Annotated in this window: 98 protein-coding genes, 1 tRNA gene and 1 pseudogene (2 of these 100 cut by a window edge); 44 read left to right on the forward strand and 56 right to left on the reverse strand. The window is 65.0% G+C overall.

Translation table 11 applies throughout. The annotated features are described in order from the left end of the window. From CAG29_RS07495 to CAG29_RS07530, 8 genes are all read left to right on the forward strand, one after another. Positions 1–376 carry the 3' portion of an extracellular solute-binding protein gene (locus CAG29_RS07495; RefSeq protein ID WP_085639993.1) on the forward strand. 1493 nt of this gene lie to the left of the window's left edge, so 376 of the gene's 1869 nt are visible here — the last part of the coding sequence; its start codon lies off the left edge, out of view; its stop codon occupies positions 374–376. After that, on the forward strand, positions 376–1437 hold the full coding sequence (locus tag CAG29_RS07500; protein ID WP_085582549.1) for a microcin C ABC transporter permease YejB: 1062 nt from the start codon (positions 376–378) through the stop codon (positions 1435–1437). Before CAG29_RS07495 ends, CAG29_RS07500 begins: the two co-directional genes overlap by 1 nt. Then, the gene (locus CAG29_RS07505; protein WP_085582547.1) at positions 1437–2459 is read left to right on the forward strand and encodes an ABC transporter permease; all 1023 of its coding nucleotides are present in this window, start codon (positions 1437–1439) and stop codon (positions 2457–2459) included. Before CAG29_RS07500 ends, CAG29_RS07505 begins: the two co-directional genes overlap by 1 nt. Before the next feature lie 13 nt (positions 2460–2472). Continuing rightward, positions 2473–4047 carry an ABC transporter ATP-binding protein gene (locus CAG29_RS07510; RefSeq protein WP_085694107.1) on the forward strand — a complete coding sequence of 525 codons (1575 nt, stop codon included), beginning with the start codon at positions 2473–2475 and terminating at the stop codon, positions 4045–4047. 109 nt (positions 4048–4156) lie between these two features. Then, positions 4157–5572, forward strand: coding sequence for a sigma-54-dependent Fis family transcriptional regulator (locus tag CAG29_RS07515; protein WP_085582542.1), 1416 nt, complete (start codon positions 4157–4159; stop codon positions 5570–5572). A gap of 444 nt (positions 5573–6016) precedes the next feature. Beyond that, positions 6017–7408: a GntP family permease gene (locus tag CAG29_RS07520; protein WP_085582540.1), complete on the forward strand. Its 1392-nt coding sequence runs from the start codon at positions 6017–6019 to the stop codon at positions 7406–7408. A 7-nt stretch (positions 7409–7415) separates the two neighbouring features. Then, on the forward strand, positions 7416–8189 hold the full coding sequence (gene hbdH, locus CAG29_RS07525; protein WP_085582538.1) for a 3-hydroxybutyrate dehydrogenase: 774 nt from the start codon (positions 7416–7418) through the stop codon (positions 8187–8189). Positions 8190–8363: 174 nt separating this feature from the next. Next, positions 8364–10319: an acetoacetate--CoA ligase gene (locus CAG29_RS07530; RefSeq protein WP_085656488.1), complete on the forward strand. Its 1956-nt coding sequence runs from the start codon at positions 8364–8366 to the stop codon at positions 10317–10319. Between the two features lie 216 nt (positions 10320–10535). Here the strand turns inward: CAG29_RS07530 and CAG29_RS07535 are convergent, their stop codons facing one another. Beyond that, entirely contained in the window at positions 10536–11645 is a 1110-nt protein-coding gene (locus CAG29_RS07535; RefSeq protein WP_085694109.1) for a PilT/PilU family type 4a pilus ATPase, read from the reverse strand. Positions 11646–11749: 104 nt separating this feature from the next. Here CAG29_RS07535 and CAG29_RS07540 point away from each other — a divergent pair, with 104 nt between their 5' ends. Together CAG29_RS07540 and CAG29_RS07545 are read left to right on the forward strand one after the other, a co-directional pair. Further along, a complete protein-coding gene (locus tag CAG29_RS07540; protein ID WP_085694111.1) occupies positions 11750–14290 on the forward strand; it encodes a PAS domain-containing sensor histidine kinase in 2541 nt (846 codons plus the stop codon). A gap of 40 nt (positions 14291–14330) precedes the next feature. Continuing rightward, positions 14331–14606, forward strand: a complete 276-nt coding sequence (locus CAG29_RS07545) for a peptidylprolyl isomerase (RefSeq protein WP_003225447.1) — start codon at positions 14331–14333, stop codon at positions 14604–14606. Between the two features lie 225 nt (positions 14607–14831). Here CAG29_RS07545 and CAG29_RS07550 read toward each other — a convergent pair whose 3' ends face one another. The 10 genes from CAG29_RS07550 to CAG29_RS07595 form a co-directional block, all read right to left on the reverse strand. Then, positions 14832–15764, reverse strand: coding sequence for a sugar kinase (locus CAG29_RS07550; protein WP_085694112.1), 933 nt, complete (start codon positions 15762–15764; stop codon positions 14832–14834). Between the two features lie 160 nt (positions 15765–15924). Beyond that, positions 15925–17142, reverse strand: coding sequence for an amino acid deaminase (locus tag CAG29_RS07555; protein WP_085640009.1), 1218 nt, complete (start codon positions 17140–17142; stop codon positions 15925–15927). A 39-nt stretch (positions 17143–17181) separates the two neighbouring features. Beyond that, positions 17182–17946 carry an IclR family transcriptional regulator gene (locus tag CAG29_RS07560; protein ID WP_085582526.1) on the reverse strand — a complete coding sequence of 255 codons (765 nt, stop codon included), beginning with the start codon at positions 17944–17946 and terminating at the stop codon, positions 17182–17184. A gap of 127 nt (positions 17947–18073) precedes the next feature. After that, a complete protein-coding gene (locus CAG29_RS07565) occupies positions 18074–18463 on the reverse strand; it encodes a RidA family protein (protein WP_039768794.1) in 390 nt (129 codons plus the stop codon). A gap of 30 nt (positions 18464–18493) precedes the next feature. Further along, entirely contained in the window at positions 18494–19297 is an 804-nt protein-coding gene (locus CAG29_RS07570) for an amino acid ABC transporter ATP-binding protein (protein ID WP_085632729.1), read from the reverse strand. Then, positions 19294–19956, reverse strand: a complete 663-nt coding sequence (locus CAG29_RS07575) for an amino acid ABC transporter permease (protein WP_085632731.1) — start codon at positions 19954–19956, stop codon at positions 19294–19296. The genes CAG29_RS07570 and CAG29_RS07575 overlap by 4 nt, the downstream gene beginning before the upstream one ends. A 9-nt stretch (positions 19957–19965) precedes the next feature. Then, a complete protein-coding gene (locus tag CAG29_RS07580) occupies positions 19966–20628 on the reverse strand; it encodes an amino acid ABC transporter permease (protein ID WP_059405928.1) in 663 nt (220 codons plus the stop codon). A 51-nt stretch (positions 20629–20679) separates the two neighbouring features. Beyond that, positions 20680–21528 carry a transporter substrate-binding domain-containing protein gene (locus tag CAG29_RS07585; protein WP_085582520.1) on the reverse strand — a complete coding sequence of 283 codons (849 nt, stop codon included), beginning with the start codon at positions 21526–21528 and terminating at the stop codon, positions 20680–20682. 305 nt (positions 21529–21833) lie between these two features. After that, positions 21834–22115, reverse strand: a complete 282-nt coding sequence (locus tag CAG29_RS07590) for a type II toxin-antitoxin system RelE/ParE family toxin (protein WP_085582518.1) — start codon at positions 22113–22115, stop codon at positions 21834–21836. Further along, on the reverse strand, positions 22105–22353 hold the full coding sequence (locus CAG29_RS07595) for a type II toxin-antitoxin system Phd/YefM family antitoxin (RefSeq protein WP_085582516.1): 249 nt from the start codon (positions 22351–22353) through the stop codon (positions 22105–22107). Before CAG29_RS07595 ends, CAG29_RS07590 begins: the two co-directional genes overlap by 11 nt. Before the next feature lie 322 nt (positions 22354–22675). Here CAG29_RS07595 and CAG29_RS07600 point away from each other — a divergent pair, with 322 nt between their 5' ends. The 6 genes from CAG29_RS07600 to CAG29_RS07625 all read left to right on the forward strand — a co-directional run bounded on the left by CAG29_RS07600 (position 22676) and on the right by CAG29_RS07625 (position 31707). Further along, positions 22676–23113 carry a co-chaperone YbbN gene (locus tag CAG29_RS07600; protein ID WP_085694114.1) on the forward strand — a complete coding sequence of 146 codons (438 nt, stop codon included), beginning with the start codon at positions 22676–22678 and terminating at the stop codon, positions 23111–23113. A 175-nt stretch (positions 23114–23288) separates the two neighbouring features. After that, entirely contained in the window at positions 23289–24443 is a 1155-nt protein-coding gene (gene wecB, locus CAG29_RS07605; protein WP_085694116.1) for a non-hydrolyzing UDP-N-acetylglucosamine 2-epimerase, read from the forward strand. Continuing rightward, positions 24440–26614, forward strand: a complete 2175-nt coding sequence (gene nrfB, locus CAG29_RS07610; protein WP_085582510.1) for a cyclic di-3',5'-guanylate-activated glycosyltransferase NrfB — start codon at positions 24440–24442, stop codon at positions 26612–26614. Before wecB ends, nrfB begins: the two co-directional genes overlap by 4 nt. Next, positions 26611–29769 (forward strand): phage receptor, encoded by a 3159-nt coding sequence (locus CAG29_RS07615; protein ID WP_085694118.1) that lies wholly within the window; start codon positions 26611–26613, stop codon positions 29767–29769. Before nrfB ends, CAG29_RS07615 begins: the two co-directional genes overlap by 4 nt. After that, the gene (locus CAG29_RS07620; protein WP_085582506.1) at positions 29769–30647 is read left to right on the forward strand and encodes a DUF4434 family protein; all 879 of its coding nucleotides are present in this window, start codon (positions 29769–29771) and stop codon (positions 30645–30647) included. Before CAG29_RS07615 ends, CAG29_RS07620 begins: the two co-directional genes overlap by 1 nt. Further along, positions 30631–31707 (forward strand): diguanylate cyclase, encoded by a 1077-nt coding sequence (locus tag CAG29_RS07625; protein WP_085694120.1) that lies wholly within the window; start codon positions 30631–30633, stop codon positions 31705–31707. Before CAG29_RS07620 ends, CAG29_RS07625 begins: the two co-directional genes overlap by 17 nt. Positions 31708–31880: 173 nt before the next feature. Here the strand turns inward: CAG29_RS07625 and CAG29_RS07630 are convergent, their stop codons facing one another. The 8 genes from CAG29_RS07630 to CAG29_RS07665 all read right to left on the reverse strand — a co-directional run bounded on the left by CAG29_RS07630 (position 31881) and on the right by CAG29_RS07665 (position 45512). Beyond that, positions 31881–32627, reverse strand: a complete 747-nt coding sequence (locus CAG29_RS07630; RefSeq protein ID WP_085582502.1) for an SDR family oxidoreductase — start codon at positions 32625–32627, stop codon at positions 31881–31883. Positions 32628–32750: 123 nt separating this feature from the next. Further along, on the reverse strand, positions 32751–34835 hold the full coding sequence (locus tag CAG29_RS07635; protein WP_085694122.1) for a bifunctional diguanylate cyclase/phosphodiesterase: 2085 nt from the start codon (positions 34833–34835) through the stop codon (positions 32751–32753). 244 nt (positions 34836–35079) lie between these two features. Further along, on the reverse strand, positions 35080–36549 hold the full coding sequence (locus tag CAG29_RS07640; protein WP_085582498.1) for an efflux transporter outer membrane subunit: 1470 nt from the start codon (positions 36547–36549) through the stop codon (positions 35080–35082). Continuing rightward, entirely contained in the window at positions 36546–39653 is a 3108-nt protein-coding gene (locus CAG29_RS07645) for an efflux RND transporter permease subunit (RefSeq protein ID WP_085694124.1), read from the reverse strand. Before CAG29_RS07645 ends, CAG29_RS07640 begins: the two co-directional genes overlap by 4 nt. An 85-nt stretch (positions 39654–39738) precedes the next feature. After that, on the reverse strand, positions 39739–42837 hold the full coding sequence (locus CAG29_RS07650) for an MdtB/MuxB family multidrug efflux RND transporter permease subunit (protein WP_085694126.1): 3099 nt from the start codon (positions 42835–42837) through the stop codon (positions 39739–39741). Beyond that, positions 42834–44141, reverse strand: a complete 1308-nt coding sequence (locus CAG29_RS07655) for an MdtA/MuxA family multidrug efflux RND transporter periplasmic adaptor subunit (protein WP_085694129.1) — start codon at positions 44139–44141, stop codon at positions 42834–42836. Before CAG29_RS07655 ends, CAG29_RS07650 begins: the two co-directional genes overlap by 4 nt. A 190-nt stretch (positions 44142–44331) precedes the next feature. Beyond that, positions 44332–44832 carry a thiol peroxidase gene (gene tpx, locus CAG29_RS07660; RefSeq protein WP_085694131.1) on the reverse strand — a complete coding sequence of 167 codons (501 nt, stop codon included), beginning with the start codon at positions 44830–44832 and terminating at the stop codon, positions 44332–44334. A 236-nt stretch (positions 44833–45068) separates the two neighbouring features. Continuing rightward, complete coding sequence (locus CAG29_RS07665) at positions 45069–45512, reverse strand: polyketide cyclase (RefSeq protein WP_085694134.1); 444 nt, start codon at positions 45510–45512, stop codon at positions 45069–45071. A 134-nt stretch (positions 45513–45646) separates the two neighbouring features. On the opposite strand from CAG29_RS07665, the gene CAG29_RS07670 reads away from it, so the two are divergent. The 12 genes from CAG29_RS07670 (at position 45647) to CAG29_RS07725 (ending at position 59390) form a co-directional block, all read left to right on the forward strand. Continuing rightward, complete coding sequence (locus CAG29_RS07670) at positions 45647–46072, forward strand: YciI family protein (protein ID WP_085640030.1); 426 nt, start codon at positions 45647–45649, stop codon at positions 46070–46072. 197 nt (positions 46073–46269) lie between these two features. After that, the gene (locus CAG29_RS07675) at positions 46270–46494 is read left to right on the forward strand and encodes a hypothetical protein (RefSeq protein ID WP_085582484.1); all 225 of its coding nucleotides are present in this window, start codon (positions 46270–46272) and stop codon (positions 46492–46494) included. A gap of 12 nt (positions 46495–46506) precedes the next feature. Next, on the forward strand, positions 46507–47457 hold the full coding sequence (locus CAG29_RS07680; protein ID WP_085694137.1) for a transporter: 951 nt from the start codon (positions 46507–46509) through the stop codon (positions 47455–47457). Between the two features lie 54 nt (positions 47458–47511). Continuing rightward, a complete protein-coding gene (locus CAG29_RS07685; RefSeq protein WP_085632749.1) occupies positions 47512–48492 on the forward strand; it encodes a MoxR family ATPase in 981 nt (326 codons plus the stop codon). A gap of 8 nt (positions 48493–48500) precedes the next feature. Beyond that, positions 48501–49439, forward strand: a complete 939-nt coding sequence (locus tag CAG29_RS07690; RefSeq protein WP_085582478.1) for a DUF58 domain-containing protein — start codon at positions 48501–48503, stop codon at positions 49437–49439. Beyond that, entirely contained in the window at positions 49436–50029 is a 594-nt protein-coding gene (locus tag CAG29_RS07695; protein WP_085694139.1) for a DUF4381 domain-containing protein, read from the forward strand. The genes CAG29_RS07690 and CAG29_RS07695 overlap by 4 nt, the downstream gene beginning before the upstream one ends. Then, positions 50016–51008 carry a VWA domain-containing protein gene (locus tag CAG29_RS07700; RefSeq protein WP_085694141.1) on the forward strand — a complete coding sequence of 331 codons (993 nt, stop codon included), beginning with the start codon at positions 50016–50018 and terminating at the stop codon, positions 51006–51008. The genes CAG29_RS07695 and CAG29_RS07700 overlap by 14 nt, the downstream gene beginning before the upstream one ends. Before the next feature lies 1 nt (position 51009). Further along, positions 51010–52590, forward strand: a complete 1581-nt coding sequence (locus CAG29_RS07705; RefSeq protein ID WP_085582472.1) for a VWA domain-containing protein — start codon at positions 51010–51012, stop codon at positions 52588–52590. Positions 52591–52598: 8 nt separating this feature from the next. Beyond that, entirely contained in the window at positions 52599–54023 is a 1425-nt protein-coding gene (locus CAG29_RS07710; RefSeq protein WP_085694143.1) for a BatD family protein, read from the forward strand. After that, positions 54020–55042, forward strand: coding sequence for an HAD family phosphatase (locus CAG29_RS07715; RefSeq protein WP_085694145.1), 1023 nt, complete (start codon positions 54020–54022; stop codon positions 55040–55042). Before CAG29_RS07710 ends, CAG29_RS07715 begins: the two co-directional genes overlap by 4 nt. 64 nt (positions 55043–55106) lie before the next feature. After that, positions 55107–56681, forward strand: a complete 1575-nt coding sequence (locus CAG29_RS07720) for an arylsulfatase (protein WP_085582466.1) — start codon at positions 55107–55109, stop codon at positions 56679–56681. 207 nt (positions 56682–56888) lie between these two features. Further along, complete coding sequence (locus CAG29_RS07725; protein WP_085694147.1) at positions 56889–59390, forward strand: fused MFS/spermidine synthase; 2502 nt, start codon at positions 56889–56891, stop codon at positions 59388–59390. Between the two features lie 110 nt (positions 59391–59500). Here the strand turns inward: CAG29_RS07725 and CAG29_RS07730 are convergent, their stop codons facing one another. Further along, positions 59501–60172, reverse strand: coding sequence for a DUF3313 domain-containing protein (locus CAG29_RS07730; protein ID WP_085632765.1), 672 nt, complete (start codon positions 60170–60172; stop codon positions 59501–59503). A 202-nt stretch (positions 60173–60374) separates the two neighbouring features. Between CAG29_RS07730 and CAG29_RS07735 the strand changes: the two genes are divergently transcribed. Then, positions 60375–62711, forward strand: a complete 2337-nt coding sequence (locus CAG29_RS07735) for a tetratricopeptide repeat protein (protein WP_085694149.1) — start codon at positions 60375–60377, stop codon at positions 62709–62711. Between the two features lie 108 nt (positions 62712–62819). Here the strand turns inward: CAG29_RS07735 and CAG29_RS07740 are convergent, their stop codons facing one another. The 3 genes from CAG29_RS07740 to CAG29_RS07750 form a co-directional block, all read right to left on the reverse strand. Beyond that, complete coding sequence (locus CAG29_RS07740) at positions 62820–63794, reverse strand: hypothetical protein (protein WP_085582458.1); 975 nt, start codon at positions 63792–63794, stop codon at positions 62820–62822. A 143-nt stretch (positions 63795–63937) separates the two neighbouring features. Beyond that, the gene (locus CAG29_RS07745; protein WP_085582456.1) at positions 63938–64417 is read right to left on the reverse strand and encodes a DUF934 domain-containing protein; all 480 of its coding nucleotides are present in this window, start codon (positions 64415–64417) and stop codon (positions 63938–63940) included. Next, positions 64414–66087, reverse strand: coding sequence for a nitrite/sulfite reductase (locus tag CAG29_RS07750; protein WP_085632771.1), 1674 nt, complete (start codon positions 66085–66087; stop codon positions 64414–64416). Before CAG29_RS07750 ends, CAG29_RS07745 begins: the two co-directional genes overlap by 4 nt. A gap of 324 nt (positions 66088–66411) precedes the next feature. Between CAG29_RS07750 and ccoN the strand changes: the two genes are divergently transcribed. The 5 genes from ccoN (at position 66412) to CAG29_RS07780 (ending at position 71603) form a co-directional block, all read left to right on the forward strand. Continuing rightward, a complete protein-coding gene (ccoN, locus tag CAG29_RS07760) occupies positions 66412–67839 on the forward strand; it encodes a cytochrome-c oxidase, cbb3-type subunit I (protein ID WP_085582452.1) in 1428 nt (475 codons plus the stop codon). Between the two features lie 14 nt (positions 67840–67853). Further along, on the forward strand, positions 67854–68075 hold the full coding sequence (locus CAG29_RS07765; protein WP_085582450.1) for a CcoQ/FixQ family Cbb3-type cytochrome c oxidase assembly chaperone: 222 nt from the start codon (positions 67854–67856) through the stop codon (positions 68073–68075). Positions 68076–68320: 245 nt separating this feature from the next. Beyond that, on the forward strand, positions 68321–69709 hold the full coding sequence (locus tag CAG29_RS07770; protein ID WP_085582448.1) for a hypothetical protein: 1389 nt from the start codon (positions 68321–68323) through the stop codon (positions 69707–69709). Between the two features lie 51 nt (positions 69710–69760). Continuing rightward, positions 69761–70747 carry a halovibrin HvnC gene (locus CAG29_RS07775; RefSeq protein ID WP_085694151.1) on the forward strand — a complete coding sequence of 329 codons (987 nt, stop codon included), beginning with the start codon at positions 69761–69763 and terminating at the stop codon, positions 70745–70747. 163 nt (positions 70748–70910) lie between these two features. Beyond that, positions 70911–71603 carry an aspartate/glutamate racemase family protein gene (locus tag CAG29_RS07780; protein ID WP_085694153.1) on the forward strand — a complete coding sequence of 231 codons (693 nt, stop codon included), beginning with the start codon at positions 70911–70913 and terminating at the stop codon, positions 71601–71603. Between the two features lies 1 nt (position 71604). Here CAG29_RS07780 and CAG29_RS07785 read toward each other — a convergent pair whose 3' ends face one another. The 14 genes from CAG29_RS07785 to CAG29_RS07850 all read right to left on the reverse strand — a co-directional run bounded on the left by CAG29_RS07785 (position 71605) and on the right by CAG29_RS07850 (position 85729). Next, on the reverse strand, positions 71605–72123 hold the full coding sequence (locus tag CAG29_RS07785) for a GNAT family N-acetyltransferase (RefSeq protein WP_085632777.1): 519 nt from the start codon (positions 72121–72123) through the stop codon (positions 71605–71607). Positions 72124–72196: 73 nt separating this feature from the next. Further along, a complete protein-coding gene (locus CAG29_RS07790) occupies positions 72197–73174 on the reverse strand; it encodes a LysR family transcriptional regulator (RefSeq protein WP_085582440.1) in 978 nt (325 codons plus the stop codon). A 158-nt stretch (positions 73175–73332) separates the two neighbouring features. After that, positions 73333–74280: a peptidylprolyl isomerase gene (locus CAG29_RS07795; RefSeq protein WP_085694155.1), complete on the reverse strand. Its 948-nt coding sequence runs from the start codon at positions 74278–74280 to the stop codon at positions 73333–73335. Beyond that, positions 74277–74747 (reverse strand): YbjN domain-containing protein, encoded by a 471-nt coding sequence (locus CAG29_RS07800; RefSeq protein WP_085582436.1) that lies wholly within the window; start codon positions 74745–74747, stop codon positions 74277–74279. The genes CAG29_RS07795 and CAG29_RS07800 overlap by 4 nt, the downstream gene beginning before the upstream one ends. An 18-nt stretch (positions 74748–74765) precedes the next feature. After that, positions 74766–75395, reverse strand: a complete 630-nt coding sequence (locus CAG29_RS07805) for a DNA repair protein (RefSeq protein ID WP_085582434.1) — start codon at positions 75393–75395, stop codon at positions 74766–74768. Positions 75396–75412: 17 nt separating this feature from the next. Next, the gene (locus CAG29_RS07810; RefSeq protein ID WP_085656506.1) at positions 75413–77116 is read right to left on the reverse strand and encodes a putative porin; all 1704 of its coding nucleotides are present in this window, start codon (positions 77114–77116) and stop codon (positions 75413–75415) included. A gap of 39 nt (positions 77117–77155) precedes the next feature. Then, the gene (locus CAG29_RS07815; protein WP_085582430.1) at positions 77156–77863 is read right to left on the reverse strand and encodes a TonB C-terminal domain-containing protein; all 708 of its coding nucleotides are present in this window, start codon (positions 77861–77863) and stop codon (positions 77156–77158) included. A 3-nt stretch (positions 77864–77866) separates the two neighbouring features. After that, positions 77867–78292 (reverse strand): biopolymer transporter ExbD, encoded by a 426-nt coding sequence (locus CAG29_RS07820; protein WP_025110048.1) that lies wholly within the window; start codon positions 78290–78292, stop codon positions 77867–77869. Positions 78293–78303: 11 nt separating this feature from the next. Next, complete coding sequence (locus CAG29_RS07825) at positions 78304–80103, reverse strand: DUF2341 domain-containing protein (RefSeq protein WP_085582428.1); 1800 nt, start codon at positions 80101–80103, stop codon at positions 78304–78306. A gap of 14 nt (positions 80104–80117) precedes the next feature. After that, entirely contained in the window at positions 80118–81707 is a 1590-nt protein-coding gene (locus CAG29_RS07830; protein ID WP_085694157.1) for a ShlB/FhaC/HecB family hemolysin secretion/activation protein, read from the reverse strand. Between the two features lie 59 nt (positions 81708–81766). Then, complete coding sequence (locus CAG29_RS29000) at positions 81767–82369, reverse strand: transposase (protein ID WP_371916620.1); 603 nt, start codon at positions 82367–82369, stop codon at positions 81767–81769. Between the two features lie 309 nt (positions 82370–82678). Next, positions 82679–83887: a DSD1 family PLP-dependent enzyme gene (locus tag CAG29_RS07840; RefSeq protein ID WP_170930383.1), complete on the reverse strand. Its 1209-nt coding sequence runs from the start codon at positions 83885–83887 to the stop codon at positions 82679–82681. 74 nt (positions 83888–83961) lie between these two features. Further along, a complete protein-coding gene (locus tag CAG29_RS07845) occupies positions 83962–85290 on the reverse strand; it encodes a D-arabinono-1,4-lactone oxidase (RefSeq protein WP_170930384.1) in 1329 nt (442 codons plus the stop codon). Between the two features lie 76 nt (positions 85291–85366). Then, complete coding sequence (locus CAG29_RS07850; RefSeq protein WP_085582418.1) at positions 85367–85729, reverse strand: cytochrome c5 family protein; 363 nt, start codon at positions 85727–85729, stop codon at positions 85367–85369. A 444-nt stretch (positions 85730–86173) separates the two neighbouring features. On the opposite strand from CAG29_RS07850, the gene CAG29_RS07855 reads away from it, so the two are divergent. Both CAG29_RS07855 and CAG29_RS07860 read left to right on the forward strand, forming a co-directional pair. Continuing rightward, positions 86174–87799: an NADP-dependent glyceraldehyde-3-phosphate dehydrogenase gene (locus CAG29_RS07855; protein ID WP_085640097.1), complete on the forward strand. Its 1626-nt coding sequence runs from the start codon at positions 86174–86176 to the stop codon at positions 87797–87799. 46 nt (positions 87800–87845) lie between these two features. Beyond that, on the forward strand, positions 87846–88886 hold the full coding sequence (locus CAG29_RS07860) for an FUSC family protein (RefSeq protein WP_170930297.1): 1041 nt from the start codon (positions 87846–87848) through the stop codon (positions 88884–88886). 3 nt (positions 88887–88889) lie between these two features. Here CAG29_RS07860 and CAG29_RS07865 read toward each other — a convergent pair whose 3' ends face one another. Next, on the reverse strand, positions 88890–89783 hold the full coding sequence (locus tag CAG29_RS07865; RefSeq protein ID WP_085694165.1) for a DMT family transporter: 894 nt from the start codon (positions 89781–89783) through the stop codon (positions 88890–88892). 136 nt (positions 89784–89919) lie between these two features. On the opposite strand from CAG29_RS07865, the gene CAG29_RS07870 reads away from it, so the two are divergent. After that, positions 89920–90357 carry an Lrp/AsnC family transcriptional regulator gene (locus tag CAG29_RS07870; RefSeq protein ID WP_085582410.1) on the forward strand — a complete coding sequence of 146 codons (438 nt, stop codon included), beginning with the start codon at positions 89920–89922 and terminating at the stop codon, positions 90355–90357. A gap of 56 nt (positions 90358–90413) precedes the next feature. Then, positions 90414–90740 (forward strand): YceK/YidQ family lipoprotein, encoded by a 327-nt coding sequence (locus CAG29_RS07875; RefSeq protein ID WP_085632802.1) that lies wholly within the window; start codon positions 90414–90416, stop codon positions 90738–90740. A gap of 73 nt (positions 90741–90813) precedes the next feature. On the opposite strand, the gene CAG29_RS07880 is transcribed toward CAG29_RS07875, so the two are convergent. Next, positions 90814–91485: a Bax inhibitor-1/YccA family protein gene (locus CAG29_RS07880; RefSeq protein ID WP_085582406.1), complete on the reverse strand. Its 672-nt coding sequence runs from the start codon at positions 91483–91485 to the stop codon at positions 90814–90816. A 123-nt stretch (positions 91486–91608) separates the two neighbouring features. Here CAG29_RS07880 and CAG29_RS07885 point away from each other — a divergent pair. Beyond that, positions 91609–91696 (forward strand) — tRNA-Ser (locus CAG29_RS07885). 217 nt (positions 91697–91913) lie between these two features. On the opposite strand, the gene CAG29_RS07890 is transcribed toward CAG29_RS07885, so the two are convergent. From CAG29_RS07890 to CAG29_RS07915, 6 genes are all read right to left on the reverse strand, one after another. After that, positions 91914–93641: a bifunctional diguanylate cyclase/phosphodiesterase gene (locus CAG29_RS07890; protein ID WP_085582404.1), complete on the reverse strand. Its 1728-nt coding sequence runs from the start codon at positions 93639–93641 to the stop codon at positions 91914–91916. Positions 93642–93653: 12 nt separating this feature from the next. After that, complete coding sequence (locus CAG29_RS28455; protein ID WP_085640106.1) at positions 93654–95399, reverse strand: methyl-accepting chemotaxis protein; 1746 nt, start codon at positions 95397–95399, stop codon at positions 93654–93656. A 209-nt stretch (positions 95400–95608) separates the two neighbouring features. Beyond that, positions 95609–96943 (reverse strand): amidohydrolase, encoded by a 1335-nt coding sequence (locus CAG29_RS07900; RefSeq protein WP_218189700.1) that lies wholly within the window; start codon positions 96941–96943, stop codon positions 95609–95611. A gap of 121 nt (positions 96944–97064) precedes the next feature. Further along, on the reverse strand, positions 97065–97742 hold the full coding sequence (locus CAG29_RS07905; RefSeq protein WP_085632804.1) for a DUF3313 domain-containing protein: 678 nt from the start codon (positions 97740–97742) through the stop codon (positions 97065–97067). Between the two features lie 204 nt (positions 97743–97946). Further along, positions 97947–99293, reverse strand: coding sequence for a DUF1329 domain-containing protein (locus CAG29_RS07910; protein WP_085582398.1), 1347 nt, complete (start codon positions 99291–99293; stop codon positions 97947–97949). Continuing rightward, a complete protein-coding gene (locus tag CAG29_RS07915) occupies positions 99293–101155 on the reverse strand; it encodes a DUF1302 domain-containing protein (protein ID WP_085694167.1) in 1863 nt (620 codons plus the stop codon). The genes CAG29_RS07910 and CAG29_RS07915 overlap by 1 nt, the downstream gene beginning before the upstream one ends. Positions 101156–101447: 292 nt before the next feature. On the opposite strand from CAG29_RS07915, the gene CAG29_RS07920 reads away from it, so the two are divergent. Both CAG29_RS07920 and CAG29_RS07925 read left to right on the forward strand, forming a co-directional pair. Next, positions 101448–102521 carry an AraC family transcriptional regulator gene (locus tag CAG29_RS07920; protein ID WP_170930029.1) on the forward strand — a complete coding sequence of 358 codons (1074 nt, stop codon included), beginning with the start codon at positions 101448–101450 and terminating at the stop codon, positions 102519–102521. A gap of 158 nt (positions 102522–102679) precedes the next feature. Then, entirely contained in the window at positions 102680–104245 is a 1566-nt protein-coding gene (locus tag CAG29_RS07925) for a carboxylesterase/lipase family protein (protein ID WP_085640118.1), read from the forward strand. A 56-nt stretch (positions 104246–104301) separates the two neighbouring features. Here the strand turns inward: CAG29_RS07925 and CAG29_RS07930 are convergent, their stop codons facing one another. Further along, a complete protein-coding gene (locus CAG29_RS07930; RefSeq protein WP_085656516.1) occupies positions 104302–105336 on the reverse strand; it encodes an AraC family transcriptional regulator in 1035 nt (344 codons plus the stop codon). A 186-nt stretch (positions 105337–105522) separates the two neighbouring features. Then, entirely contained in the window at positions 105523–106566 is a 1044-nt protein-coding gene (locus tag CAG29_RS07935; RefSeq protein WP_170930296.1) for an AraC family transcriptional regulator, read from the reverse strand. Between the two features lie 103 nt (positions 106567–106669). On the opposite strand from CAG29_RS07935, the gene CAG29_RS07940 reads away from it, so the two are divergent. The 3 genes from CAG29_RS07940 to CAG29_RS07950 all read left to right on the forward strand — a co-directional run bounded on the left by CAG29_RS07940 (position 106670) and on the right by CAG29_RS07950 (position 110382). After that, positions 106670–108175, forward strand: a complete 1506-nt coding sequence (locus CAG29_RS07940) for a DUF1254 domain-containing protein (RefSeq protein WP_085694169.1) — start codon at positions 106670–106672, stop codon at positions 108173–108175. 222 nt (positions 108176–108397) lie between these two features. After that, positions 108398–109426 carry a DUF1254 domain-containing protein gene (locus tag CAG29_RS07945; protein ID WP_085582386.1) on the forward strand — a complete coding sequence of 343 codons (1029 nt, stop codon included), beginning with the start codon at positions 108398–108400 and terminating at the stop codon, positions 109424–109426. 26 nt (positions 109427–109452) lie between these two features. Next, positions 109453–110382, forward strand: coding sequence for a transporter (locus CAG29_RS07950; protein WP_170930030.1), 930 nt, complete (start codon positions 109453–109455; stop codon positions 110380–110382). A 262-nt stretch (positions 110383–110644) separates the two neighbouring features. Here the strand turns inward: CAG29_RS07950 and CAG29_RS28725 are convergent. From CAG29_RS28725 to cydB, 9 genes and pseudogenes are all read right to left on the reverse strand, one after another. Then, positions 110645–110836, reverse strand: a pseudogene (locus tag CAG29_RS28725) (hypothetical protein); the annotation flags it as partial. A 122-nt stretch (positions 110837–110958) separates the two neighbouring features. Further along, a complete protein-coding gene (locus CAG29_RS07960; protein ID WP_085582582.1) occupies positions 110959–111177 on the reverse strand; it encodes a hypothetical protein in 219 nt (72 codons plus the stop codon). A 105-nt stretch (positions 111178–111282) separates the two neighbouring features. Then, positions 111283–111738 carry a DUF421 domain-containing protein gene (locus CAG29_RS07965; protein ID WP_085656517.1) on the reverse strand — a complete coding sequence of 152 codons (456 nt, stop codon included), beginning with the start codon at positions 111736–111738 and terminating at the stop codon, positions 111283–111285. 7 nt (positions 111739–111745) lie between these two features. Further along, positions 111746–112264 (reverse strand): hypothetical protein, encoded by a 519-nt coding sequence (locus CAG29_RS07970; protein ID WP_085582380.1) that lies wholly within the window; start codon positions 112262–112264, stop codon positions 111746–111748. Continuing rightward, the gene (locus CAG29_RS07975; protein WP_085694172.1) at positions 112257–112766 is read right to left on the reverse strand and encodes a CinA family protein; all 510 of its coding nucleotides are present in this window, start codon (positions 112764–112766) and stop codon (positions 112257–112259) included. Before CAG29_RS07975 ends, CAG29_RS07970 begins: the two co-directional genes overlap by 8 nt. Positions 112767–112845: 79 nt before the next feature. Then, positions 112846–112998 carry a hypothetical protein gene (locus CAG29_RS28460; RefSeq protein WP_170930381.1) on the reverse strand — a complete coding sequence of 51 codons (153 nt, stop codon included), beginning with the start codon at positions 112996–112998 and terminating at the stop codon, positions 112846–112848. A 56-nt stretch (positions 112999–113054) separates the two neighbouring features. Next, a complete protein-coding gene (locus CAG29_RS07980) occupies positions 113055–114248 on the reverse strand; it encodes a zinc-dependent alcohol dehydrogenase (RefSeq protein WP_085656518.1) in 1194 nt (397 codons plus the stop codon). 207 nt (positions 114249–114455) lie between these two features. Then, positions 114456–114710 (reverse strand): hypothetical protein, encoded by a 255-nt coding sequence (locus CAG29_RS07985; protein ID WP_085582374.1) that lies wholly within the window; start codon positions 114708–114710, stop codon positions 114456–114458. A gap of 242 nt (positions 114711–114952) precedes the next feature. After that, positions 114953–115343 carry the 3' portion of a cytochrome d ubiquinol oxidase subunit II gene (cydB, locus tag CAG29_RS07990; protein ID WP_085656519.1) on the reverse strand. The gene runs 611 nt beyond the window's last position, so 391 of the gene's 1002 nt are visible here — the last part of the coding sequence; its start codon lies beyond the right edge, outside the window; the stop codon is at positions 114953–114955.

The raw sequence follows: 115343 nt of genomic DNA on the forward strand, positions 1-115343 counted from the left end.
GTCGCCGGGCGGCGAGCTGCTCAACTATTTCGGCTCGGCGTCGGCCAACGACCCCGGCGCGAACAACTACATGGCACTGAAGAACCCGGCGGTGGACACCCTGATCAACGGCCTGATCCGCGCCTCGACCCAGGCCGACATGCTGCGCTACGCCCATGCGCTGGATCGGGTGCTGCAATGGAACTACTACTGGATACCCAACTATTACCCGCCCGGCACCTCCACGGTGTGGTGGAACCGTTTCGGCATTCCCACCGTGCAGGCCAGCAACGACGAGGCCATCGAGAGCTGGTGGGAAATCAGCCGCACGCCGTTGACCAACCAAGAGATGACCGCTGAGAAGATCAGCCGTGGCAGACCCGGAGGGCCGCACTGATGTGGGCTTACATACTGCGGCGCCTGCTGCTGATCATCCCGACCCTGGTGATCATCCTGCTGGTGAATTTCGTGATCATCCAGGCCGCCCCCGGCGGCCCGGTGGAACAAGCCATCGCCCACTTGCAGGGCATCGGCGGCGCCGCGGTCGGCGGCGGCTCCGGCGAAACCATGAGCGGCACGTCCCGGGCCAGCCGCGGCCTGGATCCGCAACTGATCAAGGACATCGAAAAACAGTACGGCTTCGACAAGCCGGCCCATGAGCGCCTGTGGCTGATGCTCAAGAACTACGCGCAGCTGGATTTCGGCAAGAGCTTCTTCCGCGGCGCCACGGTCACCGACCTGATCCTGCAGAAGATGCCGGTGACCATTTCCCTCGGCCTGTGGGCGACGCTGATCACTTACCTTGTGTCGATTCCGCTGGGCATCCGCAAGGCGGTGCACCACGGCAGCCATTTCGACATCTGGAGCAGCACCGCGATCATCATCGGCTATGCGATGCCGGCGTTCCTGTTCGCGATGTTCCTGATCGTGGTGTTCGCCGGCGGCACGTCGCTGAACTGGTTCCCGGTGCGCGGGCTGGTCTCGGACAATTTCGAGTCGCTGTCCACCTTGGGCAAGGTCGCCGACTACTTCTGGCACCTGGTGCTGCCGGTGACGGCGCTGGTGATCGGCGGGTTCGCCACCCTGACGATTCTGACCAAGAACTCGTTCCTCAACGAAATCACCCGCCAGTACGTGGTCACCGCACGGGCCAAGGGCCTGAGCGAGCGCCGGGTGCTGTACGGGCACGTGTTCCGCAACGCGATGCTGCTGGTGGTGTCGGGGATCCCCCAGGCGTTCATCAGTGTGTTCTTCGCCGGCTCCCTGCTGATCGAGGTGATCTTCTCCCTCGACGGCCTGGGCCGCATGAGTTATGAGGCGGCGGTGTCGCGGGACTACCCGGTGGTGTTCGGCTCGCTGTTCATCTTCACCCTGTTCGGCCTGCTGATAAAACTGGTCGGCGACCTGTGCTACACCCTCGTCGATCCGCGCATCGACTTCGCCGCGAGGAACGCCTGATGTTCGAGCTCTCGCCTCTGGGGCGCCGCCGTTTCCAACGGTTCAAGAAAAACCGCCGGGGCTGGTGGTCGCTGTGGCTGTTCGTCGGCCTGTTCGTCTTGAGCCTGGGCGGCGAACTGATCGCCAACGACAAGCCGCTGGTCGTCAGCTATCAGGGCCAATGGTACTTCCCGGTGTTCAAGCGCCACACCGAACAGGAGTTCGGCGGCCAACTGCCGTTCCAGGCCGACTACCGCAGCGACTATGTGCAGCAACTCATCCGCAAGGACGGCGGCTGGCTGCTGTTCCCGCCGATCCCGTTCAGCGACGACACGCCCAACTACGACCTCAACAAACCGGCCCCCAGCCCGCCGACGACGGTCAACTGGCTGGGCACCGACGACCAGGCGCGGGACGTGCTGGCCCGGGTGATCTTCGGCGCGCGGGTGTCGATCCTGTTCGCCTTGATGCTGACTTTCGTCAGCGCACTGATCGGCATCGCCGCCGGTGCCTTGCAGGGTTACTACGGCGGCTGGGTCGACTTGCTCGGGCAGCGGCTGCTGGAGGTCTGGTCGGGGCTTCCGGTGCTGTACCTGCTGATCATCCTGTCGGGCTTCGTCGAGCCGAACTTCTGGTGGCTGCTAGGGATCATGGCGCTGTTCTCGTGGCTGGCGCTGGTGGATGTGGTGCGCGCCGAGTTCCTGCGCGGGCGCAACCTGGAATACGTCAAGGCCGCACGGGCACTGGGCCTGAGCGACCGCAAGGTGATCTTCCGGCACATCCTGCCCAACGCGATGAACGCGACCTTGAGCTACCTGCCGTTCATCCTGACCGGGGCGATCTCGACCCTCACGGCGCTGGATTTCCTGGGTTTCGGCATGCCCGCCGGCAGCGCCTCGCTGGGCGAATTGATCGGCCAAGGCAAGCAGAACCTGCAAGCGCCGTGGCTCGGCCTGACGGCGTTCTTCACCCTGGCGCTGATCCTTTCACTGCTGGTGTTCATCGGCGAGGCACTGCGTGATGCCTTCGACCCACGCGCCTGAGGCGGATCCTGAAATGACTGACAACCTGATCGAAATCCGTGACCTCAATGTCGCCTTCAGCGGCCAGACCGTGGTGCGCGACCTGTGCCTGGACATCCGCCCCGGCGAGTGCCTGGCCCTGGTGGGCGAGTCGGGCTCGGGCAAGTCGGTGACCGCCCACTCGATCCTGCAGCTGCTCCCCGAAGGCGAAGCCCTCACCACCGGCAGCATCCGCTACCGCGGCCGCGAGCTGGTCGGCGCCGAGCCCGCCGCCCTGCGCGATCTGCGGGGCAACCGCATCGCCATGATCTTTCAGGAGCCAATGACCTCGCTCAACCCTTTGCACACGATCGAGAAGCAGATCGGCGAAACCCTGCTGCTGCACCGGGGCCTGGGCGGCAAGGCGGCCCGGGCGCGCATTCTCGAACTGCTGGAGCTGGTGGGCATCCAGAAACCCGAGGAACGGCTCAAGGCCTATCCTCACCAGTTGTCCGGCGGCCAACGGCAACGGGTGATGATCGCCATGGCCCTGGCCTGCGAGCCGGAGCTGCTGATCGCCGACGAGCCCACCACCGCCCTCGACGTGACCGTGCAGCGCAAGATCCTGCTGCTGCTCAAATCCCTGCAGCAGCGCCTGGGCATGTCGCTGCTGCTGATCAGCCACGACCTCAACCTGGTGCGCAGCATCGCCCAGCGCGTGTGCGTGATGAAGGCCGGGCAGATCGTCGAGCAGGCACCGTGCGAAACCCTGTTCACCGCGCCGCAGCATCCCTACAGCTGCGTGTTGCTCAACGCCGAACCCGAAGGCGAGGCTTTGCCTCGGGATGAGCGTGAGAATGTGCTGGAAGTGGACAACCTGCGGGTGGACTTTGCGGTGGGCGGCGGTTTGTTCCAACGCAAGAGATACCTGCGCGCGGTGGATGGCATCAGCCTCAACATCCAGCGCGGCAAGACCCTGGGCATCGTCGGCGAGTCGGGCTCCGGCAAGTCCACCCTCGGCCAGGCGATCCTGCGCCTGCTCGACTCCGAAGGCAGCATCCGCTTTCAGGGCGAACCGCTCGATGGCCTCAACCAGAAACAGTTGCGGCCCTGGCGCCGGCAGATGCAGGTGGTGTTCCAGGATCCGTTCGGCAGCCTGAGCCCGAGGATGTCCGTGGCGCAGATCATCAGCGAAGGCCTGGAAGTGCACTGCGAGTCCAGCGCCCTGGAGTGCGACGAACAGGTGATCCGCGTGCTCAAGGAGGTGGGCCTGGATCCCGAGAGCCGCCACCGCTACCCCCACGAGTTCTCCGGCGGCCAGCGCCAGCGCATCGCCATCGCTCGGGCGCTGGTGCTCAAGCCGGCGCTGATCCTGCTCGACGAGCCGACCTCGGCCCTCGACCGCACCGTGCAGAAACAAGTGGTCGCCCTGCTCCGCCAGCTTCAGGAGAAGCACGGCCTGACCTACCTGTTCATCAGCCACGACCTGGCCGTGGTCAAGGCCCTGGCCCACGACATGATCGTGATCAAGGACGGCAAGGTGGTCGAACGCGGCGCCAGCCATGAGGTGTTCGAGTCGCCGCAGCATCCGTACACCAAGGAGTTGCTGGCGGCGGCGCATCCTCAGTGATCAGGTGCACCGTGTCGCATTCATCGCGAGCAGGCTCGCTCCCTCAGAGTGCTTTACTGCGCCTGGGGGTGCGGGGCCGCTGCGGCCACACACATTCAGGATCCGCCCCATGAACACCAGCGAAAACCTCAAGGACTACCAACGGGTGCGCTCCCTGGCGATCCGCTCGCTGTTCGAGATCATCGAGCAGTCCAGCGAAGGCACGGTGATCGTCGACCGCGACGCCAACATCGTCTGGATGAACGAGCGCTATGCCCGGCGCTTCGGCCTGGCGTCCGCCGCCGGCGCCATCGGCAAGCCCTGCGAGAGCGTGATCCCCGGCAGCCTGCTGCGCGAGGTGGTGCGCACCGGGCGGCCGATCCTGCTGGACATGCAGGACACGCCCAAGGAGCCCCTGGTGGTGATGCGCCTGCCGATCCACGACAACGCCGGCGCGGTGATCGGCGCCATCGGCTTCGCCCTGTTCGACGAGTTGCGCAGCCTGTCGCCGATGCTCAAGCGCTACCTGAGCCTGCAGGAGGAGCTGGCCTCGACCCGCTCGCTGCTGCGGGCACGCCAGACCAAATACAACTTCGCCCACTTCATCGGCACCAGCGCCGCCAGCCTGGAAGTCAAACGGCGGGCCCGGCGCAGCGCCAGCGCCGAATCGCCCGTCCTGCTGCTGGGCGAAACCGGCTCCGGCAAGGAGCTGCTGGCCCAGGCGATCCACAGCGCCTCGCCCCGGGCGCACAAGGCGTTCGTCAGCATCAACAGCGCGGCGATCCCGGAGGCGCTGCTGGAGGCGGAGTTCTTCGGCACCGCCCCCGGCGCGTTCACCGGCGCCGACCGCAAGGGCCGCACCGGCAAATTGCAGATCGCCCAGGGCGGCACGCTGTTCCTCGACGAGATCGGCGACATGCCGCTGCCGCTGCAAAGCAAGCTGCTGCGGGTGCTGCAGGAAAAGGAGTTCGAGCCGGTCGGCTCCAACGACGTGATCCAGAGCGATGTGCGGGTGATCGCCGCCACGTCCACCGACCTGGAGGCGGCGATCAAGCGCGGCGAGTTCCGGGCCGACCTGTATTACCGCCTCAACGTGCTGCCGATCCATGTCCCGCCGTTGCGCGAGCGCCTCGACGACTTGCCGGCGCTCAGCGAGGCGATCCTGGAAGACCTGCGCAGCCAGCACGAACTCGACCGCCAGGCGCTGGAGCTGCTGGGGCAGCACGCCTGGCCGGGCAACATCCGCGAACTGCGCAACGTGCTGGAACGGGCGGCGCTGCTCAGCGACGCCCTGGTGCTCACGGCCGATGACATCCGGGCGGCGATCGGCACGTTTGTGCCGGTCGAGCGCGGGCCGTCTCCGGTGCCTGAGCCGCTGACCCACGAGACCTTCAGCCAGGCCCGCGAGCGGTTTGACCGGCAGTTGATCCAGGCCACCCTCGCGCAATGCGGGGGCAAGGTGGTCGAGGCGGCGCAGCGGCTGGGGCTGGGGCGGTCGACGCTGTACAAGAAAATGGTGGCGTTGGGGATTGCCGAGTCTCACTAGAGAGACTTGTGTCTCTTGATAGAGAAGCGCAAAAGCATCGCAGGCAAGTCGAGTCGTCGCACCGCAACTCCCGCAGGGATTTTTGTCAGGCCCAGGAACCGGGGCTTACCCGGTTCTGTGGTGATTTGGCTGGCGATATCGCCGGCAGGCTGGCTCCCACAGGATTCTTTAGTGATTTGACTGGGGCTATTGGCTGGCTCCACAGGGTTCCGGGGTGAACACAGGTTCTGCATTCAACCGAGTCCTCTGTGGGAGCCAGCCTGCTGGCGATGGGGCCCTTCCAATCACCAGAAATCTCCAAACAGAGACAAAAAACCCTCACATCCCCATAAAGCCAGAATCAATTCCTTATATTTCAATGACTTAACGTGTTGGCACAGAACTCGCTAACAGCCTCTGCGTACCCGCACCACCCACAAAAATAACAATCCCTGGAGACACACCATGAGTGTGATCATTGCCCTGGCGGCGCTTGCGCTGCTGATGCTGGCCGCTTACCGAGGCTACAGCGTCATCCTGTTCGCCCCCATCGCCGCCCTCGGCGCTGTCCTGCTCACCGATCCGTCCGCCGTCGCGCCCGCCTTCACCGGCGTGTTCATGGAGAAGATGGTCGGCTTCATCAAACTCTACTTTCCCGTGTTCCTGCTCGGCGCCGTGTTCGGCAAGCTGATCGAACTGTCCGGCTTCTCGCGCTCCATCGTCGCGGCGGCGATCCGTCTGCTCGGCACCCGCCAGGCGATGCTGGTGATCGTGCTGGTGTGCGCCCTGCTCACCTACGGCGGCGTGTCGCTGTTCGTGGTGGTGTTCGCGGTGTATCCGTTCGCGGCCGAGATGTTCCGCCAGAGCGACATCCCCAAGCGCCTGATCCCGGCGACCATCGCCCTGGGTGCGTTCTCCTTCACCATGGACGCCCTGCCCGGCACGCCGCAGATCCAGAACATCATCCCCAGCACCTTCTTCAACACCACCGCGTGGGCCGCGCCCTGGCTCGGTGTGATCGGCACGGTGTTCGTGTTCTGCGCCGGCATGCTGTTCCTCCAGCGCCAGCGCCACAAGGCGCAAAAGGCCGGCGAAGGCTACGGCAGCGAACTGCGCAACGAGCCGGACACCGCCGACGACCTCACGCTGCCGAACCCGTGGCTGGCGCTGTCGCCGCTGCTGGCGGTGGGCGTGATGAACCTGCTGTTCACCCAGTGGATCCCCCAGTGGTACGGCAAGACCCACAGCCTGGCGCTGCCGGGCATGGCTGCGCCGGTGACCACAGACATCGCCAAGCTCACAGCCATCTGGGCGGTGCAGGCGGCGTTGCTGGTGGGCATCCTGATGGTGTTGGCGTTCGGCTTCGGGGCGATCCGCAGCAAGCTTGCCGAAGGCAGCAAGAGCGCGGTCAGCGGCGCCTTGCTGGCGGCGATGAACACGGCGTCGGAATACGGTTTCGGTGCGGTGATCGCGTCGCTGCCGGGGTTCCTGGTGCTGGCCGACTGGCTCAAGGGCATTCCCAACCCGCTGGTCAACGAGGCCATCACCGTCACCTTGCTGGCCGGCATCACCGGCTCCGCATCGGGCGGCATGAGCATCGCGCTGGCGGCGATGTCCGAGCAGTTCATCAACGCCGCCCACGCGGCGAACATTCCGCTGGAGGTGCTGCACCGGGTGGCCGCCATGGCCAGCGGCGGCATGGACACCCTGCCGCACAACGGCGCCGTCATCACCCTGCTGGCGGTCACCGGGCTGACCCACCGCGAAGCCTACAAGGACATTTTCTGTATTACGCTGATCAAGACCCTGGCGGTCTTCGTGGTGATCGGCACTTTCTACGCCACCGGCATTGTGTGAGGTATTCATGACGACTCTTTCGGGCAAGACCGCTCTGGTCACCGGTTCCACCAGCGGCATCGGCCTGGGCATCGCCCACGTGCTGGCCAAGGCAGGCGCCGACCTGATCCTCAACGGCTTCGGCGACGCCCAGGCGGCGGTCGCGGAAATCGGGCGGCACGGCGGCAAGGTCGGCCATCACCCGGCCGACGTCAGCGACCCGGCGCAGATCGCCGACATGGTCGCCTACGCCGAGCGCGAGTTCGGCGGCGTGGACATCCTGGTGAACAACGCCGGGATCCAGCACGTGTCCGCCGTCGAAGATTTCCCGGTGGAGCGCTGGGACTCGATCATCGCCATCAACCTGTCCTCGGTGTTTCACAGCACCCGCCTGAGCCTGCCGGGCATGCGCGGCAAGGGCTGGGGCCGCATCATCAACATCGCTTCGGTGCACGGCCTGGTGGGCTCCACCGGAAAGGCCGCGTATGTGGCGGCCAAGCACGGGGTCATCGGCCTGACCAAGGTGGTCGGCCTGGAGACCGCCGCCAGCAACGTCACCTGCAACGCGATCTGCCCCGGCTGGGTGCTGACGCCGCTGGTGCAGAAGCAGATCGACGACCGGGCGGCCAAAGGCGTCGATCCGCAGCAGGCGCAGCACGACTTGCTGGCCGAGAAGCAGCCGTCGCTGGCGTTCGTGACGCCGGAACACCTGGGTGAGCTGGTGCTGTTCCTGTGCAGTGAGGCCGGCAGCCAGGTGCGCGGCGCGGCGTGGAACATCGATGGCGGGTGGTTGGCGCAGTAGCCGCCACGGCCCCGCTCCCACCCTGGTTTGAGGGCGCCGCTCAAAGGGTGGGAGCCAGCCTGCTGGCGATGGCGTCAGTGATGGCGCCGCAGGGCCGGGGCAAGACATTCGCTCCCACCGGTGGAGCGGTGAGTCCACTCAGTTTTGTGTGCATACGATAAGAAGAGGCAACCCATGTCCGACATCCTCTGGCAACCCGACGCCCGGCGCATCGCCGATTCGCCCATGGACGCCTTCCGGCGCTTCGTCGAGCAACGCCATCACCTGACCCTGGCCGACTACCCGGCCTTGCATGCCTGGAGCGTCGGGCAGCGCGAGGCGTTCTGGCAAGCCATCGTCGATTTCTTCGACATCCGCTTCCGCACGCCGCCCGAGGCGGTCCTGCGCGAAGGCCCGCAGATGCCCAGCGCCGAATGGTTTCCCGGCGCCACCCTGAACTTCGCCGAACACCTGCTGCGCCGCCGCGACGAGGCCGTGGCGGTGGTGGCCGTGGCTGAAGACGGTCGGCGCGAACAATTGAGCTGGGCGGAACTGGCCCGTCAGGTCGCCGGTTTCCAGGCCGGCCTGCAAGCCGCCGGCATCGGCTTCGGCGACCGCGTGGCCGCGTGCATGCCCAATACTTGGCAGACCTTGGTGGCGATGCTCGCGACCACCGGCCTCGGCGCCATCTGGTCGTGCTCCTCGCCGGACTTCGGCACCCACGGGGTGATCGACCGCTTCGGCCAGATCGAACCGAAAGCGTTGATCATCTGCGCCGGTTACCGCTACGCCGGCAAGACCGTCGACCAGACCGTCAAGATCAACGAGATCCTGGCGCAGCTGCCGTCGCTGCAACAGCTGATCATCGTGCCCGGCCCCGAAGCCCAGAGCGACACCGGGGTGTACCGCACCGAGGCCGACGTGGCGCTGTGGGGCGACTTCTACCGTCCCGGCGGCGAACCGCAGTTCGTGCCGGTGCCGTTCAACCATCCGCTGTACGTGCTGTATTCCAGCGGCACCACCGGCGTGCCGAAATGCATCATCCACAGCACCGGCGGCGTGCTGCTGCAACACGTCAAGGAGCATGGCCTGCACGTTGGCCTCGGCCCCGCCGACCGCTTGTTCTACTACACCACCTGCGGCTGGATGATGTGGAACTGGCTGGTGTCGGCCCTGGCGGTCGGCAGCGCCGTGGTGCTGTACGACGGCTCGCCGTTCCATCCGGCCAACGAACGGCTGCTGGACCTGATCGACGCCGAGCGCATCAGCGTGTTCGGCACCAGCCCCAAGTTCCTCGCGACCCTGGAAAGCAGCGGCGTCAAACCTCGCCAAAGCCACGACCTGGGCAGCCTCAAGACCTTGCTGTGCACAGGGTCTGCGCTGTCGCCGCAGAGCTACGATTACGTCTACCGCGACTTCAAGACGGACGTGTGCCTGGCCTCGATGTCCGGCGGCACCGACATCGTCTCCTGCTTCGTCAACGCCAACCCGCTGTCGGCGGTGCGCCGCGGCGAGATCATGGGCAAGAGCCTGGGCATGGCCGTGGAGGTCTGGAACGACGCCGGCCAACCGGTGATCGGCGAAAAGGGCGAGCTGGTGTGCACCCGGCACTTCCCCGCCATGCCCATCGGGCTGTGGAACGACCCGGACGGCGAAAAGCTGCGCAAGTCGTATTTCAGTTTGTTCCCAGGCGTCTGGGCCCAGGGTGACTACGCCGAGGAGCGGCCCCACGGCGGCATGCTGATCCATGGCCGCTCCGACGCGGTGCTCAACCCCGGCGGCGTGCGCATCGGCACCGCCGAAATCTACCGACAGGTGGAAAAAGTGCCTCAAGTGCTGGACAGCGTCGCCATCGGCCAGCACTGGCAGGACGATGTGCGGGTGGTGCTGTTCGTGCGCCTCCAGGACGGTATCGAACTCGACGAAGCGCTGCAGCAGCAGATCCGCCAGGTGATCCGCGCCAACACCACGCCGCGCCATGTGCCCGCCAGGATCGTCGCGGTCACCGACATCCCGCGCACCCTCAGCGGCAAGGTGGTGGAACTGGCCGTGCGCAACGTGGTGCACGGGGAGCCGGTGAAGAACACCGATGCCCTGGCCAACCCCGAGGCGCTGGAGCAGTTTCGCGACCGGCCTGAGCTTCAGGCCTGAGCCCGCTCCCCTGCGGGAACGAGCCTGCTGGCGATGGCGTCCTGTCGGTCTGCCCGGATATGACTGATGCACCGCTATCGCGAGCAAGCTCACTCCCACAGGTCTTTGCGGTGGCCGCAGATTCTGCATCCACCCAAATCTTCTGTGGGAGCCAGCCTGCTGGCGATGGCGTCAGTCAAGGCACCGCAGGTTCAGGACAGTCGCGCCCAGCGAGGATCAGTCCATCAGCCCCCAATCCCCGGCCGCGCCCGCCGGCGGCGGCAAGGTGTCGGCATGCAGCTTCAGGCGCAGGCGCAGGTTGTTCACCGAATCGGCGTTCTTCAGCGCCTGTTCTTCGTCGATCACGCCTTCGGCCACCAGGTCGAACAGTGCGCCGTCGAAGGTCTGCATGCCCAGTTCCGTGGATTTTTCCATGATGGCCTTCAATTCCACGAACTCGCCGCGGCGGATCAGGTCGCCGACGGTCGGCGTGCCCAGCATCACCTCCACCGCCGCCCGCCGCTGGCCGTCGCGGGTGCGCACCAGGCGCTGGGACACGAACGCCTTGAGGTGATTGCCCAAGGCGTGCAGCAATTGCGGACGCCGCTCTTCGGGGAAGAAATTGATGATCCGCTCCAGCGCCTGGTTGGCGTTGTTGGCGTGCAGCGTCGACAGCACCAGATGCCCGGTCTCGGCGAAGGCCAGCGCATGCTCCATGGTCTCGCGGTCGCGGATCTCGCCGATCAGCACCACGTCCGGGGCCTGGCGCAGGGTGTTCTTCAGCGCCGCATGGAAACTGCGGGTGTCGACCCCGACCTCACGCTGATTGATGATCGAACGCTTGTGCCGGTGGATGTACTCCACCGGATCCTCGATGGTGACGATGTGCCCGCTGCTGTGGCGGTTGCGGTGGTCGACCAGCGCCGCCAGCGACGTGGACTTGCCCGAGTCCGTGGCGCCGACGACCAGGATCAGCCCCTGCTTGAGCATCACCGAGTCGAGCAGCACCGGCGGCAGCTTCAGGTCCTCGAAGCGCGGGATGTCGAGCTTGACGTTGCGGATCACCACCGATACATCGTTGCGCTGCTTGAAGATGTTCACCCGGAAACGCCCGATGCCCGTGCGGGAAATCGCCAGGTTCATTTCCAGCTCGCGGTCGAACTCCCGGCGCTGTTCGGCGTCCATCAGTGAAGCGGCGATGGCGGCCACCTCGCCGGGCTTGAACGGCCCGGCGTCCAGCGCCGTCAGCACCCCGTCGAACCGTGCGCTGGGCGGCGCGCCCGTGGAGAGGAACAGATCCGAACCGTGGCGGCTGGCCAGTTGTTTCAACAGTGCGTCGATTTCCATGGCAAAAAGCACCCGCAAAGTTTTCAATGAACCCGCAGAGGCAGGCGACTACCGCATCAGGATAGTCGACGCCGGCCCGCTGACCGACGATCAGGATCCGACCGATGAACGCTGTACCCGCCACCGATGACGCCCAGGCGCTGATCGCCTGCACCGACTGGAGCCGCACGCCGCTGGGCGCCGCCGGCACCTGGCCGCAGAGCCTGCGCACGGCGGTGGACATCGTGATCCACTCGCCGATGCCGATGCTGTTGCTGTGGGGGCCGCACCTGACGCAGATCTACAACAACGGCTTCGCCCTGCTGGCCGGCAGCAATCACCCGCGCGCTTTCGGACAGCCGACGCACGACATATGGCCGGAATTTCGCGACTTCACTGACCCGATCTACAGCGCCGTCCTACAGGGCCAGGTGCGCACCTACCACGAGCAGCGTTTCACCTTGCCGCAGCGGGACGGTCGGGAATCCGACTTCTGGCTGGACCTGACCTACAGCCCGATCCGCGACGAAAGCGCCCAGGTCGCCGGGATTCTGGTCACGGCCATCGAGACCAACGAGCGCCGGCGCATGGCCCAGGAGCTCAAGCAGCGTTCCGAAGACAGCCTCAAGGCCCAGCGCGAAACCGAAGAACGCCTGCAACTGGCGCTGGCCGCCACCGACGCGGTCGGCACCTGGGACTGGGACATCGGTGAGGACCGCTTCATCGCCGACGCGCATTTCGCCCAGTTGCACGGCGTCGATCCGGCGCTGGCCAACCGCCTGCCGATCAGCGAATACCTGCACGGCGTGCACCCCGAAGACCGCGCGCTGATCGCCCGCAGCATCAAGCACTGCATCACCCACGGCACCGAATACGCCGAGGAATACCGCCTGCAGCAAGCCAACGGCGAGGTGCGCTGGGTGTTCGCCCGGGGGCGCTGCTACAAGGATCACCACGGCCGGCCCGTGCGCTTCCTCGGCGCGGCGCTGGACCTGACCGAGCGCAAGCTCACCGAACAGGCGCTGCGCCAGAGCCAGACCGAGCTGCAGCTGATCATCAACGCGATGCCGATCCTGATCAGCTATGTGGACCGCGAAGAGCGCTTTCGCCTGAACAACGCCGCGTACCTGGACTGGTACGGCCTCACGCCCCAGGAGCTGTACGGCCGCACCATCCGCGACGTGCTCGGCGACGAGGGCTACTTTCGGCGCAAGCCCTACATCGCCGAAGCGCTGGCCGGGCGCCCCTGTTCCTTCAGCCTGTACTCGCCGCACCGCGACGGCAGCCTGCGCCATGCGCTGATGAACTACTTGCCGCGCCACGGGCCGGACGGCGCGGTCAACGGCTTCTACATCTTCGTGATCGACGAGACCGAACGCAAAAAGACCGAAGAGGCTCTGCGCGACCTCAACGAAACGCTGGAGGAACGCGTCGCGGCCCGCACCAAGCAACTGGCCCAGGCCAACCAGCGCCTGCAGAACGAGATGTTCGAACGCGAACGCGCTGAAGACGCCCTGCGCCACGCCCAGAAAATGGAGGCCGTCGGCCAGTTGACCGGCGGCATCGCCCACGACTTCAACAACATGCTCACCGGCATCATCGGCAGCCTCGACCTGATGCAGCGCTACATCGCCAGCGGCCGCACCGACGAGATCGGCCGGTTCACCGAGGCCGCCGTGTCGTCGGCCAACCGCGCCGCCGCCCTCACCCACCGGCTGCTGGCGTTTTCCCGGCGCCAGTCGCTGGACCGCAAGACCCTGGACGTCAACGAGCTGATCCACTCGCTGGAGGACCTGATCCGCCGCACCAAGGGCGACCCGATCGAACTCACCCTGCGCCTGGGAGCCGGCGTGTGGCTAGTCAGCACCGACGTCAGCCAGCTGGAAAACGCCGTGCTCAACCTGGTGATCAACGCCCGCGACGCCATGCCCGAGGGCGGCGAACTGCTGATCGAGACCGCCAACGTCTACCTCGACGGCAGCGACATCACCACCCTGGAACCGGTCAGGGCCGGCGACTACGTGATGCTCGCCGTCAGCGACAACGGCACCGGCATGACGCCGTCGGTGCGCTCCAAGGCCTTCGACCCGTTCTTCACCACCAAACCCATCGGCCAAGGCACCGGCCTGGGGCTGTCGATGATCTACGGCTTCGCCCAGCAGTCCGGCGGGCACGTCAGCCTCGACAGCCTGCCGGGCCGCGGCACCTGCGTGCGGCTTTACCTGCCGCGCCTGCATGCGCTGGAGCCCGAGCGGCCGGCGGCCGAACCGGTCAACCAGCCCCCCGCCGCGGCGACCGGCGAAAGCGTGGTGGTGGTCGAGGACGATCCGGCGGTGCGCATGCTGGTGCTCGATCTGCTCAGGGAACTGGGCTACCGCGCCTTCGAGGCCGAAGACGCGAAAAGCGCCCTGCCGCTGTTCGAGTCCGGCCAGCGGGTGGACCTGTTGGTGACCGACGTCGGCCTGCCGGGCATGAACGGCCGGCAACTGGCGGAAATCGCCCGCCAGCACCGGCCGGGGCTCAAGGTGCTGTTCATGACCGGTTATGCGCAGAACGCCGCCGAACGCCAAGGATTCCTGGAAGACGGCATGGACATGGTGGCCAAGCCGTTTTCCATCGAGGCGCTGGCGGCCAAGATCCGCACGATGCTCAGCCAAACCCCGTGAGTTGAGGCATAATCCGCGCCCCGCAATCAGGTACCGCATCATGAAAGCCCAAGCCCGCCACATTCTGGTGAAGACCGCCGAAGAGGCCGAACAGCTCAAGCAACGCATCGCCAAGGGCGAAGCCTTCGACGTGCTGGCCAAGAAATACTCGACTTGCCCGTCCGGCAAGCGCGGCGGCGACCTGGGCGAAGTGCGGCCGGGGCAGATGGTCGGCGCCATCGATGCGGTGATCTTCAAGAAGCCGCTGCGCACCGTGCACGGGCCGATCAAGAGCAAGTTCGGCTATCACCTGGTGCAGGTGTTCTTCCGCGACTGAACCCTGCCCCGCGGCGCCCCGGCCGCCGCCATCGCCAGCAGGCTGGCTCCCACAGGGTTCTCAGTCGTTCCCAGGCCCTGCGGACAACCACAATACCTGTGGGAGCCAGCCTGCTGGCGATGCGTCCGGTCAGGCGACACCGAATCTGGATGTGCCGGCCTCATCGCTGGCAAGCCAGCTCCCACAGGGTTCTCAGGTGTTCGCTGGGTTTGCGGACGGCCGGTTTCACCTCGGGATCAGCGCACCCGGCACCTGGATCACCTGGCTCGCCAGCCGGTGCCCTGCCTCGGCGGCGTCCGCCGGGCTGGCGCCTGACAGGCGGCTGGCCAGGTAAGCCGCGCTGAACGAGTCCCCCGCCGCCGTGGTGTCGATCACCTTCTCGACTTTCTGCGCCGGCACTTCGAACGCTTCCCCGTCGCAGCGGATCAGGCACGCCTCGGCGCCGCGCTTGAGCACCACTTCCGGCGTGCCGATCTGCGTGTAGGCCTCGAACACCGCGTCGCAATCGGCGAACCCGAACAGCGCCTCTTCATCCTCCACCGTCAGCAACGCCAGGTCCACATAGGGCAACACGCTGCGGTAGGCCGCCTGCGCTGCCTCCCGCGAAGCCCACAGACGGGGCCGGTAGTTGTTGTCGAAGACGACGCGGGTGTCGCGCTGGCGGGCTTCGGCCAACACCTCGATCAGCCGCTCCCGCCCTTGCGCGCCCAGCACCGCCAGGGTGATGCCGCTGAAATACAGCACGTCGTAGTCCGGCAAGGCCGCCAGCGTCGCGGCGCCGTTCGGCAGGGTGAAGCAGTCGCGCACGGCCGCTTCGTTGCGCCAGTACAGGAAGCGCCGCTCGCCGGCGGCGTCGGTCTGGATGCAGTACAGGCCCGGCAGCCGATCGGGCAAGCGCTGCACCCAGTCCAGGCCGATGCCTTCGTCGGCCCAGCGGCGGCACATCTCGTCGCTGAAGCTGTCGTCGCCCAGGGCCGTGACGTAATCGACCCGGGCCCGGTCGCCCATGGCCCGCGACAGGTAGACGGCGGTGTTGAGGGTGTCGCCGCCGAAGCTTTGCTGCAGGCTGCCGTCGGCGCGCTGCTGAAGTTCGATCATGCATTCGCCGATCAGGGCGATGCGCGGGAGGTGGGGGCCCAGGGGGCTGAGAGTGGTCATCTGAATGGAGTCCTGGCAGTTCAAGGGTGTTCTGTCGGCCGCCATCGCCAGCAGGCTGGCTCCCACATTGGAACTGTGTCGAACACATGTCCCTGTGGAAGCCGGCCTGCCGGCGATGGCGTCGGTGCAAACGCCACCGGGCGCGGTGCCGGCTGAGGTCTCAGAAGCAGGTGCCCATCGTCTCGATCACCGTCAGCCGCTCATCCACCAGCAACCCCACCCGCCATTTGTCGAAGGTCAGGCACGGGTGCGAGGTGCCGAACGAAATGATGTCGCCGACCCGCAGTTCCACCCCCGGCGCCACGGTCATGAACGCATGCTGGTCCATCACCGCCGTCACTTTGCACGCGCCGACGTCATCCCCCACCGCCGGCAGCACCCCGGCCTTGTAGCGCAGCAGCGGCACCGGCAGGCCGGCGTCGAAGGCCACGTCGCGCTTGCCCAGGGCGACCACCGCGAACCCCGGCTCCGGCAACGACTGCACATGGGCCCAGACCTCCAGGGCCGGGCGCAGCCCTTCGTGCAGGTCGCTGCGCCGGTCGAGCACGCAGCACTGCGCTTCCTTGTAGATGCCGTGGTCGTGGGCCACGTAGCTGCCCGGACGCAACACGCTGAGGAAGCGCCCGGCGGCGTTCTGCGCCTCGAAGGACTCGGCGATCAGGTCGTACCACGCCGACCCCGACGCCGTGATGATCGGCTTGGCGACGGCGAACGCGCCGCTGTCCTGCAACTGCACCGCCAGGCGCACCAGCGACGCGGCGAATTCGCGGATACCGCTGACGGCGTGGTCGCCGTGGATCACGCCCTCATAACCCTCGATGCCGGTCAGGGCCAGGGCCGGTTGCGCGGCGATGGCTTCGGCCAGCGCGATGACCTCCTGCTCGCTGCGGCAACCGCACCGGCCGCCGACCACGCCGTACTCGATCATCACGTTCAGCCGAACGCCCCGGGAGGCGAAGTACGCGCCAAGATCGGCGACGTTGTCCGGGTGATCGACCATGCAGTAGAAGTCAAAGCCAGGATCGGCCAGCAGATCGGCGATCAGCGCCATGTTCGGCGTGCCGACCAATTGGTTGGCCATCAGCACCCGGCGCACGCCGTGGGCGTAGGCGGCGCGGGTCTGGGTGGCGCTGGCCAGGGTGATGCCCCAGGCGCCGGCGTCGAGCTGACGGCGGAACAGCGCAGGCGTCATGCTGGTCTTGCCGTGGGGCGCCAGTTCCGCGCCGCTGTCGCTGACGAACGTCTGCATCCAGCGGATGTTGTGCTCCAGCGCCGCGCGGTGCAGCACCAGCGCCGGCAGGCTGACATCGCGCACCAGGTGGGCGCCGACGGCGGCATCGCCCTTCTCCACGGCAGCGGTAGTGTTCACGGTCGTCATGGTCGAACTCCTCACAGTCGCGCCCGCCGGCGGGCGCGGTCAGTCGTTGATGCGCCGGGCGAGGCTGTTGGCGCTCTCGATCAAGACCCGGCGATAGTCGTTGTAGTTGTTCTTGGCGTCGGCGCGCGGGGCGACGATGCACAAGGTGCAGATGGCCACGCCAGCGGGGTCTTTGACCGGCGCGGCGAAGCAGTGGGTGAACGTGTCGGCGACACTGTCGAAGGAAAAGAACCCGTCGATGCCGGCCTGACGAATTTCCCCCAGGAACGTCTCCAGCGGCAGGCGTTTGCCGTCCGGCAGGATGAAGTCGTCGGGGTCGATCAGATCAATGATTTGCTGGTCGCTCAGGTGCGCCAGCAGCAGGCGCCCGGACGCGGTCCACGGGATCGGCGCGTTTTCGCCGATATCGGAGGAAATGCGAAAGTGCCGCTCGCCCTCCTTCATCAGCGCCACCGTGTACTTGCGCCCGTTGAGCAGGCACATCTGCGCGGTTTCCCGGGTCTGGCTGACGATTTCCTGCAAGGCGTGGTCGGCCTCGCGGCTGAGGTCGAAATGCCGCAGGTGCGCCTGGCCGAGAAAGTACAGCTGACGGCCCAGATAGACGTGACCGTCCTTGCCCACCGGCTCCAGGATCCGCCGCTCCAGCAGCGACGCCACCAGTTCGTAGACCGTGGATTTCGGGCTGCCGATGCCGTTGGCGATATCGTTGGGGCGCAGCGGCTGGCCGATCTCCTTGAGGAAATCGAGAATGTCGAACGCCCGGTCCAGACCCCGGGCCCGGCGTTTGATGGTGTCTTCGGTCATGTCTTCAGGTTCCCATTCACAGTGCCGGGAGTGTACCGAGAGTGCCAGGCTGACCGGTAGGCCGCCATCGCCAGCAGGCTGGCTCCCACAGGAGAACGCATGCCACTGGCGATAGAGCCACCCCGCTTCAGGCCTTCTTCTTGTAGGCGATGCAATCGATCTCGACCTTGCAGTCGACCATCATGCTCGCCTGCACGCACGCTCGCGCCGGGGCGTGCTCGGGCTTGAAGTACTCGCCGAACACCTTGTTGAAACTGGTGAAGTCCCGCGGATCGTCCAGCCACACGCCGGCACGCACCACGTCCTCCAGGCCGTAACCGGCTTCTTCGAGGATCGCGATCAGGTTCTTCATGGTCTGGTGGGTCTGCTCGACGATGCCGCCGACGATGATCTCGCCGTCCACCGCCGGCACCTGGCCGGACACGTGCAGCCAGCCGTCGGCCTCAACGGCGCGGGCGAAAGGACGGGGCTGGCCGCCGGCCGCGGTGCTGCCGGTGCCGTATCGGGTGATGCTCATGGGTGTGTCTCCTGATTGAAAAGTGAAAGGTCAGAACCGCGTGCTCTTGAGGAATTCCGCCAAGCGCGGCGACTGCGGACGCTCGAACAGTTCCTTGGGCGGCCCCTGCTCTTCGATGCGTCCCTGATTCATGAAAACGATCTTGTCCGACACCTCGAACGCAAAGCGCATTTCGTGGGTCACCAGCAACATGGTCATGCCGTCTTCGGCCAGGCCCTTGATCACGTTGAGCACTTCGCCCACCAGTTCGGGGTCGAGGGCCGAGGTGACTTCGTCGAACAGCATCAGGCTCGGGTTCATCGCAATGGCCCGGGCGATCGCCACGCGCTGCTGCTGGCCGCCGGACAGCTGGCCGGGAAAGTGGTCGCGGCGCTGCAGCAGGCCGACCCGCTCCAGCCATTTCTCGGCCAGCGCCACGGCTTCGTCCTTGTGCATCTTCTTCACCTTCAGCAAGCCGAGGGTGACGTTCTGCAACGCGGTCAGGTGCGGGAACAGGTTGAACTGCTGGAACGCCATGCCGGTCATCGCACGATGGCGGGCGATGACCTTCTCCGCATGACGCACGCGCTTGCCGTTGACTTCGTCGTAGCCGATGGACTCGCCGTCGAGCAGGATCCGCCCGCCCTGGAACTCTTCGAGCATGTTCACGCAGCGCAGCAGCGTGGTCTTGCCCGAGCCGCTGGAGCCGATCAGCGTGACCACGTTGCCGCGCTGCATGCTCAGGTCGACGCCCTTGAGCACCTCCACCGCGCCGTACTGCTTGTGCAGGCCACGGATGTCCAGCAGAGGTTGGGTCTGGGTCTGGGGCTGTGAAGAAACTTGAGCTTGAGTCATGGCAAGGCCACCCGCTTTTCAATGAACCGGCCGAACAATTCGATGCCGTAGTTGATGACGAAGAACAGAAATCCGGCGAACAGGTAGAACTCCAGGGTCATGAACGTGCGGGCGATGATCTGCTGGGTGCTGAGCAGCAGCTCCGCCACGCCGATCACCGACAGCAGGGTCGAGGCCTTGACGATCTCAGTGGACGAGTTGACCCACGTCGGCAGGATCTGGCGCAGCGCCTGGGGCAACAGCACATAGCCGAGCGCCTGGTAGAACGTCAGGCCGATGGCCTTGCTCGCCTCCATCTGCCCGCGGGGCAACGCCTGCAGCGCACCGCGCACGATTTCGGCGACATGGGAGCCGCAGAACAGCGTCAGGCCCAGGGCACCGGCCTGAAACGCGCTGATCTGCCAGCCCAGCGCCGGCGCCATGTAGAAGCACGCCAGCACCAGCACGAACACCGGGGTGCCGCGGATCAGGTCGACGTAGAAACGGAATGGAGCGCGCATCCAGAAGCGGCCGTAGGTCAGGATCAGACCGGCGACCACGCCGACCAGCGTCCCGAGCAGGATCGCCAGCGCCGACACCTGCACGCTGGTGACAAAGCCCTGCCAGAGCGGCTCGCGCGCCACCCACAACTCATGCAACCAACCTTGGGATTCGTACATCGCAGCCTCCTATCGGCGGATCGCCAGACGCTGCTCCAGGTAACGCAGCAGCATGGCGATGAGGTAACAGGCCGCAACGTACAACGCCGTGGTCACCAGCCAGGTTTCGATCACCCGGTAGCTCTCGACGTTGATCTTGCGTGCGTAATAGGTCAGTTCCGGCACCGCGATGGCGGCGGCCAGCGAGGTGTCCTTGAACAGCGAAATGAAGTTGTTCGACAGCGCCGGCAGCACATTGCGCAGCATCACCGGCACGGTGACGTAGGCCTTCACCTGCCACTCGCCCAGGCCGATGGCCAGACCGGCCTCGCGCTGCCCTTTCGGGATGCTCAGCAGCCCGCCGCGGAACACCTCGGTCAGGTAGGCCCCGGCGTACAGCGACAGCGTGATGATGAAGGACGGGATCTTGTCCAGTCGGATCCCCAGGCTCGGCAACGCGAAATAGATCAACAGGATCAACACCAGGATCGGCGTGTTGCGGATCACCGTCACGTACACCGAAGCCAGCACCCGCAGGGCGCGATGCTTGGACAGCAAGGCGAAGGCCATCAGCAGGCCGATCACGCAGCCGATGGCGATCGACACCAACGCCAGCTCCAGGCCCAGGCCGAGCCCCGCCAGCAAGGTGTCGAAATCGCGCCACACGGCGGCAAAGTTCAACTGATAGTTCATGGTTGGCAGTACCTTGAGCGGGGCGACGCGCATCGCCCCGCTCTCACGGGATCATTTGAATTCGACGGGGAAACCGATGGCCGGGGTCGGCAGGTCGACGCCGAACCACTGCTTGAACGAGGCCGCGTACGTCGGGAACTCCACGCCGGTCATGGCTTCATGCAGGGTGGTGTTGACGAAGTTCAGCCAGTCCTGGTCGCCGCGCTTGACCGCGCAGGCGTAGGTCTGCGGGCTCCAGGCATAGGTCGGGCTGCGGTAGCGGCCGGGGTTCTGCACCATCAGGTACTTGACCGAAGACTGGTCGGTGGCGGCGGCATCGGCGCGGCCGGAGTTCACCGCCTGGTACATCAGGTCGACGCTGTCGTACTGATCGACCTTGGCCTTGGGCAGCGCCTGGTGCACCAGTTCCTCGGCGTACACGTTCTGCAGCACGGCCACGGTCACGCCGTCGCCGGCGGCCTGCAGGTCCTCGATCTCCTTGTACTTGCTGTTGGCCGGCAGCAGCAGGCCCACGCCTTCGCGGTAGTACGGCAGGGTGAACGCCACCTGCTGCGCGCGGCTGGCGGTGACGGTGATGAACTGGCAGCTCATGTCGACCTTGTCGGTCAACAGGTTAGGAATCCGCGCATCGGACGACTGCACCACGAACTCGACCTTGCTCGGGTCGTTGAACAGCCCTTTGGCCACCATTCGGGCGATGTCGATATCGAAACCCTGCAACTTGCCGTCCGCCCCTTGGAAGTGCCATGGCGCGTTGGTGCTGCCGGTGCCCACGATCAGCTTGCCCCGGGCCAGGACACTGTCGAGCTTGCTGTCGGCCGCCTGGGCCATGCCCGCAACGGCGGACGAAGCCGCGAGAACGAAAACACACGCTTTGAACAACGAAGGACGGCGATGCATGGCAAGGACTCCTGAGGAAGTTTATTCCGCTATACCGGAACTAGGTATGTAACAACGGAATAGACAGCAGAAAGTGTGCCACAGGATTCGGGGGGAATCTGTACCGGATTGAAAATTTCAGGGAATCAATGAGATACGTCGAACGAGGGAAAGTGGCGCAATTCACCCCGATGGCGTGGAGCGCTACCAATGGCCACAGGGGACGGGTAACAGGTACTCAATGAGTGCAGATGGAGCGGGATTGTGCGAGGCAATAACAGGGGGATCAGGAAGAAATTCGTCAGGCGCTGAAAAAGACTGGGAAGTCAGCGCTGCGCTGCTGCGTTGTACACATCTGCTCCGTCACGTTTCCCCACCGCGATGACGGTAACGACCAGCACTTCATCGATGACGCGATAAACCAAACGATAGCCGGCGCTTCTAAGCTTGATCTTGTAGGCCAGTCCAAGGCCTCTCAGCCGATCCGCCGGAACAGGCGGATTACTGAGCCGTTCTCGAAGCTTGCGTGCAAACTGCTCCTTCAGATTGCCTCCCAGTCTGTTCCACTCTTTCCAAGCCTTCTCCGAGAACTCCAGCTCATAGGTCATCGATCGAGACCTTTATGGTCGGATCGTTTTCCCGCTCCTTGCACAGTTCAATCAGTTCCAGATCCTCAAGGCGCTCAATCATTGCTTCGTACGCTTTGGCTGGCACGCAGTAGAACGCCGGCTCATTGCGGTTGAGGATCGCAACGGGTTCACCGCCGCCTGCGGCGACAGTGCCCATCGGGTTCTTTTTCAGCTCGGAGATGCTCGCTACGACTTGTGAAAGCACGATGTGTGTCATGAAGGGACTCCCTAGGGTGCTCTTTGAAGCGCCAAAAATAGCACTCCAGGACACATCTGACCTCAACCCTTTTGTCTCTGAAACCGCTTGCGGAAAAATGATGCTGTCCATCGGGAATCCCTTTCACACGCTCAAATCTGATGCAAAAAACAGTATCACGGTCAGTCGGTGTGCGTTTCGGCATCGAATGTCAGGGCGCTCCTGCATTTGTGTGGGAAAAGTGCGCGTTTTCCGAGCCCACCTGTAATTTCTGACAGTAGACCCGCCTCCTTCCCTGCCTTAACGTCAGGAAACCTTTAACGGTCGTCTGGAGGAGTCTCTGATGAAGGCGATCCTACCTCTTGCAATGCTGCCCCCCACCTACCGCAAAGCCCTGAAGACCTGGCGTCCGGTGATCCTCTATTTCACCAACGAACACTGCCCCGCCTGCGAAATGGCCGGGCCGATCTTCCGGCATGTCGCCGAGCCCTATCGACTGCGCGCGGACATCTACATGCTCAACACCCGCGAAGCGCCCCGGCACCCGAACGTCACCGGGACGCCGACGGTGCTGTTTTACCGGGACGGCAAGCTGATGAAGAAACTCAAGGGCATCGGCACCGAGGACACCCTCAGGCAAGACTTCGCGCTGCACATCGGCCGGGTCAAGCCGCCCGCCAGGCACCGTCGGCACCAGCGCCGCCATGACCTGACCTGGCTCCACGTCACCTTGCGCACCCTGCGCACCATCCCCGATGCACGCCGACGGAACTTTTCCTGAAAGTGCCACCTAAGAGCCATCATCACTGGTACTTTCGTTCCAACTGATGGACATCAATCGCGCTCCGGGCCGGATTGGACAAGCTCCGATCCGGCTGCTTTTCTTTCATTTCTCAAAACGAGATTCAGCGCGCCGGCCCACGGCCGTCAGCGCGCTCACGTCCCAGGAGGGGTCCATGTCCTTTAACGTCATGATGGTTTTCGGCACCCGACCGGAGGCCATCAAAATGGCCCCATTGGCCCGGGTTCTGCGTCAGTGGCCCGACATCCGACTGAACATCTGCTCCACCGGCCAGCACCGGGAAATGCTCAACCAGGTGCTCGACGCCTTCGAGCTCACCGTCGATGAAGACCTGCAAGTGATGACCCAGGGCCAGACCCTGAACGGCCTCTCGCAACATCTGCTCACACAACTCGACCAGGCCTACGACCGGGTCAAACCGGACATCGTCCTGGTGCACGGCGACACCACCACCAGCTTCATCGCCGCCCTCGCCGCGTTCAACCGACAACTGCCCATCGGCCATGTCGAGGCCGGGCTGCGCACCGGCAACCTGCGCGCGCCGTGGCCGGAAGAAGCCAACCGGCGCCTGACCGGCGTGATCGCCGACCTGCACTTCCCGCCGACCTCCAAGTCCGCCGCCAACCTGCTGCGCGAAGGCGTGCCCCAGGACAACCTGGAAATCACCGGCAACACTGTGATCGACGCCTTGCTGTGGATGCGCGAGCACCAGCGCGAGACCGGCTGGCACCCGGCCGCCGACTCGCCCCTGGCGGCGCTCGACGACAGCCGCCGGATGGTGCTGATCACCAGCCACCGCCGGGAGAACCTCGGCGGCGGGTTCAACAACATCTGCGAGGCACTGGCGGAACTGGCCGAACGCTACCCCGACGTGCAGTTCGTCTACCCGGTTCATCTCAACCCCCAGGTGCAGCAAGTGGTGTACGGCATGCTGGCGGGCAAGCCCAACCTCTACCTGGTCGCCCCGCAGGACTACCCCCACTTCGTCTGGCTCATGGGTCGCGCGCATTTCATCCTCACCGACTCCGGCGGCGTGCAGGAGGAAGCGCCCGCCATCGGCAAACCGTTGCTGGTGCTGCGCGACGTGACCGAGCGGCCGTCCGTGCTGGAAAGCGGCACCATGGTGCTGGTGGGCACCGACAAGGCACGCATCGTCCAGGAGGCCAGCCAGTTGCTCGACGACGAAGCGACCTACACCCGCATGAGCCGCGTGCACTTCCCCTACGGCGACGGCCACGCCAGCGAACTGATCGCCACCCGCCTCCACGCCTGGCTGAGCGCACGCTCGGCGGCGGGTAACGGGGTATGAGCCTGGGTTGGATCGATTTCTTTGCGTATGTGCTGTTCGGTCTTAAGTATGTGGCGATCCTTCTCGCCCTGCTGATGTTCATCCTCGGCCTCGACGATCTGTTCATCGACCTGGTGTACTGGGGCCGCAAGCTCATACGGCGCTGGCGCATCTACGAGAAATTCAAGCGCGCCGACGAGGAGCGCCTGTACGCCATTCCGGAAAAGCCGCTGGCGATCATGGTGCCGGCCTGGAACGAGGTCGGCGTGGTCGGGGAGATGGCGCGCCTGGCCGCCTCGACCCTCGATTACGAGAACTACCAGATCTTCGTCGGCACCTACCCCAACGACGCCGAGACCCAGGCCGACGTCGACGCGGTCTGCCTGCACTACCCCAACGTGCACAAAGTGGTGTGCGCCCGGCCGGGGCCGACCAGCAAGGCCGACTGCCTGAACAACATCATCGACGCGATCTTCCGGTTCGAGAGCGAAGCGAAGATCCAGTTCGCCGGCTTCATCCTCCACGACGCCGAAGACGTGATCTCGCCGATGGAGCTGCGCCTCTACAACTACCTGCTGCCGAACAAGGATCTGATCCAGATCCCGGTCTACCCCTACGCGCCGGAATGGAAAGGCTTCACCGCCGGCCATTACGTGGACGAGTTCGCCGAGAACCACGGCAAGGACGTCATCGTGCGCGAGGCCCTGACCGGTCAGGTGCCGAGCGCCGGGGTCGGCACCTGCTTCAGCCGCAAGGCGATCAGCGCGCTGCTAGAGGACGGCGACGGCATCGCCTTCGACGTGCAGAGCCTGACCGAGGACTACGACATCGGTTTCCGCCTCAAGCAGAAAGGCATGAAGTGCATCTTCGCCCGCTACTCGGTGACCGATCCGAAACTGGCGCTGGAACAGCCTTGGGTGTTCGGCATGAACCGCGAGTTCGCCCAGGTGATCTGCGTACGCGAGCATTTCCCCCGTGACTTGCAGCACGCCATCCGGCAGAAGTCGCGCTGGATCGTCGGCATCGTGTTCCAGGGCACCAAGAACCTGGGCTGGAGCCGCAAGGGCCTGCTCAACTATTTCCTGTGGCGCGACCGGCGCGGGCTGATCGCCTACCTGCTGAGCTTCATGGTCAACCTGCTGTTCCTGGTGCTGCTGGCGATGTGGCTGATCACCGTGATCGCCCCGGAGGCCTGGCGCTATCCGTCGATCCTGGCCGACAGCGCGCTGCTCTCGGCGCTGCTGTGGCTCAACGGCCTGATGCTGCTCAACCGTCTGTTCCAGCGCGGCTGGTTCGTCACCCGCTACTACGGCATCGTCGAAGGCCTGCTGTCGGCGCCGCGCATGATGTGGAGCAACTTCGTCAACTTCTTCGCCAACCTGCGCGCCCTGCGCCAGGTCATGGAAATGGGCGATTCGCGGCGCGTGGCGTGGGACAAGACCACCCACGAATTCCCTGCCCTGACCAAGGCCCAGCGCACCCCGCTCGGCCACCGGCTGGTGGAGAAAGGCCTGCTCAGCGAAGAACAGCTCGAAGCCGCGATCACCAGCCCCGTGCGCCGCCGGCTCGGCCGCGAACTGCTGCTGCGCGAACACATCGACAGCACGCAATTGGTGCAGACCCTGGCCGAACAGCTGGATCTGGAATGGGCGCCGCTCAATCCGTTCAAGCTGGACAAACGCCTGATCGACGCCGTGCCGCGCCGCGTAGCCTCCCACTACGGCGTGCTGCCGGTGGCCGAGGACGGCGACACCCTGGTGCTGGCCTCCGAAGGCCCGGTCAGCCAGGTCTCACTCGGCGCGATCGGCCGCCAACTCAAACGCCCGGTGCGCTGCCGCCTGGCGCCCCAGGGCCGCGTCACCCTGGGGATCCGTTACTGGTACGCCAGCCCCCGCCAGACCGAGGAAGTGCGTCATATGCTGCAAGTGCTGGAACGTCATCAGGACGACGAAGCCCTGCTTGAGCGGGTCAGCCATCACCAGGTGCTGCTGGGCAACCTGCTGCAGGTGCGCGGCATGGTGCCGCCGACCCTGTTCAATCAGGCCCTGATCGACTTCGACGCCGAACAGATGTCCCTCGGCGAACACCTTATCTCTCGGGGCATGATCACCCAGGAGATCCTTGAGCAGGCTCTGGCCGACCAGGCCAGCGAACAGCAAGCCGCCTACCGCATCGTCCGGGAGGTCGCATGAAGCCTGTGGTCAACCGCCGCACCCTGCTGATGGGCAGCCTGTTGCTCGGCCTGAGCGCGCAGCCTTCGCTGGCGGCGCCGCTGAGCGATTTCGAGCAGTTCCGCAGTTACCCCTACATGGACCGCAGCTACCGGGAAGCCAAGAAAGGCAACTGGAAGGAAGTCGAACGGCTGATGCGCCACCTGCTGGAAAAAGTGCCGAAAAACGACGAGGCCCGCGCCCTGCTGGTGGAAGCCCTGGCCAAGCAGCGCCGCTACAAGGACGCCTTGCAGGTGCTGGGCAACGACAGCGACGGTCTGCTCGACCTGCGCCTGACCTGGATCGAGCAGGATCCGCCGACCAGCACCCAGGTGGAAAACTGGATGGCCAACAGCAGCCTGAACGACCGCGTCCGCCTGTGGCAGGCCTACAGCCTGAGCCTGGCCAAGTTCGGCGGCGCGGCGCGGGCCCACGACTGGCTGGCGCAACTGGCGCCCAAGGGCGACGACAACATCCTGCGCCTGGCCCGGGCCAACTGGTCCGAGCAACTGCGCGACTGGAACGGCACCATTGAACAACTGGCGCCGCTGGCCGCGCGCAAGCAGCTCGACGCCGAGGGCTGGCAACGCCTGGCCAACGCCTACGTGCAGCGGCTGGACGAAAAGCCGCTGCAAGACCTGTTGCAGCAGGCGCCCAGCCCCGAAGCGGCGCGCAAGATCCGTCTGGCGATGGTCGACCGCGCCATCGCCATGGGCCACGAGCAGCAGGCCGAACGCTGGATGCAGTCGTTGCCGGCCAGCGACCTGGCCGACCCGGCCCAGCGCCAGCGCCTGTGGGAACTGGCCCGGCAGACCGGCGACAGCGCCAGTGTCCAGCGCCTGAGCAACGACTTGCAGCGCCCGTGCCTGGAGACCGTCGAGTGGCTGTCCCGGCATGACCCGGAGGCCGCCAGCGCCCAATTGCGCCGCTGCAACCCCACGGACGATCCGCAGGCCTGGCTGGTGCTCGCCCAGCGCCTGCAAGCCACCGACCTGTTGCAGTCCACCCGCCTGCCCCAGCCCTGGGACAGCCGCCGGCAGGCGCAACTGCTCGATGTCTGGCAGGCCGAGGGCCAAAGCGACAAGGTCATGGCCTGGCTCGCCGCGCAGCCGCAGACCGCCGAGGTGATCAAGCGCCGGGCCGAGCTGTTGCAGAAACAGGGTCGCAGCCAGGAAGCCGCCGGGCTGTGGGAACGCCATTACCGGCAGACCGGCAACCTCGCTTCGCTGGATCAGGCCAGCTACATCGCCTTGAACGCCGGGCAGCGCGAGCGCGCGCAGACGCTGCTGGAAGACGCGTATGACCGACATGGCGGCCGCTTGTCCTCCACGGCGTTGCAGCGGCTGGCCGGGCTCTACGCTTCGTCGCCCAGCACGACGCCGGCCCAGCGACGGCGCATGGCATCGCTGCTGGGCCGCGTCGACGCTGCCACCCGGGGCCAACTGCTGGCGCAACTGGCGGAAAGCGGCCAGTGCGACGTCGTGCGGCAAGCCATCGGCAGCCAGCCGCTGGCCGCCGGCGACTTCCGGGCCCTCGGCCGTTGCGCGATGCCGGACCGACCGGGGGAAGCCGTCGTGTATTACCGGCAGGCCGAGAAGCTCGGCGACCGCGGCAGCCGCCTGCCGTTGGCCTATGCGCTGGAGGCAGCCGGAGATTCCGCCGGGGCCCTGGCCCTGTGGCGCAGCCTGCCGGCCTCTGAACTGAGCGACAACGCCCGCCTCACCGCCAGCCGCAGCGCGCTCAACGTGGGCGACAGCCAGACCGCCGAACACTATTGGCAACAAAGCACCACACGCGGCGCCAACGAATGGGCCCTCGGCGCGGCGATCGCCGACGCTCGGAGCGACCGTACCCAGGCCCTGGAGCGCCAGCGCCAGGCCTTGCGGCAGCAACCGGACGCCGGGCACTTCTACGCCGCCTCGGTCACGGCGCAGAAGGCCGGCGACCTGCCGCAAAGCACCGCCTGGCTGGCCGAAGCCGTGCGCCGCGACCCGACCAATCCGCGCTACCGCGCCGACTACGGCATGCGTCTGGCCGGTGCCCAAACCCGCGAAGAGCGCGCCGCCGCCATCCCGTACCTGCAACAGGCCACCCGCGATTTTCCTGAGGACTATCGCCTCGGCGAGACCCTCGCCTGGCGCTACGACGAGGCCGAGGACAGTGCGTCGGCCCGCCGGGAACTGCGCCGGGTGATCGACCTGGAGCAGAACCCGGTGGCCGCCGATGACGAGGACGGCAGCATGGAAGCCCGCCGCTACCGCCAGCGCCGCGCCCACGAAACCCTGTCGCGCCGCGACAGCCGAACGCTGGCCAGCACCTGGTCGCCGGCCGGGGTGTCGACCAACGACTTCGTGCGCCCCGACGACAGCAAAGGCACGAACCGCCGCGCCGACTCGCAGAACGTGCAACTGGCGATGTGGGACCATGCGTTGGGCGAAGAGCCGAGCCGCGCCGGCAGCACGCTGTCGGTGTATGGCCGGGTGCTGCTCGGCGGCCAGGGCCGCTCGCGCTACGCCGAATCCCTCGCCGCCGGCGTCGGCCTGCGCTACAAGCCGTGGGGCACGCAGAACATCAACTTCTACGGCGAGATCTACAAACAGAGCCAGTTCGACGACGATGACAGCCACAGCCTGAACCTGGGCCAGATGCTGGTGCCGGAAAAGCTGCTGGACCAGATCGGCGACCACCGTCAGGACGGCCACACCAGCACCGACTACCTGCTGCGCGCCACGGCGTCGTTCCTCGATCAGGGCCGGTACCGCAACGACTGGCGCGTCGACGAGAGCGACTGGGACGAACGTTTCCTCTACCTGGACGCCGCGTGGTGGACCAAGGCCGGCGACCACCAGTGGCTGTCGCGCTTCCAGCAGGGCCATGCCTGGAAACTGCCGTTCAACGGCGCCCAGACCCTCATGCCGTACGGCTTCCTTGAGTTCGCCAGCCAGGATCCCGGCAACGACTGGCGCCAGGACCTGCGCACCGGCGTCGGCTTGCGCTGGCAATGGTGGTACGACGATGACCGCTACAACGCCTACCGCTCGAAACTGACGGTGCGCACCGAATACCAGCAATCGCTGGGCGGCAATCTGTATGAAGGCGGCAACGGTGTGCTGCTGGGTGTGGAGTGGAATTTCTGATGGCGCGATGGTTAGTGTTTTTCTGCCTGGTGCTGGGCGCGACAGTGGCTCAGGCCGACGCCCGGGTGTTCTATCAGCCGCTGAATGTCGATGCGCGGCTGACCCAGGCGCAATGGCAAAAGATCTGGCAGGACACCGCCCGCCAGGGCACCCGCACGCTGATCGTGCAGTGGACGAGTTATGGCGATTCGGACTTCGGCGGCGCCGACGGCTGGCTGGCCCGAAGCCTCCGGCTGGCGCAGCGCCAGGGCCTGGAACTGGTGCTCGGGCTGGCGATGGATCCGGCCTACTACCGGCGCATCGACGAGCTGGACAGCGCCGGCCTCGGCACCTACTGGCAAGCGCAGCTGGGACGCTCGCTGGCCCAGCAACGGACGTTGCGCCAGGACTGGCAACTGCCGGTCGCCGGCTGGTATCTGCCGCTGGAGCTGGACGACCTGCACTTCCTGGCGGCGGACCGGCGGGCGACCCTGCAACGCCAGCTCAAGGACTTCGCCGGCCAGCTGGATGCGCCGCTGCATGTCAGCGCGTTCAGCGCCGGCAAGCTGGCGCCGGCGGTCAACGGCCAATGGTTGGGCGAGATGAGCGCGGCGGGCATTCAGGTGTGGTGGCAGGACGGCGCCGGCACCGCACGCTTGCCGCCGCTGGTGCGCAACGGTTACGCCCAGGCCCTGCCCTGCTCCGTGGGCATCGTGCGCGAGGCGTTCCGCCAGACCAGCGCCGAAGGCCAGCCGTTCCGCGCCGACCCCGCCGCGCCGGACGCCAGCGCCGCCGGCTGTCACCCGGACGCAGTGTTTTCCCTGCGGTATCGGCCGTGGGGCCGGGTGATCCTCGACAACCAGCGCGAACATCAGGAGCGCGATGTACAAAACCATTGAAGATGAAGTCCTGAAGCGAACCGCGCCCGCCGAGCTGTGGGCCGAGTTCATCCAGCATGAGTTCGAGCGCCTGCGCTCGTTCTGCCTGCTGATCTTCGTCGCCAGCATCAGCGTGTGGGTCATCTTCGACCTGATCGTGAGCTTTCTCGGCGGCCAGGGCTTCACCTGGCGCTCGATGGCGTTCCTGGCGGTGTTTGCGGTGCTGACGGTGATCCTGCTGTTCACCCGCCGGGCCCGGCACTTCGACGTGCTCAACCTGCTGTTCGTGCTGACCATGACCCTCGGCGTGCGCCTGCTGATCGACGGTCTGCCGTCCAGCTTCCAGCCGGCGTGGCTGGTGCTCGGCGCCTCCAGCATCCTCTACAGCACGTCGGTGCTGCCGATCAGCCGCTGGTCGTTCTATGCCGCGCAGGCGACGATCTGGCTGGTGCTCAATCCCTTCCTGTTCACCGACATCGGGCTGTTCGAGCTGCGGGGCGTGCTGACGGCGTGCTACAGCGTGTTCCTCTGCGGACTGACCATGTACACCTTCCTCAAGCTGCGCGAGGCCAAGCTGTACAACTACATCATGTCCCGGCTGCTGCTGGACCAGGCCTACAACGACACCCTCACGGAAATCCCCAACCGCCGTTCGTTCATGGCCCGCGCCGAAAAACGCCTGATGGCCGTCCCCCGCGAACAGGACCACTTCCTGGCGATGATCGACATCGACAACTTCAAGAAAGTGAACGACGTGTACGGCCACGACATCGGCGACGAAGTGCTCAAGGGGATCGCGGCGGACATCAAGTCGGTCATGGCGCCGTATGAATATGCGCGCCTGGGCGGCGAGGAGTTCGCGATCTACCTGGCCGGGGTGCGCCACGCAGACGTCGAGGCGCTGGCCGGCGAACTGTGCCGCACCGTGCGCGAACGGCCGACCCAGCACCCGGTGACCATCAGCATCGGCGTCACCCGGGTGGAGGACGGCGACACCCTGAACCAGGCGCTGATCAAGGCCGACGAAGCGCTGTACGAATCCAAGCACACCGGGAAGGACCGCTACACCTTTCACGGCTGATCGAGAATCTGCACGACCGGCCGCACGGGGTGCCGTTGCCGGCCTCTTCGCCAGCAGGCTGGCTCCCACCCTGTTCGGTGCAGGCCACGGACTACCTGCCCGCCATTGCGCCCTGTGGGAGCCAGCCTGCTGGCGATGGCGCCAGCAAGGCCGCCGGTCAAGCGTCGGTGAACCTAGCGCCCGCCGCCCAAATCGACAAAGGTACCGGTGGCATAGGACGCCTTGTCCGACAGCAGCCAGACAATCGCCTCCGCCACCTCGTCCGGCCGCCCGCCCCGCGCCATCGGAATCGCCGACTCCAACTTGCTGACCCGGTCCGGATCGCCGCTCAGGGCATGAAAATCGGTGTAGATGTAGCCCGGCCGCACCGCGTTGACCCGGATGCCCTCGCCCGCCACTTCCTTGGACAGACCGATGGTGAAGGTGTCCAGCGCGCCCTTGGAGGCCGCGTAGTCGACGTATTCGTTGGGCGAGCCCAGGCGGGCGGCCACCGACGAGACGTTGACGATGCTGCCGCCCTGCCCGCCGTGCTTGGGCGACATGCGCAGGATCGCGTGCTTGGCGCAGAGTATCGGCGCCAGCACGTTGGTTTTCATGATCTTGAGGATACGGAACTCGGACATTTCGTCGACCCGCGACTTGTGGCCGACCGTGCCGGCATTGTTCACCAGCGCCGTGACCCGGCCCAGCTCCGTGTCGACCCGGTGGAACAGGGCGACCACTTCGTCCTCGATGCTGACATCGGCCCGCACCGCGATGGCCTGCGCCCCCATGGCCCGCACCTGGTCGAGCACCTGGTGGGCAGCCTGCTCGTCGGCCTGGTAGTTGATGCAGATCCGGTAGCCCTGCGCGGCGGCCAACAGCGCCGTGGCGGCTCCGATCCCGCGCCCCCCGCCGGTGATCACAATGACTTTATCCATGCTGGCTATCCCCCGATGCACACGTGACAGTCGAGGCAAGAATAACCGTCATCGGCGGGTTTTGCATGGCTGCACATTGCCCCACGGGCGATCGCCGTGGCGAGGGCGCTTGCTCGCGCCGGGTCAGCCCGTCGCTTGACGCTCGCTGCGCTGGTGCACGCCTTGCAGGAAGTGCTCCGCCGGCATCGGGTGCCCCAGCAGGTAACCCTGCAGCGAATCGCAACCCAGTTGGGTGAGGAAGTCCTGCTGCACACCGGTCTCGACCCCTTCGGCGACGATCCGCAGCCCCAGCGCCTGCCCCAGCGCGACGATCGCCGAGACGATGGCGGCGTCATCGCTGTCGTGCTCCAGGTCACGCACGAAACCGCGATCGATCTTCAGCTCGTTGGCCGGCAGGCGCTTGAGGTACATCAGGCTCGAATAGCCGGTGCCGAAGTCGTCGATGGACAGGTCGACGCCCATGTCCGAAAGCTCCTGCAGCACCGTCATGCTGGCGTCGGCATCGTTCATGGCCGTGGTCTCGGTGATTTCCAGGGTCAGGCTGTTGGCCGGCAGATGATGGGTGGCCAGAGCCTTGGCCACGCTCTGCACCAGGCCCGAGTGGCAGAACTGCAGCGCCGAGAGGTTCACCGCGATCCGCCAGTCGGTGTAGCCCAGCACATACCATTCGCGCATCTGCCGGCAGGCTTCGTTGAGCACCCACTCGCCGATGGGAATGATCAGACCGGTCTTCTCGGCCAGGTCGATGAACTTGTCCGGCATCAGCATGCCGTCGGTGGGGTGCTGCCAACGCAACAGCGCCTCGGCGCCGACCGGGCGGCCGTCGGCGGCGTCGAACTTGGGCTGGTAATGCAGGCTGAACTGGTGGTGCTCCAGGGCCGCGCGCAGATCCTGCAACAGCTGCAATTGCTTGCGGGCGTTGCTGTTCATCGAGGCGTCAAAAAAGCTGTAGCCGTTCTTGCCGCCGCCCTTGGCGTGATACATCGCCGCGTCGGCGTTCATCAGCAGTTCCTGGGCGCTCTGGCCGTTGCCTGGGTACAGGGCGATGCCGACGCTGGCGGAAATCTGCAGCTCGTGGTCGGCCACCCGGAACGACTGCGCGATCAGCCCCACCTGACGGGCCGCCAGGCCCAGGGCATCGTCGGGCTCGTTCAGGCGCACCAGCAGGACGAATTCGTCGCCGCCGATGCGCGCCAGGGTGTCCATGCTGCGCAGGTCCTGGCGCAGGCGCGCGGCCACTTCGCGCAGCAACTGGTCGCCCATGTGGTGGCCGAAGGCGTCGTTGACCGGCTTGAAGCCGTCCAGGTCAATGAACATCAGGGCGAAGCAGGCGCCCTGCTCCTGCACTTTTTTCATGGCCTGATTGATCCGGTCGTCCAGCAGCATGCGGTTGGGCAGGCCGGTCAGGGTGTCGTGCAGGGCCAGTTGGGTGAGTTCGCGGTTGGCCACGGTCAGGGAATGGGCCAGGTCGGCGGTGCGCGCGTCAAGGCGGGCGTCGAGGATCGAGGTCAGCAAGGCGATGGCCAGCACCGCCAGGGTGGTGATCAGCACCAGGTTGTCCAGGCCGTTGCCGTTCAGGCCGTCGAGCGCGGCGCCGCAGAAGCTGCCTTCGGGAAACCGCGCCGCCGCCATGCCGGTGTAGTGCATGCCGACGATCGCGATGCCCATGATGATCGCCGCCCCGGCGCGGAACAGCCGCACGTAGGGCGAATGCTGGCGCAGGCGGAAGGCGATCCACAGCGCCGCCGCCGAGGCGCCGACGGCGATCATCAGGGAGGCGCCGAACAGCGTCGGGTCGTAGTCGATCCCCGGCGTCATACGCATGGCCGCCATGCCGGTGTAGTGCATGGCGCTGATGCCGGCGCCCATCACCAAGGCGCCGACGCCCAACTGCCAGGCCGGGAGCTTCGGCTGGCTGACCAGCCACAGGGCAAAGCCGCTGGACAGCACCGCGATCAGCAGCGACAGCGCCGTGATCGCAATGTCATAGCCCAGGCTGATCGGCAGCTTGAAGGCGAGCATGCCGATGAAATGCATCGACCAGACGCCGATGCCCATGGCGAACGCACCGCCTGCGGTCCACAGATGCACGGCCCGCCCCTTGGCGGTGGCGATGCGCCCGGTGAGGTCGAGGGCGGTGTAGGACGCCAGGATCGCGACACACAGCGAAATGAAAACCAGGGTGAAGGAATAGCTACCGATGAGCATGACGATTCTCGTGGCCACCCCGCCGCGGTCAGTCCATTAGGGTCGGGGCAAATGCGCCGATTGTACTGATTGCGCGGAAGAACGCACTGACTAAGTAATCAATTGGCCATCAAGCCGATGAAACGCTTGTTTGATGAGTGTGAACGGCTCTGGAACGACGTTTGGGGGCTGACCGCGGCGAGGCAGTTTGCTCCCGCAGCAGCCCCCGAAAGTCTGTGAACGCCTTGGAGATCCACAAGCGCCCTCAGCGGCTGTCGCTCATCTCCAATTGACCGTCCCAACCGCCCCCGAGCGCCGCGATCAGTTGCACGCTGGCGATCAGGCGGCTCTGCAGCACGTTCAGCACGCTGCGCTCGTTGCTCAGCGCGGTGGCCTGGACCACCACCACGTCGATGTAGGCGATGAGGCCGGCCTTGTACTGGTTCTCGGTCAGGCGCAGGGAGTCCCGCGCCGCGTCGAGGGCTTCCTGGCGCACGCCCGCCTCGTTCTCGTACACCTTGAGCTGCACCAGGTAGTTCTCCACCTCGCGGAAGGCGTCCAGCACCGTCTGCCGGTACTTGGCCACAGTCTGGTCGTATACGGCCTCAGTGCGGTCGACCTCCGCCGAGCGGCGGCCGCCGTCGAAGAGCGGCAGGTTGAGCTTGGGGCCCACCGACCAGAAGCGGTTCGGCAGGCTGATCAGGTCCCTGGACGTACTGCTACTGTAGCCGCCGCTCAGGCTCAGGGTCAGGTCCGGGTAATAGGCGGCCTTCGCCACGCCGATGTTGGCGTTGGCGGCCATCACCGAGCGTTCGGCCGAGGCGATGTCCGGGCGCCGCTCCAGCAGTTGCGACGGCAGGCTCAACGGAATCTGCGGCAGTTTCGGGATGTCCTGGGTCTCGGCCAGCTTGAACTGCGCCGGCGGCTGGCCGGTCAGCACCGCGATGGCGTTCTCGAACTGCGCCCGCTGCCAGATCAGATCCACCAGATCGGCCTGGGTGGTCTTCAGCTGCGTCTGGGCCTGGGCCACCGCGTCACGCCCGGAGACGCCGGCGTTGTACTGGTTCATGGTCATCTTGAGCGAGCGCTCGTAGGCCGCCACGGTCGACTCCAGCAAACGCTTCTGCTGATCGATCACCCGCAGTTGCAGGTAGTTCTGCACCAGTTCCGACTGCTGGCTCAGGCGCATCGCCGCAAGGTCCGCAAAGCTGGCTTGGGCGCTGGCCTCGTCGGCCTCCAGCCCACGGCGCAGCTTGCCCCAGATGTCGGCCTCCCAGCTCACGCCCAATTGGGTGTTGTAGGTATCGCGGATGCCGCTGGAGGAACTGCTCAGGCTTGAACTGCTGCTCCCGGTGCCTTGGCTGGAGCGGGTCTTGCCGGCGCTGAGGTCGATGCTCGGGTAGAACGCGCCGCGCGCGTCACGCACCAGGGCCTGGGCCTGGCGGTACTGGGCTTCGGACTGGGCGACGGTCTGGTTGGCGCTGTTGAGCTTCTCGATCAGTTCGTTGAGCTGGCGGTCGCCGTACAGCTCCCACCAGGCGCCGCGGGCCAGCGAGTCGCTGGGGCTGGCCTGGCGCCAGCCCTCGGCTTCCTTGTACTGGGCGATCTCGGCGGTCTGCGGGCGCTGGTAGTCCGGGCCGACGGCGCAGGCGCTGAGCATCGCCACGCACAGCGACAGGCTCAGCAGACGCGAGCCGCGGACGGTGGCCAGTTGGATAAGCGAACGGTCAGTCATAGCGGAGTTTCCAGAGCGGCATCGGTGCGCACGCCACGCCATTGGTTGAAGCGGTGGCGCAGCTTGTCGAGATAGAGGTAGACCACCGGGGTGGTGTAAAGGGTCAGCACCTGGCTGAAGACCAGCCCGCCGATGATCGTCAGGCCCAGCGGCTGGCGCATTTCGGCGCCTTCGGCCCGGCTGAGCAGCAGCGGCAAGGCGCCGAGGATCGCCGCCAGCGTGGTCATCAGGATCGGCCGCAGGCGTTGCAGGCAGGCGCTGCGGATCGATTCCAGCGGCGACAGGCCGTCATGGCGCTCCAGTTGCAGCGCCAGGTCGATCATCAGGATCGCGTTCTTCTTCACCACGCCGATCAGCAGGAACAGCCCGAGCAACGAAATCAGGCTGAACTCGCCGCCCAGCGCGTAGATCGACAGCAACGCGCCGACCCCGGCCGACGGCAGCGTGGACAGGATGGTCAGCGGGTGGATGTAGCTTTCGTACAGCACGCCCAGCACCAGGTACACCGCCAGCAGCGCACCGAGGATCATGAACGGCTGGCTCTTCTGGGTGGCGGCAAAGGCGTCGGCAGTGCCGGCCACCTTCACGATCACGTCTTCCGGCAGGCCGACCTTGGCGATGGCCCGCTCGATGGCGGCGGTGCCCTGCTCCACCGTCACGCCTTCGGCCATGTCGAAGGAAATGCTTTCGGAGGCGAACTGGCCTTCATGACTGACCCGATCGTCTTCCAGGCTGCTTTCGTAGTGGGCGATGGTCGACAGCGGCACCCGTGCGCCGTCGGCGGTGATGACCTGCACCTGGTTGAGCGTCACCGGATCCTGGGCGTACTTCGGATTGACTTCCATCACCACCCGGTACTGGTTGAGGCTGTCATAGATGGTGGAGATCTGCCGCTGGCTGTAGGCGTTGTTGAGCACGGCGGTGACCATGTCCATGTCGATGCCCAGGCGCTTGGCCTGGTCGCGGTCGACGATCAGCGTCACCTGCTGCGCCCCGCGGCCCTCGCGGGCGTCGATGGCGGTCAGTTCCGGCAAGGCCCGCAGCGCCGTGACCACTTTCGGATACCACTCGCGCAGCGCACCCAGATCGCCGCTCTGCAGGATGTAGGAATACTGCGAGGTGGTCTGTTCGCGGCCGCCGCCGAACTGCAGGTCCTGGTCGGCCATCAGCATCAGTTGCGCACCGGCGACCTTGGGCATTTCCTTGCGCAGGCGTTCGATGACCTTCTGCGCCGACAGGTTGCGCTCCTTGATCGGCTTCAGGCGCACGAGCATGAACGCGTTGTTGGTGCCGTTGCTGCCGCCGATGAAGCCGGCGACGCTCTCCACCGCCTCGTCCTTGAGCACCGCCCGACGGAAGATCTCCATCTTGGGCTGCATCACGCTGAACGACAGGCCGTCGTCGCCGCGCACGAAACCGATCAGTTGGCCGGTGTCCTGCTGCGGCATGAAGGTCTTGGGCACCACCACGTACAGCGCGACGTTGACGCCGACGGTGACGATCAGGCTCAACAGCGTCAGGCGCCGGTGGCGCAGCACCCAGTCGAGGCTGGTGGCGTACTTGCCGACCATCCAGTCGTTGGTGCGCCGGCTCCAGCGCTGCAGGCGGTTCTCCTGCCCCGGCACATGGGGCTTGAGCCAGCGGGCGCAGAGCATCGGCGTCAGGGTCAGGGACACCACCAGGGAAACGACGATGGCCGCCGCCAACGTGATGGAGAACTCACGGAACAGGCTTTCGATGATCCCGCCCATGAACAGGATCGACAGGAACACCGCGACCAGCGACACGTTCATCGACAGCAGGGTGAAGCCGACTTCCTTGGCCCCCAGGTACGCCGCCCGCATCGGCTTGATGCCTTCGTCGATGTGCCGGGAAATGTTCTCCAGCACCACGATGGCGTCGTCCACCACCAGCCCGGTGGCGAGGATCAGCGCCATCAGCGACAGGTTGTTCAGCGAGAAGCCGTACAGGTACATCACCGCGAAGGTGCCCACCAGCGACACCGGGACCGCCAGGGTCGGGATCAGCGAGGCGCGGAAATTGCCCAGGAACAGGAACACCACCAGGATCACCAGCGCCACGGCGATCAGCAGGGTCATCTCGGCCTCGTGCAGGGTCGCCTTGATCACCGGCGAGCGGTCCATCGCCAGGTTGAGTTTGACGCTGGCCGGCAGCACCGCCTGCAACGCCGGCAGTTGGGCCTTGATCTCGTTGACCGTCTCGATGATGTTGGCCCCGGCCTGGCGGTTGATCACCAGCAGCACCGCCGCGTCATCGTTGAAGAACCCGCTGTTGTAGCGGTCCTCGACGCCGTCGCTGACCTTGGCCACGTCCTTGAGGCGCAGGGCCGCGCCGTCGGCGTAGTGGATGATCAGCGACTCGTAGTCCTTGGCCTTCTCCAACTGATCGTTGGCCTGGATCTGCCACAGGCGCTGGCCGTCTTCGACCGAGCCCTTGGGCCGGCGCACGTTGGCCCCGTCGATGGTCTTGCGCACGTCGTCCAGGGACACGCCGTACTGGTTCAGGGCCTGGGGCTCCAGCTCGACGCGCACCGCCGGCAGGGAACTGCCGCCGATCTGCACCTCGCCCACGCCCTGCACCTGGGACAGGCTCTGGGACAGGATGGTCGAGGCCAGGTCGTAGAGCTGCCCCTTCTCCAGCACGTCGGAGGTCAGCGACAGCACCATGATCGGCGCCTGGGACGGGTTGACCTTCTTGTAGGTCGGCATGCTGCGCATGCCGCTGGGCAGCAGGTTGCGCGAGGCGTTGATCGCCGCCTGCACTTCCCGCGCCGCGCCGTTGATGTCGCGGTCGAGGTCGAACTGCAGGATGACCCGGGTCGACCCCTGGCTGGAGCGGCTGCTCATGGTGTTGACGCCGGCGATGGCGCCGAACGAGCGCTCCAGCGGCGTGGCCACCGTCGAGGCCATGACCTCGGGGCTGGCGCCGGGCAGGCTGGCCTGCACCACGATCACCGGGAAGTCCATCTGCGGCAGCGGCGACACCGGCAGCAGGCCGAAGCTCACGCCGCCCAGCAGCATGATCGCCAGGCTCAGCAGCATGGTCGCCACGGGGCGCTTGATGAATGGGCCGGACAGGTTCATCGGCCTGCGCTCCCGGCGCCGGTGCCGAACCTCACGGCCCCTTCGCGGGCAAGCCCGCTCCCACTGGGTTTGCGGTTGGACAGGCTCACACCGCCACCTCTTCTTCGGTTGCGGACTTGCCGAAGCGACGCCCCAACCGGTCGAAGTACAGGTAGATCACCGGTGTGGTGAACAACGTCAGCACTTGGCTGGCCAGCAGGCCGCCGACCATCACCAGGCCCAGCGGTTGGCGCAGCTCGGCGCCGGAGCCGGTGGCCAGCATCAGCGGCACCGCACCGAACAGCGCGGCCAGGGTGGTCATCAGGATCGGCCGGAAGCGCAGCAGCGCCGCCTGGTAGATCGCCTGCTCGGGCGCCATGCCCTGGTGGCGTTCGGCGTCCAAGGCGAAGTCGATCATCATGATCGCGTTCTTCTTGACGATGCCGATCAGCAGGATGATGCCGATGATCGCGATCATGCCCAGGTCGTTGCCGCTGAGCAGCAGCGCCAGCAAGGCGCCGACCGCCGCCGACGGCAGGGTCGAGAGGATCGTGACCGGGTGGATGTAGCTCTCGTACAGCACGCCCAGCACGATGTACATGGTCACCACGGCCGCCAGGATCAGCAGCAAGGTGCTCGACAACGAGGCCTGGAACGCCTCGGCCGCGCCCTGGAAGCGGGTCTGCACGCCCAGCGGCATGCCGATGTCCTTCTGCACCTGCTCGATGATGTCGACCGCCTGCCCCAGCGCCACGCCCGGCGCCAGGTTGAAGGACATCATCACCGCCGGGAACTGACCGATATGGGTGATCGCCAGTTGCGCCTGGCGCTCTTCGATGCGGGCCAGGCTCGACAGGCGCACCTGGGCCCCGTCGGTGGTCTTGACGTGGATCTGGTCCAGCGCCTGCGGGCCGATCTTCTCCCCGGCCTGGGCCTGGAGCACCACACGGTACTGGCTGGCCTGGGTGTAGATGGTGGAGATCTGCCGCTGGCCGAAGGCGTCGTACAGCGCGTCGGTGATGTTCGACACCGACACGCCCAGGCGCGAGGCCGCGTCGCGGTCGATCACCAGGTACACCTGCAGGCCCTTGTCCTGCAGGTCGCTGGCGACGTCGGTCAGCTCCGGGCGCTGCGCCAGGGCGTCGACCAGGCGCTTGCTCCACAGGCTCAGCAGGTCGGCGTCCGGCGACGACATGCTGAACTGGTACTGGGTGCGGCTGACGCGGTCTTCGATGGTCAGGTCCTGCACCGGCTGCATGAACAGGCGGATGCCCACCAGTTTGTCCACCTGGGGCTGCAGCCGGGCGATCACGTCGGCGGCGCTCAGGTCACGCTCGCGGTGCGGCTTGAGGTTGATCAGCAGGCGGCCGCTGTTGAGCGTGGCGTTGTCGCCGTCCACGCCGATGTAGGACGACAGGCTTTCCACCGCCGGATCGTCGAGGATCACCTTGGCCAGCGCCTGCTGGCGCTCGCCCATGGCGGCGAAGGAAATCGACTGCGGCGCCTCGGAAATGCCCTGGATCACCCCGGTGTCCTGCACCGGGAAGAACCCCTTGGGCACCGCCATGTACAGGAACACGGTCAGCGCCAAGGTGCCGACAGCCACCAGCAGCGTCAACGGCTGGTGCCGGAGCACCCACTGCAGCATCCGGCCGTAGACGGCGATCATCCAGTCGATGAATTCGCCGCTGGCCCGGTAGAAGCGGCCCTGCTCGTGGGCCTCCGGCTCGCGCTTGAGCAGGCGGGCGCACATCATCGGCGTCAGGGTCAGCGACACCACGAGGGAAATCAGGATGGCCACGGCCAGGGTGATGGCGAACTCGCGGAACAGCCGGCCGACCACATCGGCCATGAACAGCAGCGGAATCAGCACGGCGATCAGCGACAGGGTCAGGGAGATCAAGGTGAAGCCGATCTGCTTGGCGCCCTTGAGCGCGGCCTGCATCGGGCTGTCGCCTTCCTCGATGAACCGGGCGATGTTCTCCAGCATCACGATCGCGTCGTCCACCACGAAACCGGTGGCGATGGTCAGGGCCATCAGGGTCAGGTTGTTCACCGAGAACCCGGCCAGGTACATCACGCCGAAGGTGCCGATCAGCGACAGCGGCACCGCCACCGACGGGATCACCGTGGCGCTGGCCCGGCGCAGGAACAGGAACGTCACCATCACCACCAGGGCGATGGCGATCAGCAGTTCGTGCTGCACGTCGGTGACCGAGGCGCGGATGGTCTGGGTGCGGTCGGTGAGCACCGTGACCTCAAGGCCCGCCGGCAGGTTGTCGGTGATGCTCGGCAGCAGCGCCTTGATCCGGTCGACCACCTCGATCACGTTGGCGCCGGGCTGGCGCTGGATGTTGAGCAGCACAGCCTGGTTCTGGTTGGCCCAGGCGGCCAGCCGTTCGTTTTCGGCGCCGTCGACGATCTGCGCGACGTCCTTGAGCCGCAGCGGCGCGCCGTTCTTGTAGGCCAGGATCAGGTTGGCGTAGTCCTCGGGGGACTTGAGCTGGTCGTTGGCGTCGAGCATCGACACCCGGGTCGGGCCGTCGAAGTTGCCCTTGGGCTGGTTGACGTTGGACGCGCCGATCAGGGTGCGCACGTCCGACAGGTTCAGGCTGTTGGCCGCGAGTGCCTCGGGGTTGACCTTGATCCGCACCGCCTGGCGCTGGCCGCCGGCGATGCTGACCATGCCGACGCCGCTGATCTGGGCGATCTTCTGCGCCATGCGCGTGTCGACCAGGTCGTTGAGCTTGGGCAGCAGCATGGTCTTGGAGGTGATGGCCAGGGTCAGCACCGGGGTGTCCGCCGGGTTGACCTTGTTGTACACCGGCGGCGCCGGCAGGTCGCTCGGCAACAGGTTGGTGGCGGCGTTGATCGCGGCCTGCACCTGCTGTTCGGCGACGTCCATGTTGATGTCGAGGCTGAAGCGCAGGGTCAGCACCGAGGCGCCGCCGGAACTGGTGGAAGCCATCTGCGTCAGGCCGGGCATCTGCCCGAACTGGCGCTCCAGCGGTGCGGTCACGGCGCTGGTCATCACGTCGGGGCTGGCGCCGGGGTACAGGGTCATGACCCGGATGGTCGGATAGTCGACCTGAGGCAGGGCCGACACCGGCAGCAAGCGGTAAGCGATCAGGCCGGCCAGAACGATGGCCAGCATGCTGAGGGTGGTGGCGACCGGGCGAAGGATGAACAGCCGTGAGATGTTCATGCGCCCTTCTTGGCCTTGTCGCCGGCGGGCGCTTCAGGGGCGCCGGACGCGGACTTGCCCTGCAGGTGCCCGGTCGGGGTGGCCGGCACGTCCTGGCTTTCGTTGACCACTTCCACCTCGCTGCCTTCCTTCAGGCGGTCGGTGCCTTCCAGCACGACGCGGTCGCCGGGCGCCAGGCCTTCGGTGACCACGGTGTTGTCGCCGTCGCTGGCGCCGATCTTCAACTGACGCAGAGTGACCTTCTTGTCCCCGTCCATGGCATAGACGAAGGTGCCGTTGGTGCCGAACTGGATCGCCGCCGACGGGGCCAGCAGCACGCCCTTGAGGGTGTCGGCCAGCAGGTGGACGTTGACGAACTGGTTGGGGAACAGCGACTGGTCACGGTTGTCGTAGCGCGCCTTGAACTTGAGGGTGCCGGTGGCCACGTCGATCTGGTTGTCCAGGCTCTGCAGCACGCCGGTGGCCTGCAGGCGGGTGTCGCCGCGGTCCCAGGCCTCGGCCGGCAGCTTGGCGCCGCTGCGGTAGCGGGCGAGCACGGTGTCGAGGCTGTTTTCCGGCAAGGTGAAGGCGACGCTGATCGGTTGGGTCTGGGTGATCACCGCCAGGGCCGTGGTGTCGTTGGCCGCCACCAGGTTGCCGACGTCGAGCTGACGCAGGCCGACGCGACCGGCGATCGGCGCGCGGATCTTGGTGAATTCGAGATTGAGCTTGGCGTCGTTGACCGCCGCCTGATTGGTCTTGACCGTGCCCAGGTACTGGCCGACCAGCGCCTCGGCGGTGTCCAGGGTCTGCTTGGCGATGCTGTCTTCCTTGTACAGGCCGCGGTAGCGCTCGACATCGACCTGGGCGTTCTTCAGCTGCGCCTGGTTCTGCAGCAGGGTGCCCTCGGCCTGGAGCAAGGCGTTCTGGTACGGGCGCGGGTCGATTTCAGCCAGCAAGTCGCCGGCCTTGACCATCTGCCCCTCTTCGAACCAGATCTTCACCACCTCGCCGCCGACCCGGCTGCGCACGTTGATGGTGTTGAGCGCGGTCACCGTGCCGAGCGCCTTGTAGTACAGCGGGAAATCCCCCTTGACCACCGGCGCGACACGCACCGGCACCGGCCCCGAGCCGCCGCCGAACCCCGGACGCATCATCCCCGAACGGCCGGTGTGGCCGGCCTGGGCCTTCTCGCCGCCCTCCTTGTGGGCGGTGCCGGCGGGCCAGAATTTCCAGCACAGGCCGGCGACGGCCACCAACACAAGCAGGCTGAGCAGCCAGCGACGGGAATGACGGGGGGACGATTGCATGGAGTGATTGACCATAGGGCGCGTGGGCTTCTGTTACGGGAGGCTGAACGATAAGCACTGGTGGGGATTAAGCAAAGCGGCTTTACCGGCAATTTACCTTCAACTTACGTTTCAAGGTGTGAGCCAAGAGACTGATACACAAATGAAAACGGCCTGGACAGGGCCAGGCCGTTAACAATTGTAAAAGCGGTGTTCGAAGCGTGGGTTACTTCAGGACAGCCAGGGCCGCTTCGTAGTTTGGCTCATCGGCGATTTCGCCGACCAGTTCACTGTGCAGCACCTTGTCGTTCTCGTCCAGCACCACGACGGCGCGGGCGGTCAGGCCTTTGAGCGGGCCGTCAGCGATGGCAACGCCGTAGTTCTGGATGAACTCGGCACCGCGCAGGGTCGACAGGTTCTTCACATTGGTCAGACCTTCAGCGCCGCAGAAGCGAGCCTGGGCAAATGGCAGGTCAGCCGAGATGCACAGCACCACGGTGTTGGCGATGTCGTTGGCCTGGGCGTTGAACTTGCGTACCGAGGTGGCGCAGGTCGGGGTGTCGACGCTCGGGAAGATGTTCAGCACTTTGCGCTTGCCGGCGAAGCTCGACAGGGAAACGTCGGCCAGCCCTTCGCCTACCAGAGAAAAAGCGGGCGCCTGGGAACCGGCTTGCGGCAACTGGCCGTCGACTTGAACCGGGTTGCCTTTGAGGGTGACTTGAGCCATGAACGGAATCCTTCTGAACGTATTGAATGTTTTGTTGGACAGCATGCAAGAGGCCGAAGTTAACCACGAAATGCGCCGGCGACCTATGCCCGGACTGAAATTGTCATGTTTCGGCACACAAAACTGGATACAACTGCCCCCATTCATCTGTAGGAGCGAGCCTGCTCGCGATGTCCGACCGCCACCGTCGCAGTGACCGATCCGGCTCCATCGCGAGCAGGCTCGCGCCTACAGGGCTATGCGAGCAACCGCAGCATGTTGCGGTGCCGCGCCTCGAAGATCCGCCGCATGTAGCCGTTCACCAGCAGGCGTTCGCTGAAGGCGCCGCCGATGGCCGAGTAGGTCACCCAGTCGGTGTACAGCGTACCGCCCTCGCCCGTCGCCACCCGGTGTTCGTGGCGGAAGGCGCGCAACGGCCCCTTGAGCATTTCATCGACGAAATGGCTGTCCCCGGCCTCGCGGATAGTCACCGTCCAGTCCGACGGGATGAGGTTAAACATCCAGTGGCGAAAGCGAAACTGCCGCCCGGCCTCGATCCGCAGGTCGTTCAGGTCGATGTCGCCCAACGGCGCGATGCGTTCGGAAAAGATCTTCGGGAAATTGACGCCTTCCAGGCAGAAGTCCAGCACCTGCGACGGCGTACGGCCGGGAATCAGGGTGGTGAGTTCCAGAACGGGCATGGCGGAGGGTTCCTTGGGTGGGCCGGCATTTGTCAAAACGCAGGCGGGCATCTTTTATTTAGCGACGCTGTCGATTCCGGCCCCCGGCGTTCGACTAAGTGGCAAATATCCCACCCCCAGCGGAGATTCACACCATGCGATTCATGATCATCGTCAAAGCCAGCCAGGACTCCGAAGCCGGCGTCATGCCCAGCGAAGAGCTGCTCACCGCCATGGGCAACTACAACGAGGAGCTGGCCAAGGCCGGGATCCTGGTCTCGGCCGACGGCCTGCACCCCAGCAGCAAGGGCGCCCGGGTGCGTTTCTCCGGCGACAAGCGCAGCGTGATCGACGGCCCCTTCGCCGAAACCAAGGAGCTGATCGCCGGCTACTGGATCTGGGAGGTGAAATCCCGGGACGAAGCCATCGAATGGGTCAAGCGCTGCCCCAACCCGATGCCGGGCACCGACGCCGAAATCGAGATCCGCCAGGTGTTCAGCGCCGAGGACTTCGGCGCCGAGTTCACCCCCGAACTGCGCGAGCAGGAAGAGCGCATCCGCGAACAGGCGAAAAAGCACTGAACCCTTCAGGGCGGGGGCGCCGTCCCCTGCCCTTGCCCGACGTCTCCCCTCCCAAAGAATTAATCCCTGCGACTGGATAACCCCTCATTTGCTGCTAGCGTCAACAGACACTATCCACCGGCGTGAATGGAAAAGGTTCACATCGCTGCACCCAGGAATTCCGTGCCTTCCAGTACGCCACCAGGGAATCGGGAACTATGTCGAAGACAGTGGAAATCTTCGCCTTGCTGTCGACGCCTTCGCCAGCGGCCGCTGCGTGCGGCCGGCCTGGGCTGGCCCTCAGGCTCGCCGGCTACGGCCTGATGCTCACGTTCGTCAGTTGCGGCGTCGGCGCCCGTGACTTCACCGCCGGTTCCCAGGCCGCTCCGCACGTCGCCACCGCTGAACGCACCGCTCCCTCCACGACCCTTCCACACCCCTGAGCGGAGCCGTCCATGGCCAAACCCTGCGTCGTGCGCCCGCTGCTGGCGCTGTGCATGTTCTGCCCGGCGATGGCCTGGTCGGTCGAGGGCGGCGTCGGCCGCCCCATCACCGGCCAGCAGGTGTTCTCCAACGCCGGGGTGGTGCCGCCCGCGCCCGGCTGGGTCATGTCGCTGACCAGCATCTGGTACGACGGCGACATCAAGGGCAGCCGCGGCGCGCCGATCTCCGGCGCGGTCAGTGCCGGGATCGACATGAAAGTCTCCTACACCCTGGCCAACCTCACCCACGTCTGGGACACCGGCCAGGGCCGCTGGAACTATGCCTCGGCCATCGGCGTGCCGGTGCAGTACACCGACGTCACCGCCAGCGTCACCGGCCCGCGCGGACGCACCCTCGGCACGGGCGATACCGCCACCCAGTTCGCCGATGCGCTGGTGACGCCGATCGCCGCCGGCTATCACTTCGACGAACTCAACCACATCGCCTTTTCCCTGCCGGTCTACGTGCCCACCGGGGCCTACGACAAAGACCGGCTCGCCAACGCCGGGCAGAACACCTACACCTTCATGCCCACCGTGGCCTTCACCCACCTGGACGGCAAGGGCGGCGAGTTCACCGTCTCAAGCGGGCTGGAGTTCTACACCCGCAACGACGCCACCGACTACCGCAACGGCACCCTCTTCACCCTCGACGCGATGTGGACGCATGGCTTCGGCAACGGCTGGAACGCCGGGCTGGCGGCCGGTTACGTGCAGCAGATCAGCGACGACAAGGGCGACACCGCCGACACGCTCAACGGCTTTCGCGGGCGCTCCGTGGGCGCCGGCCCCGTGGTCGGCTGGAGCGGCAAGTTCGCCGACGCCCAGGCCAGCGTCAACGCCCGCTGGGTGCCGGAGTTTGACACCAAGAACCGTCCGGAGGGCAACGGCGTCGCGGTCAACCTGACGCTGGCGTTTTTCTAGTTCCGCCGGGCGGTGCCGTTTTTTGTACGATGTCCTGAGTTAAGGAAACGCCTCATGACTGCACTGACTGACCTCAACGCGCTGCAAGCGAACATGGCCGAAGCGGTGCTCGGCCAGGACCGAGTGATCCGCCAGATCCTGCTCGGCCTGCTCGCCAACGGTCATCTGCTGCTGGAAAGCCTGCCGGGGCTGGCCAAGACCCGCACGGTCAAGGCGCTGTCCCGGCACCTGGACGCGAAGATGAGCCGCATTCAGTTCACCCCGGATCTGTTGCCCTCGGACATCACCGGCGCCGAAGTGCTGCACCAGGTCGAGGGCCGTAACGAGATCCGCTTCCAGCCGGGGCCGCTGTTCGGCAACCTGATCCTCGCCGACGAGATCAACCGCGCCCCGGCCAAGGTGCAGGCCGCCCTGCTCGAAGCCATGGAGGAACGGCAGATCACCGTGGCCGGCAACAGCCATGCGCTGCCGGATCTGTTCATCGTGGTGGCCACCCAGAACCCCATCGAACAGGAAGGCACCTACCCGCTGCCGGAAGCGCAGATGGACCGGTTCCTGATGAAGGTGCTGCTGGACTACCCCAGCGCCGAGGACGAAAGCCAGGTGCTGCGCCTGCTGCGCGCCGAGGAGTCCGCCCAGGTCGCGAACGCCTCCCCGGCCAACGGTTTCAACCTGGCCCAGGAGGTGATCTTCGCCGCCCGCCGGGAAGTCAGCGCGGTGCACGTCTCCCCGGCGATCGACCGTTACCTGATCGACCTGATCAACGCCACCCGCCATCCCGCCGACTACGACGAAGACCTGGGCCGCTGGATCGCCATCGGCGCCAGCCCCCGGGGCGGCATCGGCCTGGACCGTTGCGCCCGGGCCGACGCCTGGCTGCAGGGCCAGGACTTCGTGTCGCCGGACAATGTGCGCGCCGTGCTGCACCCGGTGCTGCGCCACCGTCTGCAGTTGAGCTACGACGCGGTGGCCGACGGCGTCAGCGCCGATCAGGTGCTCGACCGGATCCTCGACCGCGTGGCGATTCCCGCCTGAGGTGACCTATGGACAGCAGCGACGGACGGGTCTACGTGTCGCTGGCGCAACTGATGGCGCTGGAATTTCAGGCCCGTGGCCTGAGCTTTCCGGCCCGCCAGCCGCGCAGCAGCATCCTGTCCGGCAGCCATGCCTCGCGCCTGCGCGGGCGCGGCCTGAACTTCGACGAGTTGCGCCGCTACCAACCCGGCGACGACCTGCGCCACCTGGACTGGCGCGCCTCCTTGCGCACCGGCAGACCGGTGGTGCGCACCTTCACCGAGGAGCGCGACCGGCCGGCGCTGATCGTGGTCGATCAGCGCATGTCGATGTTCTTCGGCTCCCGCCGCAGCTTCAAGTCCGCCCTCGCCGCCGAACTCGGCGCGCTGGCGGCGTGGATGGTGTTTCACGCCGGCGACCGGGTCGGCGGGCTGGTGTTCAACGACCGCTCAATCGAGACCGTCGCACCGTTGCGCAGCCGCCAGCGGGTGCAGGCGCTGTGCAGCCGCATGGTCGAGCAGAACAACGCCCTCAATGCCGGCAATCCGGACGCCGAGGATGAGGATCAGTTGGACAAGGCTTTGCTGCGCTGCCTGGCGCTGGCCGGCCACGACCATTTGATCTGCATCGTCAGCGACTTCGCCGGGGCCGGCGACCGCACCCTACAACGGCTGCGGCAACTGGCGGCGCACAACGATGTGATCGCCTTGCAGGTCTACGACCCAATGGCCCTGAAGCTGCCGGACCGGGGCCGATTGCGGGTGACCCAAGGCCGCTTGCAGGTGGAGCTGGCCGTCGGGCAACGCCACGTTCACCAGCCGCTGGAGGACTTCTTCAGCGGCCGGCTCAAGGACGTCGCCGACCTGCTGCGGCGCAGCCAGGTGCCGCTCATGATGTTCAGCACCGCCGAAGAGGCGTCTGTGCAGTTGCGCAGCGAACTCGGCAAATCCGCCGGCCCGCGGCCATGAATCCGAACGTGCCGGACATCGCCCAGCTCAAGGAACTGGGCCTGCCCGCGCCGGTCAGCTATGCGCCGCAGACCTGGGGCTGGTGGGCGTTGCTGGCGCTGCTGCTGGCGGCCGCGGCCCTTATCGGCTTTCGCCGTTACCGGCAGTGGCAGCGCAACCGCTACCGTCGCGAAGCGCTGCTGCGCCTGGCGCAACTGCGCAGCCGCAGCGACGACCTGCGCGCCTTGCGCGAACTGCCGGAGCTGCTCAAGCGCGTCGCCCTCTCCATGCCCGTTCCCGCCCGCAAAACCCACCTTGCGGGAGCGGGCTTGCCCGGGAAGAGGACGGTACATTCGGCATCGGTGTTGTCTGAGCGGACGCCTTCGCGGGCAAGCCCGCTCCCACAGGGGCCTGCGGCGCTGGGCGACCGTGAATGGCAGCGTTTTCTGGAGCAGCATTGCGCCAGTCCGCTCCCCCCGGACTTCAGCCACCGCCTCGGCCAGCTCGCCTACGCCCCGGACACGGTGCTGCAAGCCCTCCCCGAGGCGCAGCGGCAAACGCTGTTCGACCTCTGCCAGACCTGGGTGGAGCGTCATCATGTGGCAGCTTGACTACCCTTGGCTATTGCTGGCGCTGCCGCTGCCGTGGCTGGCCTACCGCTGGCTGCCGCCCTACTGCGAAGCCCGCAGCGCGGTGCGTGTGCCCTTCTTCGGCGCCCTGAGCCGCGCCGTGGGCCAGAGGCCCGACACCGCCGGCAGCCGCCGCAACCGCGCACAACTGGCCCTCAATGTCGTGGTGTGGGGGTTGCTCCTGCTCGCCACCGCCCGCCCGGTCTACGTGGACCCCCCCCTCGAACGCCGTCAGCCGGTGCGCGACCTGATGCTGGCCATCGACCTCTCGCAGTCGATGGAAACCGAAGACTTCACCGATCCCGAAGACCGCAAGACCAATCGCCTGGCGGCGGTCAAAGACGTGGTGCGCGGCTTCATCGACAAGCGCAAGGACGATCGCCTGGGCCTGATCGTGTTCGGCAGCGGCGCCTACCCCCAGGCCCCGCTGACCCTCGACCACGCCAGCCTGTCGCTGCTGCTGGACGACACCGGCATCGGCATGGCCGGCCCCAACACCGCCATCGGCGACGCCATCGGCCTGAGCCTGAAACTGCTGGAGCAGGCCCACGAACAGGAGAAAGTGCTGATCCTGCTCACCGACGGCAACGACACCAGCAGCGCCATCACCCCGGACCATGCCGCCGAGATGGCGGCGGACAAAGGTGTAGTGATCCATACCATCGGCATCGGCGATCCGGACGCGTCCGGGGAAGCCAAGGTCAATCTGCGCAGCCTGGAACAGATCGCCAAGACCACCGGCGGCCGGTTCTTCCGCGCCGAGGACCGCGCAGCCCTGGATGAGGTCTACGACACCCTGGACCGCCTCACCCCGCATCAGGTGAAGACCCTCAGCCACCGGCCGAAACGGGCGCTGTTCCAGTGGCCGCTGGGCGCGGCGCTCGCGCTGCTGGCGGTGTATCACCTCGGTGCGGCGCTGCGGCCACGGTTGGCGCTGCTGCACCAGCGGCAGGAGGCTTGAGATGGAATTGAGCCTGGGCGACTTCCATTTCCTGCGGCCCTGGTGGCTGGCGCTGGCGGCGGCCGGGGCGCTGTCGCCGTGGCTCTGGCGACGCGGCCGGGATCTGCAGCGGCGCCTGCGCGGCGACATCGCCGAACACCTGCTGACGCATCTGCTGGTGACCCCGAGCGACCGCCAACGCTGGCGGCCGGTGCACCTGCTGTGCGCCCTGTCGGTGCTCGGCGGTGTGGCGGCGGCCGGCCCGACGTGGGAACAGGACCGGCCCGACTTTCTGGAGAACCGCGCGCCGCTGATCGTGGCGGTGGACCTGTCCCCGTCGATGGACGCCAGCGACGTACCGCCCACCCGCCTGGAGGCGACCAAGCACAAGCTGCACGACCTGATCCAGCGCCGCACCGGGGCCCGTACCGCCCTGATCGCCTATGCCGGCAGCGCCCATCTGGTGTTGCCGCCCACGGACGATCCGGCCTTGCTCGACACGTTTATCCAGGCCCTGGGCACCGGCCTGATCGACAAACCGGGCAAAGACGTCCTCGCGGTGATCGGCCAGGCCAAACGCCTGCTCGACGCCGAGAAATCTCCCGGCAGCCTCTTGCTCATCACCGACGGCGCCGACCGCGCGCAGTTCGACAGCCTCGGCAAAGCGCTGCAGGGCAGCGACCTGCAAGTGTTGGTGTTGGCGGTCGGCAACGAGGACGGCGGAATCATCCGCAACACCGACGGCCAGCCCCGTGCCGATGCCGCCGGGCGCCCGGCGCTGGGCCGGTTCGAGCAGGCGGCGATCGAACAGTTGGCCTCGGCGGTCGACGGGCCGCTGGGCAGCCTGAGGCCGGACGATGACGACCTGGACTGGATCGAACTGCACGCCCGCCAGCATTTTCGCAGCGCCAGCGCCGAACAGCGCGACCTGCGCTGGAAGGACGCCGGCTACTGGCTGTGCTGGCCGTTGCTGCTGCTTGCGCTGGTCAATGTGCGCAAGGGCTGGAGCGTGAACTGGATGCCCGCCGTGCTGCTGACGGCCGCGGTCGGCTGGCCCTCGGCTCCGGCGCAGGCCAACGGCTTGACCGATGCCTTCTTCACCCGCGACCAGCAGGGACGCTGGGCCTTCGAGCACCAGCACTATCCGCAGGCCGCCGCGCTGTTCACCGATCCGTACTGGAAAGGCATCGCCGCCTACCATGCCGCCGACTACGATCTGGCCCTGGCGACCTTCGCGCGGCTGGACACGCCTGAAGCGTATTTCTACCTGGGCAACATCCATGTGCGCCGCTTCAAGTTCGACCAGGCGATCGCCGCCTACACCCTGGCCCTGAAACGACAACCGCAGTTCCCCGAAGCCAGCGCCAACCTGGCCCTGGCCATCGCCTTGCAGAAGGACACAGAAAGCGCCGACCAGAACACGCCGCAGACTCCACCCGACGAGGTGAAGTTCGACAAGACCCTGGGCAAGGGCGAGAGCAAACCGGTCGCCACGCAACAGGCGACGTCCGATGCGCTGTGGCTGCAGAACCTCACCACGTCCCCGGCAAAGTTCCTCAGGCAGAAGTTCAGCCTGCAGGATCAAGCGCAGGCCCGGCCATGAACCTTGCCATGAACCCTGTGGGAGCCAGCCTGCTGGCGATGGCGCCCGTGAAGACACCACCGGCGTCCGACCTTCGCAATGCGCCCACCTGTGGGAGCGGGCTGGCCCGCGATGAGGCCCGCCCATCCACCGCCAGGTTCTGCACCCTGCTCGCGCTCGCGCTGTTCTGCCTCAATGCCCTCGCCGACCCGCAACTCAAAATCCGGGCCCGCCTCCTGCCCGCCGACGGTGCCTTGGTCGGCGGGCAGGTGGCGCTGCAACTGGACGTGCTCACCGACACCTGGTTCACCGGCGCCCCGACCCTGCCCGAGCTCAAGCTCGACGGCGCCCGGGTGCTGCCGCCGGACGGCCAGGCCGACCACCTGAACCAGACCCTCGACGGCCAGGCGTTCACCGGCATGCGGTTCACCTACCTGATCACCCCGACCGCCGCAGGCGGCTTCGACATCCCGGCCTTGACCGTGCGCGCCACACCCGGCCAGGCCACGGCCGAACTGAGCGGACAAAGCCAGCCGCTGCATTTCGAAGCGGCAACCCCGCCGGGCTTCCTTCCGGGGGAAACGCCGCTGGTGGCCTCGGCCCTGCGCCTGAGCCAATCCGTCGACAAACCGGACACCCCGCTCAAGATCGGCGACAGCCTCACCCGGCGGTTGACCCTGCAGGCCGACGACACCCTGGCCATGACCCTGCCGCCGCCTGAACTGGGCGAAGTCGCCGGGCTGAGCCGGTACCCGCAGCCCCCACAGGTCAGCGACCTCGACGACGGCCGCGGCCATCGGCTGGGCGGGCAACGGATCGATGCCGTCAGCTACCGCATCGACACGGCCGGCACGCACACCCTGCCCGCCGTAGCGGTGAAGTGGTGGGACAGCGGCACCCGGCAGATGCGCACGGCGCAGGTTCCGGCGGTGACTTTCGAGGCCGGCGCCAACAGCGCCTATCGACCCGTGTTCTCCATCGCCGAGGATCTGCGGCGGCTGGGCGAAGGTCGTTTGTCTGTCTCCACACGCTGGCTCGGCTGGCTGGCGGCGCTCGGTGCGTTGATCGGCCTGGGCGCGCTCGCCCGCCCTGCGCTGCTGCGCGCTTACCGTGGCTGGCAGGCTCGCCGGCAGGCACGGCAACTCGCCTGGCGGCAATCGGCCGACTGCGCCTGGCAACAGATCAGACCGCAGCTCGAACACCGGCCGGCGCAGTTGAGCGCGCTGTACCTGTGGCTGCGCCGCTGCCGTGGCGGACTGAAACTGGCCAGCGCCAGCCCCGGCCTGCAAGCGGTGCTGCGCGGCTGCTACGGCCGCGAACCTGCCGTAGATCCGGCGCTGGACCGACTGCGCCGATCCTTGGCTACCCTGCATAGTCAGGCTGACCGACAGGGGGCCGGACCGGCGCCGGCCCTGCGCCCGCTCAACCCCGTTCACGAGAAGGATTTCCCATGAATGCCCCGGTGCTGCACCGCCAGCGATTCGGCCTGGCCCTGATCTTCGCTCTGCTGCTCCCGTTGTCGGCACCCGCCAGCGAACCCTTGCCCTCGTGGAACGAAGGGCCGGCCAAGCGCGGCATCATCGAGTTCGTGCAAGCGGTGACGGACCGGTCCAGCAAGGACTTCGTCAAACCCGTCGAACGCATCGCCGTGTTCGACAACGACGGCACGCTGTGGAGCGAGCAGCCGGCGTATTTCGAGCTGCTGTTCGCCTTCGACGAGGTCAAGCGCACCGCCGCGCAGCACCCGCAATGGAAGACCACCCAACCGTTCAAGGCCGTGCTGGAGAACGACCACCAGGCGCTGGCCGCAGCGGGCATGGACGGCCTGCTGAAGATCTTCGCCGCCACCCACACCGGCATGACCGCCGAGGCCTTCGACGACAACGCCAGAACCTGGCTGAGCCAGGCCCGCCACCCCAGGACCGGCAAGCCCTACACCGAGATGATCTTCCAGCCGATGCTGGAGATGCTCGACTACCTGCGCAGCCAGGACTTCAAGACCTACATTGTGTCCGGCGGCGAAACCGCCTTCATGCGCGCCTTCGCCGAAACGGTGTACGGCGTCCCGCCGGAGCAGGTCATCGGCACTACGTTCGTGACCGCGTTCGAATACAAGGACGGCCGGGCCTCGATCCTGCGCACGCCCAAGCTTGCGCACAACGACGACGGGCCGGGCAAGCCGGTGAGCATCGACGCCGTCATCGGCCGCCGGCCCATCCTCGCGTTCGGCAACTCCGACGGCGACCTGCAGATGCTGCAGTGGACCGCCGCCAGCCCCGGCAAGCGCCTCATGGGCCTGGTGCACCACACCGACGCCAAGCGCGAATGGGCCTACGACCGGAAGTCCGACATCGGCCGGCTGGACAAGGCCCTCGACGAAGCGAATTCCCGTGGCTGGATCGTGGTGGACATGGCGGCCGACTGGCGCCGGATCTACCCGTTCGATCCGCCCGTGCCCGAGCAAACGCAGTGAGCCACGCAAGACCGCAACAAACGCTTGTCGCACCACCCACCCCCGCGCAAAAGGAACAAGTCACATGACTCGCATACGCAAGTGGATACCGAGGCTCGCCCTGGTGGCGACATCGGTGATGGCGCTGTCGGCAACCGCCGCAGCGGCGGACAAACCCAACATCCTGGTGATCTTCGGCGACGACATCGGCCAGACCAACATCAGTGCCTACTCGATGGGCGTGGTCGGCTACAAGACGCCGAACATCGACCGCATCGCCAAGGAAGGCATGCTGTTCACCGACTACTACGCGGAGAACAGCTGCACCGCCGGCCGCTCGACCTTCATCACCGGCCAGTCGGCCCTGCGCACCGGCCTGTCCAAGGTCGGCATGCCGGGCGTGCCGGTCGGCCTGCAGGCCAGGGACGTGACCATCGCCCAGGCCCTCAAGGCCCACGGCTACGCCACCGGCCAGTTCGGCAAGAACCACCTGGGCGACAAGGACGAGTACCTGCCCACCAACCACGGCTTCGACGAGTTCTTCGGCAACCTCTATCACCTCAACGCCGAGGAGGAGCCTGAGCGCCCCTACTGGCCGAAGGATGACGCCGATTTCGTCAAGGCCGCGTCCCCCCGTGGCGTGATCCACAGCTTCGCCGACGGCAAGATCGAAGACACCGGCGCGCTGAACAAGAAACGCATGGAAACCATCGACGACGAAACCACCGCCGCCGCCCAGGCGTTCATCGAGAAGCAGGCCAAGGCGGACAAGCCGTTCTTCGTCTGGATGAACACCACCCGCATGCACGCCTTCACCCATGTGCGCGAGTCCATGCAGGGGCAAAGCGGCATGCCCGGCAACGAGTACGCCGACGGCATGCTCGAACATGACGGCGACGTGGGCAAGCTGCTCAAGACCCTGGACGACCTGAAGATCGCCGACAACACGATCGTGGTCTACACCACCGACAACGGGCCCAACCAATGGTCGTGGCCGGACGCGGCGACCACCCCGTTCCGCAACGAGAAGAACTCCAACTGGGAAGGCGCCTACCGGGTGCCGGCGATGATCCGCTGGCCGGGCAAGGTCAAGGCCGGCGAAGTGTCGACGCAGATGGTCTCCGGCCTGGACTGGTTCCCCACCCTGCTGGCCGCCGTCGGCGACACCGACATCAAGGAACGCTTGCTTAAAGGCGCCGACGTCGGCGGGAAGAACTTCAAGGTGCACCTGGACGGTTTCAACCAGCTCGACTACCTGACCGGCAAGACCGACAAGAGCGCCCGCACCGAGTTCTACTACTTCAACGACGACGGCGAACTGGTGAGCATGCGCTACGACAACTGGAAGATCGTGTTCTGCGAACAGCGCGCCCCCGGCGGGTTCAAGGTCTGGAGCGAACCGTTCACCTGCCTGCGCGTGCCGAAGATCTTCAACCTGCGCATGGATCCGTACGAACGCGCCGACGTCGTGTCGGACCAGTACTACGACTGGCTGGCGAAGAACGACTACCTGCTGTTCGACGCCATCCGCCGTTCCGCCGCGTTCCTGCAGACCTTCGTCGAGTACCCGCCGAGCCAACGCCCGGCGAGCTTCAGCATCGACCAGATTCGTGAGGAGGTGGACAAGAAAATCGCCGAGAAAATGAAGGCCACCAAGTAACAACGCCGGACTGCCGCCCGCCCGTTGCGGCGGGCGGCCCCCATTCGTTGGAGACCGCGTCGGCGCCCTTCGCCAGCAGGCTGGCTCCCACAGAAGTTTCGGGTGAATGCAGCCTCTGTGTTCACCGCAGAACCCTGTGGGAGCGGGCTTGCCCGCGATGAGGCCCGCGCAGTCACCGAGACTTCCAAACCCGATCAAGGCCCGCGCATGCCCACACGCACCGCCAGCAAGACCCCGACCCTCGCCGTCGCCCGCGCCCCCGCGCTGTCGATCCCGGCCTTGCTGCTGTGCCTCTCCGGCGCCGCCGCCCTGGTGTACCAGGTGCTGTGGATCAAGCAGCTGTCCCTGGTGGTCGGCGTCGAGGTCTTCGCCATCACCCTCGGCATCAGCGCCTTCTTCGCCGGCCTGGCACTGGGCGGATGGGCCTTCGGACGCTGGGCGGACCGCCTGCCCGCCCCCGTGCCGCTGTACGCCGGGCTCGAAGTGCTGGTGGCCGTGACCGGCGTCGCCGCCACCTTCGCGCTTAGCCTGAGCGCCCCGGCCTTCGCCTGGCTGCAGCAGCACATTGGCCTGGCGGCCTGGCTGTTGCCGTTCGCCCTGGTCGGCCTGCCGGCGGTGCTGATGGGCGGCACCCTGCCGGTGCTGGTGCGGGCGCTGGCGGCGGATCCGGGCAAGGCCGGTGGCCAGTTGTATGCGGCCAACACCCTGGGCGCGATTGTCGGCACCCTGCTCGCCGCGTTCGTGCTGATCGCCGCCCTCGGTGTGCGCGGCAGCGCGTGGGCGGCGGCGATGCTCAACCTGCTGGCCGCCGCCGGTGCGCTGGGATGGCAGCGCCGCTGCCCGGTGCCGGACGAAGCGCCGGCCAAATCCCATGCAAGCAAGGTCGTCCCGGATCGCACCGCCCTGTGGCTGTATGGCGTCGCCGGCGGCGTGGCGCTGGGGTATGAGGTGGTCTGGTCGCAGTCGATCGTGCCGTTCATGAGCACCCGCACCTATGCCTTCGCCGTGGTCCTGGCCACCTACCTGAGCGGCCTGTTCCTGGGCAGCGCCCTGCTCGCCCGCCGGGTGGAGCGCATCCGCGATCCGTGGGGCGCATTCGGTCTGCTAATCACCGGCGCCGGGCTGCTGGCGCTGCTGGAGTTCGCCGTGCTGGGCCGCTGGCTGGTGATCGCGCAAGGCCAGGCCGAAGTCTGGCTGCTGGCCCTGGGCGCCAGCGAACTGGCCGGCATGAGCGCACGCTTTGCGGTGGCCGCGGTGAGCATCGTGTTCGTGCCGACCCTGTTGCTGGGGGCGGCGTTTCCGTTGGCGCTACGCCTGAGCGTCGGCCCCGGCCACGTCGGCCGGGACGTCGGCGCGGTGGTGGCGTTCAACACGCTGGGCGGGATCGTCGGGGCGATGCTCTGCGGTTTTGCGCTGATCCCGTGGCTGGGGCTGATCCGCACGCTGGGGCTGCTGGCCGTGGTGGCGGCCGCTGTGGGCTGGCTGGCGGTGCGCAAGGGGCACCACGTCAAGAAAGGCCGGCGCCAGGCTGTGGCCGCTCTGGGGCTGGTGTCCGTCGCGCTGGCCCTGCTGATCCCCGCCGACAGGCTCGCGGCGCTGCTGCCCGGCGCGCGCAACGGCACGCTGGCGTTCTATGAGGAAGGCCGGGGCGGCACGGTGGCCGTGGTCACCCAGGGCCGAGGCCAGAACGCGTTCCGGCGCCTGTACATTCAAGGCGTGTCCAACACCGGCGATGCCATGCCGTCGCTGCGCTATATGCGGATCCAGGCGTTGCTGCCGTTGCTGATCCACAACGGCGAACCGCGCTCGGCGCTGGTGATCGGCTTCGGCACGGGCATCACCGCCGGCGCGCTGCTGCGCTATCCGGGGCTTGAGCACCGGGTCGTCGCGGAACTGCTGCCGTCGGTGCTCAAGGCGGCGCCGTTGTTCAAGGGCAACTTCAATGCCGCCGCCGATCCCGGCGTCGAAGTGCGCCTGCGCGACGGCCGCCAGGAACTGCTGCGCAGCCCGCAGACCTACGACCTGATCACCCTCGAACCGCCGCCGCCCTCCGCCGCCGGAGTGGTCAACCTGTATTCCCGGGACTTCTACCGACTGGCCGCCAGTCGCCTCGAACGCAAAGGCCTGGTCGCCCAATGGCTGCCGTTGCCGACCCAGAACATCGACGACACCCGTTCCCTGGTGCGCAGCTTCCTCGACGTGTTTCCCCACGCCACGCTATGGACCAGCGAGTTCCATGAAATGCTCTTGGTGGGTTCCCTCGAACCGATCGCCCTGGACGCGGCGACCATCACCCGGCGCCTCGAACAGGACAGCGTGCGCAGCGCGTTGCAGGAGGTGGGCATCGGCTCGGCGCCGGCGTTGCTGGCGACCTGGGTCACCGACCGCGCCGGGCTCGAACGCTTTGCCGCCGATGCGCCGGCGGTGACCGACGACCGCCCCCGGATCGAATACGCACCCTGGGTGCGCGCCAAGGAGATCAGCCGGGTGCTGCCGGCGCTGCTGGATCTGCACGTCGAGCCGCCGCTGGTGAACGCCGACGCCGGATTCGACACCCGCCTGCAAGCGCACCGCCAGCGCCTGATGCAGTTCTACCGGGCGAGCCTGCACGCCTACGACGGCGACCGCGAGGCGTGGGGCCGGGATATCCGAGAGGTCATGCAGGGCGATGGCGGGAACCCTTACTTCCGCTGGTTCACCGGGCAGTGAGGCCGCGCGTGCAGCGTCGGCAGGCTGGCTCCTGCGATCTTCCGGGAGCCAGAGCGAGCGTCAGGCCACAGCGCGGCGCAACGAGCCGCCGCGCATGAAGGCCCGTTCCGTCATTTGGCCTTGAGCTTGAGGTAGGACTGGTGCATGTCCGCCGCCCAGCCGTCGATCACGGCTTTCACGTCGTCGGCCTTCATCACCTGGGCGTCGTTCTCCAGCGGCTTGCCGGTGCCTTTGCGCACCACCTGGGCGACCACCTTGTTGTTGCCGCCGTCGAGGAACACCGCCTCGGTGGCCAGGGTGGTTTCCTGGTCGCGGATGCCGCTGGCGGTGCTGACCGCAGCGGCCACCAGGGCGATCGGGATCACTTCATAGGGCTTGAGGCCTTCGGTCTTGCTGCTCACGGCGGTGATCGCCGCCCGCACCACGATCACGCCAGGGCCCGGGCCGTTGGCCAGCGGCAACGACTTGCCGATCTCACGCTTGAGCGCCTGGTCGTAATAGCCGGTGATGCCGTTGAGGGTCTGCTGCGGAATCTTCGCCGTCGGCTGCGGCTTGGGGTACAGCTGGGTCGGTTCGACGTAGACGCTGCTGAACTTGTTGATGTCCAGCTTGGGATCGACCCAGCGCATCACCGTGGCGCCGGAAGGCGACTTGGCTTCCTTCAGCTGGCTGTAGTCCTTGAGGAAGCCGGAGTACTGATCCGGCTCGACGACTTTGCTGGAACACCCCGTCACGGCAAGCGCAGCGACGCACACGGTGCTCATCATCAATGCAAGCTTCATGTCTGTAACTCCTGTCAGAAGGCCGGAAATATTGCTTGAGGGGAGTTACAGGTATAGCTAAAACCGCACGGTTTGCTCTTGCATGCGGCAACATTCGCTTGGGTTCGGCTCCGGCATTTGACAGAAGCCCGGCCTGCGACAAAGCTCCATCAAGCTTGAACGCGCGCCAGACGGCCCCTGCACACGGATCACGGAAGCCGCAATGCCCAAGCCCAAAGACAAAGCCGCGCCGCAGCAGCCTGATGCCTCACCGAACCTGATTTCACATCGTCTGTTTCCTGCCGCCATCGGCCTGCTGCTGGTGACCGTGGCGGCCATCGGTTGGTATCTGTTCACCCCCGCCCCGTCGCCGGGTCGGCCTGTGCCCGTCGCCTCGACCGTCAAACCGGCACCCGCCGGACCGGCCACGTTCGTGGACGAGCGCCAGTGCCAGGGTTGCCACAGCGCCGAGGCCAAGGACTGGCAAGGCTCCCACCATCAATTGGCAATGCAGTCGGCGACCGCCGAGACGGTGCTGGGCGACTTCAACGACGCCGGTTTCCGGGGCGAGCACGAGACCACCCGCTTCCTGCGCAAGGGCGATGCCTTCTGGGTCAATACGCCGGGGGCCGACGGCAAGAACGCCGATTTCAAGGTCGCCTACACCTTCGGCATCGCGCCGCTGCAGCAGTACCTGATCGACGTCGGCGACGGCCGCCTGCAGGCCCTCGGCGTGGCCTGGGATACCGAGCAGCGGCGCTGGTTCCACCTCTATCCGGGCCAGGGCGTGGACTTCAAGAACCCGCTGCACTGGAGCAAACCAGCGCAGAACGCCAACTTCATGTGCGTCGAATGCCACACCACCGGCTACAGGCGCAACTTCGATGCCGCGTCCGAAACCTTCGCCAGCCAATGGAACAGCCTGGGCGTCGGTTGCCAGGCCTGCCACGGCCCGGCGTCGAACCACCTGCAATGGACGGCGCAGAAAGGCGACCTGATCCACGCCGGCTTCGCCGTGGACCTGAAGAACCGCGACGCCACCGTCGAGATCGAGACCTGCGCCCGTTGCCACGCCCGCCGCGCACCGCTGGGCGACGGCTACACCGTGGGCAAACGGTTGATGGACGATTATCTGCCCAGCGTGCTCACCCGCGAGCTCTATGCCCTGGACGGCAAGATCAAGGACGAGGTGTTCGAGCACGGCTCGTTCGCCCAGAGCAAAATGTTCGACAAGGGCGTGCGCTGCAGCGACTGCCACAACCCTCACAGCGGCGCACTCAAGGCCCCCGGCAACGGCGTGTGCCTGCAATGCCACAACCCGGCGGGCACGACGCCGGTTCAAGGCGTGGACGGCAAGGGGCTGCAGGCCAAGCGCTACGACGCCGTCGAACACACCCGCCACGCCATGGGCCAGCCCGGTTCGCAATGCGTGGATTGCCACATGCCGGGCAAGTTCTACATGGGCAACGACTTTCGCCATGACCACAGCTTCAGCCTGCCGAACCCCGAGCGGGCCGCCCGCCTCGGCACACCGGATGCCTGCCTGAACTGTCACCAGGGCAAGGACGGCGACAAGGTCACGGCACAGTTCAGGCAGTGGAACGCCTCAAACGGCCCGCAGGCGCCGCGCTACGACGAGAGCCTGCACCAGGTCCGCAACGGCTTGCCGGGCGCCGCCCAGGCGTTGCAGGCACAGTTGCAGCGCAGCAACCTGCCGGCGATCCAACGCGCGACCCTCCTGGCGGAACTGCCGCTGTACCCGAGCGAACAGGCTTTGAAACTGGCGACGCAGGACCTCAAGCACCCCGCCCCTCAAGTGCGCGAAAGCGCCGTGCGGGCGGTCAGCGCATTCGTGCCGCCGGCGGAGCGCGCACCGCTGCTGACAGCGCTTTTGGCCGACCCGGTGAAGGCCGTGCGCATCGCCACCGCCAGGGAACTGCTCGGCAGCGCGCGCGGCGGCCTGGGCACCGCGCAGGCCCGGTGGGACGCGGCGATCGGCGAATACGAAGACGTACAGAAGCACCTCGCCGAACGGGCCGAAGCCAATCTCAACCTGGCCCTGCTGTACCAGGCCAGCGGCCGCAGCGCGGAGGTCGAAGGATTGCTGCGCGCGGCGCTCAAGCGCGATCCGGACTTCCATCCGGCGCAAGTGACGCTGGTGCAGTGGCTGGAGGCCAACGGCCGACGGCAGGAGGCACAAACGCAGCTCGCCGCCAGCCTCAAGGCGCATCCCGACAGCGCCTTGCTGCAGCACGCCCAAGGGCTGGCGCTGATCCGCGCCGGCAAGCCCGGCGAGGCGATGCCGGCGCTGCGCGAAGCCGCCAGGCTGGAGCCGCAGAACGCCCAGTACGGTTATGTGCTGGGCGTGGCGCTGCATGAGAGCGGCAAGGTGGACGAGGCGTGCGCACAGCTGGAACAGGTGCTCAAGGCGCAGCCGGCGAACCGCAATGCGCGGCTGTCGCTGATCCAGTATTACCTCGACAGCGGACAGGAGCCCAAGGCCCAGGCCGTCATGCAGGGCTGGAAGCAGCTGAACCCCGGTGACCCGGCCCTGAAATGACTGCGGGCCCACTGAATCTGTGGGAGCCAGCCTGCTGGCGATGGCGCCGGTGAGGACGCTGCGGGGCAGAACCAAGGCCTGCACAACCACGGCAGGCCCCGGCCCCGATCACCAGGACGACGTCGCCCCGCTCCGCAACGCCATCTCCCGCCGGCTGTGGGCCTTCATCGCCTTGATCAGCGACACCGACCCTACCAGCAGGATCGCCGCGCCGAACAGGAAGTCGATGTTGTACAGCTCGAAATCCTTCACCGGCCCCACCAGCACCGTGCGCACCACGGCGATGCCCACCAGCGTGGCGAGGAAGTCGATCCCCGGCTCGTCGCGGTAGAACACGTGCATCAGCGGCAGGCACAGGATCAGCAGGAGCAACAGCACCACCACCTTGAACGCACCCTTGCGCTCGACGCTGAAGGCGCATTCGTGGGGGCCGTAGGCCTTGTAGTCTTCGTCGCGGATCATCGAGTTCTTCTCGTTGATGTACTCGACGCGGTTGTACTTCTGGATCGGCGTGAAGGTGTTGGACATCTCCATCTGCGTGGTGATGTTCTTGAAGCGCAGGTCGATGCGCTCGTTGCCCTTGAGGTAATACAGCACCGGCTTGTAGCCGTAGCGGTAAGTGTCGAAGGGAAACGCGGCGACCTGGCCCTGAACCCCGATGGGGCGCGGCTCAAGCTCGGCGAAGGCGCTCTTGTCGGTCGCCGACAGGTTGCGGCTCAGGGGCTGCACCTTCACCTGTTCGAGGAAGATCGGCGTCACGCCGTAGGACCACTGCAGCGGCTCCAGACGCAGGCGCAGTTCGTTGCGGCCCAGGTCGTAGCGGTTGAAGGTGCGTTCGGACACCACCACCGAACCGCTGAGCATGAACTCGCCGCGCAGGTTGTTGGTGATGCGCAGGGTCAACTGGTCCTTGCCCAGCAACGCCGCTTCGCCGGACGGCGGCGTGCCGCACCAGGCCCGGCTGTCGCCGGCGCCGCCCAGTTGGCCGTCGCGGTTTTCGTTGAACACATAAAAGTAACTGGCCCACAGCGTCAGCATCAAAAGCAACGCAGTGAGGCCGAGGATTTTTTTGCCCGCAGCCACAAACAGACTCCCTTCTTCGTTCCGTCGTCCAGCCGAAAACCCGCTGGCGCCAAGGACTCTACCAAAAGGCCATCACCGACCCAAGGAAAAATCCCCGATTGAAGGCGGTTCTAGGGGTTTCCCCTGTGCAGGGGTTGCTGTGGCTACCGCCGGCGGAACAGCGGCCGCGGTTCGATCACCGAGCGGCCGTACTGCACGCTCATCCCGGCCAGGCCCTTGAGCGCGTCTTCGGCGCACTTGTCCTCGCGCACGGCGAAGCTGTCGAAGCCGCACTGGCGCATGTGGCTGAGCTGGTCGCGCAGCACGTCGCCGATGGCCCGCAGTTCACCGGCCCAGCCGAAGCGGCTGCGCAGCAGGTAGGCCTGGCTGTAGGCGCGGCCGTCGCGAAAGCTCGGGAAGTCGAGGGCGATCAGCGGCAGCGAGGCCAGCCACGGGACGAGGCTTTCGACCTCGTCGTCCGGGCCCAGCCACACCGCGTGGGTGGAAGGCGACTCCAGCCAGTGGGCCAGCGGCAGAATCAGCAGCCCCGCCGGCCGCGTGCCTGCCGGCTCACGCACGAGCGTCCACGGGTCGTCCGCCACGATCCGCGCCCCGCCCTCTTCCAGCCGCAGCAGATTGTTCATGCCGTCGCCTCCAGCGCCTTGGGGTAGACCCGTTCCTTGAACGGCTCCAGGCCGATCCTCGCCAGCGTATCGATGAACAGTTCCTCGCTTTCGCGGTAGCGCACGAAGGTGGCGATGATCCGCTCGATCACCTGCGGCACTTCGGCGGCGCTGAACGCAGGCCCAATGACCTTGCCCAACGTGCTGTGCTTGCCCTGGGCGCCGCCGAGGGTGATCTGGTACCACTCGCTGCCGTTCTTGTCGACGCCCAGGATCCCGATGTTGCCGATGTGGTGGTGGCCGCAGGCGTTCATGCAGCCGGAGATGTTCAGGCTGATGTCGCCCAGGTCGTGCAGGTAGTCGAGGTCCTCGAAGCGCGCCTGGATCGCCTGGGCCACCGGGATCGACTTGGCGTTGGCCAGCGCGCAGAAGTCGCCGCCGGGGCAGGCGATGATGTCGGTGAGCAAGCCGACGTTGGCGCTGCCCAGCCCTCGCTCCTGCGCTTCGAGCCACAGGGCGTGAAGCTCGGATTTGGGCACGTCCGGCAAGACGACGTTCTGCTCGTGGGCGATGCGGATCTCGCCGAAGCCGAAGCGCTCGGACCAGTCGGCCACCGCGAGCATCTGCTGGCCGGTGACGTCACCCGGCGCGGCAGCCGCGCCCGGTTTGGTCGACAGCACCACGCTGACGTAGCCCGGCACCTTGTGCGGCTGCACGTTGCGCGCGACCCAACGGGCGAACGCAGGGCTCTCGGCCAGGTGCGTGCCGAAGTCCAGGTCGGTGCCGGCAAGCGACCGGTAGGCCGGCGGCACGAAGGCACTGGCGACCCTCTGGTACTCGGCGTCGGTCAGTTGCGCCGGGCCGTCCTTGAGGTGCTGCCATTCGGCTTCAACCTCTTTGGCGAATGCCTCGATGCCCAGCGCCTTGACCAGGATCTTGATCCGCGCCTTGTACTTGTTGTCGCGCCGGCCGTGGCGGTTGTAGACCCGCAGCACCGCCTCGACGTAGGACAGCAGGTGCTGCCACGGCAAGCCGTCGCGGATCTGCAGGCCCAGGATCGGCGTGCGCCCCAACCCGCCGCCGACGATCACCCGCAGCAGCATCTGGCCGTCCCGGCCGGGGTAAAGGTACAGGCCGATGTCGTGCATCATGATCGCCGCGCGGTCCTGCCTGGCCGAGCAGATGGCGATCTTGAACTTGCGCGGCAGGAACAGGAACTCCGGGTTGATCGTCGACCACTGCCGCAGGATCTCGGCCAGCGGACGCGGGTCGATCAGCTCGTCCGCCGCCACCCCGGCGAAGGCTTCGGTGGTGATGTTGCGCACGCAGTTGCCGGAGGTCTGGATCGCATGCATGTTGACCTGCGCCAGGCGTTCGAGAATGTCCGGCACCTCCTCCAGCCTGATCCAGTTGAACTGCATGTTCTGCCGGGTGGTGAAGTGGCCGTAGCCCCGGTCGTAGTCGCTGGCGATGCCGGCCAGGGTGCGCATCTGCCCGGCGCTCAGGGTGCCGTAGGGGATCGCCACCCGCAGCATGTACGCGTGCTTTTGCATATACAGGCCGTTCTGCAGGCGCAGCGGCAGGAACTCCTCTTCGCTCAACTCGCCGGCCAGGAACCGGGCGACCTGGTCACGGAACTGCGCCACGCGCTCGAACACCAGCGCCCGGTCGTAATCGTCGTACTGATACATCGGCTACCTCATCAGGGTTTTCTGTGGGAGCGGGTTGGGTCGCGAATGCGGTGTGTCAGTTAACACACCGCATTCGCGACCCAACCCGCTCCCACAGTTATTGCTTTTGCTGAACTATGCCGATGCGGCGCAGGCCGTTACAGATTCACCTGAAACCATAAAAACCGTATCAGAGCGCGGCAGATGGCCGCAGGCAGCCTTTAAATCTGATCCGCACAAATGAAAGATTCCTGAGCCTGTTTTGTTTTCGGCAGGGTTCCTACAGTGCAGCCCATGCCGGGCCGGGTGGTTCGGCAAGCCTTTGCAACCGTGGATGAATCGACCATGAGCACAGCAGCAACCGGACAGGCCTACAACTACAAGGTCGTCCGCCAATTTGTCATCGCAACCGTTTTCTGGGGTGTGGTCGGCATGGCGATGGGGGTATGGATCGCCTCGCAACTGGTTTGGCCCGACATGAACCTCGACCTGCCGTGGACCACCTTCGGCCGCCTGCGGCCCCTGCACACGAGCCTGGTGATCTTCGGCTTCGCCGGCAGCGCCCAGTTCGCCGCCAGCTACTACGCGGTGCAGCGCACCTGCCAGGTGCGGCTGTATTCGGACCGGCTCGCGGCGTTCACCTTCTGGGGCTGGCAGGCGGTGATCGTGATCATGTTCATCACCCTGCCGATGGGCTACACCACCACCAAGGAGTACGCCGAGATCGAATTCTCCGGCGCGGTCTGGATGGCGGTGGTCTGGGTGGCCTACGGCGTGGTGTTCTTCACCACTGTGGTGCAACGCAAGACCAAGCACATCTACGTCGGCAACTGGTTCTTCGGCGCGTTCATCCTGGTGATCGCGATGCTGCACGTGGTCAATCACCTGTCGATCCCGGTGGACTGGTTCAAGTCCTACCCGGTGTACTCCGGCGCCACCGACGCCATGGTGCAGTGGTGGTACGGCCACAACGCGGTGGGTTTCTTCCTGACCACCGGCTTCCTGGGGATGATGTACTACTTCGTGCCCAAGCAAGTGAACCGGCCGGTGTATTCGTACCGGTTGTCGATCGTGCACTTCTGGGCGCTGATCACCCTGTACATCTGGGCAGGTCCCCACCACCTGCACTACACCGCCCTGCCCGACTGGGCGCAGTCGCTGGGCATGGCGATGTCGCTGATCCTGCTGGCGCCGAGCTGGGGCGGCATGATCAACGGCATGATGACGCTGTCCGGCGCCTGGCATCAGTTGCGCACCGACCCGATCCTGCGGTTCCTGGTGCTGTCGCTGGCGTTCTACGGCATGTCCACCTTCGAAGGCCCGATGATGGCGATCAAGACCGTCAACGCCCTCTCCCACTACACCGACTGGACCATCGGCCACGTGCACGCCGGGGCGCTGGGCTGGGTGGCGATGATCACTTTCGGCGCCACCTACCACATGGTGCCCAAAGTGTTCGGCCGCGAACGCATGCACAGCACGCCGCTGATCAACCTGCACTTCTGGCTGGCGACCATCGGCACCGTGCTCTACATTGCCTCGATGTGGGTCAACGGCATCACCCAGGGCCTGATGTGGCGCGCGATCAACGAAGACGGCACGCTGACGTACTCCTTCGTCGAAGCGCTGCAGGCCAGCCATCCGGGCTTCATCGTGCGCTTCGCCGGCGGGGTGTTCTTCCTCAGCGGCATGCTGCTGATGGCCTACAACGTGTGGCGCACCGTGCGGGTGGCGGACGTGGCGTTGGCCCATCGCGACGCGCAGATCGCCTAGGCAAGGAGGCGGCCATGTTCGAGATGTTCCTGAATGGGCTGGGGGTGCTGTTTCTGTGGCTGTCGGTGGAGTACTGCCTGCGCCACGAAACCGCCCAAAGCCTCGACGACGCCAGCCTCACGCCGTTCGCCGACGACCCGGAAGTGGCGCGGCGGGTGGAGCTGGCCACCGGCAAGACGGTGAAGGCCGTGGCGCCGGAGGAGGCCAAGCCGGGCTGGGTCAACATGGACATGTGACCCTGCGGGAGCGGGCCTGCCCGCGATGAAGCCGGTGCCGGCGATGGCGGTTCGTCGGACAGGCCGCCATCGCCGGCAGGCGGGCTCCCACCGGTTTCAGCACAGATCCGGAAAACGACCGACGGTGGTCTTTTCTGCGTACTTTGAGAGGGCACCTGTCAGATCTGACAGGTGCCCGGCCGCGCCTGCGGGTGTTTGATATCGCTGACTCGTCAACGCGATATCGGCACGACAGGAGCGCGACCATGAACACGCCAGACAACAACAATCAGCCGTTGGTCATCGACCGGCCCGCCATTCCCGGCCTGACGGTTCCGGTGGTTCATCCTGAGGCCCCCGACGGCGGCATTGCGCTGTCGCTCATCAGTAACGGCATACTCCGTGTGTCGTGCGATCCGTGGCTGAACATGGCACCGCGCGACTTCGCCGAACTGCTGCTCAATGAATCGGCCACCGCCGCCGTCAGCAAGACCATTCAGCCGGGTGAAGAAAACCTGCGCTTCGACCTGAACCTGCCGGCCGCCCTCCTGCGCGACGGGATCAACCGCCTGAGCCTGCGGGTCACCCGCATCAGCCAACCCGACCCCGAAACCTCGCAACCGCTGGTGGCGCTCTTCCACACCCCGCGCCCCGGCGGCGAAGTCACGGGCACGGGCGACAACCCGAACCTGCTCATGACCCTGCCGGCGGATGTCATCGCCAACGGCGTGGATGCCGCGCGCGCGGCGCAAGGCGTGGCCGTCACCCTGCGCTACATCCACCTGCGCGAACGCGATGTCATCACCTTGAGCGCCGACGGCCGTGAAACCACCCACACCGTGACGGCCGCCCAAGCGGCGGCCGGCAGCGTGGTGATCACCCTGTTCACCGAGGCGTTCTGGCAGGACAACCCCAGGTTCCAGCTCAAGTACCGCGTCACCGACCAGATCGGCAACACCTCAGGCCCGTTGGCGATCTGGTCCGCGACCACCGAGATCGACGTGCACATCCGCACGCCGGCACTGGACCTCAGACCGCCGAAAGTGCTGGAGGCCAAGGACGCCAACGGAACCGTGCTGAACTTCGTGCGCGACTTCTACGAGGCCCAGTACGCCACGGTCGAGGTGAACTACACCGGATCGGCGCCGGGCCAGACCGTGAAAGTGTACTGGGTGGGGCGCAACTCGACCTTCGGCAGCGAAATCCAGACCGTCACCACCGCAGGCCAGACCCTGACCTTCCGTGTGCCCCGCGAGGAAGTGGTCGACTGCATCGCCAACAGCGCGAAAATCTCGTATACCGTGCGGTTGCCGGGCACCCAGCCAGACATACCGTCGAGAAACCTAGACATCAACGTCACCGCGCAAAAGCACCTGCTGGGTGAACCGACTCTCAACGCCAACAAGACAAACCTGCGCGCCTACTACCCTCCTCTGGAAGGGAGCCACAAGGTGCGCATCTCTCTGACGGTGGGCACCATCCGCCACCACAGCGACGAGTTCGGCATCACCCAGCCGCAGTACACCGACGTCGCCGTCCCCCCCGCCTGGATCAGCAACAACCGGGGCAAGACCGGCCTGTTCAACTACACCCTGCACCGTACCGGCACCAGCGAGCCGATCATCTTTTCCTGGTATCTGCGGGTGACGATCTAGGGACGCGCCACACGAAACACCAAAGTGCCCGACCGGGCGAAGGAGCACGTCATGCGCAAAGCCATCGGAATCTTCTTGTTCGTCCTGCTGGCCGGTTGCTCGCAAGTCGCGACGCAGCCGCCGGCGACCGTCAACGTCAACGTCAGCGCCAACGGCAGCGGCACCCAGGTGCTCGACGGCCCGGCCATCGTCACGCAGTTGAAGACGCTCTACGGCCGGAAATTCCCCAACTGCTTCAACTCCGACTCGCAGCCGGCGTTCCTCTGCTCGGGGGTGACGCTGCGGGTGACGGTCAAGGATCCCAACAATCAGTACAAGGTCTGGGATCCGAGCCCCAACTCGGTGAAGAACGGTGGCGTCTCGTTTTCCTATCTGCGGGCCGATGCCAATTTCGGACGCCTGGCCTGGGGGCACGGCAACGGATTCATCGTCTATCCGATTTTCGAAGCACCGGCCGACAAGTATGACCTGGATTACCTGTGCTCCTACCCTTACGACGCCTGGACCTGGACCCGCTCGGCGACGGAGGTCTGCGTGGCCCACCCCGACTATCCCCAACAGAGCCAGCTCTGCCACAACGCCGGCGTGACCACGGCGGAGCAGTGGTATGACGTGTGGTCGATCGCCGGCGGCAACCGGAACCAGCGCCAGTGCGGCTTCGACATATCGGATGACCGCAACCAACTCGCGGGCCCGGCGTTCTATCAGTCCATCCGGGCCAGAGCGCTCGCCAACGTGTCCGGGGTCAACGAACACAATGAAATCCTGATCAAGACCTGGTGCGACCCGCTGTCGGCAGACCCTGCCAAGTCGTGCGCCCAGAGCTTCCCGCCGAACAAGTTCCCGCTCATGGCGTTCTTCTACATCTACGGCGGAAGCGATGCCGGACTGGCCGAGGCCCAGTACAACCAAAGGGACTTCTACAACTCGACCGACCCGAAGATCCTCGTGCCGATCATCCGGCTGACGCCGCCCTCCACGCCAGGCGTCGATTCATCGTTTTCCTACGATCCGGCCGATCAAGCTGTGACACCGTAAGCCCGGCGTGCGGCGGGAAACCGCTTCGGGGCGGATGACGCTGCGCAACACTTTGCAACTGAATGGGCGCTACAGTTGATTTGCGCTGGCATCCGCCGCCGAACCGCCGGAAACTCCCCTCAGGCCTGGCGCATCCGCGCAGGCCACAGCCTGAGGACATCCAATGCGCACCATCGGCCTGATCGGCGGCATGAGCTGGGAATCCAGCGCCGAATACTATCGCCTCATCAACCAGCAGGTCCGTGACCGGTTCGGGCCGCTGCGGTCTGCGCAGCTGCTGATGCACAGCGTGGATTTCGGTCCGGTCGAGCAGGCCCAGCACGCCGGGCGCTGGGACGACGCGGCGGCGATCCTGGTGGATGCCGCGCGCCGGCTGGAGGCCGGCGGCGCCGAATGCGTGGTGCTGTGCACCAACACCATGCACAAGGTGGCCGAGCCGATCCAGGCCGCCGTCGGCATTCCGTTCCTGCACATCGCCGAACCCGCCGCCCATGCGGCCCTGGAGATCGGCGCCAACACCGTCGGCCTGCTCGGCACGGCGTTCACCATGGAGCAGGACTTCCTCAAGCAGCGGCTGCACGCCCAGGGCCTGAACGTGCTGGTGCCGGACGAGGCCGAACGCCGTGCGGTGCACCGGATCATCTACGAAGAGCTTTGTGTCGGCGTGATCAGCGAAACGTCACGGCAGACCTATCAGCGGGTGATCGAATCCCTGACCGCCCGGGGCGCCCAGGCGATCATCCTCGGCTGCACGGAAATCGGCCTGCTGATCAAGCCCGAGCACAGCGCCCTGCCCCTGCTCGACACCACCGCGCTGCATGCGCAGGCGGCGGTGGCGTTCGCCCTGGACGACTGAGTCACGCCTTGGGGCGCGGGCGCAGGCGGGCCATGCTAAGGGTGTCGACCCATTGCCCGTCGCGCACGGCGTAGTCACGCAACAGCCCCTCGGTCTCGAAGCCGAACTTGCGGTACAGGCCGATGGCGGCGTCGTTGTCGGCGTACACGGTGAGCTCGACCCGGTGCAGATTCATCCAGTTGTCGGCGACGTCCAGCGCCGCCGCCAGCAGCCGGGAACCGACGCCCTTGCCCTGCCACGCCAAGGCGACGGCCATGCCGAAACTGGCGGCATGGCTGCGGCGCATCCGCGAGTACGCTTCAAGCCCCAGGTTGCCGATCACCGCGCCCTGGTGCAGCGCCACCAGCTTCACCGCCCGTTCGTTGTCCGCCAGCAGCCGCTGGCGCCAGACCTCGCTGGACTGAAACGGCATCTGCAGCACCTGCCGACCCACGGCCGGATCGTTGTAGAGCGCGGTGACACCCTCGACGTGGGATTCGTTGAAGCGTTCGAGGTGGATGGCGACGTTGTCGTCAGGCATGGCGGATCCCTCCTGGATCGGTTGCATGGCGGTTCACTCTAATCCGCCACCCATCATGTGATCCAGCGTCAGGCTATTCGAACCATTCCTGCCGCTCGCTGAACGTGTGGCGGATCAGTCCGGCCAACGCCTGCACCTCGGCCGATGCCTGCGACTCGGCATTCACCGCCAGCCACGCCTGCAACCGCATCGGCTCGTCGAACAGCCCCGGCAACGCCACCAGGCCCCGGTCGAAGCGGCCCATGTACATCGGCAGCAGACCGATGCAGGCGCTGCAACGGATCATCTCCAGCATCAGCTCATAGGACTGCATCTGCACCACCCCGGCCAGGCGTTGTTCGACCAGGTTGTTCCAGGGGCGAAAACCGTCGATCTGACGGTCGTGACGCCACTGCACCAGCATGAAGTCGGCCAGGTCGTCGAGGGTGTCCGGGCGCGCCGTCACCCGCGAATAGCGCTTGGCGATGTGCGGCAGGTAGTCCAGGGTCGCCAGGCGTTGCGGTTCGTCGGTGGCGAAGGTCGGGCCGGGATGGGGACTGTCGCCGGGGGCCAGCCACAGCACCACGTCGGCGCTCACTGCCCGCAGCGCCAGTTCGCTGTCCACCGAGATGATCTCCAGGCGCACGCTGGCGTTGCGGCGCAGCAGCGCGATCAGGTCGCGGCCCAGGATGTCGTGCAGGATCGACTCGGCCACGGCCAGGCGTACCAGCGGCTGCTCGACCACCGGCAGCTTCCGCTCATGGGCCAGGGCGATCAGCCGCGCCTGCAACTGCTGGCCTTCGCGGGTCAGGCTCAGGGCGCTGCCCTGGAAGCTGAACAGCGCGCATTGCAGTTGCTGCTCCAACTGCGCCAGTTGCTTGCGCAGCAAGGTCGAACGCACGTTGAGGCTGCGGGCCGCCTGCATGAAGCAACCGCAGCGGGCGCTTACCAGGAAGTATTGCGCCACGTCGCCGTCGAGGGCGGCGGCCCGGGCCTGCCAGGGTTCCTCCTTGTCCTGCGGCCAGCGGTATTCGGGGCTGCCCTGTCGTCCTGCGGGTTCGGTGAATGACATCGATGACTCCCTGTCGATCTTTGTTGTTTGCCTGTGCACTCGTCCTTCGTGGGCGCTGGCTTGCCAGCGATGCGGTCGGCCGATCCAACCTGTCTGGTGACTGACACGCAGCCATCGCCGACAAGCCAGTGCCCACAAGGTTCAGCGGTGGATCCGAATTACCGTTTTCCCTCCAGCACCTTGTTGAGTTCAGCCCCGTCGATGCTCAGCGTCGCGGTGTTGAGCATGCCGTCCAGGTACGCCTGGGCGATCTGCTCCTGGCGCCGGGCACGCAACGCCTGGGTCAGTTGGTCACGCAGCTCGTCCAGGGTCGCGGTGCGGGCCGGCTGCAGCTCGGTGAGTTTGATCACGTGAAAGCCCGCCGCGCTCTGCACCGGCTCCGACACCGCGCCGACCTTCAGCCGCGCCACCGCGCCACGCACCTCCGGCACCAGTTGCTGCAACGGTTGCAGGCCGCTGTCGCCGCCCCGCTCGGCCGTGGTGCGGTTCTGGGAATACTGGCCGGCCAATGCGGCGAACTCCCCCGGCGCGGCCTGGGCTTTCTTGCTCAGCTCCGACGCCTGCTTGCGCACGGCGTCGAGGTTCTGCGGATCGCCCACGCCGAGGAAAATCTGGCTGACCCGGTACAGCGCCGGGGTCACCCAGTCGGCCTTGCCGGCCTCGTAGGCCTGCTGCAGTTCGGCGGCGCTCGGGTAGTCCGCCGGCACCTCGCTGACCGACCGCAAGTAGTCGCGGAACACGATCTGCTCGGTGGCCGCGCGGGTCTGCCGGGCGACGTCGGGACGCTGCGCCCAACCCTGAGCGTCCGCCTGCTCCAGCACGGCCTTTTCGGCCAGCCGCGAACGGATCCAGCGCTCCAGCGCCTCGCGGTTGCCTTGCAGCTGTGCGCGGGACGCCGGCGGCAGGCTGGCCAACAGCGCCTGCACCTCCTGCGGCGACACCTGCTGATTGCCCAGGCGGGCCAGCGCTGGCCCCGCCTCGGCCTGCATCGACGGCGCCGGCTGCTGAGCGGCGACCGGGTCGCTGCCCGGCCGCACCGCCAACGCCACGGCCACCACCAGCAGCGCCACCGTCGCGGCGCCCATCACCATGGCAGGCTTTTTCACAGCACGGCTTCCTCTTGCGCGGCCGCTTCGGCGTTCACCGCCGGCGCGGCAGCCTGCTGGCTGAAATCACGCAGGTACACGATGAATTCCTGAAGCAGGCGGTCCCACAGTTCCAGGTTGCCGCGCAGGTGCGCCGCGCTGACGCCCGCCGCCACCACCACGTCCATTTCCATCACCAGGAATTCACCCTGCAACGACAGCCTTGCGAAGCGGCGCGAGGCGTTCCACTGCTCGGCCACCCCGGCCGGCAGCTCGCCCTGCACCCGCAGCGCGCAACTAAAGGTGAAGTCCACGAAACCGCCGGCCTCCGGCGCCGGGTTGCCGAAGCGCACCGCGTAGCCGATGCCTTGGCTTGCGCTGAGCAACTGGACGATGCCGTTCTGTTCGGTCCGGTTGACCCGGTAACCGGCGGCTTGCAGCACTTCGGTCAACGAGGCCGGGGTCACGTGGCTGATCAATTGAGTCATGGTCGCTTCCTTGTCAAATCACTGGGCGAGCGCCGTTTTCGGCGCATCGAAATGGGTCTTGTAGAGCTCGTCGCCGAAGCCCTGGGCCAGTTCGTCGAACTTGACCCGGGCGCTGCCCGCGAAGGGCTGACGGATCTTCATCACCTGGGCCACATCGATGTTTTCGTAGGCGGTGAGGATCTCCTTGGCGACGCCGTACATTTGCTGATTCTTGACCGAACATTGCTGCACTTGTGTGTCACGTTCGGCCAATTGCGCCTGAAGCTTAGACCGTTCCGCCTCTTTGGCACGGGCCATGGCCAGCAGCTCGTCATAGGCCTTCTTGAACTTGCCGACCTGCTCGTTGCTGGCGGCCACCTGAGCCTGAGCCTGGCTGTGCAGGCTCTGCTGCTGGCCGGCCAACTGCTCGGCGACGCCCTTGGCCTTGGCCAGTTCGGCGGTCAATTGCTTGATCTGCGCCTGCGCCGCCTTGGCCTCGTTCTGCGCCGCCAACTGGGCGGCGCTGGCCTGGGCCTGCTGGCTCTGCAGGGCCTGCAATTGCTGGGCGGTGCTGCGCAGTTGGGTGCGCAGGCGCTCCTCCATGCCTTCGGCGCTCGCGCCGGTGGCGACCAACAGGCCCAGACCGAGCCACAGAAAACGCGTGTCCATTACCCTCTCCCGGCGCCTCAGAAGCGCGTGTTGATCTCAAGCTGCATGACATCGATGTCGAACGGCGCGCCGTACACCGCCTCGGTGCTCATCCAGCGGCCGGTGGCGTAGACGTTCTTGGCCAGCCCGTAGTTGCCGCCCAGGATGTAGCCCTTGGCGTTGGTGCCGCCCAGGTGGAACGAGGAATCGTTGAAGCCGTCCGGCAAGGCGTCCGGCTGGATGTACTTGTAGCCGGCGAACAGGTTCCAGTCGCCTTGCTTCTTCAGATCCAGCGCGTTGCCGAGGGTGAACTGCACCATCCAGGCGTTGGCGCCGCTCTTGATCTGGCCGTCGCTGCCCAGGTTGTTGACGATCTGCCCGGCCGAGCGCTTGCGCATGTCGCCTTCGTCGTAGCCCAGGTTGTGGATGTAGTTGCCTTGGCCGCGCAGCTTGAAGTCCTGCGGCAGATCCGCGTCCCAGACCAGGTTCAGGTCCAGCAGGTTGAACTCCGACGCCAGGCCGACGAACTGCGGCTGCGGCGTGCCCGCCGGGTTGAGCGGGTTGGGCGTGATGTCGCGCAGCAGGAACACGCTGTTGCCCTTCTGCATGAACGCGGCGCGGGTGCCGTCGCTGTCGCAGCCCGGTTCCCCGGCCCATGGCCGGCAAGGGCTGGAGCGTTGGCCTTCGATGTCGTCGAAGCGGTAGTACGCCAACGCGCCCTTGAGCCGGTTGTCGCTGTTGATCGCCCACTTGGCGCCGATCTGCGCGCCGTACAGCCACTTGTTGTCGCTTTCTTCCTTGTCGAAGCCGTTGCTGGTGGTGGTGTCGTTGGTGTAGTCCACCGGGAACGCGCCGACGGTGCCGAACACGCCCCAGTCGCGGCTGAGCTTGCGGTCGAAGATCGCCGCTATGCCATCGAAGTTCAGGTCGTTGGAATACAGCATGTCGGTGGACATGAACGGGTTGGCGAAACGTCCGCCGGTCAGGGTCAGCTCATCCGACGGTTTCCAGGTCAGGTAGCCCTGGTCGAGCCAGATGTCTTTCTTGGCGAAGCCGCCGCCCAGGTTCTGGGTGGTGGACACCGGGTTGTTGTCCGAACCGGTGCCGATGCGTACGCCGGCGGTCCACTGCGGCGCGATCTCGGCCTTCATGCCCAACCGGGCGCGCAGGCGGAACAGGTTCTCGCGGTCCTCGCGGGTGTTGAGCAACGGCGGCAGGTTGGTGCTGCTGTTGGGGTTCACGTCGTACGGGCCGTTGTTGTTGAGCTTGGCGAAGTCGACGATCTCGTTGCTGTTGCTGCCCGAGTAGTAGCGCGACTCGTCGCGCAGGCGGATGTCGCCGTCGAAACTGATGCGCGCGACCCACTCCGGAAAGGTGTTGGGCTGGGCCCAGTTCTCTTGCTTGGCGGTGGCCATGACCTCGGCCTTGACCTGATCGCGGATCTGGTCGCGCACCGCGGCCGGCACGTACTGCACGCGCACGTCCCCCGGCGCGGCGACCGGGCCTGCCGCCACGGCGACCGAGGCGGCGGCCTGCTTCGCCTGGGCGGCCTCGTTCTGGGCCTGGGCGATCAGCGCGTCGGCCTTGTCCTGCTTGAGGATGCCCTGCTCGACCAGCAAGCGGATCAGGTTGATCGTGGCGTTCTCCGAAGGCGCGGGCGCGGGCGCTGCCGCGGCCTGACCGACCAGGGTCGCGACGACCATGCCGACCGCCAGGGACAACCGGTTCACGTGGGAAATCATCTGCACACAACTCCTTTTGGCAAATCTTGAGTAATTCGGTCAGCCCGGACGCCGTCCCTGCAGGGACAGGCGCACAGGCAATGTGATGGAGGCCGGCGGCCGTTCGCTCAGGGCCGGCGCGGCACGCAGCGCCGCCAGCACCTGGGCGTCGATGTCCGGTTTGCCGCTGGACTTCGTCAATTCCACCCGGGTGATTTCGCCGGCGCCGCTGAGCCACACATCGGCCTGCAGCGAAAACGCCAGGTTGCGCAGGTCGGGGTTCTCGCGCAGCAGCTTCTGGAAGGTGAACGCCAGGAACTGGCTGTACGTGCCGTTGCCCAGGCGCCCGCCGCCGGCCCCGGCCATGCCGCCGCCCTTGCCCGCGCCGATGTTGAAGGCGTCGCTGCCGGCCTGGGCGTCGCCGTCGATCTGCATCGGGTTGGCCAGGTCGTCCGCCGGCGACGGCGGCGCTTCCTCCTCGGGCTTGACCTCTTGCGGCTCGGGGGTCGGCTCCGGCTCGACGACTTTTTCCTCCACCGGCTGCTCCGGCTCCGGCGGCTTTTCCGGGGGCGGTGGCGGCGGTGGCGGCAACGGAATGATGGTCGGCACCTTCGGCGCTTCGCGGCGGATGCCGCTCATGTCGTTGGCCCACTGCCACAGCAAATATGCCGCGAGCGCGCCGACGATCAGCCCCGCGCCCCACTTCACGTAGCGCAGCGGCGAGGCCTTCTTCACCGGCAACGGCTCGATCGGGTTGTGTGCGGTCATGGCTCAGCCCTGGCTCGGTTTGCCGGTGACGAGACCGACCTGGGACAGTTCGAGCCGGCGCAACAGGTCCAGCACCTCGATGACTTTCTGGTATTGCACCGTGGCGTCGCCGCGCACGATCACCGGGAAGTCCGGGTTCTGCGCCTTCTCGATGCGCAGGCGCTCCTCCAGCTCCGCCAGGGTCACCGGGTAGGCGTCGAGGAACACCTGGCCGCCGTCGTTGACCGAAATCGCCTTGGTCTTGGCCTCGGACAGCGACACCGCCGCGCTGGCCTTGGGCAGGTTGATCTGGATCCCGGACACCTGGGCGGTGGCGGTGAGGATGAACATCACCAGCACCACCATCAGCACGTCCACCAGCGGGGTGATGTTGATGCTGTCCACCGCTGCGTCTTCGTCATCGTCGTGGGAGGCATTTACGGACGCCATGTCAGTGCTCCTCAGGCCGGTACGGAGTGGTTGACGTGATGGCCGCGCACCTGCGCCGCCTCACTGGACTGGCCTTCGCCGTGCATCTCCGCCAGACGGGTGATGAACTCGTCGACGAACACGCGCATGTCGGCGCTGACTTCCTTGTTGCGGGTGATCAGCCGGTTGTAGCCGAACAGCGCCGGGATCGCGACGAACAGGCCCATGGCGGTGGCGAGCAGCGCGGCGGCCATGCCCGGCGCGATGGCGTTGATGTTGACGTCACCGGCCATGGCCGTGCCGAGGAACACCACCATGATCCCCAGCACGGTGCCGAGCAGGCCGATGTACGGGCCGCCGGCGATGGCGTTGGACAGGGTCGAGAGCTTGGCGCTCAGGGCCTGGTTCTCACGGGTGCGCACGCCGTCCATGGAGCAACGGATGGCCTCGATGGTGGCCGCCGACACCGACGAGGTGTCGGCGCCCTGCTCGCGGCGGGTGCGGATCTCTTTCACGGCCACCAGGTACAGGCGCCACAGCGGCGAATGCTGCAGACGCTGGGCGAGCTGAGTGTCGTCGGCGAACATCTCCAGGCGCGTGCCGACCTTGGCGAACTGCACGCGGAAATCTTCGTTGGCGGCAGTGACGCGGCCCAGGGTGCGGTTCTTGCGGATCATGATGATCCACGACTGGAACATCATCAGCACCAGCACCGCGATGATCACCCAGGCGTCCGCCGGCACCGCGTTGAGCAAAAAGCCCAGGCTGCCGAAGCCGAAGCCGGACTGTTCTTCATCGACACCGTAGGCGACCAGTTTCGACTCGGCGCCCTGGGCGGTGGCGTCGGCCAGCAGCAACGCCGCCGGGCGCGCGACCTTGGACAGGCGCAGCTCGTCGATGGCGCCCGCGAACGGCAAGTACGGGCCGGCGGCAAGGTCGGCGCCGATGGCCATGGCCGAGTTGAACGCCGGCATCGCTTGCGCCAGCGCGACGTTCTCGCGGCCGTTGACGTACAGCGCGGTCTTGCCGCCCTCGGCGGTCACCGCCAGATGTTGCCATTGGCCAGGGCTCAGCGCCTGGCCGGCGACGGCGCGCTGGCCGTCGATCTCCACGAACGGCACACCCTGATTGACCCCCACCAGCAGGCTGGCGGCGCCCTCGCGGCGGGCCAGGATCAACTGCTCGCCGTTGGCCTGATCCAGCCGCAGCCAGGCACTGAAAGTGAACGCGCTGCCGGCGCTGTGCTGCAGCGACGGGCTGGCCGGCAACAGCAGCGGCTGGCCGCTGAACTGCAAGGCGCGCCCCACCACGCCGTCGATGCTTGCGCCGGTGGCGCTCTGGGCGGTGTTGCCGTAGGCGGTGGTGTCCTTGGCCGGCGTGCCGGTGGCGCCGTCGAAGTGATAGAGCGCGGTGTAGTTCGGATCGAACGTCAGCTGGCCGTTGCCGGTGGCCGGGGCCTTCGGGTTGCCGTAGTACATCCAGATGTCCTGGCGCTGGCCGCCCTCGACGTTCGGCACATCGACCCAGACCAACGCCATGCCCATCAGCGCATCGAAGCTTTCGATCTGGTGGTTGAGCACAGTCTTGTCGTCGGCGGCCACGAAGCGCAGGTCCGAGCCGTCCTCCTTCACGCCGTCGAAGGTGAAGTTGCCGGTGTGCAGGCGCACCAGCAGCGCGGTACGGCCCAGGGCCTGCGGAATGCCTGCGCCCTGGGGCGTGGTGTCCACGGCGATCTGCTTGCGGTAGTGCCAGTCGTCCTGCCACCAGGCCTGGGCCGTGGCCGGGAGCACGAAGCCCAGGCAGATCAACAACGATAGGAAAAGGCGCTGCATGGAAAGTGCTCCTGTTAGAAAGTGGCCTGAAGGTTGAAATGCAGGCGCGATTCCTGTTTCGAGGTGTTCGGCCCTTCGAGTAGCGGGTAGCCCCAGTCGAGGCTGCCGGACAGCCATTTGCTCAGGCTGGCGCGGGTGCCGAGGCCGACGCTGGCCAGGGCGTAGTCGGCGTCCTGGTCCGGCAGCTCGTCGCGCAGGTACAGTTGCGCGCCTTCGGCGAAGGCGTAGAAGCGCCAGTCCTGCATCCAGCCGCCGACGAACTTGGCCAGCGACGGGGTGCGCAGCTCCTGGCTGAGCAGGAAGCCGTCGTCGGCGGTGCGTTCGGCCGCCAGGTAGCCGCGCACCGAGGTCGCGCCGCCGGCGGAGAACTGTTCGTTGGAGACCAGCGGCCCGGACGCGAGCTGGAACGCGGCCTTGCTTGCGCTCTGCCAGTCGTTGTCGAAGGTCCAGGTGAAATTCGTGTCGCCCTTGACCACCGCGAAGCTCGGCTTGGCGCGGTAGCGTTTGTAGTCGAACTCTTCGTCGGAGCTGCCGTAGCCGAAAATGCTGCGGGTGGCGGCCACCAGGCTCAGGCCAAGGCCCAGCTGGCTCTTTTCGGTGTAGCGGTAGCCGTTGTAGGCGAAGGTGAACGGCGCGTACTTGAGCGGCACCTTGTCGCTGTCGCCGGCCAGGGTCAGGCGTTCGTCGAAGTCCTTGAAGTCGATGCCCGCCGACAGCGAGTTCGACCAACTGCCGCTGGACGGCAGCGTGTAGATCGCCGACACCCCGTAGGAATGGCCCTTGCCCAGCACGTTGCTGCCGCCGAGGGTGGCGACGTTGCTGTCGGACTGGTAGCCGGAGAACTGCACGCTCCAGCGGTCGCTCAGCGGCGCGGTGTACGACGCCGACCAGACTTTGGCGTTGTCGGTGTCCTGGGGTGCGGTGAAGTACGTCAGGCTGAGGCTGTGACCGAGCTGCCAAAGGTTGTTGTAACCCAGGCTGGTGACAGCCCGGAGCTTTTCGGTGTCGGCGCTGTAGTCGTTGTTCAGGCCGACGCTGGCGGTCCACGGGTTCTGGTCTTCGACCTGCAGGTCCACGTCCATCGTGCCGGGGCGCTGGCCCTCGCGTACCAGCGGCATGACCTGGCGGCCCGGCGTCTTGTTCAGTTGCGCCAGTTCGCCCTGCACCTTGGCAAAGTCCGGCACCTCGCCTTCCTTGAGCGCCGGGACGTTGTCGCGGATGTCCAGCGGCGAGTAATGCTTGGCGCCGACCACCCGCACCCGGCCGACCTTGGTCTCGCTGACCTGCAGGTAGACGATGCCGTCGGCCACCGCCTGTTCCGGCAATTCGACGAACACCGATTGGTAGCCGCGATCCTGATAGGCCTTCTGCAACGCGTCCCGCGCGCCTTCGATGTCGCTCAGGGCCTTTTGCGGGCCGAGGAACGGGTACACCGCCTCTTCGATGGCCCGCGCGTCGAGCACGGTGTTGCCGCGCACGAAGTATTCGTTGACGTCCACCAGGCGCTGCGGCGCGGCGCCCTCTTCGGCGATCGCAGGCTGCGCGCCGGCCGTCACCAGCAGCCAGCCCCACAGCGCCAGCCGTGACTTGAAAATCCGTTCCACACCATTCCCCTGAATTCGCGATGGTCTACGGCGCGAAAGCGCCTTGTGTGCTGCGTCGGTCAATTGCTGGCGGCAGGCGTCCCGGCGTGCTTGCCCAGCCACGTGTGCAGCAGGGCGAAGTTCAACGAGAACTCGGGCATCTGCAGCAGCGCGCCGCAGAACACTTCGCCGATGATTTTCTGGATGAGCTGCACCGCACGCGGGTTGTTGAGCAGCGTGGCGGTGTCACGGCCGAGGGTGTTGAAGCTCCAGACCTTCTGGTTCAGGCCAAGCCCCACGAACCAGCGAAACAGCAGGTTGTAGTTGAGCTGCTCGAACAACTGCTGCTCGCTGGGCACCGAATACAGCAGCTGCAGGAGCAGGATGTGCATGACGGTCTGCGCGGGAATGACCCTGCCGGGCTCGGCATTGAGTTCATGCAGGAGGTCGCGGTGCTCGGCGAGCAGGTCATCGATCTGCGGGCGCAGCAACACCAGCGAATGGCCCGGCGGAATGTAGCTGGAGACCTCCTTCAAGGCGCCCTGCCAGTCGTCCTGCGACACGATCCAGACCCACGGCGCACCGTAGCGGTACACCGACACCGGCTTCTTGCGCGCGGCCTCGACGATCTTCGACAGGCGTTGATCGAGTTCCTGCATGCCCACTTTCGAGTAGCGTTCCATAGTCCCCATTGCCTCACTCCCGGCGTCCCGCCTCGGCTTGCGATGACCGCCCCGAAGGGCCCCTCAAGCGCGTTACATAGGCATGACCGGACTGGCGATGTGCTACCGAACTTTTGTCACAAAAGCTTCATTACCGAAGAGACGTGCACCCATCAAATGTGGGCGCCAGCCTGCTGGCGATGGCGCCGGCCAAGGCACCGTAGGACGGAAGCAAGGGCGTGGCGCCCGCCCCGAAAGCGTCTTGCCAGCGGACGGCAGGACGCTTTCGCGAGCAGGCTCGCGCCTGCTAGGGGGAATGGTGAAAGGATGTCAGCCGTACACCGGCCAGGTGTCGACGATCTTGCCGCCGCGCACCGCCAGCAAATCGCCGAACTGCAGCAGCACCGCCTCGGTCTGGGTCGGGCGCAGGAAGACCTGGTCCTCCACGTTCAACCCCACGGCGCTGGAGCCGTTGACCATCTCCTGATTGGAACTGCGCCCGTAGACGCCGTTGCTTTGCAGCCCCGGCGGCGATTCGAACTCGGCCATCCAGTTGCCGCCGTAGATGAAGAAAGTCTGGCGCTGGTTGGTGTCCCACCAGGAGAACAGCTTCGACTTGTCGTCCAGCGCCGGGATGTTCACCGCGCCGGTGCTTTTCAGCACAGGCGTGGCGATGTAGGCGGCGGGTTCGTGCTCGACCAGCGACGGCAGGTCGTAGTGGGTCGGTTTGAGCATCGCCGTGCCCACCGACACCTCGGTGCTCAGGGTTTCGTTTTCGTGCATGCGGTAGCTCGGGCTGCCGGCGGTGTTCAGGCACAGGCCGTCGTGCCACAGGGCCGGGAAGCGCTGGCGGGTGAAATCCACGCAGCGCTGATAGATCGCCATCACCTTGGCGAACAGTTCCTGCGGCGAGCCGAGGATCCCCGGCACGCCCATGCCCACGAACGGGTCGTAGCCCATGAACCCGGCGAACGTCAGATGCTGCGGGTTGGCGGCGATCAGCGTGAGCATCTGCCCCAGCGTTTCCAGGTCGCCGACCCCGCCCCGGTGCAGGCCCACATCCAGCTCGATGTTGACCTGCATCCGCGTGCCCAGCCCTTGGGCCAGCGCCAGGTACTGCTGCAGACGTTCGGGGCCGTCGAGCAGCCATTGCAGTTGCTTCGACGGATCGAACGGGCCTTGGTGGGTCTGGTAGAACAGCTCGGCGGAACGCACCGGCAACGGCTTGCCCAGCAGGATGTCGGACTGCGGGAACGTCACCGCGTCATGGTTGAGGAACGGCTGGTGGAACGACATCAGCCGCTGGGTGCCTGCACGCTGGGCGATGTAGCTCAGCAGCCCCGGCGACGGCAGGGATTTCTCCACCAGCCGCAGGTGCTTGCCCGCCCGTTTGACCGAACGCACCACCACGTCGATGTTGTGGTCCAGCCGGTCCAGGTCGATCAGCATCACCGGGCGCATCGGCCCGCGGGCCTTGAGTTCGCGGTTCAGTTCGCGGAAATAGTCGTTGTAGGGCCCGCCGCGGTCACCGGGCCGCAACCACGCACCCACGCCGGCCAGCAGCACGCCGACACCCAAGGTGCCCAACAGGAAATTGCGTCGGTCGACAGCCATCAGCTCACCCCCAGAATCGACGACAGATGGGCATTGAGGAACTTGCCCTGCGGATCCAACGCCTGGCGCACTTCGATGAACTCGTGCCAGCGCGGGTACAGCGGCTGCAGCGTGCGGGCGTTGAGCGTGTGCAACTTGCCCCAGTGCGGCCGGCCGTTGTACTTCCAGAAGATCGGTTCGACGGCGGCGAAGAAGTTATGGTGATCCATCTGGTAATGCTGATGCACCGAGATCGAACAGCTGTCGCGGCCCTCGAACATGCTCAGCGGGATGTCGTCGGCCTTGACGTAGCGGTACTCGATGGGAAACCAGGTGCGCAGGTCCTTGTCGCGGATCAGCTTGAGGATCTCGCGCAGGCAGGCCGGCCCGTGTTCCGCCGGGATCGAGTACTCCATCTCGTTGAAGCGCACGGTGCGCACGTTGGCGTAGATGTCGAACGAGTCGCCCACCCGGTCATCGAAACTGGCCAGGTGGCGCAGGCTGTTGAGCAGCGAGCTGCGCAGCTCGGGGAAATCGCTGCCGTACTTGTCGAGCTTCTCGATCAGGGTCACGAACTCGTTGCCGCCCTCCTCTTCGGGGCTGATCGGCGGCGTGGCCGGGTCGCTGGTTTCGTTGAGGGCGATGGACAAGGCGTAGTCGGAATGGGTGACCACGAGCATTTCCCAGTGCTGGTTTTCCGAGGTGTTCTTGTCGATGTCCTCCAGCAGCTCTTCGGTCTTGGCGATCCACTGGCGCTCGCGCAGGCGGTAGGCCGGACGGTTCTGCAGACGGATCTTCGTGGCCACGCCGAGGGCGCCGAGTGAGACGCGGGCGGCGTTGAACACCTCGGGGTGGCGCTGGCTGTCGCAGTCCAGCACCTGGCCGTCGGCGCCCACCAGTTGCAGCCCGCAGACATGGGCGGAATAGGACTGGAAGGTTTTGCCGGTGCCGTGGGTCGAGGTCGAAATCGCCCCGGCCAGGGTCTGGTAGTCGATGTCGGCCATGTTGTGCAGGGCCTGGCCGATGTCCTTGAGCGGCTGGCCCATGCGCGACATCGGCGTGCCGGCGGCGAACTCGGCCTGCAGGGTGTTCGGGTCGTGGCCGAGCAGGCCGTTGAAGTAGCTCAGCGACAGCAGCGTGCCGTCGGTGGGCACCAGCGCGCTGAAGGAATGCGCCGAGCCCACCGGCCGGATCTTGCCCGGCGCCTGGCGGATGGCCTGGCTCAACTCGTCCAGGTTCTTGGGCGCCAGCCGCGCCGCCGGCAGGCAGCTCTGCCCGCCGGACCAGTTGCGCCAGGGAATCAGCCGTGGCGCGCGCATCAACTGGCCCAATGCCGGGTTCGCGGCCAGCGCGCTGAACGCGCCGACGATGCTCGCCCGTTGCAACAACTGACGCCGTGTCAGATCCATCGTCATGCGGGCACCCTTACTGTGGGATCGGTTGGTCGGCCATGAAGCCGATCAGTTGCAGGAATTGCTCTTCCGAGCACTCTACGCACTGGCCCATCGGCGGCATGCCGTTGTAGCCGTTGATGGCGTGGTCGAGCAGCGTGTCGCCGCCCTGCCGGATGCGCGGCTCCCAGGCCTTGCGGTCGCCGGTCAGCGGCGCGTTGGCGGCGGGGTTGGCGTGGCAGAGCTGGCAGCTGTTGGCGTAGATCTGCGCCAGTGCCGGGTCGGCGGGCGTGGCGGTGCTGGCGATGCCGGCGGCGGCAGGCGCCTTGGCGTCATCGCCGCAGCCCCCCACGGCAACGGCCAGCAGCAGCGGAAGCAGGAATCGGGCGGCCCCCATGGCAATCCTCGCGTTTGGCACCGCGCCCATGGCGGCGGCACCTTTGTTGTTGTGGTCAAGGCAGGGTCAACCTTAAGCCAGCGCCGCGCGGGGGTTGAGGGCATTGCGGGCCAGCGAGGGGGCATCCGGGGCCATGGCGCTGTTGCGCGAACGGCATTTGCCTTGCAGCGCCCTGACCGACGCTATCGCGGGCGAGCCCGCTCCCACAGGCTATGCGGCGCATACAACACTTGTGAACGACAGAGAACCTTGTGGGAGCGGGCTTGCCCGCGATGGCGTCAGGTCAGCTAGCCGCCAAGTCCCTGACACACCGCCATCGCGAGCAACCGGCTCTGTTTCGCGCCTTTGCCTGACCCGCACGGGTTTAACTCCGGGGCCGTTCAGGCGTATAACCACTGAAGCCTTTTCCAATCCGTACGCCGACATCATCTACAGGGTAGTGACATGACCTCAGCAAACATCCTTGGCAACCTGTTCCCATCTGTCAGCGACATCCCGGATAAATACCGCCTCGACGGCCAGACCGAGCAGCGCGAGTACCTGGTCGACGGCGAGCTGCGCCGCTGGGACGGCCCTCTCGCCACCGTGCGCAGCCCGGTGTATCTACACGGCGACAACGGCGACGAACAGGTGATCCTCGGCAGCACGCCGCTGCTGGACGCCGACACCGCCCTCACCGCCCTCGACGCCGCCGTGCGCGCCTATGACCGGGGCCAGGGCCTGTGGCCGACCATGCGGGTGGCCGAGCGCATCCAGCACGTCGAGGCGTTCCTGGGCCGCATGCGCCAGCAGCGCGACGCGGTGGTGAAGCTGCTGATGTGGGAGATCGGCAAGAACCTCAAGGATTCGGAAAAGGAATTCGACCGTACCTGCGACTACATCGTCGACACCATCAACGCCCTGAAGGAGCTCGACCGCCGCTCCAGCCGCTTCGAGCTGGAACAGGACACCCTCGGTCAGATCCGCCGCGTGCCGCTGGGCGTCGCGTTGTGCATGGGCCCCTACAACTACCCGCTGAACGAGACCTTCACCACGCTGATCCCGGCGCTGATCATGGGCAACACCGTGGTGTTCAAGCCTGCCAAGCTCGGCGTGCTGCTGATCCGTCCGCTGCTGGAGGCGTTCCGCGACAGCTTCCCGACCGGCGTGATCAACGTGATCTACGGCAGCGGCCGCGAGACCGTCAGCGCCCTGATGGCCAGCGGCAAGATCGACATCTTCGCCTTCATCGGCACCAACAAGGCCGCCAGCGACCTGAAGAAGCTGCACCCCAAGCCGCACCGCCTGCGCGCGGCCCTGGGCCTGGACGCGAAGAACCCCGGCATCGTCCTGCCGGAGGTGGACCTGGACAACGCGGTCAGCGAAGCGGTCACCGGCTCCCTGTCGTTCAACGGCCAGCGCTGCACGGCGCTGAAAATCCTCTTCGTCCATGAAGACGTGGTCGATCGCTTCATCGAGAAATTCAACGCCAAACTGGCCAGCCTCAAACCCGGCATGCCGTGGGACAGCGGCGTGGCGCTGACGCCGGTGCCGGAGTCGGGCAAGGTCGATTACCTGCACGGCCTGGTGGCCGACGCGGTGAGCAAGGGTGCGGCGGTGGTCAACCCCAACGGCGGCGAGGCCCGCGCGTCGTTCTTCTACCCGGCGGTGCTGTACCCGGTGACGCCGCAGATGCGCGTCTATCAGGAAGAGCAGTTCGGCCCGGTGGTGCCGATCGTGCCGTACCGCCACCTCGATACGGTGATCGACTATGTGCTGGAATCGGACTTCGGCCAGCAGTTGAGCCTCTTCGGCACCAACCCGGTGGCGATCGGCCGGCTCGTGGACACCTTCGCCAACCAGGTCGGCCGCATCAACCTCAACGCCCAGTGCCAGCGCGGCCCGGACACCTACCCGTTCAACGGCCGGAAAAACTCCGCCGAAGGCACGCTGTCGGTGCACGACGCATTGCGGGTGTTTTCGATCCGCACCCTGGTGGCGACCAAGTTCCAGGACAACAATAAGGATCTGATCAGCGAGATCATCCGCGGGCGGGACTCGAACTTCATCGCCACCGACTACATCTTCTGAGGAGCGAACGCCGCTGAGCACCTTCAGCCCTCACCGCTGGCCGCCGCTGCTGCGGCGGATCCTGCGGCCGCTGCTGGACCCGTACCGGCGCTACCGGCATGCCCGGCTGATCCATGCCGTGCGGGTGGCGCTGGGGCTGCTGGCGACCATCGCACTGACCACCGGCATCAACCTGCCCCACGGCGAATGGGCGTCGGTGACCATGCTGGTGGTGATCGGCGGTTTGCAGCACCACGGCAACATCGGCAAGAAAGCCGCCGAACGCGCCACCGGCACCCTGATCGGCGCCGGCGTGGGCCTGGCGCTGGTGGCGCAGCAGGCCTGGCTCGGCCTGCCGTGGCTGACCTACTTCGCCATGGCCGTGGTCTGCGGCTTCTTCTCCTATCACGCCATCGGCAAGGGCGGCTACACCGCCCTGCTCTCGGCCATCACCGTTTTCATTGTCGCCGGCCACGGCGACAACCCCATCACCGACGGGCTGTGGCGCGGGGTCGACATCCTGATCGGCATCGCCCTGGCCCTGGCCTTTTCCTTCGCCTTGCCGCTGTACGCGGTGTATTCGTGGCGCTACAACCTGGCCGATGCCTTGCGCGACTGCGCGACGGTCTACGGACGGATCATCGGCGGCCAGCCGGTCAACGCCGACGAACACCTGAAGCTGATGAACCGCTTGAACGCGGCGATGGTGCAGCTGCGCTCGCTGATGCCGTCGGTGTCCAAGGAAGTGAACGTGTCGATGACCGAACTGGATGCGATCCAGCGCAACCTGCGCCTGTGCATCAGCACCCTGGAGATCCTCGGCAACACCCGGCCGGACGCCAACGACCCGCATGCCATGGCCCATCTGCAAGCGGCGCTGAAGGCCGAACACCGGCATGTCCGCGTGCAGTTGGTCGGCATGGCCCGGGCGCTGAAGTCCGGCGCCGTCCAGCGTCTGGGACGGCCGATGGCGCTGCCGGACGCGAGCCTCGACGCACCGGTCTACAGCGCGCTGGACGGCTACCGGCTGCTGACCCGGCAACTGGCGGCCAACATCGGCGACATGCGCCAGCGCTTGGCGACATCCGCCCCGCGCTGGAACCTTTGAGGACTACTGCGCGGCCAGGCGCCGCGACTTCAGGCCCCAGCCCTGCTGCATGCCGGCGGCGGCCAGCAGAATCGCCGCCACGCCCAGCCATTGCAGAGTCTCCAGGCGATGGCCGAAGGCAACCCAATCGACGAAGATCGCCGCAATCGGGTAGATGAACGACAGGGCGCCGGTCAGCGCGGTCGGCAGTTTCTGGATCGCGCCGTACAGCAGCACATACATCAGCCCGGTGTGGACGATACCCAGCGTCACCAGGCTGGCCCACGCGTTCGGCGTCTGGGGCAGCGCGGAGAAGTGCGCGAACGGCGCCAGCGCCAACACGCCGGTGCAGACCTGGATCAACGCGATCAGGTGCGGCGGCGTGCCGGTGAGGCGCTTGATGATCAACGCGGCGATGGCATAGAGAAACGCCGCGCCCAGCGCCAAGGCGATGCCCGTCAGATAGTCGTTGCCGCTTTCGCCCTGCCCGCCGTGGGCACTGACGATGGCCAACATGCCCATGAACGAGACCGCCAGCCAGAGCAGCTTCTGCAGCGTGATCTTCTCGCCCAGGAACAGCGCCGCCAGCCCCACCAGCATGAACGGCTGGACGTTGTACACCGCCGTGCCGATGGCGATCGAGGCCCGCGAGTAGGAAGCGAACAGCAGCACCCAGTTGCCGACGATCGCCAGTCCGCTGAGCACCGCCAGCAGGAAGGTGGTGCGGGTCAGGATGCCCGGCCGCAGAAAGCCGAACGCGGCGCAGATCAGCAGCAAGGTGCCGGCGCCGAACACGCAGCGCCAGAACACCACGTCCAGCACCGGTTGCCCGGACACCAGCACGAACCAGCCGATCGTCCCGGAAATCAGCATGGCGGCGGTCATTTCGAGTGAGCCGCGGCGCAGGGTCTTGTCCATTTCAAATCTCCTGTGTTGTGGCCAAAGTATGCCAAGCCACGCCGACATCTCTCCAGCGCAAAAAGAAGGCTAAACTCAAGATCCGCCTTTTTTATCGAGGGTGGATGCCCTCCACCGCCTAATCAGGACCCGCACCATGACCGACGACATCGACCAGATCCTCATCGGCGCCTTGATGGAGGACTCGCGCCGCTCGCTCAAGGCCCTGGCGCAGATCAGCGGCCTCTCCTCCCCCAGCGTCGCCGAGCGGCTGAAACGGCTGGAAGAGCGCGGCGTGCTCAAGGGCTACACCGTGGAGATCGACCCGAAGTGCTTCGGCTACCAGTTGCAGGCCATCGTCCGGGTGCGGCCGCTGCCGGGGCAGTTGCAGGAAGTGGAGCGGCAGATCCTGTCGATCCCCGAATTCACCGAGTGCGACAAGGTCACCGGCGAGGACTGCTTCATCGCCCGCCTGCACGTACGCTCGATGGAGCAGCTGGACACCCTGCTCGACCGGCTCAACACCCTGGCGGAAACCAATACCGCCATCGTCAAGAAAACCCCAGTGAAACGTCGATTGCCGCCGATGAACTGAGTGCTTTACCGACGGGATCAGCGTAGATTGATGTTTTTCAGGCGAAGGAATGCGGCATGAAGGTCTTGGCAATGGCGCTGGCGGCGTTGACGCTCACCGGCTGCGGAACGGTGCAGACCGTGGCGCGTTCCGACCAGACGTCCGTGGACTACCTCAAGGACAAGAAAACCTATTGCGGGGCCGTACCGCGGATCTACAGCGGCGTGGCATTCGATTTCTGCCAGTTGAACGCCCAACTGGGAGACGGCGTCGATGCCTTCAACCACAGCAACGCGCCGCTCGGCGTAGTGATCGATGCGGCGGCGTCCGGGGTGCTGGACACCCTGCTGTTGCCTTACACGGTCTACCGGCAGCACACCGACGGCAGCATCGTCATCAACTGATAACGCCTGCGCGTTTTCACAGGCAACAAAAAACCCGCCGAAGCGGGTTTTTTTAGGGTTGCGCGATAACCGATCAGTCGTCGCGGCCCAGAATGCCGAACAGTTGCAGCAGGCTGACGAACAGGTTGTAGATCGATACATACAGGCTGATGGTGGCCATGATGTAGTTGCGCTCGCCACCGTGGATGATCGCACTGGTCTGGAACAGGATGCAGACCGACGAGAACAGCACGAAACCTGCGCTGATCGCCAGTTGCAGGCCGCTGATCTGGAAGAAGAAGCTGGCCAGCGTCGCACCCAGCAGCACGAAGAAACCGGCGGTGATGAAGCCGCCCAGGAAGCTCATGTCCTTGCGGGTGATCAGCACGTAGGCCGACAGGCCGCCGAACACCAGGGCCGTCATCGCGAACGCGGAGCTGACCACTTCGGCGCCGCCCTGCATGCCCAGGTAACGGTTGAGGATCGGGCCGAGCAGGAAGCCCATGAAACCGGTCAGGGCAAACGCCGACACCAGGCCCCAGGCCGAATCGCGAAGCTTGTTGGTGAGGAAGAACAACCCGTAGAAACCGATCAGCACCACGAAGATGTTCGGGTAGCCGACGCGCATCTGCTGGGCCACGAACGCCATCACGCCACTGAATGCGAGGGTGAGCGCCAGAAGGCCGTAGGTGTTGCGCAGGACGCGGCTAACTTCTAGCTGCTCGGCCTGCACGCCGTTGTGAACTGCGTAATCCTGTTCGCGCATGGCGACACTCCTGTTGGTTTGAAACGTTCAGTCGCAAAGATGATAACAGACGCTCTGCAACAAGCCATGTACAGAGTTTGACAGTGTGTTTCATTCAGGTATTATGGCGCCCGCAATGCAAACGGAGGTGTGGCCGAGTGGTTTAAGGCAACGGTCTTGAAAACCGTCGACTGTAACAGGTCCATGAGTTCGAATCCCATCGCCTCCGCCATCTTCTATACGACAAAGCCCTGATTATTCAGGGCTTTGTCGTTTCTGGCATTCAGGAATCCTATTCTTTCCCCCTGGATCGTTTTCGCATCTTTTCAGCCATTTCACGAAGGGCCACTCAGTGGCCCATCCCACACAGCTGTCCAGCACCAGAGCCCGGTTTGAGCGCTACGTCCCCGCAAACGGCTTGCCTACGGTTCCCCTGAAATACCCTCCTGTTACTGAATCCGCCCTTCGACCCAAGTAATGAGTGCCTCCAACGGCATGGGTCTGGCGAACCAGTACCCCTGCCCTTCGTGACATCCTTCGGCCTGCAGGAACGCCAGTTGCTCGCGGGTTTCGATACCTTCGGCAATTGCCTGCATGCCCAATGCACGGGCAATGCTGAGAATGGCGCGCACGATCTCCTGATCGGCGGTACTGCCAGGCAGCATCGCCACGAAGGATCGATCGATTTTCAACTTGTGGAACTGAAGGCTACGCAAGCGGCCAAGGGATGAATACCCCGTGCCAAAGTCGTCCATCGCCAGGCGAATGCCCGAGCGGCGAAACGCCAGCGAATTGCGCATGGCCTGCTCCGCGCCCGTCATGGCCACGTCTTCGGTGATTTCCAGGACCAGTCTCTCGGGTGGCAGTCCGGTCTCCTTGATCATTTGCTGTATCACCTCTACGAACTGCTCGTCGACGAACGAATCCACACAAACATTCACCGCTACCGGCACATCCAGAATGCCCGACTTGATCAGCCAGGCGTTATCGACGCACGCCTGACGAATGACCCAACGGGTAATGGCGGGCATCAGGCGATATTTCTGCGCGATGGCTATGAACTGGCCGGGTGCAAACAGTGTATCGCCATGGTGCCAGCGAATAAGCGCCTCCAGGCCTGAAGGCAGGAAGGTTCGCGTATCGAACTGCAATTGGTAGTGCAGTTCGAATTGCCCAAGCTCAAGCGCTTCGCGCAAACAAGAGACCAGTCGATAGTTGCGCTCGTTTTCCTCACGCATCTCATGGCTGAAAATACGTACTTCGCCGCCCCCGTCGGACTTGCCCCGGTACATCGCGATATCCGCCGCGTTGATCAGTTTGTCCGCCGATCGGCCATGCTCGGGAAACAGACTGATCCCGATGCTGGCCGAGACCAACAGCGGCACACCATCGATGTCGAACAACTGCTGGAGACTCTTGATCAGGCGGTCTGCGATCTGCTCGGCCTTGTCGCCATCGTTCAGCAACAGGAACGCCACGAACTCGTCACCACCGACCCGCCCCAAAATATCGCCGCCCCTCAAAGCCAGGCGCAAACGTTCGGCGACCTGTTTGAGCAGGCGATCACCCACTCCGTGGCCGTAGCTGTCGTTGATGTTCTTGAATCCGTCCAAATCAATGAAGAGCAAACCCAATCGACCGTTGGTCTGCTGGCAATTGCCCAAGGCTTTTTCCAGCATTTCCACAAACTGATGGCGATTGATGCACCCGGTCAGGTCATCGTAAGTGGCCAATTGGGTGATTCGCTTGGTCAATCGATGGCGTTCGCTGATGTCGTAGCAGACGCCGACGAAGGCGCGTTGTCCCCCCAGCTGGAATTCATTGACGTTGAACTGCATGGGGAAATAGGAACCGTCTTTGCGCTGCCCCAGCACCTCGCGCCCGCCGCCGACGACCCTGCGCCTGCTGGCATTGCGAAAACTTTCAAGATAGGTCGGCTGGCGCTGGTTGTAGGCTTCGGGCAGCAAGACCGAGAGATTTTGCCCAAGTAACTCCACTTGGGCGAAATTGAAGTTATGCAGCACCGAGTGGCTTGCCGCCTGGATGATGCCGCGCTCATCGATGACCAGAACCGTATTGGGCGACGCATCAGTGATGGCGTCGAACAGCGACAGGTCCAGGACTATCGGAGCATCGTTGTGTCGGCCACTCGGGGCATCGTCTTTCTGCTGAGACATCGAATGTGCCCCCTACAGGCGGAAGTTGCCGACCTGCGCCGTCAATTCATCACACACCTGACGCAACGTCTGGCAATCCTGCTGGCAGCGATGGGTTTCACTGGAGGTGAAATGAGCCAGGTCGGCAATGCCTTGAACGTTGCGATTGATTTCCTCGGTAACCGAGGACTGTTCCTCTGTCGCGGTCGCCACCTGGCTGTTCATGTCGCTGATCCGTTCGATCTGCGACGCGATTGCCTCCAACGATTGATTGGTCCGCTGGCTGGCATCGACGCCGGTCTGCGTTGCCGCCTGGCCAGCGCGCATGGAACTGACGGCTGTTTCCGCCCCTTGCTTGAGGCCCTGGATCATTTGCTGGATTTCATCCGTGGAGTTCTGGGTGCGACCGGCCAGGGTTCGGACCTCGTCGGCCACGACGGCAAATCCGCGCCCCGACTCGCCGGCCCGTGCCGCCTCGATGGCGGCGTTCAGCGCCAACAGGTTGGTCTGTTGCGAAATGCCGCGAATCACCGCCAGCACTTGATCGATAGACGACACGTGTTCGGCCAGCTCACCGACGGAGTGACCGGCTGTTCCGATTTCCTCGGCCATTTTTTCGATGTGCGCGGTGGACTCACCGACGATGCCGCTGGCTTGATGAGCTTCTGCTTGCGCCACTTGCGACGCCTCTGCCGCACCACTGGCATTGCGGGCGATCTCCTGAACGGTAAGCCCCATCTCATGCACGGCAGTGGCCACCAGGTCAGTCATTTCCCGTTGTTGAGACGCCCGTGCAGCGGTCTCTTCCACCACCTGGGCAACTTGCGCCACAGCACCGCGCAACTGTTCACTCGTCTGGGTAATGGCGCCGATCAGAGTCCTCAACGTACGGGTCATCACCCGCACGCTGCCTAGGGCGCTCCTGTCCGGGGCATCGTGAATCGTCACGGCCAGATTGCCGCTCGCAATTTCCGTCAACACACGGTCCAGTTCGGCTGGGGCGCCGCCCAACTGCTCGATGATTTGTTTTCGCCCCAAGTAAATCATCAGGCCGATCTCACCGATCAACATGAGCAAAACCGCCACAAACAGATTCTGCGCAAAATTCAGCGCGTCGTTTGCCTGTGATACCGCCCGCGATGTGCGCCCTTCCATCAGGCCGAAGAATTCATCGACCGGCTTCATGATCTGTGCCTTGAAGGCATGATATTGCGGGCTGTGCACCAAGGTGCGAGCGAGCGCGAGATCAGGCTCGCCGTTGACGGTGTAGTTGCCTTGGGCATCCACGAACTTGCCCTTGACCGCATTCATCGCCTGGACTTCGAGTTGAACAAGCTTGTCTGAATTGGCCTGCGCTTCCTTGAGTTTGGCGAACTCATCATCCGTGAAACCATCCCGCTTCATCAGGGTTTCCAGGGCCACCGCCTCGCCATCAGGGCGAGGCTGCGCATTGCCCGCCGCGACGAAATCCCAGTAAATACGGTGATAGTCTTCAGGACGCGGAGCCTTCCCGTTACGAATATCGAGAATCTGCAGGTACTCGCGCTCGTACTCCGGGTTGGCCGTCACTACATAAGTCCGCCCCAGGCGGGTCAAATCGTCGGAGCTTTGGCGAAGTTCATCCGCCAGCAAGTAGGACTGATAACGCCTCTCGCTGACCTCGCGTGCATCATGGGCGGCTTGTTTGAGCGTCACGAAGGTGTAAAGCAGGCCTGAAAATGTCGCCACTATCGCAACCAGCACGTATTGGATCGCTCTCGATGTGTTGGCTAATTTCATTTCTATATTCCTGAATCTGGATTTACATGCCCGCAATGGCGATAGCTGCACAGAGGGTTGAGTCCCCGGCAGCCCTGAGCGCCTGACCTGCGCTCAACTGCATTGCGAAATGCTCTAAAGGCATTTGAGATGGCGTAGAAGACTTACCCGACTCCAACCTGGCGATCCTCACCAGGTAAAGAGCCAGAGTCGGGCAACACAACGTGCGGCTATTGCGGTTTGGCGAAAAACGCCAACAGTGTCGCGCTCATGGCCCGCGCACCCGCTGCAATCGCCGGTAGCTCGACGACGAACTTCGGGCTGTGGTTCATGGCCGGCGCCAGTCCTTTTTCGATCAGGTTGGCATAGGCATCGGGGAGCCCGCCCCCCACCTCGACAAACATGATTTTGGTGTCGGGAAAAGGTGTGGCGAGCATGTGAAAGTCTTCCGACCCCATTGCAGGCGGCAAGCCGTTCAATACCTTGTCGGCACCCAGTTGGCGCACCAAGGCGGCACGGGCAATGACGGTCGCCCCCGCGTCGTTGACCAACGGCGTGGAGTGCCCCTTCATGGTGTACACAGGCTTGCGTTCGGTGGGCATATCGTTCATGTCCAACACACCGGTGTTGACCGACTTGATACCCGTGATCATCCGCTCGCGGACACGCTCGTCGTACCAACGCAAATTGAGCTTGAGTGAAGCGCTGTCGGGAATGATGTTGTTGCTGGTTCCCGCCTGAAAGGCGCCCACCGTCAACACGGCCGGCTCGGCCTGATTGACCATGCGACTGACGATGGTCTGATAACCCATCACCGCCATGGCCCCCATTACGACGGGGTCTTTTGCCGTGTGCGGCGCCGAACCATGCCCGCCCACCCCAGGCAACACAACGTCGAGCTGATCGGTGCCCGCCAGTCGCTTGCCCTCACGGACCGCGACACTGCCAGCGGGATAAACCGGGAACACATGGGCCGCCAGCAGGACATCGGGTTTGGGAGCGAAGTCGTAGAGGCCGTTCTGCACCATGGCGTTGGCCCCTTCGATGATCTCCTCGGCAGGTTCGGCCACCAGCACGAGGGTTCCGGACCATTGATCCTTGAGCTGGGTCATGACTTTCGCCACCTCCAACAGCCAGGTGGTATGGGCATCATGACCACAGGCGTGCATCACCGGCTGGTTGGGATCCCCAAGCCAATTTGCGCTTTTGGTGCTTTGGTAAGGCAGCCCCGTTGTCTCTTTCACAGGCAGTGCATCCATGTCGGCCCGATACATCACCACAGGCCCTGGCCCATTGCGAAAAATGCCCACCACACCGGTCTTGCCGATGCCGCTCTTGACTTCAAAACCTCGTGCCTTGAACTCATTGGCCACCAACGCCGAGGTTTCTTTCTCCTGAAAAGCGAGTTCCGGATTCTGGTGCAGGTGTTTGAACACTTCGATCAGATGCGGCTCGTCCTGGGAGACCAGCGCATTGATCTGTTGAGTGACATCTGGGTCTGCGGCCTGCACAGAGCAAGTGCTCAAAGCGATGGCGAGCGAGCTCAAATAAAAACGAAATGGCACAGAAACATCCTCTTGTGCTTGATGGGCAGAGGGAGTTCGCCTGATCAAGGGCTCCCGTTCTTTCATTGGATTGCTCATAAGAAAATGCGGACGGCGAATGACCATCCGAGCGCAAACGCGCTTAGCGGCTTGCGCTCCTGAGCTTTTCGTAACCCTGACGCATGTCGCCGGCCCACCCATCGATGGCTGACTTGACGTCATTGACGGTTAGCCGCTGCTTGTCATTCTCGAGTTCGTGCGCGGTACTTTTGCGTACCACCTGTGCCAGCAGTCTGTGGCTGTTCCCGTCGAGAAACTCAGCCTCAGTAGCGATTTCCACTGTCTGATCACGCCCCCCGGCGGCGGTGTTCACGGTGGCGGCGAGAAACCACAGCGGCAGGAACTCATAAGGCTTCAGGCCTTCGTTATGTGTTGACACGGCGGTGATGGCCGGACGCATAACGATGGTGTCGGGCCCCGGAGCGTTGACCAGCTTCAGTTTTTTGCCGAACTCGCGCTTGAGGGCTTCATCGAAATACTGAGTGATCGATTGCAGTGTCTGGCCGGAAATGACAGCGGTGGTTATGGGCGCGGGATAAAGCTGGCTGGGTTCAATGTAGATCCGGGTGTAGGTCGAAAAGTCTGCCTGGGCATCGACCCAGCGCATCACGGGCTTGCCCGACGCGCTATCGCCAGGTTGCAGATGACTGTAATCCCGCAGAAATCCCGAGTATTGGCCAGGGTCCACTTGCGAACCTGCGCAACCCGTCAGGCCTACAGTTGCCGCCCACAATAGTCCATTGAGTAACATCGCTCTCATTGCATAAGACTCCATTTCAGAATGTCGACAGCGCCCTGAGCACATAGGCCCAGCACCGTCTTGCATGGCTTTGATCACGAAGTCGTGGGTGCCGTGCATCGAAGCACGGGTTCGGAGTTCCGGGAATTGATCCATGGAAACCGGCCCCGCGCGCCCTATGCCAGCAACAGATGGGCGAACCCACTCAGGTGGGCTCGCGCCGACTCACTTACCCAGGCGCCGGATTTCCGCAGGCGTGAAATCGGCTTTGACCATCGGCGCACCGTAGGCGACCTTCTGATTGACCTCGTTGGTCATCTGGGAAACCCCGTAGCGCCCCGAAATCAGGTCGTAAGTGGTTTCGGCAACAGTGGTCGGGACCTGTACGTCGTACAACATCGCGTAGTGCGCTTCGAACAGGCGCCACAACTCGCCGCGGGTGTCATACATGTCCGAAGCCAGGATCTGCCACGAGTCTTCGTCGATGTAGAAGCGGCGCTTGCCGTAGACATGGCGCGCATCGGGTTTGAGTGTTGCCTCGATGACCCATACGCGGTGTTTCTCATAACGCAGCGGATCCGCACTCAGATGCCCGGGCTTGAGCAGATCGGCGTACTTCAGGGATTTGCTGTTCAACTTGTAGGCGTTGTACCCCACCAGCAACTCCTGCTTTCCGATCAGCTTCCAGTCGTACCGGTCCGGTGCTCCGTTGAAGCCGTCGGTCCCGTCGCTGGTGATCTGGCCAAAGCTGTAGCGCGCGCTGCTGTCATAGGAGACGGTGGGCGCGCGGCGTACGCGGCGTTGCCCCGGCAGGTACTGCCAGGCCGAACGCGCCTCTGTGACCTGGTTCATCGGTTCGTGAATCAGGGTCACTTCGCCTGCGTAGCGCGAAGGCGTCAAGGTCTGCGCGCGATAGAAATAGAGCAGGTTATCTTGGGGATCGAGATCCTTGATCCGGTCGCGGAATGCAGCCACCTGGTTGTAGGTCACAACGGTGGATTGTCCTTGGTCCTGAACGGTGGCCGACGCGATCTCTCGAACGAAAGAGCCACCGCGATAACGGGTCAAATGGTTCCAGAGCACTTCCAAAGGTTCAGTGGGCTCTGCAAAGGGAATCCCGAAATTGTAGTTTTTCAGGCCGTACCCGCTGTCGGCCAACTCGACCTTACCCAGGTTAGCCTTCGCTTCATCCTGATCGGTCTTGGGAATCGTGGCGGTACGATGGGTCGGATACACCGGCATGCGATAGTCGGGGAACCGCGTGAACATGGCCACCTGGCCCGGCGTCAGGACACTCTTGTATTGACCGACATTATCCTTGGTCACGGTATAGAGCGGTTTCTCCGCAGCGAACGGATCGGCATAGTCGCCGTTCGCGCTGACGGGAGCCGCGTTGGCGGCGATGCCCCCCGTCCAGGCCGGAATGCTGCCATCGCTATTCCCTGCTTTCTCCGACCCCATGGGTGTCAGTTTCGCACCGATCAACCCAGGGTCGTTCTGTTTGGCTTGGACAATGGCGCAGGCGGCCATCAAGGCCAGAACGAGCGGCAATTTCTGTGTGATGTTTTTCATTAGAAGCTCACCTTGAGATTCACCGAGGCGAAATCGCGGTCATCGATGGTGGAGAATTTGTTGTTTCCAAGGAATTCGTTGTAGGCAAATTCCAGCGAGTAATCGTTGCGGTAGTCGAAGGTCAATGTCAGACCCACGGCTTGTTGACCTTCCTGGAAATTGGGGCCATAGCCCTCGACGTCATGTCGCCAGTTGATGGCGGGGGTAATGACCGTTGCCGGCAGAAACTCCTCATAGGAAAGACCTGCGCGCAGGCGATACCCCCAAGAGAAGTTGGTATAGATGCCATCGGTGTTGCAGTAGTCGGCATTCATCTGCGCGACTTGCGCGGCGTTCAGACCGCCAGCGCCGGCACCGACGCAGGAAGTGGCGACACCGGTGGTGGGCAAGGTACGTCCGTAGCCGCCGGCGCGACCGAAACGCTCCCCATCCATGTCATCGATCCAGTTGAACCCCACCTCTCCCGCCAGTGAAAGGCGGTTGGCCCCCATGACGTTGGAAAGGGTGTCGACCGCGCCAAGGCTGAACTGCCAAAGCGGTTTGCGCGCATAACCGTCGACTTCGGAACCTCGGGCCGCCGCCAGTTGCGCAGGCGTCAACGGCAGGATCGGCGTGGTGTTCGAACCCGCCAGCAGTCCGACGAAATCCGCGCCGTTGTAGGCCAGCGGCATGTTGGGCCGATAGCTCAGTTCACCGAAGGTGGCGGTGGTGCCGATGATGCCGCTCAGGCTGGCGCCGAAGAGACGGATGTCCTCGGGGTAGACGTTTGAGTAGTCGCCGGTATTGATGTTGACGTTGGCCCCCGCCGGCGCCTGGCGGGCAATGACGCCCTGAAGCTGTGGAGTCCTGCTGTGGTAGTTGATGTAGTACAGCCCCAGATCGGCATCATGCAACGACTCGATGGTGTAGTGCATGGCAAGGCCGTACTGGCCGGTATCACTGGGGTAGTCCGTGGACGTGCGTCGCAGATAGCGTTCACGCTGCGCGTTGGCGGCACCCGCTGCGGGATTGAAGTCCTGCAGGGATTGGGCCGTGGTGCCGGTGCCGCCGGCGATCATGTAGTTGTTCTGGCAGCCTTCCTGCAGGTTGTCGGCAATACTGAAAAAGGTGCCGCAACCATCGAATACCGAAGGACGGAAGTTGTACTGCCAGAACCCTTCCAGGCTGACCGAGTCGCTCAAGTCGAAGTTGAAGCTGATCATCTCGACGGGCAACTGCCCTTCCTTGAGCTCCACCCCCGGCCGGTTGAAGGCCGAGACGTCGAGGGGGTTGATCACGTTGACACCGTTCTGAATGAACAATGCCTCGCCCCAACTCAGCACTTGATTGCCGACTTTGACGTTCAACGAATGGTCGGCAATGTTGAAGTCCTTCCAGACATAAGCATCCAGTACTTCGAATCCTTTGAATCGGGCGAGGTCCTGCCAGCCGGAATCATTGAATTTCTCGTAGTCACCGTTGCCTGTCTCCAGGGCATGGTCATACCAGTATTTGAAACGAACGAAGGCGCCCTGCGAACCATCGTTCAGATCGAAGTCGGTCAACCCTTTGAACACCGTCGAGAGGGTGTCGCCCTTGCTGAAGTTGAGCTTGCCGTTATCGGCGTTGTAGTTAACGCCGGTGCCGGTTTTCCCGATAGTGGCTGCATCCGCGGCCGTCATCTGGAACTTGTCGGCATTTTTCAGCGCCCAACTGGTGCCCAGACTGAGTGTGGTGTTAGTGGTCAGCCCCCAATCATCGTTGACCTGCCAGGTTGTTGCATTGACAGACTGGCTGCCGATGGCAACGCCCAATGCAAGCAGGTGCGGATAAGGAAGCGATGTTTGACGGCGGGCTCTGCGGGTGATTGAGACTTGCTTCATGTGTTGACTCACCTGTTATTTTTTTATTGGCGATGAGGCACTCAAGCGTCCGCCAGTCACTTGCAGGTGCTGGCGATAGTCCTAATAACGCAAAAAGCGAATGCCCCGCTGTAACCATGCGAGCAAACAACGCGCAGGCATGAGTCATTGGCTGACAAATAGTTTCCCCGGAGTGGGATGGCGCTCTCGGCATACCGGGACATTGCTGTGGGGCTGATCCGTGCATGCAGCCGGTGCTGGCCGGAAATCGGGCCGCAGCCCCTGCCGATTGCGCGTACAGGCGCGGCGCGTCATGCTGGAGATCCTTTTTCCCCTGGCAGTAGACGCAGTGATGGAGACCACCCCGCCACCCCCGACTCCAGGTGCCAGAACCACCCTGGCGTCGGTCGCACGCGCCATTACCAAAACCCTGGAGACGGACTACGGCATCGATCCGTTGCCCGTACTGATCGATCTGGGACTCGACCCGGCCATCCTGCAGGATAACGAACTGCGCATGGATCTGACCGACATCACACCCTTGTGGCTGCGCGCAACCGAACTCAGCGGCGACCCGAACGTCGGCATTCGGATTGCCAGGCGCCTTGCCCCCTCCGATCTGTACGGCATTGATCTGGCGCTCTATACCAGCGCCACGCTCGGCGACGCCGTGCGACGTTTCGTGCTCTTCCTTCCATTGATCACCACTGTCACCCGACTACACCTGTCGCAGGACGACAGGGGGGACTGGCGGATGGAAACCCGCCTCACCGGTGTGCGAGTGCCGGCCGATGCAGCACGGGATTGTTTCAACTATCACAACGTGAAGATGTTTGAACGCCAATGCTCCTCAAAGGCCCCGGACTTTCTGCGCAGACTGGAACTCCCCCGCTCCCGGCCGGCCGACCCGACACCCTGGCTGAAGTTGGGCGTTGAGGTGCTGTTCGGGCAATCTTGCTCAACGTTGGTCTTCAAGCGTGAGGCATGGGATAAAGCCCTGCCAGGTGCCAACGCGCACTGGCTGGTTCGAGTTGAACAGCCGATTCTGCAGCACCTTGCCCGGCTTGGTGCACCTGTACCGCTCAGCGCATTGCGGGCAGGCCTGGCCGAAATACTCGGGCAGGAAGTCAGCCCGCAACATCTGGCCGACGCGCTGACGCTGCCCTTCGAATGCGTGAACCTTTCCCTGGCCCAGCAAAAGACCACCTTTGCAAAACTGCTTGATCAAACCCGAGAGACGCAGACGCTCAACCTTCTGGCCTTGCCCGACCTGACGCTGGACCAGGTCGCCAGTCGTGTGGGTTTCAGCTCCAAAAGCAGCTTGATCCGGGCGTTTCGACGGTGGAAAGGTATCACCCCGCTCAGTTACCGAAAACAGATCGGTTAACGGCAGCCGATTCGGCTCTCAGTATTCTTTTTGTCAGTTGAAGACATGCGTATGCGTCTGAGGCCCTACAGAATTTCGATCGTTATCGTCCAGGCATGCGTGATGCCGACTGCGCTACCTGCAGTTGAGTAACGGGTTGAATCAAGGGAGACAGGGAAATGAAAGTTCCATTCTGGGTCGCACCGGTGCTGCTGGGCAGTTGGCTGCCCCTGCTGGCAACGGCGGCAACCGGCAAGCCACCGTTTCCTGAACAGGTGCGCGTCGATACCGGGTTGCTGCAAGGTGTCGCCAAACAAGAGGTACTCAGCTTCAAGGGCATTCCCTATGCCACGCCCCCCATCGGTGAATTGCGCTGGCGGGCGCCGCAACCGCCCAAGGCGTGGGACGGCGTGAGAAGCGCAGACGCTTTCGGTCCAGAGTGCATGCAAGTCGACAAGGTGGCCATGTCGGAAGATTGCCTGACCCTGAACATCTGGCGACCGGCCGCCGCCAGCACCCAACCACTGCCGGTGATGGTATGGATCTACGGCGGCGTACTGGTTCATGGCGCGACATCCCTCTACCCGGCGGATGCCTTGGCCGCGCAGGGCGTTATTGTCGTCAGCATGAATTACCGCATGGGACGCCTGGGGTTCTTTGCGCACCCCGCTCAAGAAAAGGACGCGCCGGATGAAGTGCACGGCAACTATGGCTTCCTCGATCAGCAGGCAGCGCTTCAATGGGTGCAGCGCAACATTGCCGCATTCGGCGGCGACCCCGGGCAAGTGACGCTTTTCGGCGAGTCGGCCGGGGGTGGTTCGGTTCTGGTGCATCTCACCTCCCCTTTGTCCAAAGGGCTGTTTCAGCGCGCCATTCTGCAATCGCCCGGCATTCCGACCGCCCGCATGACGGCCCTGCCGTTGACCTCACTTGAACAGGCCAGGCAGCGCGCGCTGGACTACGCCCGCTCGCAAGGCATCCACGGCGACGGTGCGCAAGCGCTGGCGGCGCTGCGCAAACTGCCCGCAGAAAAACTGGTGCAAGGCACCTCGGCGTCTGAAGTGATGGCCGGGCTTTCCCGTGGTGTCCCCGTCAGCGGCGTCGCTGGCGCCATCCTCGATGGACGCATGATCATCGAGTCGCCGGAACAAGCACTGGCTGCGGGGCATCAGGCCAAGATGCCTGTACTGGTCGGCGCCAACAGTCGAGACCTGGGGATCGGCGATGCCAAGAGCAAGGACGAACTGTTCGCGCGTTTCGGTGAGGCTTCCGATGAAGCCAGGCGGCTGTACGACCCGAGCGGTGAACAAGCGCTGGAGGAACTGAAGAGCGATGTCCTGGCCGACGAGACGCTGATTGAACCCGCCAGGCACTTGGCGGACGAAGTGGCCAGGTCAGGGCAACCGGTCTGGTTGTATCGCTTCGGCTATGTCGCCGAAGTCCTGCGCGGCAAACAAAAGGGTACGTTGCATGCCCTGGAGATTCCTTACACCTTTGACTTGCCGGCTGCGTTGGTCGGTAAGGGCGTCACTGCCGACGACAAGGCCATGGGCCGTCTTGCCAGTGCCTACTGGACGGCATTCGGCAAAAGCGGCGACCCCAATGGTGCAGGCAGGCTGCAATGGCCCCGGCACGATCCGGCGATCGATCGACTGATGCATTTCACTAATGAGGGCCCTGTCGTCGGGACCGACCCACTCAAGCCGCGCCTGGATCTGGTCGCTGGGCAACGGGCGCATCAGTGACCGCCTGCGTCCTGTGAGCTGCCCGGGCCTGCGCCGGCCCCGGGCCGTTCGAAAAGTCAGTGTTTGAACAGCGCCTTGCGGTAAGCCAAAGGGGTCATTGCTTTCCAGCGCCGAAAAGCCCTGATCAGGCTGCTTACCTTGCTGTAGCCGACCCGCGAAGCAATCTGCGCCAGGCTCAACCCCGGCATGGCCAGCAGATGCAGCGTTTGCGCTTCGCGTGTTTGATCCAGTAGCTGGCTGAACGTGACGTGCTGTTGTCCCAGCGACTGTTCCAGGCTCTGTGGAGAGATACCCAGATCGGCGGCGAACTGTTCCAGGCTCAAGGGCCGGTCCAGTCGATCAATCAAGCGAGTGCGCAATGCACTCAACGGCAGAGGTGCCCCCAGTCGCGCAAGTTGGCGCAGGATCGGCTGCTCGACTTGCGCCAGCAATTTCGCGTTCGTCCCCAGTATCGGCCTGTCCCAGATGTCGGCGTGAAAAACCATCGAAGCATGGCCGCGACCAAAATGGATCGGTACGCCCAAGGCCTGCCATGGCGTCGGGTCGACGGGGTGCGCACGGGTCAGTTCAATCCGACGCAAGAAGCGCCTTGCCGTCATTTGGCACTGCCGCTCGAACAGGTGGATTTGCGCATAGATGAAAAAATCCCTGGCGGGCGCCGAGGGTTCGCCACCGCTTTTGAGGTGATAACTGAGCACCCAGTCACCGTTGCAATCGCGCTGCACCCTGCCTTCGGTGGCGGTGGTGAGCAGCACCAGGAGCTGGGCGAAGCGCTGGACCGCCTCACCCAGCGTTGCGCTCGCATAGAGCGCCAGATCGATGCCATACAAATCCGCCGGCGCGATGTGCCGGGCGATACGCAGGCCGAACTGTTCCTCTGCAGTGAGTTTGACGCACAGCGCCCACAGCTGGCTGAAATCGGGCAGAGGGATGCGTTGCTCATCGGTCGACAGCGCGCCGGATGCGAAACCGGCACTCTGCAACACGGCGCTGGCGTCGATGCCGTACTCGGCTTCCAGTCCTCTGGCAATGCAGCGAGCCACCGTCGCCAGCGTGGTATGGGATACATCGGCTGAAGGGCTGGAACTCATGGGCACGGGCTTGGCGGTCGAAAAAAAAGCGTCCCGCCTGATCGACGGGACGCTCAATAAGAGTGGTGTTCAAGGTCAATGACAGGGTGCTGCTCAGCGACGCTCGATCACACACTCACTGCCATACTCGAGCACCAAGATTGGCACCGGCGAGCGCATTCATGTGAGGCGCCAACCGACAAAAAATTAACCCTGCCCGCCCTTTCCGTCACGCAGCTCGCTGGGTGTGGTGCCATACCAGCGGCGAATCGCACGGGTGAAACTGCTGACTTCACTGTATCCCAGTTGATCGGCGACTTCGGCGATTGACAGAGGGCTGTCCAGCAAGAGGTCATGGGCCAGGTAGCGTCGATGGATATCGATCAGCTCGCTGAAACTCCAGCCATCGCGCAGCAATGCCCTGTGCAGGGTGCGAGCGGTCATGTGCAGCCGTTCGGCCATGTCTTCCAGATTGATGCCTGTGCGCAGCTCCTGCAGTACGGCACTGCTGGCCATTTCCAGCAAGCTGCCTTTGGCGGTCTGGCAGGCGTAGTCATCCATGGACTCTTCCAGGGCCTTGCGCACGCTGAGCGGGCCTGCCGGTCGTTCGAACTGCAGCGCCTCGACGTCCAGCACCATTTCATCGCGTGGTGCGGCGAAATACACCGGTCTGTCGGCCAGGCGCTGCCAAGGGCCGGCGTCGACGGGGGGCGGACGCCGCAGGTGGATCTCAATGATCGGGTTCGGCGCGCATATCCAGCTGCGCAAATGATGGATCTGCCTGGCGCACCAGTAGTCGACCTCCTCCACCGCCGGTCGCAGTTTTGCAGGGGCCTGCAACTCGAAGCGCAGCGTGCCGGGTTGCTGATCGAAGTGAAGTTGGAGGTGACTGGCCACCAGCGGCCAGAAGCGCTGCATCATGTGCAGGGCCTCCAAGCGTGTAGGCGCCAGCTGCATCAGATAATTCAAGCCGAGCAACTGGCCCAGATCCGCAGGCCTTGCGGCGGCCACGCCAATGGCAGGGTCATCGTCCAACGCTCGCGCGCACTCCCAGAAGTGTCGCGAAAGAAACGCCGGCAGCCGCAGATACGGTTGGCGCAATGCCGACAACGGGAAATTCCAGCGCTGCTGCAGCGCCTGCATCGATGTTCCCCGCGACTCCAACAAGCGAATCCCCGCCATGACCGTCGAAGGCGAAAGCGAAAGGCGGTCGCGGTGATTGGGGTAATTATTTGTCAGCCAAGGATTCATCTCTGCTCACCGGTTGCCTGCAAGTTTCTTCAGGGCCACGTCGTTGCGCGGCCTCAGGGGATCCCCCTCATGCGAGAACAAAAATAACAGGTGAATCAAAGAAATGAAGCATAAATCAGCCAGCGCCCCCCAGGACAACACGAATCGAGCCGAAGGCCATTGGGGCCTGAATGACTGGATCGACACCCACACGGGGATGTACTGCAGACGCGACATGCTCAAGGCACTGGCTGTGTTGGGGGCCACCGGCCTGTCGACCGGTCTCGCGGCCGGACCGCTCTGGACCAGCCCGGCGGCACTGGACGAAGAGGCAGCCTACAAACTGGGCATGCAAGCCTATGTCTATGGCTATCCGTTGATCTATTTCGCACGCCTGCGCTATTCGCGCATGATGGATGGCGACCCGATGATGCGGGTTCGCCAGACCTGGGGGCAATGGCTGCACCGCAATGTGCCCGTGACACCGGACATCGCCGGTGCGCCGCAAACGGATACGTTGTATTCCAGTCTATGGCTGGACCTGCGTGCGCAGCCTTACATCGTCACCATTCCCCGCATGGACGATCGCTACTGGAGCGTTCAGTTCTGCGATCTGTTCGGGTCGACCTTCGGTCTTCCGAGCCGGCGCAGCCTGCCCCAGGGCGGACGTGTAGCGGTGGTCGGCCCTGACTGGAACGGCATGCTGCCTGTCGATATCGATCTGGTTGTCCGTGCGAAGATCCCGCAAACGTTCAATGTCATGCGCATCTTCTTTGCGAACGAACAAGACCGTCTGAAGGTCATCGACTTTCAACAGCGCTTCGTCGTCGCGCCGCTGTCAGACTTTCTGGCCGGCACGGACTCCGTTCCCGGGGTCGAAGCCGAGCTACCTCGCCCGCCATTGCCGACGGAAGACCCGCTGGCCGATTTCAAGATCCTGCAGGACATGTGGCAGGAATGCCCACCACCCATGGAAGACGCCACCCTCGTCAACCGTTTTGCCAGCCTTGCATTGGCCCAGGGGCAGCATGGTTTCGAGCACCTCTCCCCCGAAGTCCAGAGAGGCCTCAAGCGCGCCGAGCAGGATGGACGCCAGACGGTGATTCAGGCATCGCGGGCGCTGGCCGGAATGCATACCGCCAACGGCTGGACGCTGCCCAAACGGACCCTGGGCTACTTCCATGACAACGACTACCTGTATCGGGCTTCAGTGGCTTTGGCCGGTACAGTGGCGTTGCCCGTGACCGAAAACCCTTACCACGTCTTGCAGAAGGATGGCTCCGGCGCCCTGCTCAACGGTGATGTGCGTTACACGTTGCATTTTTCCGCCGACCAGATACCCGATGCCGAAGCCTTTTGGTCGCTGCACGCCTATACCGCCAAATACACGGTCATCGATAACCCGATCCACCGCTATGCCATCGGAGATCGCACAGCCGGTTTGAAATACGGCAGCGACGGCAGCCTGGATATTTATGTCCAGGCCGAGGATCCGGGCGCGGACAAGCGCGCCAACTGGTTGCCGGTCAAGAAGGGCGATCTTTTCTGGTTGATGGTGAGGGCCTACGAGCCACGCGGCTTGATGAAGGAGCTGCGCTGGGACGGTCCGACGCTGATCAGGCTCGGCTGATCGCTCTGCCCTCTGCAGACAACCGGCATTGCCTCCCGGCAAGGCCGGCACTTTTTGTCCGTACGACGGATTGAACCTCGGATGGAGGCAATCCTGCGGGCGGTACATTTTTTGTCAGTTGAGGATTGGTGGTCAGGCACCGGCAGCGCCGATGCTCCGGATCGAGCAATTGCGACCATCGCAATCCGATAAGAACGCCCCTCCGCTCTCAAGGAAAGATCCATGCGCAAACCTGTTTCCCCCCGCGCCCTCACCTGCATGGCGCTCTGCTTGTGTTCACTGGCCGTATCGGCGGACGACAGTCCTGCCGTGCGAGTCGACGCGTTCAACTTCATCCGTGCAGAAACCGATCTGTACTTTAAGAGAACCGTCGAGAAAGGCGGGTTCGGTGCCCTGATACATGAACGCGAACCGACCGCAATCGAAAAGCAGACCGTGGTGAGGATGAACCGCGACACCCTGTACACCTCAGGGGTTTTCGATCTGGACGCAGGGCCCGTCAGCATCACCTTGCCCGAGGCCGCAAAGCGCTTCATGTCACTGCAGGTGATTTCCCAGGATCACTACACCACCGAGGTGACCTATACCCCAGGGCGTCATACCTATGACCGGGACAAGGTTGGCACCCGATACGTATTTATCGTCGTGCGCACGCTGGTCAACGCAGGGCAGCCGGACGACGTCAAGGCCGCTCAGCGCTTACAAGACGCCATTGGTGTCGAACAGGCCAACAAAGGCCGATACGAAACCGTGGCCTGGGATGCGGCTTCACAGACAAAAGTCCGCCAGACCCTGGAGACATTGTCCTCGTTCGGCGGCGGACCGCACATGTTCGGCACCCGCGAGGAGGTCAACCCGATCGCGCATCTGATGGGCACGGCCGCGGGCTGGGGAGGCAACCCGGATTACGCGGCCAAATACGTCAGCGTGTTCCCGGAGCACAATGACGGCCGCACGCCCTACAAGCTGACGGTCAAGAATGTCCCCGTGGACGGTTTCTGGTCATTGAGCGTCTACGACCGCAATGGCTACTTCGAAAAAAATGCGCTGGGCGCGTACTCGCTCAACAACCTCACCGCCAAGCCCGACAGGGACGGCGCCTACACCATTCAGTTCGGCGCATGCCAGGCCACGACGCCCAATTGCTTGCCCGTCACCGCCGGCTGGAACTACGTCGTGCGCCTGTATCGGCCTCGCCCTGAAGTCCTCGATGGGCAATGGAAGTTTCCTGAAGCGCAACCTGCCCAGTGATGCACAACCGTCGCCCGGACCATTCCATGTCTCTGTACCCAAACAAACATTGCGTCTTTTTTTCCCTGTTGCTGGGCATGTCATGTGAAGGACAAGCCGCCGATGACGGCGCTCGTGCCTATCAATTGGCGCCTGTCGGCACGAAGATGCTGACCGTTCACGGCATTGCCACCCGCGGTAACCAGTCGGCTGCGCCTGGGTCGGTCATCCGCGGCAGCGAAGTCGATGTCAATGTCGGCGTTCTGCAGTACACCGAGGTCGTGGATCTTGCAGGGCATGCCACCGCTGTTTTCGGTGTGCTGCCGTTCGGAGAGGTCGAGGCGACGGTGGAGTTGCCAAGGCAATCGCTTTCGACGTCCAGCTCGGGTCTTGGCGATGCGCAACTGGGGGTGGCGTTCGGCTTGATCGGGTCGCCGGCATTGTCCGTCGAGGAGTACGTGAAGTATCGCCCGGGATTTTCCCTCGGCATTCTCGGCAAAGTATTCTTGCCCACCGGTGAGTACGACTCGAACAAAGCCGTCAACTTGGGCACCCACCGCTACGCTTGGCAGTTGGGGGCACCCATGTCCTATGCGCTGGGCAACTCCTGGCTGGATCCATCGCTGACCACCTTCGAACTGCTTCCGGCCGTGATTTTCTACAGCGACAATCATTCGCCCTACGGTGCCAGGCGCAAGTCCCAAGCACCGTTGTACGGTGGTGAGGCTCACATCACCCACAACTTCGCCAGCCCATTCTGGATGTCGGCGGACATGCTGTTCTGGCGTGGCGGCGAAACCCGCACGGACGGAGAGAATGACGACAATGCGCAGCGATCCTTATCACTGGGGGTGACGGCCGGTCTTACGCTCTCCAGGAACGCCTCGATCAAGCTGACCTATGGGGAAGCTGTTGACCGCAACGAGGATGGCGTGGAAGGCAAACTCGGTCGAGTCATTTATTCCTATTTGTTCTGAAATGGCGACTGCGGGATCTCTGACACCCGTCAAGCATAGACGAGGGCCTTGTTGTGAAAGGCGAACGGCTCAGTGCAATTGGCTTGAAATGCCGATCACCCCTTTCATCGGTGATCGGCAGGGTGTTCCCTCCTCCCCCTGGGCTTCAGGCACCCGATTCAGGATCGCTGGCAGGCATGCCGCGGGGTGTCTCTACGTCGCCGCTGCGCTCGGGGTTCCGGTGAGGCTTGCCGGCACCGCCGAGAGCGCCCGTGCTTCCCGGTTCGGGATGCTCTGTCGCTACCGCGTTTGCGGCATCGACGTCGGCCATGTCTTCGTCGACCGGAGCTTCGTCATCCGGCGGCAACGGCGGTTGCGGTTCACTCCGTCCCGGATCGTGCCCGGTCTCGTTGTCCGTTGTGCGGGTAACGGCCTGCTGCGATTGATTGCCTGGTGCGTTCTCGTCAATGTCCATCATGCCTCTCCGGCTGCGGCGCGGGAATTCCGTGCATAGAGGTGAGAAGCCACGGGGCGCCGCAAGTGCAGCGCAATGGACGAATGGCGCACACAAGAACCCGGCCAGAGGCCGGGTTTCGCTTATCGTCTGTCATCCGAAAGCGGCGTCGGCTCATCCGCTTCCGGCGTGACCCTTTCAGCCGGATCCCGCCAGTCCTGCGGACGATCATCCGGTGGATTCTTCAACGGGTCGTACTTGTCGGGATCCTCAGGATCCAGTGTCGGCTCCTCCGTACCGGGTTCAGGTTTGGAGGGAACAGAACCTTGCGCTTGGTCTTCGAAACTCGAATCGGTAGACATAACCACCTCACCCATGAAGCCCCGGATAATCCGGGCCGTACAGGTTCGAAGCCGCGAGGCTTGCCGAGTGCGGCCGAACAGATGAACGGGCGAAGGAAAACGTGCTCATGTCGTGCCGGCCTCTTGAGGAATGACGGAGATCTTGCCGTTACGCTCGATGATCGCAAACTTGATCTGTTCGATCCTCTCGATGCCCTGACTGGAACGGGCCGCTTCCATGACGTCCGCTTCCACCAGCCGCGCGTGCCGCAGGCGGCGGTGCAACAGTTTGCCGTGCTCGACGATGATCGTCGGTTCGCCGTCAATCAGCCGTGACACCCGAGCCGAGCGCTGTTTCAGCAGGGAAAAGCCCACATCGATGGCGATCAGCGTCACGATCACCAGCATCGCATTGGTCAGAGAGAAATCGTCCCCCAGCAAGGCCTGCTGAGTGGCCTCACCAATGATCATCAGCAACACGAAATCGAATGTCGTCAGCTCCGCCAGCGAACGCCTGCCGGCAATCTTGAACAGCACCATCAGGGCCACATACATCGCCGCCGCACGCAAGACCGAGTCCATGGGGCACCTATGGAAAAATGAATTGGACGAGCGTCACACCGTCGGAACCCGGCGTAGTGATATGGCTGCGGAACAAGCCCAGACCGTCACCGCGCAGGGTCAGGTAAAGGCTGAGCTCCCCTTGCGTATCCGCCTGCAACCAAAGGTGCAGACCGTTGGCCGAACTGCGGCTGCGTACCGGTTCCGGCTGCAGGGTCTCGATGCTGAACCCCTCGAGCAGGTCACCGGTCAGCTCCAGCTCTACGGTTGCTTCCGGCGCCGCCGCCATGCTGATCTTCATCGAGTTGGTCGAGCCGTTGCGATGGAACATCTCGTACCCCACCCGGACATTGCCGTCCGCCGAGCGCACCTCCCGGGAGCTGATCATCCCTCGGGAAAACAGTCCCGCCAGGCCCAGCAGCACCAACAGCACCAGGACATACCAGCCGCAGCGCTCGAAGCGCCAAACCTTCAGTTGATAGGCCATGTCCTCACGGATCGGCGCCTGCCGGCTACGCAGATCCGGATGGTCGCCGTCGTCACTCATGAGCAGCCCCCTCGTCGTCTTGCGCCATACAGCGGTGAAATCGCCGCACCCCCATCAGCGCGAACTCCGTGGCCGCGGCCTGCACCTCGCAACGGCTGCCCGAGAAGTGCATCTCGCGGCTGAAGACCCATTGTCTGTCCGCCGCCTGAAAGGCCCAGGCGAAACACACCGTACCGGCGGGAATGCCGTCGACGTCGTCCGGCCCCAAAATGCCGGTGGTCGCCACCGCCACATTCGCCGTGCTGTCGCGCAAGGCCCCCACGGCCATTTCGCGGGCGACCTCGACGCTGGTCAGATTGAACCGGGAGATGGTTGCCGCGCGGACATGCAGCAGGCGTCGCTTGGCCTGGGGCGAGTACACGACGTAACCGCATTCGATGAGGTCGCCGCTGCCCTGCACTTCGGACAACACCATCACGATCATGCCGGCCGTACAGGCGGCGGTGGTCAGGATCAGCGAATGCGTACGCAGATAATCGACAGTGTCTTTGGCAATCGACATGGCGGTTTCCCGAAGAGAGTGCTGTCCGGTTGACCTTCGCAGGTACGCTTGAGTTGCGCCCGCGTATCCGCGAAATCAATCACCGATCCTGTTCGGCGGCCTTGTCCTTCTGGATCTGCAAGGAAGCCTTGCTTTCGTCGCCGTCCTTGTTCGGCGCATCGTTCGAACCTTCAAAACAGCCCTGCAAGAGCATAACCGAGCAAAGACCTACCCAGACACAGATTGTTTTCATGACCTTCTCCCCCTGAGTTGTCCCGTGGCGAGGGTTTTCGCCACGGATCTGCTTGATCAGACGGCCGGCGGCACATCGCCGGCGCCCGGCGTCAGGATGACTTTGCGGCAGTCTTCCTGTTTCTTGTCGAAAATCCTGTAGCCCTCCGCCGCCTGCTCGAGGGAGAGCCGGTGGCTGATGATCGCGTCCGGCTGCAGCCGGCCCGTTTCGATATGCCCCAGCAACTCGGGGAGATAGCGCTGCACGTGGGTCTGGCCCATCTTGAAGGTCAGGCCCTTGTCGAAGGCGTCGCCGAACAGGAAACCATGGATAAACCCGGCATACACGCCCGGCACGCTGACCACGCCGCCCCGACGCACCGCCGCGATGCACTGCCGCAGCGCCTTGCCGCTGCTGCCTTCGAGCTTGAGCGTGGCCAGCATGGTTTCGGTGGCGCTGCCCTTGGCCTCGAACCCCACTGCATCGATTGCGGCGTCCACACCCCGGTTGCCGGGCGTCTGGCTGATGATCGTATCCGCCGGGTCATCGTCGTCATCGAAGTTGATCGGGATAACGCCGTAGGTGCGTCGCGCGTAGTCCAGTCGGTACTGATGGTGATCGACCATGAAAATGCGTTCGACGCCCAGCATCCGTGCGCAGGCCGCGCTGAGCAATCCCACCGGTCCTGCCCCGTGGATCGCAACGCTCGCCCCCTGCCCCAGATCCGCATTGATCACGGCCTGCCACGCGGTCGGAAGTATGTCGGACAGGAACAGGACCTTCTCGTCCGCCAGGGTTCCCGGCACCTTGAACGGTCCGGTGTTGGCCTTCGGCACCCGCACCAGCTCCGCCTGCCCGCCGGGAATGCCACCGTACATCCGGCTGTAACCGAACAACGCTGCCGGCGGCGGAATCCGTTTTTTGTTCATGGCCGCACCTGCACCGGTGTTGGTCGTCTCGCACGCTGCGTAGAGCGTTTGCCGGCAGAAAAAACAGTCGCCGCAGGCAATCACGAACGGGATCACCACCCGATCCCCACGCTGCACGGCGGTGACGGCGGGGCCGGTGTCCTCCACGATGCCCATGAACTCATGCCCAAAGATATCGCCGTGTTCGACGGTCGGGATCTTGCCCCGGTACAGGTGCAGATCCGAACCGCAGATCGCAGTGGCCGTCACCCGAAGGATGATGTCATCCGGTGCCTCGATGATCGGATCCGGTACGGTTTCGACTCTGACGTCATGAGCGCCGTGGTACGTCATTGCTCGCATGGTGGAATCCTCTGGCGTTGGAATTGAAGAAGTGCCTCTTCAGATTCCGAAGGACTCAGCCCCAGCGAGTTCACTCGGCACTGCGCATTCCGGATCAGCGGAGCGCAAGCCAGTGGGTTCGCGAGACCTTCATCGCTGACCTGCACCGTCCGATGATCGCCTCACGCTGGCGGTCCGGGACAGCACCCCGCCAGCGCCCCCCTGGCGTCAGCGGTGATCCGGTTTGTTCATCATCGCCCGCTTGATGCGCATCCAGTCCCGGTAAGCTTCCGTGCGCTTGGCATCGGCCCTGGCCTTGGCTTCGGAGAAGCGGCTCCACACTTGCGGCTCATCCATTCCGGCGTCGATGATCCGGTAGGCTTGCTCCTCCAGAAGATCCGCGTCGCGAAACATTTCGGTGTTGCGCGCAATCTCATCGTCCCACGCATGGCTGGTGCTCGGCCGCAGGATTTCCTCGCTCATCGCTTGCCTCCCTTTTCTACGTCAGGGCGGTGTTCGGCCGCCATAAGGCGCGTGCAGGGTTACTGAGCCCCTTGCCTGGCTCCTGAGGTTCTCCTTGCGCTCATAACAAGTGAGAGGGCTCGTGTGGAAAAATTCAGAAAGTTTGCCGGAAAGCTAAAAGGCACTGGAAAAAGCTGTACATATAAAATTCTTACGTACAATTTTTCACGTTGAGCGTGAAGTCAACGACTCGACGAACGTGCTCAACGTGGCGAGGCCCCATGGATTTTTCCGCTGAAAACCCGGAAACCATAGGTGTTGTAGATCAGGGTGACCGGCACCAGCACGGCGAACCCCACCAGCATGAACGCCTGACTCCCGGTGCTCGACGTGGCCGCTTGCAGGGTCAACCCGGGCGGGATGATCAGCGGGTACAGCGCGACGAGCATCAATCCGAACGCGAGGACAAAGACACCCAGCGCCGCGAACAACGGCATGCCTTGAAACCGGCTGCGAAAGCCCGCGGCGAAGCCCACCAGCAGACCGGCGAGCACCGACGCCGCCGGCAGCGCGATCAGCGGCGATTCGAGACGCTGGGCATACTGCCCGTGCAACGTGGTCGTCCAGGCCACCAGTCCCCCCAACAGCCCGACC

It is taken from the genome of Pseudomonas sp. B7(2017) (genome assembly GCF_002112745.1).
GTDB classification, from domain to species: Bacteria; Pseudomonadota; Gammaproteobacteria; order Pseudomonadales; family Pseudomonadaceae; genus Aquipseudomonas; species Aquipseudomonas ekonensis.

Excerpts from the sequence above, each read along its gene's own strand:
- CAG29_RS07800 (WP_085582436.1), bottom strand. The coding sequence starts at position 74,747 with ATGACTCAATTGATCAGCCACGTGACCCCGGCCTCGTTGACCGAAGTG.
- CAG29_RS07950 (WP_170930030.1), top strand. The coding sequence starts at position 109,453 with ATGTCTCTGTACCCAAACAAACATTGCGTCTTTTTTTCCCTGTTGCTG.
- CAG29_RS07625 (WP_085694120.1), top strand. The coding sequence starts at position 30,631 with ATGTACAAAACCATTGAAGATGAAGTCCTGAAGCGAACCGCGCCCGCC.
- CAG29_RS07865 (WP_085694165.1), bottom strand. The coding sequence starts at position 89,783 with ATGGACAAGACCCTGCGCCGCGGCTCACTCGAAATGACCGCCGCCATG.
- CAG29_RS07510 (WP_085694107.1), top strand. The coding sequence starts at position 2,473 with ATGACTGACAACCTGATCGAAATCCGTGACCTCAATGTCGCCTTCAGC.
- CAG29_RS07775 (WP_085694151.1), top strand. The coding sequence starts at position 69,761 with ATGCGCAAAGCCATCGGAATCTTCTTGTTCGTCCTGCTGGCCGGTTGC.
- CAG29_RS07735 (WP_085694149.1), top strand. The coding sequence starts at position 60,375 with ATGCCCAAGCCCAAAGACAAAGCCGCGCCGCAGCAGCCTGATGCCTCA.
- CAG29_RS07905 (WP_085632804.1), bottom strand. The coding sequence starts at position 97,742 with ATGAGAGCGATGTTACTCAATGGACTATTGTGGGCGGCAACTGTAGGC.
- CAG29_RS07925 (WP_085640118.1), top strand. The coding sequence starts at position 102,680 with ATGAAAGTTCCATTCTGGGTCGCACCGGTGCTGCTGGGCAGTTGGCTG.
- CAG29_RS07620 (WP_085582506.1), top strand. The coding sequence starts at position 29,769 with ATGGCGCGATGGTTAGTGTTTTTCTGCCTGGTGCTGGGCGCGACAGTG.
- CAG29_RS07550 (WP_085694112.1), bottom strand. The coding sequence starts at position 15,764 with ATGACCACTCTCAGCCCCCTGGGCCCCCACCTCCCGCGCATCGCCCTG.
- CAG29_RS07750 (WP_085632771.1), bottom strand. The coding sequence starts at position 66,087 with ATGTATCAGTACGACGATTACGACCGGGCGCTGGTGTTCGAGCGCGTG.
- hbdH (WP_085582538.1), top strand. The coding sequence starts at position 7,416 with ATGACGACTCTTTCGGGCAAGACCGCTCTGGTCACCGGTTCCACCAGC.
- CAG29_RS29000 (WP_371916620.1), bottom strand. The coding sequence starts at position 82,369 with ATGGAACGCTACTCGAAAGTGGGCATGCAGGAACTCGATCAACGCCTG.
- CAG29_RS07705 (WP_085582472.1), top strand. The coding sequence starts at position 51,010 with ATGGAATTGAGCCTGGGCGACTTCCATTTCCTGCGGCCCTGGTGGCTG.
- CAG29_RS07655 (WP_085694129.1), bottom strand. The coding sequence starts at position 44,141 with ATGGTCAATCACTCCATGCAATCGTCCCCCCGTCATTCCCGTCGCTGG.
- CAG29_RS07970 (WP_085582380.1), bottom strand. The coding sequence starts at position 112,264 with ATGAGTGACGACGGCGACCATCCGGATCTGCGTAGCCGGCAGGCGCCG.
- CAG29_RS07665 (WP_085694134.1), bottom strand. The coding sequence starts at position 45,512 with ATGCCCGTTCTGGAACTCACCACCCTGATTCCCGGCCGTACGCCGTCG.
- CAG29_RS07945 (WP_085582386.1), top strand. The coding sequence starts at position 108,398 with ATGCGCAAACCTGTTTCCCCCCGCGCCCTCACCTGCATGGCGCTCTGC.
- nrfB (WP_085582510.1), top strand. The coding sequence starts at position 24,440 with ATGAGCCTGGGTTGGATCGATTTCTTTGCGTATGTGCTGTTCGGTCTT.
- CAG29_RS07600 (WP_085694114.1), top strand. The coding sequence starts at position 22,676 with ATGAAGGCGATCCTACCTCTTGCAATGCTGCCCCCCACCTACCGCAAA.
- CAG29_RS28460 (WP_170930381.1), bottom strand. The coding sequence starts at position 112,998 with ATGAAAACAATCTGTGTCTGGGTAGGTCTTTGCTCGGTTATGCTCTTG.
- CAG29_RS07695 (WP_085694139.1), top strand. The coding sequence starts at position 49,436 with ATGAATCCGAACGTGCCGGACATCGCCCAGCTCAAGGAACTGGGCCTG.
- CAG29_RS07710 (WP_085694143.1), top strand. The coding sequence starts at position 52,599 with ATGAACCCTGTGGGAGCCAGCCTGCTGGCGATGGCGCCCGTGAAGACA.
- CAG29_RS07500 (WP_085582549.1), top strand. The coding sequence starts at position 376 with ATGTGGGCTTACATACTGCGGCGCCTGCTGCTGATCATCCCGACCCTG.
- wecB (WP_085694116.1), top strand. The coding sequence starts at position 23,289 with ATGTCCTTTAACGTCATGATGGTTTTCGGCACCCGACCGGAGGCCATC.
- CAG29_RS07790 (WP_085582440.1), bottom strand. The coding sequence starts at position 73,174 with ATGTCATTCACCGAACCCGCAGGACGACAGGGCAGCCCCGAATACCGC.
- CAG29_RS07570 (WP_085632729.1), bottom strand. The coding sequence starts at position 19,297 with ATGACTCAAGCTCAAGTTTCTTCACAGCCCCAGACCCAGACCCAACCT.
- CAG29_RS07930 (WP_085656516.1), bottom strand. The coding sequence starts at position 105,336 with ATGAGTTCCAGCCCTTCAGCCGATGTATCCCATACCACGCTGGCGACG.
- CAG29_RS07855 (WP_085640097.1), top strand. The coding sequence starts at position 86,174 with ATGACCTCAGCAAACATCCTTGGCAACCTGTTCCCATCTGTCAGCGAC.
- CAG29_RS07915 (WP_085694167.1), bottom strand. The coding sequence starts at position 101,155 with ATGAAGCAAGTCTCAATCACCCGCAGAGCCCGCCGTCAAACATCGCTT.
- CAG29_RS07565 (WP_039768794.1), bottom strand. The coding sequence starts at position 18,463 with ATGAGCATCACCCGATACGGCACCGGCAGCACCGCGGCCGGCGGCCAG.
- CAG29_RS07690 (WP_085582478.1), top strand. The coding sequence starts at position 48,501 with ATGGACAGCAGCGACGGACGGGTCTACGTGTCGCTGGCGCAACTGATG.
- CAG29_RS28455 (WP_085640106.1), bottom strand. The coding sequence starts at position 95,399 with ATGAAATTAGCCAACACATCGAGAGCGATCCAATACGTGCTGGTTGCG.
- CAG29_RS07645 (WP_085694124.1), bottom strand. The coding sequence starts at position 39,653 with ATGAACCTGTCCGGCCCATTCATCAAGCGCCCCGTGGCGACCATGCTG.
- CAG29_RS07580 (WP_059405928.1), bottom strand. The coding sequence starts at position 20,628 with ATGAACTATCAGTTGAACTTTGCCGCCGTGTGGCGCGATTTCGACACC.
- CAG29_RS07820 (WP_025110048.1), bottom strand. The coding sequence starts at position 78,292 with ATGGCGTCCGTAAATGCCTCCCACGACGATGACGAAGACGCAGCGGTG.
- CAG29_RS07515 (WP_085582542.1), top strand. The coding sequence starts at position 4,157 with ATGAACACCAGCGAAAACCTCAAGGACTACCAACGGGTGCGCTCCCTG.
- CAG29_RS07585 (WP_085582520.1), bottom strand. The coding sequence starts at position 21,528 with ATGCATCGCCGTCCTTCGTTGTTCAAAGCGTGTGTTTTCGTTCTCGCG.
- CAG29_RS07805 (WP_085582434.1), bottom strand. The coding sequence starts at position 75,395 with ATGGACACGCGTTTTCTGTGGCTCGGTCTGGGCCTGTTGGTCGCCACC.
- CAG29_RS07980 (WP_085656518.1), bottom strand. The coding sequence starts at position 114,248 with ATGCGAGCAATGACGTACCACGGCGCTCATGACGTCAGAGTCGAAACC.
- CAG29_RS07535 (WP_085694109.1), bottom strand. The coding sequence starts at position 11,645 with ATGGAAATCGACGCACTGTTGAAACAACTGGCCAGCCGCCACGGTTCG.
- CAG29_RS07975 (WP_085694172.1), bottom strand. The coding sequence starts at position 112,766 with ATGTCGATTGCCAAAGACACTGTCGATTATCTGCGTACGCATTCGCTG.
- CAG29_RS07715 (WP_085694145.1), top strand. The coding sequence starts at position 54,020 with ATGAATGCCCCGGTGCTGCACCGCCAGCGATTCGGCCTGGCCCTGATC.
- CAG29_RS07940 (WP_085694169.1), top strand. The coding sequence starts at position 106,670 with ATGAAGCATAAATCAGCCAGCGCCCCCCAGGACAACACGAATCGAGCC.
- CAG29_RS07870 (WP_085582410.1), top strand. The coding sequence starts at position 89,920 with ATGACCGACGACATCGACCAGATCCTCATCGGCGCCTTGATGGAGGAC.
- CAG29_RS07545 (WP_003225447.1), top strand. The coding sequence starts at position 14,331 with ATGAAAGCCCAAGCCCGCCACATTCTGGTGAAGACCGCCGAAGAGGCC.
- CAG29_RS07505 (WP_085582547.1), top strand. The coding sequence starts at position 1,437 with ATGTTCGAGCTCTCGCCTCTGGGGCGCCGCCGTTTCCAACGGTTCAAG.
- CAG29_RS07890 (WP_085582404.1), bottom strand. The coding sequence starts at position 93,641 with ATGTCTCAGCAGAAAGACGATGCCCCGAGTGGCCGACACAACGATGCT.
- CAG29_RS07985 (WP_085582374.1), bottom strand. The coding sequence starts at position 114,710 with ATGAGCGAGGAAATCCTGCGGCCGAGCACCAGCCATGCGTGGGACGAT.
- CAG29_RS07590 (WP_085582518.1), bottom strand. The coding sequence starts at position 22,115 with ATGACCTATGAGCTGGAGTTCTCGGAGAAGGCTTGGAAAGAGTGGAAC.
- CAG29_RS07680 (WP_085694137.1), top strand. The coding sequence starts at position 46,507 with ATGGCCAAACCCTGCGTCGTGCGCCCGCTGCTGGCGCTGTGCATGTTC.
- CAG29_RS07765 (WP_085582450.1), top strand. The coding sequence starts at position 67,854 with ATGTTCGAGATGTTCCTGAATGGGCTGGGGGTGCTGTTTCTGTGGCTG.
- CAG29_RS07720 (WP_085582466.1), top strand. The coding sequence starts at position 55,107 with ATGACTCGCATACGCAAGTGGATACCGAGGCTCGCCCTGGTGGCGACA.
- CAG29_RS07560 (WP_085582526.1), bottom strand. The coding sequence starts at position 17,946 with ATGACCGAAGACACCATCAAACGCCGGGCCCGGGGTCTGGACCGGGCG.
- CAG29_RS07815 (WP_085582430.1), bottom strand. The coding sequence starts at position 77,863 with ATGACCGCACACAACCCGATCGAGCCGTTGCCGGTGAAGAAGGCCTCG.
- CAG29_RS07745 (WP_085582456.1), bottom strand. The coding sequence starts at position 64,417 with ATGAACAATCTGCTGCGGCTGGAAGAGGGCGGGGCGCGGATCGTGGCG.
- CAG29_RS07935 (WP_170930296.1), bottom strand. The coding sequence starts at position 106,566 with ATGAATCCTTGGCTGACAAATAATTACCCCAATCACCGCGACCGCCTT.
- CAG29_RS07635 (WP_085694122.1), bottom strand. The coding sequence starts at position 34,835 with ATGCTCATCGGTAGCTATTCCTTCACCCTGGTTTTCATTTCGCTGTGT.
- CAG29_RS07770 (WP_085582448.1), top strand. The coding sequence starts at position 68,321 with ATGAACACGCCAGACAACAACAATCAGCCGTTGGTCATCGACCGGCCC.
- CAG29_RS07825 (WP_085582428.1), bottom strand. The coding sequence starts at position 80,103 with ATGCAGCGCCTTTTCCTATCGTTGTTGATCTGCCTGGGCTTCGTGCTC.
- CAG29_RS07785 (WP_085632777.1), bottom strand. The coding sequence starts at position 72,123 with ATGCCTGACGACAACGTCGCCATCCACCTCGAACGCTTCAACGAATCC.
- CAG29_RS07850 (WP_085582418.1), bottom strand. The coding sequence starts at position 85,729 with ATGGGGGCCGCCCGATTCCTGCTTCCGCTGCTGCTGGCCGTTGCCGTG.
- CAG29_RS07875 (WP_085632802.1), top strand. The coding sequence starts at position 90,414 with ATGAAGGTCTTGGCAATGGCGCTGGCGGCGTTGACGCTCACCGGCTGC.
- CAG29_RS07555 (WP_085640009.1), bottom strand. The coding sequence starts at position 17,142 with ATGACGACCGTGAACACTACCGCTGCCGTGGAGAAGGGCGATGCCGCC.
- CAG29_RS07700 (WP_085694141.1), top strand. The coding sequence starts at position 50,016 with ATGTGGCAGCTTGACTACCCTTGGCTATTGCTGGCGCTGCCGCTGCCG.
- CAG29_RS07965 (WP_085656517.1), bottom strand. The coding sequence starts at position 111,738 with ATGGACTCGGTCTTGCGTGCGGCGGCGATGTATGTGGCCCTGATGGTG.
- CAG29_RS07520 (WP_085582540.1), top strand. The coding sequence starts at position 6,017 with ATGAGTGTGATCATTGCCCTGGCGGCGCTTGCGCTGCTGATGCTGGCC.
- CAG29_RS07960 (WP_085582582.1), bottom strand. The coding sequence starts at position 111,177 with ATGTCTACCGATTCGAGTTTCGAAGACCAAGCGCAAGGTTCTGTTCCC.
- CAG29_RS07630 (WP_085582502.1), bottom strand. The coding sequence starts at position 32,627 with ATGGATAAAGTCATTGTGATCACCGGCGGGGGGCGCGGGATCGGAGCC.
- CAG29_RS07595 (WP_085582516.1), bottom strand. The coding sequence starts at position 22,353 with ATGACACACATCGTGCTTTCACAAGTCGTAGCGAGCATCTCCGAGCTG.
- CAG29_RS07575 (WP_085632731.1), bottom strand. The coding sequence starts at position 19,956 with ATGTACGAATCCCAAGGTTGGTTGCATGAGTTGTGGGTGGCGCGCGAG.
- tpx (WP_085694131.1), bottom strand. The coding sequence starts at position 44,832 with ATGGCTCAAGTCACCCTCAAAGGCAACCCGGTTCAAGTCGACGGCCAG.
- CAG29_RS07725 (WP_085694147.1), top strand. The coding sequence starts at position 56,889 with ATGCCCACACGCACCGCCAGCAAGACCCCGACCCTCGCCGTCGCCCGC.
- CAG29_RS07910 (WP_085582398.1), bottom strand. The coding sequence starts at position 99,293 with ATGAAAAACATCACACAGAAATTGCCGCTCGTTCTGGCCTTGATGGCC.
- CAG29_RS07615 (WP_085694118.1), top strand. The coding sequence starts at position 26,611 with ATGAAGCCTGTGGTCAACCGCCGCACCCTGCTGATGGGCAGCCTGTTG.
- CAG29_RS07730 (WP_085632765.1), bottom strand. The coding sequence starts at position 60,172 with ATGAAGCTTGCATTGATGATGAGCACCGTGTGCGTCGCTGCGCTTGCC.
- CAG29_RS07810 (WP_085656506.1), bottom strand. The coding sequence starts at position 77,116 with ATGATTTCCCACGTGAACCGGTTGTCCCTGGCGGTCGGCATGGTCGTC.
- ccoN (WP_085582452.1), top strand. The coding sequence starts at position 66,412 with ATGAGCACAGCAGCAACCGGACAGGCCTACAACTACAAGGTCGTCCGC.
- CAG29_RS07675 (WP_085582484.1), top strand. The coding sequence starts at position 46,270 with ATGTCGAAGACAGTGGAAATCTTCGCCTTGCTGTCGACGCCTTCGCCA.
- CAG29_RS07540 (WP_085694111.1), top strand. The coding sequence starts at position 11,750 with ATGAACGCTGTACCCGCCACCGATGACGCCCAGGCGCTGATCGCCTGC.
- CAG29_RS07640 (WP_085582498.1), bottom strand. The coding sequence starts at position 36,549 with ATGACTGACCGTTCGCTTATCCAACTGGCCACCGTCCGCGGCTCGCGT.
- CAG29_RS07880 (WP_085582406.1), bottom strand. The coding sequence starts at position 91,485 with ATGCGCGAACAGGATTACGCAGTTCACAACGGCGTGCAGGCCGAGCAG.
- CAG29_RS07530 (WP_085656488.1), top strand. The coding sequence starts at position 8,364 with ATGTCCGACATCCTCTGGCAACCCGACGCCCGGCGCATCGCCGATTCG.
- CAG29_RS07685 (WP_085632749.1), top strand. The coding sequence starts at position 47,512 with ATGACTGCACTGACTGACCTCAACGCGCTGCAAGCGAACATGGCCGAA.
- CAG29_RS07920 (WP_170930029.1), top strand. The coding sequence starts at position 101,448 with ATGCTGGAGATCCTTTTTCCCCTGGCAGTAGACGCAGTGATGGAGACC.
- CAG29_RS07650 (WP_085694126.1), bottom strand. The coding sequence starts at position 42,837 with ATGAACATCTCACGGCTGTTCATCCTTCGCCCGGTCGCCACCACCCTC.
- CAG29_RS07670 (WP_085640030.1), top strand. The coding sequence starts at position 45,647 with ATGCGATTCATGATCATCGTCAAAGCCAGCCAGGACTCCGAAGCCGGC.
- CAG29_RS07780 (WP_085694153.1), top strand. The coding sequence starts at position 70,911 with ATGCGCACCATCGGCCTGATCGGCGGCATGAGCTGGGAATCCAGCGCC.